At 62.1% G+C, this 115343-nt stretch carries 98 protein-coding genes and 1 riboswitch (1 of these 99 cut by a window edge); of the genes, 45 read left to right on the top strand and 53 right to left on the bottom strand.

Annotated elements, in window-relative coordinates:
• Nucleotides 1–837, bottom strand: partial view of an arginine/lysine/ornithine decarboxylase gene (locus D460_RS0102405; RefSeq protein WP_018896903.1) — the beginning only. It extends 1425 nt beyond the left edge of the window; the window shows 837 of its 2262 coding nt (coding positions 1–837); the start codon lies at nucleotides 835–837; its stop codon lies off the left edge, out of view.
• Nucleotides 838–983: 146 nt separating this feature from the next.
• Nucleotides 984–1910, bottom strand: a complete 927-nt coding sequence (locus D460_RS0102400; protein ID WP_018896902.1) for a cation transporter — start codon at nucleotides 1908–1910, stop codon at nucleotides 984–986.
• Nucleotides 1911–2119: 209 nt separating this feature from the next.
• Here D460_RS0102400 and D460_RS0102395 point away from each other — a divergent pair, with 209 nt between their 5' ends.
• On the top strand, nucleotides 2120–3487 hold the full coding sequence (locus tag D460_RS0102395) for an amino acid permease (RefSeq protein WP_026282710.1): 1368 nt from the start codon (nucleotides 2120–2122) through the stop codon (nucleotides 3485–3487).
• Nucleotides 3488–3513: 26 nt separating this feature from the next.
• On the opposite strand, the gene arcC is transcribed toward D460_RS0102395, so the two are convergent.
• The 4 genes from arcC to D460_RS0102375 all read right to left on the bottom strand — a co-directional run bounded on the left by arcC (nucleotide 3514) and on the right by D460_RS0102375 (nucleotide 7224).
• On the bottom strand, nucleotides 3514–4452 hold the full coding sequence (arcC, locus tag D460_RS0102390) for a carbamate kinase (protein WP_018896900.1): 939 nt from the start codon (nucleotides 4450–4452) through the stop codon (nucleotides 3514–3516).
• Between the two features lies 1 nt (nucleotide 4453).
• Complete coding sequence (locus D460_RS0102385) at nucleotides 4454–5458, bottom strand: ornithine carbamoyltransferase (protein ID WP_018896899.1); 1005 nt, start codon at nucleotides 5456–5458, stop codon at nucleotides 4454–4456.
• 37 nt (nucleotides 5459–5495) lie between these two features.
• The gene (gene arcA / locus D460_RS0102380; RefSeq protein WP_018896898.1) at nucleotides 5496–6725 is read right to left on the bottom strand and encodes an arginine deiminase; all 1230 of its coding nucleotides are present in this window, start codon (nucleotides 6723–6725) and stop codon (nucleotides 5496–5498) included.
• A gap of 148 nt (nucleotides 6726–6873) precedes the next feature.
• Nucleotides 6874–7224, bottom strand: a complete 351-nt coding sequence (locus D460_RS0102375) for a hypothetical protein (RefSeq protein ID WP_018896897.1) — start codon at nucleotides 7222–7224, stop codon at nucleotides 6874–6876.
• A 268-nt stretch (nucleotides 7225–7492) separates the two neighbouring features.
• On the opposite strand from D460_RS0102375, the gene D460_RS0102370 reads away from it, so the two are divergent.
• Nucleotides 7493–8161: a LuxR C-terminal-related transcriptional regulator gene (locus D460_RS0102370; RefSeq protein WP_018896896.1), complete on the top strand. Its 669-nt coding sequence runs from the start codon at nucleotides 7493–7495 to the stop codon at nucleotides 8159–8161.
• A gap of 98 nt (nucleotides 8162–8259) precedes the next feature.
• Nucleotides 8260–10056, top strand: coding sequence for a hypothetical protein (locus D460_RS0102365; protein ID WP_018896895.1), 1797 nt, complete (start codon nucleotides 8260–8262; stop codon nucleotides 10054–10056).
• A gap of 33 nt (nucleotides 10057–10089) precedes the next feature.
• On the opposite strand, the gene D460_RS0102360 is transcribed toward D460_RS0102365, so the two are convergent.
• Nucleotides 10090–11064, bottom strand: a complete 975-nt coding sequence (locus D460_RS0102360; RefSeq protein WP_018896894.1) for a hypothetical protein — start codon at nucleotides 11062–11064, stop codon at nucleotides 10090–10092.
• 168 nt (nucleotides 11065–11232) lie between these two features.
• Between D460_RS0102360 and D460_RS0102355 the strand changes: the two genes are divergently transcribed.
• The 6 genes from D460_RS0102355 (at nucleotide 11233) to D460_RS0102330 (ending at nucleotide 17071) form a co-directional block, all read left to right on the top strand.
• Nucleotides 11233–11871 (top strand): helix-turn-helix domain-containing protein, encoded by a 639-nt coding sequence (locus D460_RS0102355; RefSeq protein ID WP_018896893.1) that lies wholly within the window; start codon nucleotides 11233–11235, stop codon nucleotides 11869–11871.
• A 62-nt stretch (nucleotides 11872–11933) separates the two neighbouring features.
• Nucleotides 11934–12299, top strand: coding sequence for a hypothetical protein (locus D460_RS32440; RefSeq protein WP_018896892.1), 366 nt, complete (start codon nucleotides 11934–11936; stop codon nucleotides 12297–12299).
• Nucleotides 12300–12422: 123 nt separating this feature from the next.
• Nucleotides 12423–14366 carry an adenylate/guanylate cyclase domain-containing protein gene (locus D460_RS0102345; RefSeq protein WP_018896891.1) on the top strand — a complete coding sequence of 648 codons (1944 nt, stop codon included), beginning with the start codon at nucleotides 12423–12425 and terminating at the stop codon, nucleotides 14364–14366.
• A gap of 109 nt (nucleotides 14367–14475) precedes the next feature.
• Nucleotides 14476–14928: a hypothetical protein gene (locus D460_RS0102340; protein WP_037110771.1), complete on the top strand. Its 453-nt coding sequence runs from the start codon at nucleotides 14476–14478 to the stop codon at nucleotides 14926–14928.
• 285 nt (nucleotides 14929–15213) lie between these two features.
• Nucleotides 15214–16698: a L,D-transpeptidase family protein gene (locus D460_RS0102335; protein WP_037110683.1), complete on the top strand. Its 1485-nt coding sequence runs from the start codon at nucleotides 15214–15216 to the stop codon at nucleotides 16696–16698.
• A 139-nt stretch (nucleotides 16699–16837) separates the two neighbouring features.
• Nucleotides 16838–17071, top strand: coding sequence for a hypothetical protein (locus D460_RS0102330; protein ID WP_018896888.1), 234 nt, complete (start codon nucleotides 16838–16840; stop codon nucleotides 17069–17071).
• A 98-nt stretch (nucleotides 17072–17169) separates the two neighbouring features.
• Here D460_RS0102330 and D460_RS0102325 read toward each other — a convergent pair whose 3' ends face one another.
• From D460_RS0102325 to D460_RS0102310, 4 genes are all read right to left on the bottom strand, one after another.
• Nucleotides 17170–20319, bottom strand: a complete 3150-nt coding sequence (locus D460_RS0102325; RefSeq protein WP_018896887.1) for an efflux RND transporter permease subunit — start codon at nucleotides 20317–20319, stop codon at nucleotides 17170–17172.
• Nucleotides 20320–20325: 6 nt separating this feature from the next.
• Nucleotides 20326–21501, bottom strand: a complete 1176-nt coding sequence (locus tag D460_RS0102320) for an efflux RND transporter periplasmic adaptor subunit (RefSeq protein WP_018896886.1) — start codon at nucleotides 21499–21501, stop codon at nucleotides 20326–20328.
• A 57-nt stretch (nucleotides 21502–21558) separates the two neighbouring features.
• On the bottom strand, nucleotides 21559–22137 hold the full coding sequence (locus D460_RS0102315) for a TetR/AcrR family transcriptional regulator (protein ID WP_245267697.1): 579 nt from the start codon (nucleotides 22135–22137) through the stop codon (nucleotides 21559–21561).
• A 75-nt stretch (nucleotides 22138–22212) separates the two neighbouring features.
• The gene (locus D460_RS0102310; protein ID WP_018896884.1) at nucleotides 22213–23604 is read right to left on the bottom strand and encodes an FAD/NAD(P)-binding protein; all 1392 of its coding nucleotides are present in this window, start codon (nucleotides 23602–23604) and stop codon (nucleotides 22213–22215) included.
• Nucleotides 23605–23877: 273 nt separating this feature from the next.
• On the opposite strand from D460_RS0102310, the gene D460_RS0102305 reads away from it, so the two are divergent.
• Nucleotides 23878–25095 (top strand): SfnB family sulfur acquisition oxidoreductase, encoded by a 1218-nt coding sequence (locus tag D460_RS0102305; RefSeq protein ID WP_018896883.1) that lies wholly within the window; start codon nucleotides 23878–23880, stop codon nucleotides 25093–25095.
• Between the two features lie 62 nt (nucleotides 25096–25157).
• Here D460_RS0102305 and D460_RS0102300 read toward each other — a convergent pair whose 3' ends face one another.
• Nucleotides 25158–26369 carry an acyl-CoA dehydrogenase family protein gene (locus tag D460_RS0102300; RefSeq protein ID WP_018896882.1) on the bottom strand — a complete coding sequence of 404 codons (1212 nt, stop codon included), beginning with the start codon at nucleotides 26367–26369 and terminating at the stop codon, nucleotides 25158–25160.
• 74 nt (nucleotides 26370–26443) lie between these two features.
• Nucleotides 26444–27490, bottom strand: coding sequence for a substrate-binding domain-containing protein (locus D460_RS0102295; protein ID WP_018896881.1), 1047 nt, complete (start codon nucleotides 27488–27490; stop codon nucleotides 26444–26446).
• Nucleotides 27491–27814: 324 nt separating this feature from the next.
• Between D460_RS0102295 and D460_RS0102290 the strand changes: the two genes are divergently transcribed.
• The 7 genes from D460_RS0102290 to D460_RS0102260 all read left to right on the top strand — a co-directional run bounded on the left by D460_RS0102290 (nucleotide 27815) and on the right by D460_RS0102260 (nucleotide 36581).
• Nucleotides 27815–29305: a sugar ABC transporter ATP-binding protein gene (locus tag D460_RS0102290; RefSeq protein ID WP_018896880.1), complete on the top strand. Its 1491-nt coding sequence runs from the start codon at nucleotides 27815–27817 to the stop codon at nucleotides 29303–29305.
• Nucleotides 29286–30332, top strand: a complete 1047-nt coding sequence (locus D460_RS0102285; RefSeq protein WP_018896879.1) for an ABC transporter permease — start codon at nucleotides 29286–29288, stop codon at nucleotides 30330–30332. Before D460_RS0102290 ends, D460_RS0102285 begins: the two co-directional genes overlap by 20 nt.
• Nucleotides 30333–30522: 190 nt before the next feature.
• Nucleotides 30523–31533 (top strand): sugar ABC transporter substrate-binding protein, encoded by a 1011-nt coding sequence (locus tag D460_RS0102280; RefSeq protein ID WP_026282708.1) that lies wholly within the window; start codon nucleotides 30523–30525, stop codon nucleotides 31531–31533.
• A gap of 59 nt (nucleotides 31534–31592) precedes the next feature.
• A complete protein-coding gene (locus tag D460_RS0102275; RefSeq protein WP_018896877.1) occupies nucleotides 31593–33143 on the top strand; it encodes a sugar ABC transporter ATP-binding protein in 1551 nt (516 codons plus the stop codon).
• Nucleotides 33133–34155 (top strand): ABC transporter permease, encoded by a 1023-nt coding sequence (locus tag D460_RS0102270; RefSeq protein WP_018896876.1) that lies wholly within the window; start codon nucleotides 33133–33135, stop codon nucleotides 34153–34155. The genes D460_RS0102275 and D460_RS0102270 overlap by 11 nt, the downstream gene beginning before the upstream one ends.
• 2 nt (nucleotides 34156–34157) lie before the next feature.
• The gene (locus D460_RS0102265; RefSeq protein WP_018896875.1) at nucleotides 34158–35156 is read left to right on the top strand and encodes an ABC transporter permease; all 999 of its coding nucleotides are present in this window, start codon (nucleotides 34158–34160) and stop codon (nucleotides 35154–35156) included.
• Between the two features lie 36 nt (nucleotides 35157–35192).
• Entirely contained in the window at nucleotides 35193–36581 is a 1389-nt protein-coding gene (locus D460_RS0102260; RefSeq protein ID WP_018896874.1) for an LLM class flavin-dependent oxidoreductase, read from the top strand.
• 10 nt (nucleotides 36582–36591) lie between these two features.
• Here the strand turns inward: D460_RS0102260 and D460_RS0102255 are convergent, their stop codons facing one another.
• The 12 genes from D460_RS0102255 to D460_RS0102195 all read right to left on the bottom strand — a co-directional run bounded on the left by D460_RS0102255 (nucleotide 36592) and on the right by D460_RS0102195 (nucleotide 50771).
• On the bottom strand, nucleotides 36592–37233 hold the full coding sequence (locus D460_RS0102255; protein WP_018896873.1) for a hypothetical protein: 642 nt from the start codon (nucleotides 37231–37233) through the stop codon (nucleotides 36592–36594).
• An 84-nt stretch (nucleotides 37234–37317) separates the two neighbouring features.
• Entirely contained in the window at nucleotides 37318–38355 is a 1038-nt protein-coding gene (locus tag D460_RS0102250; protein ID WP_018896872.1) for an LLM class flavin-dependent oxidoreductase, read from the bottom strand.
• 91 nt (nucleotides 38356–38446) lie between these two features.
• Complete coding sequence (locus D460_RS0102245; protein WP_018896871.1) at nucleotides 38447–38839, bottom strand: DUF1622 domain-containing protein; 393 nt, start codon at nucleotides 38837–38839, stop codon at nucleotides 38447–38449.
• A 35-nt stretch (nucleotides 38840–38874) separates the two neighbouring features.
• Entirely contained in the window at nucleotides 38875–39552 is a 678-nt protein-coding gene (locus D460_RS0102240; RefSeq protein ID WP_026282707.1) for a YoaK family protein, read from the bottom strand.
• Between the two features lie 203 nt (nucleotides 39553–39755).
• Entirely contained in the window at nucleotides 39756–40469 is a 714-nt protein-coding gene (locus tag D460_RS32435; RefSeq protein WP_018896869.1) for a gamma-glutamylcyclotransferase, read from the bottom strand.
• 78 nt (nucleotides 40470–40547) lie between these two features.
• Nucleotides 40548–41528 (bottom strand): alpha/beta hydrolase, encoded by a 981-nt coding sequence (locus D460_RS0102230; RefSeq protein ID WP_081619834.1) that lies wholly within the window; start codon nucleotides 41526–41528, stop codon nucleotides 40548–40550.
• Nucleotides 41529–41767: 239 nt separating this feature from the next.
• A complete protein-coding gene (locus tag D460_RS0102220; RefSeq protein ID WP_018896866.1) occupies nucleotides 41768–43138 on the bottom strand; it encodes an alpha-glucosidase/alpha-galactosidase in 1371 nt (456 codons plus the stop codon).
• Nucleotides 43139–43159: 21 nt separating this feature from the next.
• Nucleotides 43160–44827, bottom strand: coding sequence for an ABC transporter ATP-binding protein (locus D460_RS0102215; protein WP_026282706.1), 1668 nt, complete (start codon nucleotides 44825–44827; stop codon nucleotides 43160–43162).
• A gap of 14 nt (nucleotides 44828–44841) precedes the next feature.
• Nucleotides 44842–45975 (bottom strand): ABC transporter permease subunit, encoded by a 1134-nt coding sequence (locus D460_RS0102210; protein ID WP_018896864.1) that lies wholly within the window; start codon nucleotides 45973–45975, stop codon nucleotides 44842–44844.
• A gap of 1 nt (nucleotide 45976) precedes the next feature.
• Entirely contained in the window at nucleotides 45977–46984 is a 1008-nt protein-coding gene (locus D460_RS0102205) for an ABC transporter permease (protein ID WP_018896863.1), read from the bottom strand.
• A 108-nt stretch (nucleotides 46985–47092) separates the two neighbouring features.
• Nucleotides 47093–49180 (bottom strand): ABC transporter substrate-binding protein, encoded by a 2088-nt coding sequence (locus tag D460_RS0102200; RefSeq protein WP_018896862.1) that lies wholly within the window; start codon nucleotides 49178–49180, stop codon nucleotides 47093–47095.
• Nucleotides 49181–49304: 124 nt separating this feature from the next.
• On the bottom strand, nucleotides 49305–50771 hold the full coding sequence (locus D460_RS0102195; RefSeq protein ID WP_018896861.1) for an alpha-glucosidase/alpha-galactosidase: 1467 nt from the start codon (nucleotides 50769–50771) through the stop codon (nucleotides 49305–49307).
• A 201-nt stretch (nucleotides 50772–50972) separates the two neighbouring features.
• On the opposite strand from D460_RS0102195, the gene D460_RS0102190 reads away from it, so the two are divergent.
• Nucleotides 50973–51863: an AraC family transcriptional regulator gene (locus tag D460_RS0102190; protein ID WP_018896860.1), complete on the top strand. Its 891-nt coding sequence runs from the start codon at nucleotides 50973–50975 to the stop codon at nucleotides 51861–51863.
• 16 nt (nucleotides 51864–51879) lie between these two features.
• Here the strand turns inward: D460_RS0102190 and D460_RS32430 are convergent, their stop codons facing one another.
• Nucleotides 51880–52329 (bottom strand): YbaN family protein, encoded by a 450-nt coding sequence (locus D460_RS32430; RefSeq protein WP_081619833.1) that lies wholly within the window; start codon nucleotides 52327–52329, stop codon nucleotides 51880–51882.
• An 84-nt stretch (nucleotides 52330–52413) separates the two neighbouring features.
• Nucleotides 52414–54492 carry an FUSC family protein gene (locus tag D460_RS0102180; RefSeq protein ID WP_018896858.1) on the bottom strand — a complete coding sequence of 693 codons (2079 nt, stop codon included), beginning with the start codon at nucleotides 54490–54492 and terminating at the stop codon, nucleotides 52414–52416.
• A gap of 150 nt (nucleotides 54493–54642) precedes the next feature.
• Between D460_RS0102180 and D460_RS32425 the strand changes: the two genes are divergently transcribed.
• The 4 genes from D460_RS32425 to D460_RS0102160 all read left to right on the top strand — a co-directional run bounded on the left by D460_RS32425 (nucleotide 54643) and on the right by D460_RS0102160 (nucleotide 60264).
• A complete protein-coding gene (locus D460_RS32425; RefSeq protein ID WP_018896857.1) occupies nucleotides 54643–55104 on the top strand; it encodes a MarR family transcriptional regulator in 462 nt (153 codons plus the stop codon).
• Nucleotides 55105–55365: 261 nt separating this feature from the next.
• The gene (locus D460_RS0102170) at nucleotides 55366–56751 is read left to right on the top strand and encodes an HlyD family efflux transporter periplasmic adaptor subunit (RefSeq protein WP_026282705.1); all 1386 of its coding nucleotides are present in this window, start codon (nucleotides 55366–55368) and stop codon (nucleotides 56749–56751) included.
• A gap of 64 nt (nucleotides 56752–56815) precedes the next feature.
• Nucleotides 56816–58117 carry a hypothetical protein gene (locus D460_RS0102165; protein WP_018896855.1) on the top strand — a complete coding sequence of 434 codons (1302 nt, stop codon included), beginning with the start codon at nucleotides 56816–56818 and terminating at the stop codon, nucleotides 58115–58117.
• Nucleotides 58102–60264, top strand: coding sequence for a cellulose synthase catalytic subunit (locus tag D460_RS0102160; protein ID WP_018896854.1), 2163 nt, complete (start codon nucleotides 58102–58104; stop codon nucleotides 60262–60264). The genes D460_RS0102165 and D460_RS0102160 overlap by 16 nt, the downstream gene beginning before the upstream one ends.
• An 86-nt stretch (nucleotides 60265–60350) precedes the next feature.
• Here the strand turns inward: D460_RS0102160 and D460_RS0102155 are convergent, their stop codons facing one another.
• From D460_RS0102155 to D460_RS0102095, 13 genes are all read right to left on the bottom strand, one after another.
• Nucleotides 60351–61373 carry an LLM class flavin-dependent oxidoreductase gene (locus tag D460_RS0102155; protein ID WP_026282704.1) on the bottom strand — a complete coding sequence of 341 codons (1023 nt, stop codon included), beginning with the start codon at nucleotides 61371–61373 and terminating at the stop codon, nucleotides 60351–60353.
• Nucleotides 61374–61849: 476 nt separating this feature from the next.
• Nucleotides 61850–61996, bottom strand: coding sequence for a DUF1127 domain-containing protein (locus D460_RS34885; RefSeq protein WP_018896851.1), 147 nt, complete (start codon nucleotides 61994–61996; stop codon nucleotides 61850–61852).
• Nucleotides 61997–62161: 165 nt separating this feature from the next.
• Nucleotides 62162–63130 (bottom strand): 3'-5' exonuclease, encoded by a 969-nt coding sequence (locus tag D460_RS0102140; protein ID WP_018896850.1) that lies wholly within the window; start codon nucleotides 63128–63130, stop codon nucleotides 62162–62164.
• Between the two features lie 204 nt (nucleotides 63131–63334).
• A complete protein-coding gene (locus D460_RS0102135) occupies nucleotides 63335–65014 on the bottom strand; it encodes an iron ABC transporter permease (RefSeq protein WP_018896849.1) in 1680 nt (559 codons plus the stop codon).
• Between the two features lie 28 nt (nucleotides 65015–65042).
• Nucleotides 65043–66005, bottom strand: a complete 963-nt coding sequence (locus D460_RS0102130) for an ABC transporter substrate-binding protein (protein ID WP_018896848.1) — start codon at nucleotides 66003–66005, stop codon at nucleotides 65043–65045.
• Nucleotides 66006–66033: 28 nt separating this feature from the next.
• Nucleotides 66034–67107: an ABC transporter ATP-binding protein gene (locus D460_RS0102125; protein WP_026282703.1), complete on the bottom strand. Its 1074-nt coding sequence runs from the start codon at nucleotides 67105–67107 to the stop codon at nucleotides 66034–66036.
• A 193-nt stretch (nucleotides 67108–67300) separates the two neighbouring features.
• On the bottom strand, nucleotides 67301–68428 hold the full coding sequence (gene pqqE / locus D460_RS0102120; RefSeq protein WP_018896846.1) for a pyrroloquinoline quinone biosynthesis protein PqqE: 1128 nt from the start codon (nucleotides 68426–68428) through the stop codon (nucleotides 67301–67303).
• Entirely contained in the window at nucleotides 68428–68721 is a 294-nt protein-coding gene (pqqD, locus tag D460_RS0102115; RefSeq protein ID WP_018896845.1) for a pyrroloquinoline quinone biosynthesis peptide chaperone PqqD, read from the bottom strand. Before pqqD ends, pqqE begins: the two co-directional genes overlap by 1 nt.
• On the bottom strand, nucleotides 68721–69482 hold the full coding sequence (gene pqqC / locus D460_RS0102110) for a pyrroloquinoline-quinone synthase PqqC (protein WP_018896844.1): 762 nt from the start codon (nucleotides 69480–69482) through the stop codon (nucleotides 68721–68723). The genes pqqD and pqqC overlap by 1 nt, the downstream gene beginning before the upstream one ends.
• Nucleotides 69475–70389 carry a pyrroloquinoline quinone biosynthesis protein PqqB gene (pqqB, locus tag D460_RS0102105; RefSeq protein WP_018896843.1) on the bottom strand — a complete coding sequence of 305 codons (915 nt, stop codon included), beginning with the start codon at nucleotides 70387–70389 and terminating at the stop codon, nucleotides 69475–69477. Before pqqB ends, pqqC begins: the two co-directional genes overlap by 8 nt.
• Nucleotides 70390–70433: 44 nt before the next feature.
• Nucleotides 70434–70529, bottom strand: coding sequence for a pyrroloquinoline quinone precursor peptide PqqA (gene pqqA / locus D460_RS32420; RefSeq protein WP_018896842.1), 96 nt, complete (start codon nucleotides 70527–70529; stop codon nucleotides 70434–70436).
• A 145-nt stretch (nucleotides 70530–70674) separates the two neighbouring features.
• On the bottom strand, nucleotides 70675–71505 hold the full coding sequence (locus tag D460_RS0102100) for an aldo/keto reductase (protein ID WP_018896841.1): 831 nt from the start codon (nucleotides 71503–71505) through the stop codon (nucleotides 70675–70677).
• 22 nt (nucleotides 71506–71527) lie between these two features.
• Nucleotides 71528–72721 (bottom strand): MFS transporter, encoded by a 1194-nt coding sequence (locus D460_RS0102095; protein WP_018896840.1) that lies wholly within the window; start codon nucleotides 72719–72721, stop codon nucleotides 71528–71530.
• A gap of 130 nt (nucleotides 72722–72851) precedes the next feature.
• On the opposite strand from D460_RS0102095, the gene D460_RS0102090 reads away from it, so the two are divergent.
• Nucleotides 72852–73745: a LysR family transcriptional regulator gene (locus tag D460_RS0102090; protein ID WP_018896839.1), complete on the top strand. Its 894-nt coding sequence runs from the start codon at nucleotides 72852–72854 to the stop codon at nucleotides 73743–73745.
• A 77-nt stretch (nucleotides 73746–73822) separates the two neighbouring features.
• Here the strand turns inward: D460_RS0102090 and D460_RS0102085 are convergent, their stop codons facing one another.
• Complete coding sequence (locus D460_RS0102085) at nucleotides 73823–74812, bottom strand: aldo/keto reductase (RefSeq protein WP_018896838.1); 990 nt, start codon at nucleotides 74810–74812, stop codon at nucleotides 73823–73825.
• Nucleotides 74813–75131: 319 nt separating this feature from the next.
• Here D460_RS0102085 and D460_RS0102080 point away from each other — a divergent pair, with 319 nt between their 5' ends.
• Nucleotides 75132–75419, top strand: coding sequence for a hypothetical protein (locus D460_RS0102080; RefSeq protein WP_018896837.1), 288 nt, complete (start codon nucleotides 75132–75134; stop codon nucleotides 75417–75419).
• 131 nt (nucleotides 75420–75550) lie between these two features.
• Here the strand turns inward: D460_RS0102080 and D460_RS0102075 are convergent, their stop codons facing one another.
• Both D460_RS0102075 and D460_RS0102070 read right to left on the bottom strand, forming a co-directional pair.
• Nucleotides 75551–77491, bottom strand: coding sequence for a methyl-accepting chemotaxis protein (locus tag D460_RS0102075; RefSeq protein WP_018896836.1), 1941 nt, complete (start codon nucleotides 77489–77491; stop codon nucleotides 75551–75553).
• 284 nt (nucleotides 77492–77775) lie between these two features.
• Entirely contained in the window at nucleotides 77776–78672 is an 897-nt protein-coding gene (locus D460_RS0102070; RefSeq protein ID WP_018896835.1) for a LysR family transcriptional regulator, read from the bottom strand.
• Between the two features lie 291 nt (nucleotides 78673–78963).
• Between D460_RS0102070 and D460_RS0102065 the strand changes: the two genes are divergently transcribed.
• Genes D460_RS0102065 through D460_RS0102055 form a run of 3 tightly spaced genes read left to right on the top strand, consistent with a single transcriptional unit; the run spans nucleotide 78964 to nucleotide 82635 of the window.
• Entirely contained in the window at nucleotides 78964–80409 is a 1446-nt protein-coding gene (locus D460_RS0102065) for a cytochrome c (RefSeq protein WP_018896834.1), read from the top strand.
• Between the two features lie 50 nt (nucleotides 80410–80459).
• A complete protein-coding gene (locus D460_RS0102060; protein ID WP_018896833.1) occupies nucleotides 80460–80987 on the top strand; it encodes a sugar dehydrogenase complex small subunit in 528 nt (175 codons plus the stop codon).
• A 13-nt stretch (nucleotides 80988–81000) separates the two neighbouring features.
• Nucleotides 81001–82635 carry a GMC family oxidoreductase gene (locus D460_RS0102055; protein ID WP_018896832.1) on the top strand — a complete coding sequence of 545 codons (1635 nt, stop codon included), beginning with the start codon at nucleotides 81001–81003 and terminating at the stop codon, nucleotides 82633–82635.
• Nucleotides 82636–82752: 117 nt separating this feature from the next.
• Here the strand turns inward: D460_RS0102055 and D460_RS0102050 are convergent, their stop codons facing one another.
• The gene (locus D460_RS0102050; RefSeq protein WP_018896831.1) at nucleotides 82753–83463 is read right to left on the bottom strand and encodes a transcriptional regulator NanR; all 711 of its coding nucleotides are present in this window, start codon (nucleotides 83461–83463) and stop codon (nucleotides 82753–82755) included.
• A 190-nt stretch (nucleotides 83464–83653) separates the two neighbouring features.
• On the opposite strand from D460_RS0102050, the gene oiaX reads away from it, so the two are divergent.
• From oiaX to D460_RS0101995, 11 genes are all read left to right on the top strand, one after another.
• Nucleotides 83654–84913, top strand: a complete 1260-nt coding sequence (gene oiaX / locus D460_RS0102045; protein ID WP_018896830.1) for a 3-oxo-isoapionate-4-phosphate decarboxylase OiaX — start codon at nucleotides 83654–83656, stop codon at nucleotides 84911–84913.
• A gap of 4 nt (nucleotides 84914–84917) precedes the next feature.
• Nucleotides 84918–86252, top strand: a complete 1335-nt coding sequence (locus D460_RS0102040) for a four-carbon acid sugar kinase family protein (RefSeq protein WP_018896829.1) — start codon at nucleotides 84918–84920, stop codon at nucleotides 86250–86252.
• 2 nt (nucleotides 86253–86254) lie between these two features.
• Nucleotides 86255–87013, top strand: coding sequence for a triose-phosphate isomerase (locus D460_RS0102035; RefSeq protein WP_018896828.1), 759 nt, complete (start codon nucleotides 86255–86257; stop codon nucleotides 87011–87013).
• A gap of 55 nt (nucleotides 87014–87068) precedes the next feature.
• Nucleotides 87069–87506 (top strand): RpiB/LacA/LacB family sugar-phosphate isomerase, encoded by a 438-nt coding sequence (locus tag D460_RS0102030; protein ID WP_018896827.1) that lies wholly within the window; start codon nucleotides 87069–87071, stop codon nucleotides 87504–87506.
• A gap of 76 nt (nucleotides 87507–87582) precedes the next feature.
• On the top strand, nucleotides 87583–88410 hold the full coding sequence (locus tag D460_RS0102025) for a phosphogluconate dehydrogenase C-terminal domain-containing protein (protein ID WP_018896826.1): 828 nt from the start codon (nucleotides 87583–87585) through the stop codon (nucleotides 88408–88410).
• A gap of 76 nt (nucleotides 88411–88486) precedes the next feature.
• Complete coding sequence (locus D460_RS0102020) at nucleotides 88487–89428, top strand: D-ribose ABC transporter substrate-binding protein (RefSeq protein ID WP_018896825.1); 942 nt, start codon at nucleotides 88487–88489, stop codon at nucleotides 89426–89428.
• Between the two features lie 84 nt (nucleotides 89429–89512).
• A complete protein-coding gene (locus tag D460_RS0102015; protein ID WP_018896824.1) occupies nucleotides 89513–90157 on the top strand; it encodes a DUF2291 domain-containing protein in 645 nt (214 codons plus the stop codon).
• 1 nt (nucleotide 90158) lies between these two features.
• Nucleotides 90159–91703: a sugar ABC transporter ATP-binding protein gene (locus D460_RS0102010; protein ID WP_018896823.1), complete on the top strand. Its 1545-nt coding sequence runs from the start codon at nucleotides 90159–90161 to the stop codon at nucleotides 91701–91703.
• Entirely contained in the window at nucleotides 91700–92764 is a 1065-nt protein-coding gene (locus D460_RS0102005) for an ABC transporter permease (protein WP_018896822.1), read from the top strand. The genes D460_RS0102010 and D460_RS0102005 overlap by 4 nt, the downstream gene beginning before the upstream one ends.
• A 3-nt stretch (nucleotides 92765–92767) precedes the next feature.
• On the top strand, nucleotides 92768–93802 hold the full coding sequence (locus tag D460_RS0102000; RefSeq protein WP_018896821.1) for a Gfo/Idh/MocA family oxidoreductase: 1035 nt from the start codon (nucleotides 92768–92770) through the stop codon (nucleotides 93800–93802).
• Nucleotides 93799–95676, top strand: coding sequence for a hypothetical protein (locus D460_RS0101995; protein ID WP_018896820.1), 1878 nt, complete (start codon nucleotides 93799–93801; stop codon nucleotides 95674–95676). Before D460_RS0102000 ends, D460_RS0101995 begins: the two co-directional genes overlap by 4 nt.
• A 46-nt stretch (nucleotides 95677–95722) precedes the next feature.
• Here the strand turns inward: D460_RS0101995 and D460_RS0101990 are convergent, their stop codons facing one another.
• Complete coding sequence (locus tag D460_RS0101990; protein WP_018896819.1) at nucleotides 95723–96922, bottom strand: ROK family transcriptional regulator; 1200 nt, start codon at nucleotides 96920–96922, stop codon at nucleotides 95723–95725.
• Nucleotides 96923–97155: 233 nt separating this feature from the next.
• Between D460_RS0101990 and D460_RS0101985 the strand changes: the two genes are divergently transcribed.
• From D460_RS0101985 to ugpC, 5 genes are all read left to right on the top strand, one after another.
• The gene (locus D460_RS0101985) at nucleotides 97156–98394 is read left to right on the top strand and encodes an extracellular solute-binding protein (RefSeq protein WP_018896818.1); all 1239 of its coding nucleotides are present in this window, start codon (nucleotides 97156–97158) and stop codon (nucleotides 98392–98394) included.
• A 99-nt stretch (nucleotides 98395–98493) separates the two neighbouring features.
• Nucleotides 98494–99390 (top strand): sugar ABC transporter permease, encoded by an 897-nt coding sequence (locus D460_RS0101980; protein WP_018896817.1) that lies wholly within the window; start codon nucleotides 98494–98496, stop codon nucleotides 99388–99390.
• 5 nt (nucleotides 99391–99395) lie between these two features.
• Nucleotides 99396–100277: a carbohydrate ABC transporter permease gene (locus D460_RS0101975; RefSeq protein WP_026282700.1), complete on the top strand. Its 882-nt coding sequence runs from the start codon at nucleotides 99396–99398 to the stop codon at nucleotides 100275–100277.
• Between the two features lie 36 nt (nucleotides 100278–100313).
• Nucleotides 100314–101834, top strand: a complete 1521-nt coding sequence (locus tag D460_RS0101970) for a DUF5060 domain-containing protein (protein WP_018896815.1) — start codon at nucleotides 100314–100316, stop codon at nucleotides 101832–101834.
• 24 nt (nucleotides 101835–101858) lie between these two features.
• Nucleotides 101859–102923 (top strand): sn-glycerol-3-phosphate ABC transporter ATP-binding protein UgpC, encoded by a 1065-nt coding sequence (ugpC, locus tag D460_RS0101965; protein WP_018896814.1) that lies wholly within the window; start codon nucleotides 101859–101861, stop codon nucleotides 102921–102923.
• Between the two features lie 319 nt (nucleotides 102924–103242).
• On the opposite strand, the gene D460_RS32415 is transcribed toward ugpC, so the two are convergent.
• The 8 genes from D460_RS32415 to D460_RS0101925 all read right to left on the bottom strand — a co-directional run bounded on the left by D460_RS32415 (nucleotide 103243) and on the right by D460_RS0101925 (nucleotide 113240).
• On the bottom strand, nucleotides 103243–103452 hold the full coding sequence (locus D460_RS32415; protein ID WP_018896813.1) for a hypothetical protein: 210 nt from the start codon (nucleotides 103450–103452) through the stop codon (nucleotides 103243–103245).
• Between the two features lie 167 nt (nucleotides 103453–103619).
• On the bottom strand, nucleotides 103620–105437 hold the full coding sequence (atzF, locus tag D460_RS0101955; RefSeq protein WP_018896812.1) for an allophanate hydrolase: 1818 nt from the start codon (nucleotides 105435–105437) through the stop codon (nucleotides 103620–103622).
• Nucleotide 105438: 1 nt separating this feature from the next.
• Entirely contained in the window at nucleotides 105439–108978 is a 3540-nt protein-coding gene (uca, locus tag D460_RS0101950) for an urea carboxylase (RefSeq protein ID WP_018896811.1), read from the bottom strand.
• Between the two features lie 3 nt (nucleotides 108979–108981).
• Nucleotides 108982–109632 (bottom strand): urea amidolyase associated protein UAAP2, encoded by a 651-nt coding sequence (locus tag D460_RS0101945; protein ID WP_018896810.1) that lies wholly within the window; start codon nucleotides 109630–109632, stop codon nucleotides 108982–108984.
• A 12-nt stretch (nucleotides 109633–109644) separates the two neighbouring features.
• Nucleotides 109645–110466, bottom strand: coding sequence for an urea amidolyase associated protein UAAP1 (locus D460_RS0101940; protein ID WP_018896809.1), 822 nt, complete (start codon nucleotides 110464–110466; stop codon nucleotides 109645–109647).
• A complete protein-coding gene (locus D460_RS0101935) occupies nucleotides 110463–111287 on the bottom strand; it encodes an ABC transporter ATP-binding protein (RefSeq protein ID WP_018896808.1) in 825 nt (274 codons plus the stop codon). The genes D460_RS0101940 and D460_RS0101935 overlap by 4 nt, the downstream gene beginning before the upstream one ends.
• Nucleotides 111284–112102 (bottom strand): ABC transporter permease subunit, encoded by an 819-nt coding sequence (locus D460_RS0101930; protein ID WP_018896807.1) that lies wholly within the window; start codon nucleotides 112100–112102, stop codon nucleotides 111284–111286. The genes D460_RS0101935 and D460_RS0101930 overlap by 4 nt, the downstream gene beginning before the upstream one ends.
• A 64-nt stretch (nucleotides 112103–112166) precedes the next feature.
• The gene (locus D460_RS0101925) at nucleotides 112167–113240 is read right to left on the bottom strand and encodes a putative urea ABC transporter substrate-binding protein (RefSeq protein WP_018896806.1); all 1074 of its coding nucleotides are present in this window, start codon (nucleotides 113238–113240) and stop codon (nucleotides 112167–112169) included.
• A gap of 73 nt (nucleotides 113241–113313) precedes the next feature.
• Nucleotides 113314–113423: riboswitch (guanidine-I (ykkC/yxkD leader) on the bottom strand.
• A 183-nt stretch (nucleotides 113424–113606) separates the two neighbouring features.
• Between D460_RS0101925 and D460_RS0101920 the strand changes: the two genes are divergently transcribed.
• Nucleotides 113607–114410, top strand: coding sequence for a potassium channel family protein (locus D460_RS0101920; protein WP_018896805.1), 804 nt, complete (start codon nucleotides 113607–113609; stop codon nucleotides 114408–114410).
• Between the two features lie 85 nt (nucleotides 114411–114495).
• Nucleotides 114496–115266 carry a glucose 1-dehydrogenase gene (locus D460_RS0101915; RefSeq protein ID WP_018896804.1) on the top strand — a complete coding sequence of 257 codons (771 nt, stop codon included), beginning with the start codon at nucleotides 114496–114498 and terminating at the stop codon, nucleotides 115264–115266.
• The last annotated feature ends 77 nt before the right edge of the window (nucleotides 115267–115343 follow it).

Below are 115343 nucleotides of genomic sequence, written 5' to 3'. Positions count from 1 at the left end.
AATGAGATAGATCGGCGTCGCGCCGGTCATGATCAGCGAATGCAGGATCGACTTGTGGCAGTTGCGGTCGCAGAGCACCAGATCGCCGCGCCCCACCATGCCGTGCCAGATGATCTTGTTGGCGGTCGATGTGCCGCCGACGACGAACAGCGTCTCATCCGTGCCGAAGATGCGCGCCGCGTTGCGCTCTCCCTCGGCGATCGGCCCGACGTGATCCAGGAGCGACCCGACGCTACCGACCGACACCGAGATATCCGACCGCAGCGTGTTCTCGCCGAAGAAGGTGTAGAAGAGCTGCCCGACCGGGCTCTTGCGGAAGGCGACGCCGCCGCCGTGGCCCGGCGTATGCCAGGAATACGCGCCCTCCAGCGTGTAATCCATCAGCGCCTTGAACATCGGCGGCGGCAGTCGGTCGAGATAATTGCGCGCCGCCTGAACGATGGCGCGCGCCATGAACTCGGCGGAATCCTCGAAAAGCCGCAGGAAGGCGTTGGCGTGGCGGAGCACGCTGGCCGGCACGTCTTCGGCCGTCGTGTCGTCGCCGAACAGGAAGATCGGCAGCCGGTCGTTCTTGCGGCGCTTGGCGCTCAGAACCTCCTCCAGCACCTGCCAGCGCGACGCCTTGTCCTCCGTCCCGTCGACGGAAACCAGCCAGGCGGACTCGGTGTTGAAGATATGCACCAGCCGCCGCGCATCCTCATAGGTTACGCCGGAGACGACACGAAAACCTTCCGCCTCGATGGCCGCAGCCAGATCGCGCATCCCGCGGCCGGCAGCGCTCTTGCCGTCGAAATCCTCGTCGATGACTGCGATCGGAAATGACTTGTGGAATTCCATGCGCCCCTCCAGAACCCAAGTTTGGACAGCGGCTGTTATGCCGCTGCGCGCGTCTGAGATTGGGCGGATGGTACACGGCAGGTTGCGGACCGTCGTTGATTGCAGTCAACGTGAAGGCAAAAGCATACAGCTAAGAGAACCGGTGCCTACTCGGCCCATTCGGCATCGGCGGTAAAGGCGATGGTCAGCCAACGATTGGCCCCCTCTCCACCGATCCGGTCGCCGATATCGTCGCGCAGCGCGTCCCACTCCTCGATCGTCTTGGCGGGCAGCCCCTCGGGCACGATGAAGTAGAGCTCGACCTCCGTCGCCCTTCCGACGCGCGCGACATAAGCGCGATAGGAGAGGAAGCCAAGGCGCTCGACGGTCTCCGACGCCACCTGGTCGACATGCTCCTGCAGATCGACGGGCGCGATCAGCAGCACCTCGCTCAGCGCTTTCAAGATCGTGCCGATCGGCAACGGGATCATGACGAGGCAGACGAGGCCCAGCACCACGGGGTCGACATATCGGGCGATCCAGGCCATCGGCGTCGGCAGCACCGCAAGACCGATCACGAAGGCGACAAGCAAGGCAAACGCGATACCGCCGGACATGATCCAAGCCTTGATATCGAGCGCGATGAAATCGGACTTCAGGCTGCGGTTCAACGCAATGCCGATCGACGCCATGACCACGCAGACGACAAGCGTGGCGCCGGAATAGACGATCGCCGCGCCGAAATGCAGCTCATGCCCGCCATTGATGACGCTGATGACGGCATTGATCAGCGCGTAGACTGCGACAGTCATCAGCAGGCAACCATTGAGCAGAAGCACGATGGGCTCCAGATGCCAGAAGCCCATGGTGAAGCGATTGCGGATGCGGCCGGACTTGGCATTGCTCTCCGCCGACCGCACGATCAGGCTCGACACCCAGAGCGCAAGCCCGGTCATCGCCGCATCGGCCAGCGAATAGACGCCGTCGAAGGCGATGGAAAATGAGCCGGAAATGATGCCGAAGACGATGCCGAGAGCCGCCACCACGACGGTCGCCACGATCGATATGGTCAAAAAGCGCTGCTCGTTCCGCATCACTGTCTCCGCTTGTCTGCCCATCTCATTTTAGCGCGTTCACACAAATGGTGAAGGCTTCAGGCGTGGCGGCGTACTACGCATTGATCCGGATTGCGAGCCCTGCGGATTGGGAAGAGGATGCCGATGGCCGCACAAGCCGGGATGCTATCCCGGACCATCCGACGGCCATGGTCCAAAGCGGTGAACCGATCTTCGGGAGGGATTTCATGACGACCTCGCAGAACGGCAAAAGCCTCGGGCTCGCCGCCTGTACCGCCATCGTCGTCGGCAACATGGTCGGCTCCGGCTTCTATCTGTCGCCGGCCGCCGTCGCGCCCTATGGCAATCTGGCGATCCTGGTGTGGATGATCATGGGCGCCGGTGCGATTTGCCTTGGCCTCACCTTCGCGCGGCTTGCCGGCATGGTCCCGGCCGTCGGTGGTCCCTACGCCTATACGCGGCTCGCCTATGGCGATTTCGCCGGCTTTCTCATCGCCTGGGGTTACTGGATCTCGATCTGGTCGTCGCTTCCCGTCATCGCCATCGCCTTCACCGGTGTGATGATCGATCTCTTCCCCGCGCTCGGCAACCGGCTGACGGCAACGGTCCTGACGCTCGGCGTCATCTGGACGATCGTGCTCGTCAACCTGCGCGGCGTCCACGCGGCCGGGCTCTTCGCGCAGGTGACGACCTATGCCAAGTTGCTACCCTTCGGCGCCGTCGCCATCATCGGTCTCCTCTATATCGACACCTCGCATTTCGCCGAATTCAACCCGAGCGGCCAGTCGCTGCTGCAATCCTTCGCGGCCCTGGCGCCGCTGACCATGTTTGCATATCTGGGTCTGGAATCGGCCACCGTTCCCGCTGGCGATGTCCGAGATGCGCGCCGAACAATCCCCCGTTCGACCGTACTCGGTATCTCCATCGCCGCGGCTCTTTATGTGCTTGGCACCGTCGTCGTGATGGGTGTCGTGCCGCGCCCGCAACTCATCCACTCCGTCGCCCCCTTCTCCGAAGCGGCGGGGCTGATGTGGGGGCGTGGCGGCGAACTGGCGATCTCGATCGCCGTGGTGATCTCCTCGATCGGCGCGCTCAACGGCTGGACGCTACTGATGGGTCAGGTGCCGATGGCGGCGGCCCGCGACGGCCTGTTTCCACCGCTCTTCGCCCGCCTCTCCAGCCGCGGCGTGCCTGCCATCGGCATGGTGGTCTCGGCCACCTTCGCGACCCTGCTCGTCCTCGTCCAGGCGGTCGGCTCCGATAGCTTCGCGGCGGTCTACCGGCTGATGGTCGGGCTGAGCACGATGACGGCAGTCGTCCCCTACGCCTTCTGCGCGCTCGCAGGCACCCTTGTCGCCTCGCGGCTAAGCAACGGGCAAAAGACGCCCCGCGTCACCATCATCGAACTGATCGCCTTCCTCTTTGCCATGTTCACGCTCTATGGCTCGGGCGCCGAGCCGGTGCTCTACGGCATGGTCCTCCTGATGCTCGGCATTCCCGTCTATGTCTGGCAAAGGCGAAACGGCGATGTCGCGCGCACGCAAAGCGTCGAAACGCAAAACGGGGCGCCGATACGCCCCGCTGCCTCTCTCTAATTGTTGCCTCTTCCGGTTCCGACCGCTCACCCGTGCCAGCTCAGCCCACCGAAGCGACCATCGATGATCGTGCCCAACTCGCCCCGCACCATGCCTGCAATATCCGCAAGCGCCCCGATCGCCGCAGCCTTGCCCGTCGTCTCGGCGAAATGGCATGCAGCATCAACCTTCGGCCCCATGGAGCCCGCCGGAAAATCGAACTGCTTCATGTCGCCAGGGCGGGCCTTGTGGATCGCCTTTTGCGACGGCTTGCCCCAATCGAGGCAGACGGCCGGCGCGTCGGTCGCCATGATCAGCAGATCTGCGCCGATCTCGCGCGCCAAGAGTTCCGAGCAGAGATCCTTGTCGATGACCGCTTCGACGCCAACCAGGTGACGCTCCTTGCCCTTCTCGTACATGGTCGGTATCCCGCCGCCACCGGCGCAGATGACGATGGTGCGCTGCTCGAGCAGCCACCGCACCGGCCGGATCTCGAAGATGCGCTTGGGAAGTGGCGATGCAACGACGCGGCGCCACTTGTCGCCGTCCTGCTTGAACACCCAGTTCTTCTCCGAGCGGATACGATCGGCATCCGCCTTCTCGTAAACAGGGCCGACGAATTTGGTGGGGTTCGTGAAACCAGGATCATCTGCATCGACCTCGACCATGGTGAGCAGCGTCGCCAGCGGTTGCTCGAAAGGCAGCACGTTGCCGAGCTCCTGCTCCAGCATGTAGCCGATCATCCCCTCCGTCTCGGCGCCGAGCACGTCGAGCGGATAGGCCTCATCAGGCTTGTAGGCGGCGCCCTGCAGCGCAAGCAAGCCGACCTGCGGCCCGTTGCCGTGGGTGATGATCAGCTGATGCTCGGCGGCCAGCGGCGCGATCGCCTCTGCCGCCACCCGCGTGTTGCGTCTCTGGACATCCGCGGTCATCGCTTCCCCGCGCCGGAGAAGAGCGTTGCCGCCAAGCGCGATGACGATCCGCATCCTAGTCTCCCAATGTCGCGACAAGCAGCGCCTTGATCGTGTGCAGCCGGTTTTCCGCCTGCTCGAAGGCGACGTTGGCCTCGGATTCGAACACCTCGCCGGTGACCTCCAGGCCATTGCTCATGCCGTAATCCTCGGCGATCTGCTTGCCCAGTGTGGTCTCCGTGTCGTGGAAGGCCGGCAGGCAGTGCATGAACTTGGTCTGCGGATTGCCGCTCGCCTTCATCAGCGCTTCGTTGACCTGATAGGGCGTCAACAGCTTGATGCGCTCGCGCCAGACGTCCTTCGGCTCGCCCATCGACACCCAGACGTCGGTGTGGATGAAATCGACGCCCTTCACTGCTTCCTTGGGATCGTCTGTGATCAGAAGCCGCGCGCCGGATCGCTCCTGCAATTCCCTGGCGATCTTGATGTATTCCTCGGCCGGCCAAAGCGATTTCGGCCCGCAGATCCGGACGTCCATGCCCATCAGGCAACCGACGATCAGCAGCGAATGGCCCATGTTCGAGCGCGTGTCGCCGATATAGGCGTATTTGATATCGGCGATCGGCTTGTCGGCATGTTCGCGCATGGTCATCACGTCGGCGATCATCTGCGTCGGATGATACTCGTCCGTCAGGCCGTTATAGACGGGCACGCCGGCATAGCGCGCCAGCGTCTCCACCCCATGCTGCGCCGAACCGCGATATTCGATCGCATCATACATGCGGCCGAGCACGCGCGCCGTGTCCTTGAAGGATTCCTTGTGGCCGATCTGCGAGCCGGACGGATCGAGATAGGTGACATTCGCCCCCTGATCCGAGCAGGCGACCTCGAAGGCGCATCGCGTGCGCGTCGAGGTCTTTTCGAAGATCAGGCAGATCTCCTTACCCTTCAGGTGCTGCTGCTCGGTGCGGGCATATTTGGCCCGCTTCAGATCGCGCGCGAGATCGAGGAGATAGCGGAATTCACGCGGCGTATAATCCTGCACGGTCAGAAGCGAACGGTTGCGCAGATTGAAGCTCATGGTCTTGCTCCGTAGGGCTGTTTCAGGATGTCTGCTGTCAATAGGCGGGGTCGCGCCAGATCGGGCATGTCATGCAGTGCCCGCCGCCACGACCGCGGCCCAGTTCGGAACCGCGAACGGTGATGACCTCGATGCCCGCCTTGCGAAGAAGCGTGTTGGTGTAGGTGTTGCGGTCGTAGCCGACCACGACGCCGGGCTCGAGGGCGACGACGTTGTTGCCGTCGTCCCATTGCTCGCGCTCGGCCTGGTAGGCGTTGCCGCCTGTTTCCACGACCCTGAGCTTGCCGACACCGAGCGCCTTGGCGACGATATCGAGCATCGGCTCGGTCTCCGGATGAATGTCGAAATTGCCGTCGTCATCCGTCTGCACCATGCTGTAGCAGCGGATCTGATCGACGACCTCGGCAAAGAGCGTCACCACATCGCGGTCGCAGAAGCTGAAGACCGTGTCGAGGTGCATCGCCGCCCGGCTCTTCGGCATCAGGCAGCCGATAACCCTGGTGACGGCTTTGTTCTTGAACAGCGCGCGCGCGACCTGGCCGACCGCCTGATAGGTAGTGCGCTCGCCCATGCCGATCAGCACCGTACCATTGCCGATCGGCATCACATCGCCGCCCTCGATCGAGGCATTGGCGAAATCCTCGTCGCTGTCGCCCCACCAGATCTTGAAATCGCCGTCGCGGAACGTCGGATGAAACTTGTAGACCGCGCGCTGGATCAGCGTCTCGGGCTGCCGCGCCGGCCAGAACATCGGATTGCAGGTCACGCCATTATAGATCCAGCAGGAAGGATCGCGCTGGAACAGCGTGTTCGGGATGGGCGGAATGACGAACTCTGTCTCCGACAGCGCGCTCAGCATCAGCGTCTTCGCCTTGACGTCGGGCAGGTCGGAGATCGCGATGCCGCCGATCATGAAGGCCGCGAGCTGTGTCGCCGGCATCTCGTCGAGCCAGGGCCGCACCGCCTCAGCGATCTGCGAGCCGAGCACATTGGGCGTGATGCGGCGATCGAGCACGAAGTCGCGCGCCGGCTTGTCGACGAGCGTCTGCGCCAGCATGTCGTGCAACTCGAGAACCTCGACGCCGCGCTCCTGCATCTTCAGCACGAAGTCGTAATGATCCTTCTGCGCCTCGTGAACCCAGAGCACGTCATCGAAGAGTAGATCGTGGCAATTGCCCGGCGTCAGCCGCTGATGGGCGAGCGACGGTCGGCAGACCATCACCGTTCTGAGCTTCCCGACTTCCGAATGAACCCCAAAACCGCGCATCGCGCTCTCCTCCAAGCTGCCTGGGATAGCGATCGCCCTGCTACCCACGGATAGGATGAGCCTAACGGGACGGGTTCGGCCGTGTCATTGATCGCAAGCAATGCGCGGAGCGGTATTGCTGGTCAGCAGGCCATCGCGGTAGCCACGGTCATTCCACGTAGAAGACCAGATTGCCGTTGCGCGCCCGCGTGACCCACTCGATATCGTCGGGCGTCAGCTTCTTCGCCTTCAGTTGTTCGACCAGCCACTTGTTGGACCGCGCAGCCGCCCGAATGGCTTTCACCTCATCCGGCTTGCCCGGCTGATGCAGCGCGCCGGTTTCGATCGCCGTGTTGTAGCTGACGACCGAGAACCGCTTGCCGTGATAAGCCTTCACCGCATCCGGCAGGTTTTCGGCCCAGTTCATGCGCCGATATTCTTTGCGATCCTGCTGCGCACCGACAGGTGCCGCCATCACGGCGGCGATCGCAATTCCTGTCGCAAGAACCAGCTTTCTCATCGTAGGGGCTCCATCGAGAATTGGGGGCGCGAATTGGGGAAAGTCCCGCGACAATAGGCCGTTCGATGGGAAGAAGCATTGAGCCGGATCAACGCATCCAGGCGCTTGAGACATCGGACATCAATGTTTTCAACGTGTCGGCTACCACAGATGTTACGCGATGCTACGCCTGAAGAGCGCGGTGCAGTGGTAATATACAGTTAGGTAGAGGGTGGATTGGGCAACCGCGCTCTAACGCTTTCGTTGCATTTGAGGGAGAGTTTACTCGATGGCGAATGACCTGACCGTGCACCTTGTCGACGACCAGGAGATACCACGGCGATCCCTGACGTTCCTGCTGATATCCTCGGGCTTCGCGGTTCGCGCCTATGAGAGCGCTTCTGCGTTTCTGGATCAGTTGCCCGTCTCCGGCAGGGCTTGCCTCGTCAAGGTCACACGCATGTCCTGCACGGACGGGCTGCAGCTGCTGGAGCGGCTGAATGCGCTGAACGCGAACATCCCCACGATCCTTGTCGGCGGCGATGGAGACGTGGAGACGGCGGTACAGGCGATGAAGGCGGGTGCGGCCGATTTCATCAAGAAGCCGTTCGAGGACCAGGCGCTGATTGCCGCGATAAACCAGGCCACATCGCGCCGGGCGCCTTCCCCGCCGACGCCGGTTGATATCGAAACGGTCGCCAACCGGATGCGGCAGCTGACAGACCGGGAACACCAGGTTCTGGCCGCTGTTCTGGACGGTCTGCAGAACAAGATGATCGCCTTCAACCTCGGCATCAGCGCCCGCACCGTCGAGGTGCATCGCGCCAACGTCATGGCGAAAATGGAGGCGCGCAACTTGGCGGAACTGCTGCGCATGGTCTTGACGTCAGGCGGCATGCCGCAACCCGCCCCACCTCGCGGCCCGGCTCTACCAGCGGTACCGGCCAGGCTACTTTAAGCTGCGCTCGACAAAGCCATTGAAACCACACATGGTTATGGGATATGCTCCATTAGTAACGACTGAATAGAATTGCGTGATCGTGTCGGAGGGGCATCATGAGTAGCGCAAAAGTCGAATTATCAGGCGAACAAGCGCCGAAACCGGAAGACATCCTCCAGCAACTCGAGCGTGTTCTCGCCAGCGACGAGTTTCACTCGCCCGAGCGTGGCCGGAAGTTCCTGCGCTTCGTGGTCACCGAGACCCTGGAGGGACGCGCCCAGTTCCTCAAGGCCTTCACCATCGCCAATGAAATCTTCGGCAGGCAGAGTTCCTTCGACGCACAGAACGACCCCGTCGTCAGGATAGAAGCCGGCCGCATTCGCCGCGGCCTCGAGCGCTATTATCTCGTCGCCGGGCAGTCCGATCCGATCGTGATCACCATTCCCAAGGGTGGCTACGTCCCGCATTTCGATTATGCCGAGCCATCGCCTCCATCCGCCGATCCGGCGCCTCGTTCCGAGCCCACGACGACACGCGCACCGGCAGATCGCAAGGCGAGAGATACCAGATCATTCGCAGCATTGGCGGTTAGCGCGACACTCCTGATCGCCGCGACAGCCGGTTACTTCCTTTGGCCGGCGGGCTTGCTGACCGGCCGGATCGGAACGCATCAATCCCCGGTCGCCGAAACCTCCAGCCCGATGATCGTCGTCGAAAACTTCCAATCGGATGGAGAAGAAGGCGCGACCGCCGATATCGCCCACGGATTGAGGGATGAGATCATCGGCCAGCTTGCAACCTTCGACGACATCATCGTCGTCGCCGACCCATCGAGGGCCAAGGACGGAAACCTGCACGGCTTTGCCTTGCAGGGCAGCGTTCAGCGCGATGGCAACAGGCTGCGCTCCATCTCCCGTCTGATCCGCCGCTCGGATGCGGCTGTCATCTGGGCGAACAATTACGACGCCGATCTTGGCGCCAAGAGCATCCTGCAGATCCAGGCCGATATCGGGCAGGATATCGCGGTGTCCGTCGCCCAGCCCTATGGCGCGATCTTCGTCACCGATACCGACAAGATCGCCGAACCGTCCTTGAGCGAAATGGGCGGCGCCTACGACTGTACGCTCGCTTATTACAGCTATCGCCGGGGAATGGATGCAAAAAGCCATACCGCCGCCCGCGATTGTCTTCTCCGCGCAACCGAGCGCTTCCCTGATAACGCCACATCCTGGGCGCTGCTGTCGCTTGTCTATCTCGATGAAATCCGGTTCCGCTACAAGCTCGGCGCGCAGCCATCGCCCGAGACCATGACGCTGGCGACCAAGGCAGCCGAGCGTGCGACAGCGATCGCTCCGAACAATACCCGCGCGCTGCAAGCGGCGATGCTGGTGAGCTTCTTCACCAACGATATCGACAAGGCGCTGAAACTCGGCGCCGCCGCCTATGCCGCCAATGCCAACGACACCGAGGTCGCCGGCGAATACGGGCTGCGGCTCGCCATGTCCGGCAAATGGCAATCCGGCTGCGAGCTCGTCTCCCGCGCCGTCAACAAGGATGCCGGCCCCAAGGGATATTACGAAGTCGGCATGGCGCTCTGCGCCTTCATGCGTGGTGACCTGCAGGCCGCCGAGCTTTGGTCGCGCATGTCTGACCTGGAATACAACCCGATGCACCGCCTGGTTCTGCTCTCCATCCTTGGAGCGGAAGGCAAGACCAAAGAAGCCGCGCAACTGAGAGACTGGCTGAACGCCCACGCGCCCGAGATGATGAAGAACGTCCGCGAGGAAGTGTCCCGGCGTCTGCAGCGCCCGGAAGATCTGGAGCGCATGCTGACCGGGCTGCGCGCGGTGGGCGTCGGCAACGAGATGGCCGGCCTCAGCGCCGAACGCCCGAACGCAAACGGCCCAAAGTGAACCGACAGAGCGCGGGCGGCCAGCCGAACATTGCTAACGCAGGTGCGACGCATCCTTGATTTCACTGATCGCCGCGATGTCCTTGACGACCCGCGTCCCGATTGCGTCCTGCAGATCGAAGACGTTCTGGCCGGTCGTGTCGTGATCGAACCGCTTGGCCCATATCACCCGCCCGTCGGCGCTACGGATCAACCGCAGCTGTACATGCAGCGCATCGTCCGCGAAGGTGACGTTGCCCTGCAAGGCAAACACCGCGCTCCCCGCCTCGTCCGCGGGAGAAGAACTGGCGGGCGTCATGACCACGACGCCATCGAGCTTCGTCAGCTGCGAGATGATCTGGTCGTTAAGCCCCCTGGCAATCTCCGCGCCGCCCGACGGAGCGCCAAGGACAGCCAGCGGCTCGACGATAACACGCACACCGCCCACCTGGTCCTGCGCCGCCGCCGGTCGGTCCGGAGCCGGCGCAAGATACTCCTCAGGCGGACGAATAAGCGCCAGCATGGCGAGCGCCGCGAAGATGGCGGGAACGCCGACCGGCACCAGAAGATCGCGATAGCCGAGCTTGCGCGCACTCCGCCCCGGCTGTGCCGAGCCGCTCGCCAAGCCTGAGCCCGCAGCGGGCCTGCTCACCGGCCCCTCCGTCGCGGCTCGCCGCTCGAAACGTGGCGCGTAATGCCCCTTCGGAATGGTGATATGCACGGGGTCGCCGCTCCCGCAGACGAGGTAATAGCGCTCCAGCGCACGCCGGATGCGGCCGGCCTCGATCCTGACGACAGGATCGCTCTGCGCATCGAAATCCGCGCCGCGACCGAACACCGCCTGCGCAATATTATACGCGGTCAGCCCCTCGCTTCGACCATCGACCGCCTCTTCGACGATATAGCGCAAGAAACGGCGGCCACGATCCGGCGCCTGGAACTCGCGACTTCTCAAGATCCGCTCGAGCTGCTCGATGATCTCGGCACGGTTCTGTTCGGCGTCGCGGTTCTCGCCGTCGCTCGATGCCATCGATCCCTCCTGCGGAAAGACCCGGTCGTTTTGTGGGGCTGGGGTTTTGACCTTCAGGCGTTATACACCGCGCGCGCGAGGAGAACTTCCGTAGCACTACGTAAGGGGAATTTCGAATGTGCCGCGCCGCCCGATTTGCCTATTCTGTGGGGAATGGAGGGAGATACGATGTTGCATGTTCACGATCTGCGACAGGAGCCTATCCAAGTCCCCACGCGCCCACGCGCCTTCGAGCCTGCCGACCAGACGATCAGGCTGAAACAGGACCAGATCGTCTATAGCGAGGGCCAGAAAGTGCTTGCCTTCTACCAGGTGGAAGCCGGCGCGATCAGGATCTATCGGCTGATGTCGGACGGGCACCGGCATATCTTGTCTTTCTGCGCCAAGGGCGATTGGTTCGGCCTCGAACAGGGCGACTGCCGCGCCGATTTTGCCGAGGCAGTCTGCGAGGCGAGGATCCGCCCTTTCGCGACGACGGCAAACAGCACCCCCACGGGAAGCCTGCTCAACATCGCGCTCGCCAATCTGGCAAAGGCCCAGTCGCGGCAGCTGGCGATGATCGAGCAGAGCGCCTTGAAGCGCGTGGCCGTCTTCATCGAGGAGATGGCCGAACGCCACCCCGGCGAAAACGAATTCGACCTGATGATGTGCCGCAGCGACGTCGCCGATTATCTCGGCCTGACCATCGAAACCGTGGCCCGCTCCTTCACCAAGCTGCGCGAGAGACACATCATCCGCCTCAAGGGCAAGCTGCAGCGGCGCGTGCAACTGATGGACAGAGACGCGCTCGCCGCCCTCGCGCTCTAGGCTTGGTGAACGCGCAACGACAAATCGCAAACGATGTAACGCGCAGGAAACAGGAGGTCTCGATGACAAATGTTGCGCTTCGACATTCGCCCAAACGGCGCGGGCCGGCCCTGGCGATAACCATCGCCACGATCGCCCTGCCCTATCTCGCCGGCACAGCCACGGCTTATGCCGCCGATGATCCGTTGAAGAGCTTCCCAATCGTCATTCACTGCCAGCAGAAAGATACGACCCACATCTTCTACCTCTCCAGGGTCACCGACGCAGGTCTCGCAACCTACGTCGCCTCCGATCGCATCGCCGGCACCATCTCGCTCGACGGCCAGGCCAAGGCAGTCGTCGGCGGCGAAGGCGGCGGCAATTGCGTCGGCAAGACCCTTGCCGATCTCAGAGCCTCCCACCAGGCCTATGACCTGAAGCCGCAATGATCTCGCGGTGATCTTTTCGGTGGCCTTGCCATGCGCCGAGGGTGATGCGCAGCGACCACTCTAGTCAGCACCTGCCGCGACGTCGTATGACATCAGTATGGCAGCGTGGCAGAGGGACGCGCGATGGCAGGCAGTGACATTTCCAAAAATGCTGTCGGCTGGTCTCGGCCGCTCAGGCTGCATCTTGGCGTGCTTGTGGTCGCGTCGCTTCTCTTCACGTCGTTGCCGATCATCTGGATGGCATTCAGTCAGGGCACCAGCGCGGCGGTGACATCAGGTGCGCAACAGATGCGCCAGATGGGCCTGCGTTTGATAGAAGGATATCGCACGACCTTGCAGGGAGGCAGCGACGCTATCGCGCTCGCCTCGACCATGCCGCAGCTCGCCACGGCACCTTCCGAGGACTTCGACGCCAAGGAGAAGCTCTTTCTCGAGATCTTGCACAACGTTCCCAATGCAACAAGCGTCTACGCCGGATATCCTGACGGTTCCTATCTGCAGGTGATCAGCCTCATGCGCGAGGATGTGCGCCAGACGTTGTCGGCGCCGAAGGACGCGGTCTTCGCCATCCGTATGATCGCGCGCAGAGACCAGCCCGATGTCATCTCGACGCTGCGCTTTCTCGACGCCCAGGCTGATGTGATCGAGGAGCGCGCCGTCGACGACCTATCCTTCGATCCGCGAGACCGCCCCTGGTACCAGGCCGTCGTCCAGGATGCCAAGCCGGTCTCGGTCGGGCCGTATGTCGCGGGAACGCTGAAGGCGCCGACGTTGACGATCGCCGCACCGATGCGAAACAACGGCGAGGTCGTGGTCGGTATCAACATCCACCTGAGAACGATCAGCCACCTCTTGGACGCAAGCGAGATTTCACCCCGTGCCCGCGCCTATATCATTGATGGGGCGGATGATCTGGTTGCGCATTCCGACCCCGAGGTCATGAGCAGGCTGATGGATCTGTGGTCGCGCAGCACGGGTGGCATCGAGGCGACGGATCGCAACTTCGATACGAGCCTTGCGACAGTCATCACGCTCAGGCGGGACGCCACCTTCGCCGCCGGCGGTCTTGCCAGGCTCGACCTCGATGGCGAACGCTACCTCGTGCAAGTCGCGCCGATCAGCGTTTCCGGCCTCTTTGCGGGAAGCGAGGCGGCGATCGTCGTGCCGCTGGCTGATCTGGTGGCGCAGGCGAACCGGCTGTTGCTGCACAACCTCCTCGTTGCCGGCGGCTTCGTGATCGCCGGCGTGGTGGCAGCGGTACTTCTGTCGCGCATGGTCAGCCGCTCTCTTAACCAACTGGCGCAGGAGGCGCGCAGGATCGGCGATCTCGATATCCACGAAAAAGGCCTTTCACATTCATGGATCACCGAGATCAACACACTGGCGACTGCCCTTGCGGCAAGCCGCCATGCCATCGGCCAATTCGCGCTTTATGTGCCGCGCGAGGTCGTCCGGCGGATCGTCAATCCTCAAGGGCAAGCCGTCGCCAAGGCGAAACGGCAGGACGTCACCGCACTGTTCACCGATATCCGCGACTTCACGACCATCTCCGAGCAGCACACGCCCGAGGAACTGGTCGAAACGTTATCGGACTATTTCGAACTGCTGAACGACATCGCCGAACGGCATGGCGGAACCGTCGTCCAGTATCTGGGCGATTCCATCTTCGTCATGTGGAATGCGCCGGTGGAGAACGCGAGGCACGCGGAGCAGGGCTGCCGTTGCGCGCTGGCGATGAAAGCCGCCGTCGATACGCTGAACGACGCCAATCGCCAGGATGGTCGCCCCGTTCTGTTCACGCGCTTTGGATTGCACACTGGACCCGCCGTTGTCGGAAGCTTCGGCGCGGTGTCCCGCCAGCAGTACACCGCCATGGGCGACACGATCAACGTCGCGTCGCGGCTGGAAGGGCTGAACAAGGAGTTCGATACGTCCATTCTCGTCAGCGGAGGGCTCAGAGATGCGACCGCCGATCATTTCGACTTTCGCCCGCTCGGACCCGTGCAGCTCAAGGGCCGTGCCGGCAGGGTGGACGTGTGGGAACTACGGGGAGAAAGGGCAATCTGAGAAACTTGGCGTCGAGCGCGGCGCCAGCCGGCAGATGACGCTAAGGTTATTCAAGCGGAACGACGTCCGCCCCCGTTCGTTCTTCATGAACGAAAAGGAGGAGCAGACCATGTCAAACGTCGTCAGGAACGGCGAAAACGCCGCCAACAATGCCACCACATCCAATACATTCGGAAAATCCGTGGAGAGTCAGGCCCAGATCGACGATGCGGCCCAGACGGGCTCTCATGATCTCGGAGCCGGTGAAAAGCTCAATCTCTATCGGCTGGAGCCGATCGCAGCGGTTGACGACCCGCGTTGGGATAATGCACCCAACCATGGCACTCTCATCGTCGCCGCGCGGACATCGGGCGACGCGCGCATTGTCGCCGCGGCAGGCGAGCTGGACTTCATGGAAGTCGACGCAGCACCAGCCGATGATGTCACGACGGTCAATGCAAGCGCGTTTCGTGATGACAAGCTCTATACGGTGATCGAGATCGAACACGGCCGTGCTGATCTTCAAAGGGGTATTGTCGAGGGAACGGTCTCCGTTGACACCATCATATCCGTGCAGGTGTGACGCCTCGGCGTTGTCGAAGGCTCCGTTTTCTATTCTGCGGGGCCGCCGTGCATGGCGGTCCAATCTTGAGCAACCGCCTGCTTTTTCATCATCGGCCGAAAGCCATAGTTGCCGAACGGCGACACAATCGCGTGAGCATTTGTTTCACGCGTTCCAGCTATGATTTTTTGCCTAGCTTCCGCCCGAATGTTGCCGTTCTAGTCCGCGCTATTATGCAAGATCAGCGATGCCAGAAGGCGGCGTTCGGTCGGCTGGGCTTCCTACATCGCGTCGTGAGGGTATCGAATGGCTAATACATCGGCTTTGCGCCTGAATTTCGCTCTGGCGAGCGCGCTTGCTCTATTGGCAAGCGGCGTCGGCGCCCAAGCGGAACCGCAGCCTAACGCTCCCCCCGTACAGGTTTCAGCGGCGAGCGGATACAAGGTGCCGGAGCGCCGTCCCGTTCATATCGCCCGACAGGGTGACGACTCGATGCTTTCGACGCTTTTTGATGGCGGCGCCGGCAGCCCGGCCAAGGTGATGCGCGAGATGGGCGGCCTGTCGCTTTCCGCAAACAGCGATATCGCTTCGGCACTTGAAGCGTACTACGGCCAGCCGAAGTCCAAGCTGATCTGGGTGGACGCCAAAGGACCGAACGCCAAGGCGCGCCAGGCACTCGCTCTCCTGAAGCAAGCAGACGACTGGGGGTTGACCGCCTCCGACTACGCCGTTCAGGTGGATGGTCAGCAGAACTCAAAGACGCTGGCCGCGTTCGAGATGTCTTTGTCCAGCAAGATGCTGATGTTCCTGCAGGATAATTTCCGCGGCCGCATCGATCCGAACAAGCTGTCGAACTATTACGACTTCAAGCGCAAGCCGGTCGATCTGAAAGCGACGATGGCTCAGCTGGCCGCAGCCACCGGTCTGAACTCGGCGGTCGATCGCTTCATGCCCAGCAGCCCGAAATTCGCCCAGCTTGCCGCCGAATTGCATTGGCTGAAGACGTCGGGCCAGGGCGGCGACGCCTCGGTCAATATCAACAAGGTGATCGTCGCGATGGAAGAGATGCGATGGATGCCACAAGAATTCCCCGACCGCTACGTGTTCATCAACCAGCCGGCCTACATGGCTTACTACACGGAGAACGGCAACCTCACGCTGTCGATGAAGGCCGTGATCGGCCAACAGGATCACCAGACGAATTTCTTCGACGCCTCGATCAAGACGGTCGAGTTCAATCCGGATTGGGGTGTTCCTCAGTCGATCATCAAGAACGAGATGCTGCCGCACCTGAAGCGCGATCCCTCATATCTCGACCGAGAAGGCTACAAGGTCTCGGTCAACGGCAAGCCGATGCCGTCAGCCAAGGTCGATTGGACACAGCCGCTTGAAAACATTGCGGTCGTCCAGCCGCCGGGTCCTGATAACGCGCTTGGTCAGCTGAAGATCCTGTTTCCCAATCCGCATGCCATCTACATGCACGACACGCCGGCGCGCGGAAAGTTCGCCTCGCAGGACCGCATGTTCAGCCACGGCTGCGTTCGTCTTGAAAACCCGCGCGCGATGGCCGCGGCCGTGCTCAAGACGTCGCTGGAGTCGGTGGATCAGGAAATCTCCGCTGGCGAGAAGAAGGACGTGACGGTTCCCGAAGAGATCCCCGTTTACGTTTCCTATTTCACCGCATGGCCGACGGCCGACGGGATCATTCACTATTACGACGATATTTACGGCCGCGATACGCAGACCTTGAGCGCCATCTCCGCCACCTCGGCGAGCCGCTCTCAGCTCTGAACGCGGCCAATCGCGGAACAACACGCCCGAGAGGCCGTTAAGCCTATATCTCGGGATACACCCTGCCCGGGATTCTCCTGTGGCAAGGCGCTCCTGCTTTGGAGCGCTTTGCCGTCGGGGTTCAGGATAGGAGACGATCATGCACAATCGCGCCAAGCAGACAGCCGATGAGTACCGCCAGCTTGGCGGACGCCGGTTGGCGGCCTTTGACGACAACAAGGCCTCCACTCGGGCGTGGGACAAGGACACGCCGGAAGCCGAACGATTCTGGCAGACAAAGATCGCGCCCCTGCCTGAGAAGGAAAGAGCCGAGGTTCAGTCCTTCCTCCCTTCGATCATCGACGAAACTGACGAACCGCACGGCAAGCATTAATCCATAAACGCCGAAATGCGCCTGTAGCTACGGGCGCACTTCGTTCATCAGGCGCCACGCGCTTTCAAGCGTGGCGGGATCGCCGGCCATCTATCCCGTCAGGAATGGGTGGTCGTCGTGTTTTCCGGCGCTTCAGCAGCACCATCATCCTCGACCGGCCGCTTTGTCCGCATGACCTTGAGCACGAAGACGAAGAACGCGGGCACGAAGAAGATCGCGAGGATCGTCGCCGAGATCATGCCACCGAGCACGCCCGTACCGATGGCGTTCTGGCTTGCAGCGCTGGGTCCGGTCGCAATCGCCAGCGGGACGACGCCGAGCGTGAAAGCAAGCGACGTCATGACGATCGGTCGGAAGCGCAATTTCGCCGCGTCCACCGCCGATTCTAGCAGCGATTTGCCTTCGGCGTAGTAGTCCTTGGCGAACTCCACGATCAGGATGGCGTTCTTTGCCGAAAGGCCGATGATGGCGATCAGGCCGACCTTGAAGTAGAGGTCGTTCGGCATGTCGCGCAATATCACCGCGAGGACGGATCCGATCACGCCCAGCGGCACCACGAGGATGACCGACAGCGGGATGGACCAGCTTTCGTAGAGACCCGCCAGCAACAGGAAGACGAACAGGATGCTGAGGCCGAACAGGAACGGCGCCTGGCTGCCCGACGTGATTTCCTCCAGCGACTGGCCCGACCATTCGAAGCCGAAGCCTTCGGGCAACTCTGACGCGATGCGCTCCATCTCAGTGATCGCAGCACCTGTGGACTCTCCCGGCGCCGGCGCGCCGGAGATGCGCACGGTCGGATAGCCGTTATAGCCAACGATCTGCGGCGGGCCCTTCTGCCACTGCCCGATCGCGAAGGACGACAATGGAACCATGCCGCCCGTGGCATTGCGCACGTTGATCTTCAGCACATCCTCGATCTGCAGTCGGCTGCGGTCCTGCGCCTGGACGATGACGCGCTGCATCCTGCCCCGGTTCGGATAATCGTTGATGTAGGACGAGCCCAGATTGGCCGTGATCGCGTTGTTGATATCCGCGAAAGTGACGCCGAAGGTGTTGGCCTTCTCGCGGTCGATAACGAACAGCACCTGGGCGGCGTCGGGAAGGCCTTCCATGCGCACGCCGGTGACGACCTTGCTTTGAGCGGCTTTCGCCATCAGCTCGGCTGTCGCGTTCGCAAGTGCCGCCTGCCCCAGGCCGGCACGGTCCTGGAGACGGAAGGAGAAACCACCTGTCGTTCCAAAGCCTTCGATCGGCGGTGGCGAGAGGGCGAAGGACGTCGCATCCTTCAGCGCGAAAAGCTGCATGTTGGCCCGGTTGGCGATATCCTGCACCGAGTTGCCTTCACCGCGCTCCGACCAGTCCTTCAGCGTCACGAAGGCAAGACCGGCATTGGCGCCATTGCCCGAGAAACTGAAGCCTTGGATGGCCACGATATTGGCGACCGCCGGCTCCGCCTTGAAGATCGTCTCGATCTTCCTGATCGACTCGATCGTGCGGTTCGCGCTCGCTTCCGGCGGGCCCTGGATGTCAACGATCAGGAAGCCCTGATCTTCATCCGGCACGAACGACGTCGGCAGGCTTACGAACAGGTAGCCCAGACCGACGACGAGCGCGAGATAGACAACCATCATTCGGCCGGCACGGCGCGCCACTCCGGTGACCGACCTGGTGTAACGGTTGGTCAGCGCCTCGAACTTGCGATTGAACCAGCCGCCCGGGCCGCCCTTCTGATGATGACCGCCCTTGATGGGCTTCAGGAAGGTGGCGCAAAGAGCCGGCGTCAGCGATAGAGCAAGGAAGGCCGAGAACAGGATCGACACGACCATCGTCAGCGAGAACTGCCGATAGATGATGCCCGTCGAGCCCGGGAAGAAGGCCATCGGAATGAACACGCAGGACAGAACAAGCGTGATGCCGAGGATCGCCCCGGTGATCTGGCTCATGGCCTTTTTCGTCGCCGCCTTCGGCGACAGGCCTTCCTCGGCCATGATGCGCTCGACGTTCTCGACCACGACGATCGCGTCGTCCACGAGAATGCCGATCGCGAGCACCATCGCGAACATGGTCAGAACGTTAATCGAGAACCCAGTCGCATACATGACGGCACAGGTGCCGAGCAGCGCCACCGGCACGACCAGCGTCGGGATGACGGTGTAGCGGAAGTTCTGCAGGAAGACGAACATGACGATGAAGACCAGCACGATCGCTTCGAGCAGCGTGTGGATGACCTTCTCGATCGACGCCGAGACAAACGGGCTGGTGTCATAGGGAACGCTGTACTCGACCCCCTTGGGGAAGAACCGGCTCAGCGTCTCCATCTTGGCCTTGATAGCGGCGGAAACCGCGACGGCGTTGCCCGTCGAAGACAGCTGAACGCCGATGGCAGCCGACGGTTGCCCGTTGAGACGGCTGGTGAAGTTGTAGGATTCAGCACCCTGCTCGATGCGTGCGACGTCCTTCAAGCGGACCGCCGAGCCATCGGGATTGGCCCGCAGGATGATCTCGCCGAACTGTTCGGGCGTACTGAGCTGCCCCTGCACGAGAACGGTGGCAGTCAGGTCTTGGGTGATGGGGTTCGGGCTCGCGCCAATCTGGCCGGCCGCCACCTGCGCGTTCTGCGCGGTGATTGCCGCATTGATATCGTCGGTGTTGATGTTGAGACCGACCATCTTGTCCGGATCGATCCACACGCGCAGAGCGCGCTGGGCTGCGAAAAGCTGGGCACGTCCGACACCATCGATGCGTCGGATTTCGCCGATCACGCTTCGGTTGATGTAATCACCAAGCTCGACCTCGTCGCGACTGCCGTCGGTCGAGGTCATCGAGACGATCATGAGGAAGCCCGAGCTTGCCTCTTCGACCGTTACACCTTGCGTGCGAACGGTGGCCGGAAGGCGGGCTTCGACGCGACGGATCGCGTTCTGGACGTCGACCGAAGCCTGGCTGATGTCCGTCCCAGCGCGGAACGTGGCGTTGATGCTGACCGAGCCGGAATTGTCCGACGTCGATTCGAAGTACATCAGGCCGGCAACGCCGTTGAGCTCGTCTTCGATCTGGCGTGTAACGCCTTGATAGATTTCCTGCGGCGAGGCGCCCGGATAGCTCGTGGAGATCGTCAGCTGCGGCGGAGCGACCTTCGGATACTGTGCGATCGGCAGGAAGGGGATGGCAATGATGCCCGCGATGGAAATGAACAACGCGAAGACCCAGGCCAGGATCGGCCTGCGAATGAACAATTGCGCCATGATCGATTACTCCGATGTCTTCGCGGGCTGCTGAGTGGCGTCATTCGCCGCCTCGGCCGGCTTCCAGGCCTCCGGCGCAACCTTGGCGCCCGGCTGGACCTTCTGGACGCCATCGACGATGACAGTCTCGCCCTGCTTCAATCCGCCTTCGACCAGCCATTCGGAGCCGCTCGCTTGCCCGAGCGTAACCTTGCGAAGCTCGGCCGTGTTCTCCGCACCCAGGACATAGACCTGCGCCTGCCCGGTATCGTCGCGAATGACGGCCCTCTGCGGAATGGTAAAGGCGTCGTGGCGAACGGCCTGCTCAATGCGCACGCGCACGTACATTCCAGGCAGAAGATCGCCCGAAGCGTTCGGGAACTCGGCGCGAAGCGTAACCTGCCCGGTGTTGGAATCGACATTGGCGTTAGCGAAAAGCAGCTTGCCGGGTTCGGCGTAGAGAGAGCCATCGTCGAACACAAGTTCGACACGGGCCTCGCCCGGAGCCGTGCTGGCAAGCGTTCCGGCCGCGACCGCCCGCTTCAGATTGAGCAGTTCCTGCGCAGACTGGGTGAAGTCGGCATAGACGGGGTCGACCTGCTGGATCAGCGCGAGGTTCGATGTTCCATCCGCCGTCACCAGCGCACCTTCGGTGACCAGCGCAGCGCCGATGACACCGGAAATCGGCGCGCGGACCTCGGTATATTCAAGATTAATCTTCGCCTCGTCCAACCCCGCTTCCGCCGACGCGACATCCGCGGTCGCTTGCGCGAGGTTCACGGCTGCGGTGTCGTAGTCGATGCCGGAGGCGATGTTGCGATCGCGCAGGCTCTTCTGACGCTCAAGCTGCAGCCTCGCATTGTCCTGAATGGACTTCGCGCGCTGAAGGGCCGCCTCGGCGCTTGCGACGCGAACTTTGAAGAGACGCGGGTCGATGCGGTAGAGGACATCGTCCTTCTTGACCGTCGCACCCTGCTCGAAAACCCGCTCCTGCAGAATGCCGGAGACGCGAGCGCGGACTTCCGAAATGCGCGTGGCTGCGATACGGCCAGGGAGTTCATTGACGACAGGTACGTCCTTGCCCTTCAGCTCGATGACGGCCACGGCCGGCGGCGGCATTGCGCCGCCTTCCTGCGAAAAGGCCAGTCCGGACGCGGACAGGAAAAAAGTGGTGGCGATCAGGCTCGCCCGCAGGCGCGCCATTCGGCAACTACGTCGCATTCCGTATTCCTTCTTGATTGTGCACGCCTTGGGAGGGCGTCATGTCTTGTCCGCGTAGGAGAAGTAGAGCGAGCGAATCCCGTCGAGGATGTCGCGGCGTTCGGCCTCCGCCCAGGTGTGGAACGTAAAGAGTTCAGTACAGAAAAACCCCGTCAGCGCGAGGTAGGCCATCAGAGCGGCTTTTGGCCTGGCTCCTTCCGCCATCTTCCTGAGATCGAGATCGACCCACTCCCGCATCGTCTCTTGCAGTTTGTCACCGCTGGCCATCGAAGCACTGACAGCCATTGCAACCGCGCGATCGGTATCATCGATCGTGGTCTCTGCGGACGCTATGCGTCCGAAGAGTTCCGGATGCGGTGTATCCGCCGACGCCCGCACGCACTCCTCCACATGCGCGACGTCCACCTGGAACTTTCGATTGACGAGAGCTTCCAACAGCCCGCTCTTCGACTTGTGGTCGTAGACAACCCGCGCCTTGCTGACACCGGCCTCCTGAGCGACAGCATCGATGGACAATCCAGCCGCACCGAGGCGCACGACCACGCGCTCGGCCGCATCGAGAATGTCGTCTTCGCTGATTTTTCTCGTACGTCCCATCAAATGCCCCGGCTGAAGCATTCATTTACGAACGATCGTATTTAAATGCAATCACAAAATCCAAGGCTGCTTGATTTTCGTCAAGCAGCCTTGCCGTTACCGACCCTGTGGAGCGGCGTCTTGTGACTGTTGGATCTGATCGATCCACTGCTCGAGAGCAGCGGCAGCGGCATATCCCTGCGTAACGATTTCAGGGACTTGGTCGACATCCGGCAGGCTTCCAAGGCCGAGCGGTCCCATCGCGAACAAACCCGCGAACGCCTCGGGAGCCGCCGTCGTGCGCCCGCACCGGTCGACGAGAATGCCCAGATCCGCCTCGTCGCGCCGCGCCAGGCCCGCGCGCAGCACCGAGCGAAACAGCGGAGAATCCATGTCCGTCGGCCGCGAACGGCAATCCACCGTCCTGTCGGCGCAAAGAACCTCAAGACCCGCACGGCCCTGGATCAGGACGCCGTTCGTCGCGATACGCTCGACCTTGCCCTTTCGCAGCGTGATCTCACCTCTGGCGATACCAAGGTGCAGACGCTCGTAATGCTCGGGTGGCAGGCGGTTGCGGTGACTGTCGTAAATGGCGCGTACATGACGCTTGAACCGAGCGCGCTCTTCCGGGCTCAAGCCCTGCCACAGTTCGTGAGCGCGAAGCCTGAAGCCATTCATGATACCCTGCCAGTCGCCCCCTTGGGCGTTCGCTGCCTGTGCTGCCCGCCGCAGATAGCGAAAGGCGCCACGAAGCGTGTTAGGCAGCGGCTCCTCGGAGACGACCACTCCGACTGGCGCGCGCGTATGAGGTTGCGGCAGGAACCCTGACGCGGAGATCAAGGTGACGTGCTTGGCCTGACCGTCGGCAAGCAGCCGCAGCGCCCGATCGACAGCGCGGACACCGCCGCCAATGACAACGGCATCACCTGCTGCGGCTGCCGCCTCGCTCTCGCTGGCACTCTCACGCTGTCCATAACCGGTGGCGAGAAATACGGCGTCGAACTGCGCGCTTTGCCGGTAGCCAAACGTGACCGTAAAGCCGGTCCGCTCGTCATGATCGAGCGACGTGACAGCCTCCGGACAAATCTGCACGACGACATCTGTCCTATCGCGCAGCGCTTCGGAGAAGCGTTGATGGACATAATCGCTGAACAGCTCTCCTGGTACGAACAACTGTTCCAGCGTCGCCGGTGCCCGGTCCGCCGTGTCGGCGAAGCGCATGCCGGCTTCGAGCCAGTGCCTGAAATCATCGCGCGCATCCGGCACGATCGAGAGATCGCGAACGCGGCTGTTGAGCAGCGTCGCCGACGTCGGGGCCAATCCCTTACCGACATCGACCGTCCGCTGTGGATCATACATGACCAGATGAAATGGCCTGTCGAGCGTCTTCAAAAGCGCGATCGCGGTCATGAAGCCGGTGAAACCACGGCCGACAATTGCGATCTTGAAAAGGGAATTGGCGTTGAGAGCCTGCGGTCTGTTTCGAAAGCCGGACGGGATCTGCGTCATGCGTCGTTCCTTTCCTACGTCGAGCCGGGCGAGCCGGCCAATTTACTCGGATCGGTGTGAAGGCATATTTCTCTACTAAAATAATAGAAATTGTCGCGTTGAAGGCAAGGCGTTTTTTCGCGGGGCGTCCGACGCCCATTTTTAGCGAAGACCGACCACACAATCGCCACCGCCGAAATGACTTTTCATTCCGATAATAGTTTATGGATTTAATATTCTTTTCTTTCGCCGATGAATCCCGGATCGATAGTGCCCTCAGCCTGGGAGAGCGAAATGGACAAGATACCACATTCAACGGATCGAATTCGGCAGCTGACGGCCCGTCTGGCGAGCGAGGAGGAAGCGATAGCGACAGCGCTCCACTTGGCGCGCCGCTTCGCGGAGGGAGCATCGAGACGCGACCAGCAACGGCTGCTGCCCTATGAAGAGCTGGAAGCCTTGTCGCAATCCGGCCTGCTCGCGATTACCGTGCCTCCCGAATATGGGGGGATCGACGTGTCCAACGCCGTTCTCGCCGAGGTCACGGCAATCCTGTCGGAAGCAGATGGTTCGATCGGCCAAATCCCGCAGAACCATTTCTATATTCTGGAAGCACTGCGTACCGATGGAACCGAGGAGCAGAAGCGCTTCTTTTTCGGCCGCGCGCTGGCCGGAGACCGGTTCGGCAATGCTCTGTCGGAGCGCGGCACCAAGACGGTCGGCCATTACAACACGCGCATCACCCGCGACGGCATCGGCTACCGGATCAATGGCCGCAAATTCTACTCGACCGGCGTTATATTCGCCGACTGGATCACCGTCTTCGCGCTCAACGAGGATGACAACCTCACCATGTCATTTGTCCAGAAGGGAACCGAAGGCGTCGAGATCATCGACGACTGGGACGGTTTCGGCCAGCGCACGACGGGTAGCGGCACCACGGTTCTCAACAACGTCTATGTTCATGCCGACGCCGTCGTGCTGCATCACAAAGGGTTCGAGCGGCCGACCACCATCGGTTCGGTCGGGCAGATCATCCATGCCGGGATCGATCTCGGCATCGCCCGCGCGAGCTTTGCCGAGATGGTGGATTTCGTCAAAACGCGCGCGCGTCCGTGGACCGATAGCGGCGTCGACCGCGCCTCGGATGACCCGCTGACCATTTCCAAGGTTGGTTCACTGGCGGTCCAGCTGCAGGCCGCAACCGCCCTCATCGAAAGCGCCGGACTCAAGGTCGATATCGCGCAGATTGAGACGACCGAGGAGAATGTTGTCGCCGCAACGCTTGCGGTTGCGGCCGCCAAGGTGCTGTGTTCGGACGTGGCCATAGACGCCTCGAACGTTCTGTTCGAGCTTGCGGGCACGTCTTCGGCCAGCACCGATCTCAACCTCGATAGACACTGGCGCAACGCCCGCACGCACACGCTGCACGACCCCGTTCGCTGGAAATACCATGTGGTCGGCAACTATCACCTGAATGGCGTCGCACCGCCGAAAAGCGGTGCTCTCTGATACCAAAACAGAAGCCCCGCGCTGGACGGCACGGGGCTTTTTCATGCGCGAACGACCGCAACCTAGCTATAGAGGCTGACGGCCGGGATCTTGTCGCTGAGCACGAATTCACCAACCTCACGGGCTTTGTAGAACACCGGATCGTGCAGCGTGTGCGTGCGAACGTTCCGCCAGAACCGATCGAAGCGGTAGGATTCGGCCGTGGAGCGCGCGCCAGTCAGCTCGAATATCCGTGACGTGATGTCGAGCGAAACATTGGTCGCATGCACCTTGGCGGCGTAAGCCTCGGTGGCAGCCTCGCCCCGCTCGCGCGCGGTGACGCTGCTGCCGCGGGCGAGCGCGTTTTGAACTGTAAGCGCCGCCGTATCGGCCAGGGCCGCGGATGCGCGCAGCGATGCCGTGAATTCGCCGACGCGTTCCAGGATATAGGGATCCTCCTCGGCGCGCGCGACACCGGATGTGATCCACGGACGCGTCGTCTTGCGCACATAATCCAGCGCCTGATGCAACGCCCCCTCGGACGTACCGATATAGAAGTTGACGAAGACCAGCTGGATCAGCGGCGTGTTGAAGCTCGCGAGCACGGACGGCTCGGCACCTTCATCAACCGGCGCACCGATGAAATCCTCATTGTAGACGGGGAAATCGTGAAACTCGACGCTGCCGCTGTCGGAAAGGCGCTGGCCGATATTGTCCCAATCGTCATTGGCGACGTAGCCCGGCCGGTTGGTCGGGACGGCGAAGCTGGCGATCCGGCCTGCGAGCGTGGCGTTGGCGTTGATGTAATCGGAGATGCGCGCCGCCGTCGAAAACGACTTCTTGCCGTTCAGCACGTAGCCGTTGCCGCGCCGTGTAAGCATCAGGCCGGGATCGCGCGGATTGACCGCCGCACCCCAGTAGAGATTGTTGGCGACAGTCTCGGCGGAAAGCGCGTGAGCACGCGCGCGGTCATCAAGTGCCCAGTCGATGTACTGGCTGTTGACGAAGTGATAGCCCAGCAACTGGCCGATCGAGCTTTCGCCGCGCGCCAGGATGCGCACCAGCTTCAAACCATCGACCCAATCGAGACCGCCGCCACCGAGCGCCGGCGCATGCAGCGCGTTCAGCAGGCCGGCATTCTTGAGCTTGACGATCTCGTTCAGCGGCGGGCGCCCCTCGCGGTCGAGCGTTGCCGCCCGAAGCGCGAGATCGGCGGAAATCTCATGCGCACGGCGGAACAGTTCGTCGCGGGTAGTGCCTCGACCAGCGACATGGACAACATTGGATTGGCTCATCGGAAACTCCCATTTTCTAAAGAAGGGCGGTCCGGCGACGCCTCGCGCTGTCGCTGGACCGCGGGCGTTGGCTGTCAGAACAGTTTCGCGGGGATCCAGGGTGCGGTTACGACATCGCTGGAATTGAAGGCCGGCACCTTTTGCGCCAGATCCTCGATCGTTTTGACCTTGGCCGATCGCAGCGCCTCCTGCGTGAGCAGTGTCGGCTTAACGATCACGCTGTGGGGAACCTCCTGCCCGGCGATCTGCAAGGCGGCCGCACGAACGGACACGGCGCCGACAACGGCCGGATTGGTTGCCACAGTCGCAACCCACGGACTTCCCTCTTCCGTAATCTCCTGGATGTCAGCCGTGGACACGTCTGCGGAATAGATCTTGAGCTTGGACGAGATACCCAGGTCATTCGCCGCCAGCTTCACGCCGCGAGCAAACTCGTCATAGGGGGCGAAGACGACGCTGATGTCAGGATTGGCCGTCAGCGCCGCCTTCGCCTGGTCCGCCGTCGATGTCGCGGTCGTGTCGCTCACATTGCCGAAGCGCGCCTTTTCGACCACGCCCTTGTTGTCGGATTTGAATTTCTCCCAGACCTCGTTGCGGCGATCGAGTGGCGCAAAGCCGGCCACGTAGACATAGCCCGCATTGAAGCTCGCGCCGTTGTCCTTGACGGCCTGCTCCAGCGCCTGCCGGGCAAGTTCGTGATCGCTCTGTTCGATCTGCGGGATCTTCGGATTGTTGAGATTGACGTCGAAGGCAACGACCTTGACGCCCTTGTCGAGCGCCTGCTGCACGACATCGCCAAGCGATTCCGGCAGACCATGATCCACGACGATCCCCTGAACGCCAAGGTTTACGGCCTGGAGGATCTGCTCGCGCTGTTCGGCGGCATTCTGGCGGCCGGGGAAGACGCGCAGATCGATGCCGAGCGCTTTCGCCTGCGCCTCGGCACCGGCCTGATAAGCCTGGAAGAAATCTCCGGCGGAGATGTAGCTGATGAGGGCAAGCTTGACGCCGCCCTTGTCGAAAGGCGCCGGCGCGCCGGGCAGCCCCTCAGCATGCGCCGGGCTCGACACGGCAAAGACGATAGCGGCGGCGGAAAGCGCCAGGCGGGTGAAGATCTTCATGATGCGCTCCTCGAGAAAGTGAACTGGCCGGGGATCAATTACCCGTCATTTGATTAGCGTATATTTTCTACCTTTTTAGTAGATAAAAACATGCGATCTTTGCTTCGGCGGGGAAAACTTTGTGCATTTCGGATGCGGCACGGGAAACGCCTTGCCTGTCGCACTCGGCGGTTCCGGGTCACCTTATCGCGCATGGACACCGTCGTTCACGACCGAGCCGCGCCCTTATTTCCGGGCGACGAGCACAAGAGACAACGGCGCTTATCCGTCTACGCCGAGCCGACACCGCCCCATCCGCACGCATTGAACCAATCCTGGCCCCTCATGTCCCTGCTGTCCATAGACAACCTCACACGAAGCTTCGGATCGACACGCGCCTTGTCGGGAGCCTCGCTTTCGATCGCACGTGGCGAGATCGTTGCGCTCATGGGCGCCAACGGCGCGGGCAAGTCGACGCTGGTCAAAATCCTCTCCGGTGTGCTTGCCGCCGACGGTGGCAGAGTGGCGGTCAACGGCCAGCCCTTCGCACCGAAGACACCGGCGGAAGCTGTCGAGCGCGGTATCGTCACCGTCCATCAGTCCACCGACCTCGTCGGCGCCGCAGGCTTGACCGTTGCCGATGTTCTGTTGCTCAATCGCTTCGCGGACGGCAGCACGCCGTTCTTCCTCTCCAAGCGCGCCATCCGCTCGCAGGCAAGGGCGATGCTCGATGCAGCAGGCTTTTCCCTGCCGCTCGACCGCGACTTCGCCGATCTCAACGCCGCCGATCGGCAATTGCTCGCGATCGCACGCGCACTCGACAACAAGGCCGATCTGCTGATCCTTGACGAGCCAACGGCCAGCCTGTCGATCGAAGAGAGCCAGCGTCTATTCGAGGTGCTGCTGCGTCTGCGCTGGCAGGGCCTGGCTGTCCTCTATATTTCCCACCGCACGGCCGACCTGCGGGCGATAGCCGATCGGGCATTGGTGATGCGCGACGGCCGTGTTGTCAGCGCCCTTGAGCAGCCGATCGACTTCAGTGCCGCGATCGCGGCCATGATCGGCCGCAAGATCGAGGCGACACGACCGAAGCCGCGCGATCATTGCAGCGCGGTGGTGTTCGAGATGAACGATGTGCGGCTTCTCCCCGACAGCGGGTCATTTGATCTGGCCCTTCGCGAGGGCGAGGTCGTCGCCGTTACCGGCGTGCTCGGCGCCGGCAAGAGCCGGCTGCTGTCAGCGATCTTCGGCACGATCCCGCTCACGTCAGGGACCATGCGCCTGGATGGACGACCATACCGCCCAAGCGGACCGGCGGCGGCCCTTGTCGCGGGCGTCGTCATGGCCGCGGAGGACCGGCATCGCTCGTCGTTGCAGCCACCCTCTTGGCCGGGCAACAGTGTGGCCGCGACAATCAGCCTGCCGCATCTGCGCCGATGGTACCCACACGGATTTCTATGGGGCGCGCGCGAAGGGCGCGAAGCGGAAAAGGCGATCGACAGGCTGCGGATCAAGGCCGCCGGACCCGATGCGTCAATCTGGACGCTATCGGGCGGCAACCAGCAAAAGACCATCCTGGCGCGATGGGAAGCAGAACCGAGCCGGCTGTTGCTTTTGGACGAACCGTTCCAAGGCGTCGATGTCGGCGCGCGCCAGGACATCATCGAGGCGATCCGCAGCCGCACCGACCGGGCAACGCTGATCGCCACCTCGGACCTGGAGGAAGCCTTCGCGGTCGCCGACCGGGTCCTTGTCATCGATCACCACAGCATCAGCCCCATACAAAACGATAAATCGCTGCCGAGGGAATTTGAGCATGAGCTCCATTCAGAATGAAACATTGAACCCGCCGCGCACGGGTCGGCGCGGTCGCGCCCTCATAGACCACGTGGCTGCGATCATTCGCTCGGGCGCGGTCTTTCTGTTGCTGCTGGCGCTGATTGTCGGCTTCACGGCCGCACAGCCGGCCTTCATCAACATCAACAATCTCATGAGCATCCTGCAGGCCGTATCCGTTGTCGCGATCCTCGGCGCCGGCGTCACGGTGACGCTCGCCGTCGGTGGCTTCGACCTCTCGATCGGCGCGATCGCCGCCTCGAGCGTCATGGCGGCAAGCTACGCTATGATCGTGCTCGGGCTTGACGCCCTCGTGACCGTTCCCCTGGTGCTTGCCTTCGGCGCGTTGGTCGGCCTGATCAACGCCTTTGCCATCGTCCGGTTGAAAGTGCCGGATTTGCTGGCGACGCTGTCGATGATGTTCTTGCTGTCGGGCCTACAGCTGATCCCGACCGCCGGCCGCTCGATCTCCGCCGGCCTCATTCTGCCGGATGGCTCGACGGCGTCGGGCATCTTCGATCCGCGTTTCCTTCTGATCGGCAGGTACAGCATCGCCGGTACGGTTCCCGTCTCCGTCATCCTAATGGTGCTCGCCGCCATCTTTCTCCACGTATTGACGGAGCGTACGCGCGTCGGTCGATTGCTCTTTGCCACCGGCGGAAACGAAGTGGCGACACGACTTGCTGGCGCATCGACGACGCGCCTGAAGACGCTCGCCTATGTCATCTCAGGCACACTGGCATCCCTCGGCGGCATCATCATTGCCGCGCGTGTCGGGCGTGGCGATGTGTCGTCGGGTGGGTCTCTCCTGATGGACGCCGTCGCCGCGTCGCTCATCGGCTTCACCGTCATGGGGCTGCGCCGGCCGAATGTGCTGGGCACCATCGTCGGTGCAGTGTTCATCGGCGTGTTGCTCAATGGGCTGACCATGCTGAACGCACCCTACTATACGCAGGACTTCGTCAAAGGGGCTGTGCTCGCGGGCGCGCTTGCCCTGACCTATGGTCTCGGCAAAGCGCAGCAATAGGCGATGGCGCCGGCACCGAAGCGTGAGACTACGGCCGATCATCACGGCCTTGGGCGGCTGAAAAATCGCCTATCGTGGCGCGCCGCCTCCTCCGGTTCATTTCCCACCGGAGCCGCCATTTGGAAAAGCGTTTCTCTCAATTCCAAATAATCTACATATTCTATGGATATTAATCATTGAGGGACGTGAGATGACTGAACCAACCTTGTCCGGCCTCGGCCGCCGCGAAATCCTGAAATTCGCTGCCGTTGCCGGCGCCACCTTCGCCGGCACCAGCCTCCTTGCCGGCCCCGCTGCGGCGGCCGACGACGATGGGCTTTCCCTGAAGGGCAAGCGCATCGCCATCAGCGCCACCGGCACCGACCACTATTTCGACCTGCAGGCCTATAACGCTCAGATCGAGGAAGTGAAGCGCCTTGGCGGCGAGCCGATCGCGGTGGATGCCGGCCGCAACGACGGAAAGCTGGTCGCGCAGCTGCAGACGCTGGTGGCGCAGAAGCCCGATGCGATCGTCCAGATTCTCGGCACGCTCAGCGTCATCGACCCTTGGCTCAAGAAGGCGCGCGACGCGGGCATCCCGGTTCTCACCGTCGACGTCGGCTCGACCAACTCGATCAACAACACGACGTCGGATAACTGGGGTATCGGCAAGGATCTGGCGCTGCAGCTGGTCTCCGACATCGGCGCCGAAGGCAACATCGTGGTCTTCAACGGCTTCTACGGCGTCACGCCCTGCGCGATCCGCTACGACCAGCTGGTCAATGTCGTGAAGTACTTCCCGAAGGTGAAGATCATCCAGCCGGAACTGCGCGACGTGATCCCGAACACGGTTCAGGACGCCTTTACGCAGATCACCGCGATCCTCAACAAGTACCCGGAAAAGGGATCGATCAAGGCCATCTGGTCGGCCTGGGATATTCCCCAGCTCGGCGCCACCCAGGCGCTTTCCGCCGCCGGCCGCACCGAGATCCGCACCTATGGCGTGGATGGAAGCCCCGAGGTTTTGCAGCTCGTCGCCGACCCGAATTCGCCGGCCGGCGCCAACGCCGCGCAGCAGCCCGCCGAGATCGGCCGCACGGCGATCCGCAATGTCGCCAGACTGCTCGCCGGCCAGACGCTTCCGCGCGAAACCTACGTGCCGGCGCTGCTTGCCAACAAGGCGAACGTCAACGACGTCACCAAGAAGCTCGGTATCGGCTGATTGCGGACGGGTGATGCGGCAGCCGCCGCGTCACCCTCGTCTCCACTGGGGTTCCCGACATGACGGCAATACTTCCTCCGCAGCCCGCCAAGCGGCCTGACGACATCATCCGCTTCGATCGCATCGTCAAACGCTTCGGCGGCGCGCAAGCGCTGGCCGGTGCATCGCTTGCGATCAAGCGCGGCACGATCCATGGCCTTGTAGGGCAGAACGGCGCGGGGAAATCGACGCTGATCAAGATCCTAGCTGGCCTGCACCGGCAGGACGAGGGTACGATCGAGATCGAGGGACAGCGGATCGATCACCTGACGCCTCATCTCGCCGAAACCCACGGCATCCATTTCATCCACCAGGACCGCCTGCTTGTACCGACCTTCACCGTCGGCGAAGCGCTTTTTCTGGGTCGTGAGCCGCGTCTTCCGGGAACACCGTTCCTCGATCGCCGCAAGATGCAGCGGCAAGCGAACGAGACGCTGGCCGATTATTTCGGCATCAAGCTTCCCACGCACGCCCTGATCGGAGAGCTCTCGACTGCCGAGAAGCAGATCGTCCAGATAACCCGCGCATTGCTCGACCATCCCAAGGTGCTCGTCTTCGACGAGCCGACCGCAGCGCTTGTCCGGCGCGAGGCCGATATCCTCTTCCGCCTGATCCGCCGCCTGCGCGACGAGGGCGTCACCATTATCTACATCTCGCATTATCTGAACGAGATCGAAGATCTCTGCGACCACGTCACCGTGCTCCGCAACGGCATCGACGTCGCCTCGACGCCGATAGCCGAGACATCGGCCAACGATATTGCGCGACTGATGGTCGAGCGTGATATCGCTGATATGTTTCCCAAGCGACGGGTCGAATTCGGCGAAGAGCTCCTCAAGGTCGAGGGGCTGACCGCCGCGAACCGCTTTTCAGACGTCAGTTTCACCGTCCGACGCGGCGAGGTGCTCGGGATCACTGGCCTGCTCGGCTCGGGTGCCAAGGACCTCGTACGAACCCTGTTCGGGCTGGAACGCGCGCAGTCCGGCCACATCGAGGTCGCGGGCGCGGTGGATCGGGCGCGCACGCCGGAGGCTGCCGTCGTCAGGCAGATCGCACTGGTGCCGGAAGATCGCCGCGGCCACGGCGTCGCGCTCGATCTCAGCGTCGCGGAAAACATCACGCTCGCGAGCCTTGATCGCTACACCAGCCTGGGCGTGCTAAACGGCAAACGCGAGAGGCGCGACAGCGACGACCTCATCAAGCGCCTGCAGATCAAGACCGCTAGCCGCGATGCGCTAGTGCGCACGCTGTCGGGCGGCAACCAGCAGAAGGTGGCGATCGCCAAGTGGCTGAGCCGCCACTCGGAAATCTATCTTCTCGACGAGCCGACCGTCGGTGTGGACATCGGCTCGAAGGTCGAAATCTACACGCTGATCGGCGAGCTTGCCGAACGCGGCGCCGGCATCATCATTCTCTCCTCGGACCTGCCGGAGCTGATCGGGATCACCGACCGGATTCTGGTCTTGTTTCGTGGCCGCGTGACGCGCGAATTCATCTCCTCGGAAACCACAACGGATGAAGTGCTGGCGGAATCGACCGGCGCTTCGGAAAGATTGCGCCATGTCGGCTGATATCCACATCGGCGACCTCGCCGACTTCAATGCGGAGCAGAGCAAAGACCGCTCGGCACGCAATCTGGCGGCGGCATCACTGCGCTTCGGTTCGCTGATCGCCTTCGCGATCATCCTCACAGTTTTCTCGCTCACCGCGCCCTACTTCCTGAGCATCGGCAATATAGGCAACGTCCTCGGCCAGTCCGCCATCTCGGGCGTGCTGGCGATCGGCTTGACCATCGTGCTCGTCGCCGGCGGCGCCAATGTCGTCACCGGCGGTATCGACCTCTCGCTCGCCGCGAATATGGGCCTCAGCGCCGCCGTCTACGCGACCGTTACGCAACTTGGCTACAGCGATCCGGTGGCGGTTGCCGCAAGCCTGCTGACGGGACTGGCGATCGGCGCGGTCAATGTCGCTGCCGTCGTCTTCGCCGGCATCGTGCCGCTGCTTGCGACGCTTGCCGTGATGAACGTCGTGGCGGGTCTCGAATTGGTGCTCACCCAGAATACGGTCGTTCCTGCGTCCACCGATTTCCTGACCGCACTATCGGCCTCCGATGCCCTCGGCATTCCTGTGCTCGCCTATGTGCTGCTCGGCTTCACCGCCGTGGTGACCGCGATCGTGCAATATACGCCGCTCGGCCTCAGGCTCTACGCGATCGGCGAATTCCCCGATGCGGCGCGTGCCGCCGGCCTGCCGCTGAAGCGGCTGCTGGCAGGAGCCTTCCTGGCGAGTGGCCTGTGCGGCGGCATCGCCGGCATTCTGTCCGTGTCCTATCTGAGCGGCAGCACGACGGGCTCAAGCGAGATGCTGCTTCCGGTCGTCGTCACGGCGCTGCTCGGCGCGGTGTTCTCCCGCAGGCTCGTGCCGACGATAACAGGCACGCTGCTCTCGGCGCTCCTGGTCGGCTTCCTCGTCAACGGCTTCCAGCTCCTCAACCTGTCGAGCACGCTGGTCAGCGGTGTCCAGGGAATTCTCATCCTGATCGTCGTCTCGGCGACGACGTTGCTTCGCAAGCGGGAGATCTGACCATGTCGCTTTCGGCCTCCCATTCTCCCGTCGCGCCCTGGCATCACCGTGTGCTCTCCGGTCTCGCGCGCTACGGCCTCATCCTGGCGCTCGTCGCGGTCTTTGCCGCCTTTTCCCTGGCAACGCCGACCTTCCTGACGGAAGGCAATCTGCAGAGCCTTCTCGTCAACAACTTCACGCTGCTTGCGATCATTTCCGTGGCCATGACCTTTGCTGTATCGGCCGGCGGTATCGATCTCTCGGTCGGCACGGCGGTCGATTTCGCAAGCTTCGCCTTCGTCTCGCTGGTCCTCGCCGGGCAACCGGTTGCGATCGGCCTGCTTGGCGGCCTGGCCGCCGGCGCGGTCGTCGGCGCCTTCAACGCCCTGCTGATCTCCGGCATCGGGGTCTCGCCGTTTCTCGCAACGCTCGGCACACTGTTCATCGGCCGCAGCGTCCAGCAGTTGCTGACCAATGGCGGCAACCCGGTCTATCTGCCGCCATCGGGAGTACCCGAGGCCTTCCGCTTCATCGGCCACGGCACGATCTCAGGCTTTCCGCTGCCGCTGCTGATCGCGATCGTCGTCATCGCCGCCGCCGCATTCATCTTCGCCTGCACGCGCTTCGGCCGCGTGGTTCTCGCGATCGGGATCCAGCCGAGCGTGGTGCGCTATTCCGGCATCGGCCTTGGCCGGCATGTCGCCATGACGTTCATTCTGACAGCAATCGTCGCCGCCATCGCCGGCCTGATCCTGACGGCCACCGTCATCGTCTACATCCCCTCCTCCGGCAACGCGTTTCTCTTGAACGCGATCGGCGCGACTTTCATCGGCACGACGCTCTCGCCGCTCGGCCGGCCTAATATCGCCGGCACGGTGCTTGGCGTGCTCCTCCTCAGCATCGTCGCCAACGGGCTGCTGCTCACCGGGCTCAATTTCTACTGGCAGCAGGTCGGCACCGGCACGCTCATCTTCGCCGTGCTCGCCTTCAGCTTCATCAACCGAAAGACCGGCGGCGCCTGATCGGCGGGCGCCCAGACAATACGCAGGAAGAATGACATGAGCCGTGAAATCAGGTTGAACGCCTTCGACATGAACTGCGTCGGGCACCAGTCACCAGGTCTCTGGCGACATCCGCGCGATAAGTCCTGGACCTACAAGGACATGGACTACTGGGTGCATCTGGCGAAAACGCTGGAGCGCGGCAAGTTCGATGGCCTGTTTATCGCAGACGTGCTCGGCGTCTACGATGTGCTTCACGGTAATGTCGACGCGGCACTGCGCCATTCCGCGCAGGTGCCGGTTAACGACCCGCTGCAACTGATTCCGACCATGGCCTATGTCACGGAAAATCTCGGCTTCGGACTGACGGCATCGCTCTCCTTCGAGCATCCCTACACCTTCGCCCGCCGCATATCGACGCTCGACCATCTCACCAAAGGCCGCGTCGGATGGAACATCGTCACCTCTTATCTCAACAGCGGCGCGCTCAATATCGGACAATCCGCGCAGACTAAGCACGACGACCGCTATGATCTGGCGGAAGAATATCTGGAGGTCTGCTACAAGCTCTGGGAGGGCAGCTGGGAAGATGACGCCGTCGTTCGCGATCGCACCGCCGGCATCTTCACGCATCCGGAGAAGGTCCACCCGATCGGTCATTCCGGCAAGCATTTCACGGTTCCGGGCATCCACCTCAGCGAACCCTCTCCGCAGCGCACGCCGGTGCTCTATCAGGCCGGCGCGTCCAGCCGTGGCAAGGATTTCGCGGGCGAGCATGCAGAGTGCATCTTCGTCGCCGCTCCCTCCAAGCCGGTGCTGAAGCGCTATGTTGCCAATGTGCGCGAGGCAGCCGAACGCGCTGGCCGCAACCCGCGCGAGATCCTCGCCTTCAACCTACAGACCGTCATCCTTGGCGAGACCGATGCGGAGGCGAAGAGAAAGTTCGACGATTACCGCCGCTACGCTTCCTTCGAGGGCGCGCAGGCGCTGATCTCTGGTTGGACCGGCATCGACTTCGGCCAGTTCTCACCCGACGAGCCGCTACGCCACCGCTACACCAACGCGGTGCAATCCGCCGTCGAGACCTTCACAACGATCGATCCTGATAAGGTCTGGTCGGTGCGCGAGATGGCCGACTGGGTCGGTGTCGGCGGCTTCGGTCCTGTTTTCGTCGGCTCACCACAGACGGTAGCCGACCTGCTGCAGGAGTGGGTTGAGGATACCGATGTCGACGGTTTCAACCTCGCCTATGCCATCACGCCCGAGAGCTTCGAGGACGCGGTCGATCTGCTCGTGCCCGAATTGCAGAAGCGCGGCGTCTACAAGAAGGATTATCGCCAGGGCACCTTGCGCGAAAAGCTGTCCGGTCACGGCCCGCGATTGCAGGCGCCGCATCCCGGCGCACGCTATCGCCGCCAGCCGGCGCGGATCGAGGTCAGCGCCTGATCAACGAGCCTCAGAGGCCGTGGCTCAGCACGCGCTGACATCCAGGCGAAAGCCGCTCGAAGTTATCGCGCAAACAGGTGACGCCACGCCCGCCGCCAAGCGGCACGGCATGGCAAACAGCGCGAAAGTCCGGTCCGCATGTGCGGCGAACGACGATCAACTCTTCGCGCGGCGTGAACGACGCCATCGGCACCGCCGGCGCTACGCTGTTCTTTGCCGCATTGCCGGCGCCTGTCCCCGAGGGCTGGCCGGTTTGCGCCGGTGCTGCCGGCGGCGTTGCAGCAGTTGTTTGCGGCGTGCTCGGCGCTTGGGTTGGCGCCGCATCGTTGGATGTCTTCTTCGGCCCCTCCAGCGCGGAGATGGCATCGCGGCATGCCTTCGAAAGCGAGGCGTCGTGCTTCTGAAGGCAAGTCAGCGCCTCCATGCCGCCGGGCGTCACCCCGGAACACTGGGCGATGAAATCCGACCGGCAGGCGGAGCGCACCGCATTGCGCTGCGCGTCCGTCGGCTGCTGGGCGCCGGTCAAGCTCGGGGCTACGCACATGGCCGAGATAGCGGCCAGGATTACAAGCGCCTGAAACCCCAGGCGGGCGCCAGGGCGGCGGGACTTGGCCTGTGAAAACACTGTCGAATTGGTCGCAAACTCCCCCATCGCGCCCTCCCCCAGGAACACAATCAATGTTATTTAGTGATTACGCATATATACCGGAAGTTCGGGCGAAATGCCACGTTTCAATTATGCATCCGCGAGCAAGGAGCGAACCAACGGAATGACCTTGGTGCCATAAAGCTCGATGCTATTCATCAGCTTCTCATGCTCCATCGGACCGGCCGAATACTTCATCTGTAACCGTGAAATGCCGAGCGTCTTGACGAGACCGGCGATCTTTCTCGCCACCGTTTCCGGCGAGCCGGCGTAAAGAGAGCCATGTTCGATCTCGTTTTCGAAATCGCGCTCGGTCACAGGCGGCCAGCCACGCTCGCGGCCGAGGCGGTCGCGGATTTTCTTGAAGTGCGGATAGAGATCGCGGCGCGCCTTCTCGTCGCTCTCGGCGATGTATCCCGGCGAGTGAACGCCGATCTCGCGCGGCGAGCGGCCCGCCTGTTCCGAGGCTTTCCGATAGAGCTCGACATAAGGGGCGAACCGGCGCGGATCGCCGCCGATGATGGCAAGCATCAACCCCATGTCATACCGCACGGCGCGAAGGACCGATTCCGGGCTGCCGCCGACGCCGATCCAGGTCTTCAAGCGCCCCTCGGCGATCGGCGGGTAGATGCGCTGGTCCTTCAGCGGCGGACGCCAGCCGCCCTCGTAATCGACAACGTCCTTGCTGACGAGCTCGGAGAACAGTTCCAGTTTCTCTTCGAACAATGCCTCGTAGTTCGACAGATCATAGCCGAAGAGCGGGAAGGACTCGATGAAGGAGCCGCGCCCGAGAATGACTTCGGCGCGTCCGTTGGAAAGCGCGTCGAGCGTCGAAAATCGCTGAAACACGCGGATCGGATCGTCGGAACTGAGCACGGTCACGGCCGAGCCCAGCCGAATCTTGTTGGTGCGCGTGGCAATGGCTGAAAGCACGACCTCGGGCGCGGAGACCGCGAAATCCTTGCGGTGGTGTTCGCCAATACCGAAGAAATCGATACCGTTCCGGTCGGCAAGAACCGCCTCCTCGACAACATTGCGGATGACTTGCGGTTGGGCAAGAAGCTCGCCATCGGAGGCGGTGGTGACGTCGCCGAAGGTATCGAGGCCGAATTCAAGAGCTGGGGTCATGGGATCGCCGTTTAATCTTTCGGGGTTGTGGGGTCTCGTGGTGCGCTTGCCGCGCCCGTTTCAGGGTGGGCAGTCTGTTATGCGCCGGTCGTCATCGGCTTTCGCCGCGCCGCGCGTTGCGCGACCAGGGCCACTGGCCATCGATCTCGGCTTCCAGGGAGAAGCTTAGAAACGTTCGGATGAGCACGATCAGGCCGAGAAGGCCGACGCTCTCCCAGGTCAGGGGCGCGATGATCGTGGCGATGATGTCCGCGCCGATCAGGATTTCGAGGCCGAGCAGGATACCCCGCCCGAGATTGGCGCGATACCGGTCATAAGCCTCGCTCCTTGCCGCCGACGTCAGGTCGCGAAGGTAGCCAAACGTCGCGATGGCCACGCCGAGGAGGATGACGCCGACGCCGAAGAATTCGAGCCCAGATGCCAATGGCTTCAGGATCGGTGCGATCAGGCTGGCCAGACCACCGGCTTCGCTTGCGATTTCCATGGTGCTTCTCCTTCACTTCAAAACGGTCGGGACGATTACGCTTCCGCGCCTGCCGTGCTGGCGAAGAGGGCGATCGCGGCCAGGATGGCCGGCAGGCTGAAGGCCGCGGCGGGAGCGAAGATGAAACCGGCGGCGCCGGCGCCACAGCCGATCGCGAAGGTGATGACCGCGGCAGCCATCTTCTTGATCCGCGCCTTTGCGGCCGCGACTTCTTCCGCCTTGGGATCGGCCAGAAGGTCGGCCAGATCCAGCATTATCTGCGTCGTCGTGCCCGTCATCAGCGTCGACGGCGGCGCCTTCGGCAGATGTGCCCTGTGGAGACCATTTTGAATGGCCATTGCCGACACCAATGTCAGGGCAACGATCAGCGTCATGGTATTTTCCTCGCCATGAAACGGCCCGTGATAGAGCGCGTAGATCGCGACCGCCGTCAGCAGGACCAGTTTTGCAACCAGCATCGGCCGGATAGGCGAACGGCCCACGCCCTGCAGCTTCAGGCAGATCAATCGCGACACGAAGACGACGATGCAGAAGACCGGCAGTGCCAGAAGCTTCGACAGCGCCCCGCCGAGCCCGAGCGCGGCGGTTGCCCCGAGTGTCACGAAGTTGCCGGTGACATGCGCGGTGAAGAGACCTGAGAGCGACAGAAATCCAAGCGTATCGATGTAGCCGCCATTGAAGCTCAGGAGCATGGGAAGAGAAGGAATTTTCATCGTGCTGATCTCTGTGTTTGTCGATCCAAGGATCGGAAAGGCGTCTGAAATGCGCGAACGTCTCCGCCGCTGACTTGATCCCGCAGCGCGCTTCGTTCGTCTGATGTAGGCATAGTGCCAACCGAAAGACTGACGGACAATTGCATCAATTGTTTCGATATTATTGCGGGCCAAGAAATAATGAGCGCGACGCGCGGGGTGCGTCAGCCGACGGCCGATAGACCGTCCTGCAACACCAAAGCAGCGTCCTGGCGAGCGCTTATCTCGGCGGCAACCAGCGCCTGCAAGCGCCAGAGATTGCGATCGTGAATGCCTTCGGCCTGAAGGTCCACGATCGTATTGCGCAGATATTGAGCGCAGGAGCCGCCCTCGCCGCAGGCGCCGGCGATAAGTTGGGCAGCCTCTTCGAACGGGACCGGTTTGGTCAGCCCGGCTCGCTTGCCGCTCGCCCAGAAGGTCAGGGCCCTACCGACGCCAATGGGCGTCTTGACCGAAAGCCACCGGACCATGTCCTTCACTTCGCTGTACCGGATCTCGCGGGCGATAAGCGCCCGCAGATCCTGGCGCTGGCGCTCGTCCGACAAGAGAAACACGACGCCGTCGCACTGGCCGCCGCGCTCCAGCGCCAGCATCAGGCCGGGCTGCGCAGTGGTGGCGCGCCAGCGTTCGATCTTGAGAGAAAAGGACCGGTGCCATCCATAAGCGGTCGCGCGCTGGCGCCCTGCTGCCACAAATTCCGGGTTCCAGATCAACGACCCATAGGCGAAAATCCAGATGGGCTCGCCTCCAGCCTCGCTTTCGATCACCTCGACCAGATGATCGATCTCGGCTTCCGATATCGGTGTCCATCCTGGTTCGGGGCCGTCATCGCGGACGTCTCTGATGGTCAGGGCGACAAGTTCGGGCGTGAGCTGCATCATCTTATCAATCCGCCTTGCGGCAAGTGTTCGTTCTAATGGCCGCGGCGAATATGCGCCGCGGCCTGGACCTTTGTATCAGGACTGGACGAAGGCCAGCAGATCGGCATTGAGGACGTCGGCGTTGACAGTCAACATGCCGTGCGAGAAGCCTGGATAGGTCTTCAGCGAGCCGTTCTTCAAAAGCTTGGCCGACTTCAGCGCGGAGTCCGCGATCGGAACGATCTGGTCGTCTTCGCCGTGCAGGACAAGCGTCGGAACGGTGATCGCCTTCAGGTCGTCGGTCTGGTCGGTTTCGGAGAAGGCCTTGATGCCGTCGTAATGGGCCTTTGCACCGCCCATCATGCCCTGGCGCCACCAATTCTGGATCACCCCTTCCTGAACCTTGGCGCCATCCCGGTTAAAGCCGTAGAACGGGCCGGCAGGAACATCGCGGAAGAACTGCGCGCGGTTGGCGGCAAGCGCTGCGCGGAAGCCGTCGAACACTTCGATCGGCAGGCCTTCCGGGTTGCTTTCCGTCTTCAGCATCAGCGGCGGAACGGCGGAGACGAGCACGGCCTTGGCAACGCGGCCGGAGGGCTGGCCGAACTTTGCGACATAGCGGGCAACTTCGCCGCCACCAGTGGAATGGCCGATGTGAACGGCGTTCTTCAGGTCCAGCGCTTCGACAACGGCAAAGGCGTCGGCAGCGTAATGGTCCATGTCATGGCCGTCGGCGACCTGAGCGGAGCGGCCGTGGCCACGGCGGTCATGAGCGATGACGCGATAGCCCTTCGACAGGAAGAACAGCATCTGCGCATCCCAGTCGTCGGAAGACAGCGGCCAGCCGTGATGGAAAACGATCGGCTGGGCGTCCTTGGAACCCCAATCCTTGTAGAAGATTTCAACGCCGTCCTTGGTGGTTACAGTGCTCATGGTCATATCCTTTTTAAAGTCAGTGCTTGTGGAAATTTGGTCTGCGGAGGAAGCAGAGGTCGCAGGAAGGGCGATCGCGGTGGCGAAGGCTGCTCCTGAAAGCAGGACACCACGCCGGGAAATGGAAAGTTCGTTGTTTATCATGTCTGCTCCTGCGATCCTGGCCGTTGCCGTCTAGCGGGGCGGCGTGTTGTTCTGATGACGCAGTAATGCCGGGATTTGCCCTCACCCACAATTGAAACAATAATTGAGATTGAATTGCGAAAAATGCAATTATCCGCTGGAGTGCGATTTCGCGCGGTGCTCACGCCAAGCGCATATACGAAAAAAGCCCCGCGGCTGAGCCGCGGGACTTCTTGAGGCCGTGACCGGGAGAGAGTTGGTCAGGCGGCCTGAACCTTGCGGGCGGTGCGCGCCCATGCCGGCAACCAGTCGCCATGCGCGGCCAGCAGTTCGTCGGTCATCGCCCAGATCTGGTCGAGGTCGAGTTCGGCCGCCGTATGCGGATCCATCATCGCAGCATGGTAGATGTGCTCGCGATTTTCAGTCATCAGCGCCTGAACCGTCAGTTCCTGCACATTGATGTTGGTGCGCATCAGCGCGGTCAGCTGCGGCGGCAGATCGCCCACGAAGGTCGGCTGGATGCCGGATGCATCGACCAGGCATGGCACTTCAGCGGCGCAATTGGACGGCAGCGAGGTGATGCAGCCATTGTTGCGGACGTTGCCGTAGATCACCGAGGGTTCGCCGGTCCAGACCGAGTTGATGATCGAGGACGCATATTCCTTCGACTGCTTGACCTCGATCTTGTCGGCCGAGCGATAGGCTTCCGCCTGTCCCTTCCAGCGCTCGATCTGCTCGATGCAGCGCTTCGGATATTCGTCGAGCGGGATGCCGAACTTCTCGATGAGGTCCTCGCGGCCTTCCTTGATGAAGTATGGCGTGTACTCGGCGAAGTGCTCGGAGCTCTCGGTGACAAAATAGCCGAGGCGGGTCAGCATCTCGTAGCGCACCTTATTCGGGCAGCGCGGGTTCCAGCCCGGCTTCGGCGCGCGACCTTCACGATAGGCGCGCACGAGATCCGGATAGAGGTCCTTGTAGGAGCCGTCGGGCTGACGGTGCTCGAACTTCAGGTAGAAGGCCATGTGGTTGATGCCGGCCGAGCGATAGCGGATATCCTCGTAGGGGATATCGAGATCGTGGGCGAGTTCCATCGCGGTGCCCTGCACCGAGTGGCAAAGGCCGACCTGCTTGATGGTGGGATACTTCTCGGCGATCGCCCAGGTGTTGATCGCCATCGGGTTGACGTATTGCAGCATGATCGCTTCAGGGCAGACCACGAGCATGTCCTCGCAGATCTTCCACAGATGCGGCACGGTGCGCAGGCCGCGCATGATACCGCCGACGCCGAGCGTATCGGCGATGGTCTGGCGCAGGCCGAACTTCTTCGGAATGTCGAAGTCTGTCACCGTGCAGGGCTCATAGCCGCCGATCTGGAAGGCGACGACCACGAAGTCGGCACCTGTGAGCGCCTTGCGCTGGTCGGAATAGGTCTCGGCCTTGGCCTTTACGCCAAGCGTCGAGATCAGCTTGTTGACGACGATCGCGCTTTCTTCCAGGCGCTGCGGGTTGATGTCCATCAGGGCGATGGTCGCGCCCGACAGCGCGGGTCGCTGCAGCACGTCGCCGATAATGTTCTTCATGAAGACGGTGGAACCAGCTCCGATGAAGGTGATCTTGGGGTTTCTTGCCATAATATCCTCCGGCATTGGCAATCAGGCTACCTCGAAAGCGGCTTTCACGAGCCGTTCGGTGTAGGCGGTCTTGGGATTGGTGAGAACTTCGTTGACGGGCCCCTCTTCCATGATCTTGCCATGCTGCATGACAATCACCCGGTGGCAGAGGGCACGCACGACCTTGAGATCGTGCGAAATGAAGAGATAGCTGAGGCCGCGCTCGTCCTGCAGCTTGCGCAAGAGCTCGATGATCTGCGCCTGGACCGATAGGTCGAGCGCCGATGTCGGCTCGTCGAGCAGGATGAATTCCGGCTCGAGCGCGATGGCGCGCGCAATGGCGATACGCTGGCGCTGGCCGCCCGAGAATTCGTGCGGAAAGCGCGACAGGATATTGCCCGGCATGCCAGCCGCGATCAGCGCCTCGCGCACACGGTCCAGCCGCTCGGCCTTGGTGGCGCCGAGCTTGTTGACCACAAGCCCTTCCTCGATGATCTGGCCGATCGTCATGCGCGGATTGAGCGATGAGAACGGATCCTGGAAGACGATCTGCATGCGTGAGCGCAGCGGCCGCATCTCGGTGCGAGACTTGCCGTGGATCGGCTGGCGGTCGAAATAGATCTCGCCATTGTCGGCATCGTTCAACCGCAGCAGCGCCTGCCCGAAGGTCGTCTTGCCGGAGCCGGATTCGCCCACGAGCCCGAGCGTCTCGTGCTTGCGCAGCGTCAGCCCCAAGCTGTCGACGGCCACGAGTTCCTTCAGCTCCGGCTTGAAGAAGCTGCCGTGGCGCATCATGAAGGACACGCGCACGCCCTTGGCGTCGAGGATGACCTCGGAGCCCTCCGGCAGCGGGTTCGCCTGGCCGCGCGGCTCGGAACTCAGCAGATGCTTGGTGTAGCTGTGCTGCGGATTGGCGAAGAGCTTCTCCGTCGTGTTGTGCTCGCGCATTTCGCCGTGTTGCATCACGTAGACGTAGTCGGAGAACTGCCTGACGACGGTGAGGTCGTGGGTGATCAGGATCACCGCCATCCGCATTTCCTTCTGCAGGTTGCGGATGAGGTTGAGGATCTGCGCCTGCACCGTCACGTCGAGCGCGGTGGTCGGCTCGTCGGCAATGAGCACATCCGGCTCGTTGGAGAGCGCCATGGCGATCATCACTCGCTGGCGCTGGCCGCCCGACAGCTGGTGCGGATACTGCTTCAGGCGCGCTTCGGGATCGGGGATCTGCACCTGCTTCAGAAGTTCGAGCGCGCGCGCTTCCGCCTGCTTCTTGCTCACCTTGCGGTGTACGCGGATGGCTTCGACGATCTGGCTGCCGATCGTGTAGATCGGGTTCAGCGAGCTCATCGGCTCCTGGAAGATCATCGAGATCCGGTCGCCGCGCAGCTTGCGGCGCTCGCGCTCGGGATATTTCAGGATATTGGCGCCGTCATAGTCGACGGTCGATTTCGGCGCGACGACGGCGCGTTTCGACAGGAGCCCCATGACGGTGCGGGCCGTCACGGACTTGCCGGAACCGGATTCGCCGACGATGGCGATGGTTTCCCCGCGGTAGAGCTGGAAGGAGATATCCTTCACCGCTTCCACGGTGCCATGCTCGACCTTGAAGTTGACGCCGATGTTGCGGGCGTCGATGACCGGGCTTTCCGTGTGCGCATCGTGATCGAAGCGGACGGGCGGGGCAAACGAGTTGACGAGTGCGAGAGCCATGTTCTTCACCTCAATCAATAGGGATCGACCGCGTCGCGCAGACCGTCGCCGAGCGCGTTGAACGCGAAGACGGTGACGAGCACGAAGCCGACGGGGGCGAGGATCCAGGGATAGGTGCCGATCACCGAGTAGTTGGCGGTGTCCTGCAGCATCAGACCCCAGGAGATCAGCGGCGGCTTCACGGCAAAGCCGAGGAAGCCGAGGAAGGATTCGAGCAGCACGACGCTCGGGATATGCAGCGTGACGGCAACGATGACGTGGCTCATCACGTTCGGGAAGATGTGCTGGAAGATGATGCGCCGGTCGGTGGCGCCGACGGCCATGGCCGCACGCACATAGTCGATACGGGCGAGCGCCAGCGTCTTGCCGCGCACCTCGCGCGACATCTGCGCCCAGCCGAGCGCCGACATGACGACGATGACGAAGGCAAGGAACACATTGGTCGGCGCCGTCACCGGGATCAGCGAGGTTAGCGCCAGATAAAGCGGCAGCTGCGGAAAGGCGAGCACGATTTCCACGAAGCGCTGTACCCAGGCATCGAACGAGCCACCGAAATAGCCGGAGACCATGCCGACGGTGGTGCCGATGACGGTGACGATGAATACGACCGTCAGAGCGATGGTGAGCGAGATGCGCGAGCCGATGATGGCGCGCGAGAGAACGTCACGGCCGAACTTGTCGGTACCAAGAAAATGCACCGGCTGGCCATCGACGGAGCCGAAGAAGTGACGGTCGGTCGGGATCAGGCCGAGAAGCTTGTACTCCGAGCCCTTGACGAAGAAGCCTAGCACGCGCGGATTGTCGTAATCGGGGCCGACGATCGGCTGGAAGGTGACGGGATCGAGCTCCTCGGATTCGCCTAGCGCATAGACGCGCGGCGGATAGGTCAGATTGCCGTCCTTGTCGTGGAAGCTCACCATCTGCGGCGGCGCGAAGCCGGTATCGGTGGCCTTGGGGTCCATCGGCGCGAAGAAATCGGCGAAGACGGCCATCATCAGCAGCAGGCCGACGAGCACGAGGCCCATCATGCCGGTCCAGGAACGGCGCAGGCGACGCCAGACCAGCGACAGATAGCTTTCGTTGCCGTTATGCAGACCCTTGACGGTCTCTTCGTGCGGCGGCGGGGGAGCGGAATCGAAGGCGAGCATATCAGGCTCCTCCGTACTGGCGGACACGCGGGTCCAGCATGGCAAGCAGCATGTCGGCGATGATGTTGCCGACGATCAGCGTTGCCGAAAGAACCATCATGAAGGTGGCGGTGACATAGACGTCGCCAATCGCCATGGAGCCGACGATGGCAGGGCCGACTGTTGGCAGCGAGAAGATGATCGCCGTCTCGATTTCGCCGGTCAGCATGTAGGGAAGCACGACGCCCTGGTACATGACGAGCGGGTGCAGCGCATTGGGCACCGCATGGCGCATCACGACCGCGCTGCCCGACAGGCCCTTGGCGCGGGCTGTCTCGACATATTGCGCGTTCAACGTATCGAGCAGATTGCCGCGCATGACGCGCATGTTGTAGGCGAGACCGCCGAAGGTGGCGATGGCGACGACAGGCCAGACGTGGCTGACGAGGTCGACGAATTTCGCCCAGGACCACGGCGCTCCGCCATATTGCGGCGAGAAGAAGCTGCCGATCTCCGAGACGTTGAACTGGAAAACGAGGAGGTAGACGATGATCAGCGCCATCAGGAAGCGCGGCACCGTCATGCCGAGGAAGGAAACGCCGGAGAGCAGGCTGTCGATCCAGCTGTACTGGCGGGTGGCCGCCCAGATGCCGAAGCCGATGCCGAGAACCGATGCGAAGATGTGACAGACGAGCGCGAGCAGCAGCGTGCGCGGCAGGCGCTCGGCCACGACGTCGGCGACCGGCTTGTTGTAGAACATGCTGTAGCCGAAATCGCCCTGGGTGACGATGCCCTTGATCCAGGCGAAATACTGAATGACCATCGGTTGGTCGAGGCCATGGGCGACGCGGTAGGCCTGGGCCTGTGCGTCGGCGGCTTCGAAGGACGCGCCGCTCTGGTTGATCAGCTGCGATCGGATATAGTCGGCATAGTCGCCCGGCGGAGCCTGGATGATCGCGAAGGTCACGATGCTCAGGATGATCAGGACGGGGATGGCGGACGCTATGCGCACGAGCAGGAAGCGTAACATCGGGCTCGTTTCTCCTTGCTGCCAGTCGCGCCTTTCGGTGCGGCCGGCTTGTTGATCTTGCCCGGCCGCGCATCACGCGCGGCCGGTCCGTTTCTTCGGGAGGAGAACTTAGTTGATCGGACCCTTTTCGCCGGGCTTGCCGGGCAGCTGCTCGGGGAACAGCTCGTACTTGCCCTGCTTGTCGGCGGCCACCCACAGGCGTTCGCGGATGACGGAGTCTTCAGCCCAGTTGAACATGAAGATCGGAGTACCAGCCGGCACGTTCGAGAAGCGCTTGTTGATGATCAGCGCGCCCGGATATTCCGTGAGCCCGACGGTATCGACGTTTTCGGTCGCGACCTTCTGGTACTGCTTCATCAGCTCGACGCGCTCGTTGTTGTCCTGGCTCGTCTGGAACTTGGTGACGATGTCCACGAGCTTTTCCTCGTAGGGCATCAGGTCGACCTTGCCGTCCTTGCCGGCGCGGTGCTGCCAGCTGGTGCGCGGACCAACCGGAGCAAGCTGCTCCGTGTTCTGGACTACGGAAGCCAGTTCCGGCGAGCTGCGCTGGATCAGCCAGTCGAAGCGACCGCCGTAATGCGCGTCGTCACGCTTCGGGCCGTCGAGGGCGTTCAGGATGACCTTGATGCCGAGCTTCTCCATCTGGCCGACGACGCCTTCGGCAAGGCTCTTGTCGGTGGCGTAGCCGTTGTTGACCAGAAGCACGATCTCGACGTTCTTGCCGCCTTCGGTCGATGCCGGGAAGTTCACGAAGCCGTCGCCATCGGTATCCTTCAGGCCGACCTTTTCGAGCAGCGCCTTGGCGCCCTTGAGGTCGAAGGGATAGTAGACGACAGAGCTGCGGTCGTAGAAGCTCGTGCCGGACGACAGGCCACCGGGATAGATCGCCGTGAACGGACCCTTGACGAGAGAGTCGCCGATCGCCTTGCGGTCGAGCCCCATGGTGATCGCCTTGCGGAAGTCCTCGTTGCGGTTCAGCTCGCGGACTGCCTGGCTGCGCGCATCCGGTTCACCCCAGCCGTTGCCGGAGAGGTTCATGCGCATGTTGTAGCCGATCAGGCGCGGGCCGAAGGCGAGACGGGCGGGTGCCGTCTTTTCGGCGGCGCGCTTCAGCGATGCCACGAAGTTTTCCGGCTGCTCGAGGTTCGAGATGTCGCCCGAGCCGGCAACGGCCTGCACGTCGCGGTCAGCCCAGGTCGAGAGCTTGTAGTGCAGCTCGTTGAGGTAAGGCAGTTGGTTGCCCTTCTCGTCGACCTTCCAGTAGTAGGGGTTGCGGCGCATCACGATGATGTCGTCGGGACGATATTCGACCGGCACCCAGCCACCCATCACGGGCATGTTCATGTATTCCGGCGGGAAGGCGTTCTTGAACTGGTCGTAGGTGTTCTTCGAATATTTCGGATGCTGTGGCTTGAGGATATGCGACGGGCCCGGGCAGAAGCTCGGATAGGCCATCGTGTAGAGATATTGCTTCGGGAAGGCTTCCTTGAAGGTCCACTCGACGGTGTAGTCGTCGATCTTCTTCAGCGTGGTTCCCTCGCCGAAGGCCTCGGGCGAAGCGCCGCCGCCGAGCGGCGAGACATTGGGATCGATGACTTCGTCTTCCCAGTAGAACATGATGTCGTCGGCGTTGAAGGCGACGCCGTCAGACCACTTGGCGCCTTCGATGAGGTGCATGGTCAGCTTGTGGCCGTCCTGCGACCATTCCCAGCCCTTGGCGAGGTTCGGAAGCGGCTCGGTGTCCTTGGCTTCGACCTGGAAGAGCGGTGCGGTGCGCGTCAGGCATTCGGAAAGGCCGATGTCGATACCGCCCCAGCCTTGCGTCTGGCCGGCGCCGTAGTTCCAGCCTTCCGGCCGGCCGCCGATGACGTGGCGCAGCGTGTCGCCATAGACGCCGACGCCGTCGACCATGTTCTCGGTCTTGAAGACCAGCGGCTCCTTGGGGAGACGGTCCTTGACGGGCGGAAGCTTGCCGGTATCGACGAAGTTCTTCTTCACCCACTCCGGTTCGTTATACGAGGGGAGCGCCTTGAACTCCTCGATGTAGTCTCTCGATACGTACTTGATCTTGCCTTCCGCCGGGAACTGCGGCGGAACGGGCGGTGTCGTCGGCTCGGAGGCGTAGGCGCTCAAAGCCGAAACGGAGACGCTCAGCGCCAGTCCGGCCAGAACGCCAAGGTTGCGGTAATGTCTCATCGTCTCTCCCTTTTGTGTCGGGACGCTTGTCGGCTGCCCCGGTTCTCCTCAACGATCCGGAAACGGGCTTGCGGCGATGGCGTCCCCTCCTTGGAACGCCATCGCCACCCGTCCTCCGGGGAACTTACACGGCCTGCTTGAGCGCCGCCTTCTCGGCGCGGAGCTCGTCGATCGAGCGGACGTTGCGGCGTGCCGCACCCGCCCATTCACGGGTCTTCACGGTCGACTTCGCCAGACGCTCCTTGGCGGCCGGAACCGCATCCGCATATTGCGGCAACCAGCGTGCCTGGGCGACGACCATTTCATCGACCATCTGCCAGACCTCTTCCGGCGTCGCCACCGCGCCGACCAGCGGGTCGTGGAGGACGGCGAGCTTCAGCAGATCGATGTCACCGCTGATGGCGGCATGAACCGACATGCGCTGGACGTTGATCGAGGCCATGCAGGTCGCGGCACAGGCTTCCGGAATGGTGATGCCGGAGACCATGTTGATGCCGAAGCGATCGACGAAGCCGGGCGATTCGATGATCGCATCCGAAGGCAGGTTGGTGATCACGCCGTTGTTCTTGAGGTTGAAGTGACCGCGATAGACGCGGCCCGTTTCCAGCGCCTCGAGGATATGGCTGGCGTGCTCGTTGGAGCGCTTGGCCGGATCGATCGGCTTTTCGGCCGAAGCAAGGAACTGCGGGAATTCCGTCTCGAACCAATTGCGGGTTTCCGTCGAGTGGCGGAGATAGCCGCCGGTCTCGCCGTGGATCCAGTCGGACATGTCGATCCACTTGGTGATCTCATCCGGCCGCTTGCGGTACCAGGGCAGGTATTCCGAGAGGTGGCCATTGCTCTCCGTCGAATAGACGCCGAAGCGCTTCAGGACGTCGATGCGCAGCTTTTCCTGCTGCGAGAACACCGGATGCGCCTCGAAGGCGGCAACCAGCTCATCCTTGCCGATCTTGCGGCCGTTGAGCTTCAGATCGACGAACCAGGTCTGGTGGTTGATGCCCGAGCAGATGTAGTCGAGCTCGGAGACCGACTTCGCGCCGAGCACTTCGGCGATCTGTTCGGCGCCGTGCTGGACGCCGTGGCAGAGCCCGACTGTATCGACCTTGCCGTATTCGATCGCGGCCCAGGTGTTCATCGCCATCGGGTTCGCGTAGTTCAGGAATTTGGCGCCCGGCTCGGCGACTTCGCGGATATCCTTGCAGAAGTCGAGAATGACGGGGATGTTGCGCTGGCCGTAGAGAATGCCGCCGGCGCAGATCGTATCACCGACGCACTGGTCGATGCCGTATTTCAGCGGAATCCTGATATCGTCGGCATAGGCTTCGAGACCGCCGACGCGCACGCAGCTGATGATATAGCGGGCGCCGGTCAGAGCCTCGCGGCGGTTGGTCGTCGCCGTCACCTTGGTCGGCAGCTTGTTTGCGGAGACGATCGTGTCGAGGATCTGCTTGATCATCTGCAGATTGTGCTCGCTCATGTCGGTGAGCGCGAACTCGATGTCCCGGAACTCCGGAACGCACAGAATGTCGGTGAACAGCTTTTTCGTGAAGCCGACGCTGCCTGCGCCAATGATAGCGATTTTGAAACTCATGATCCTAGCCTCGATGCGATTAAAATGCCGGGATTGGATAACAGGAAGAAGAATAGGCCGCGGGCTTGCGTCCGACGCCGAAAAAGGCCAGAAATCCGGCTTATTCTCCTCCCCGCCGCTCCTCAAGCCCGGCGGTGTTCTCTCTCTTGGGGCGGATTATGCGTAAAAAATTCCGGGCCGCCAGAGAAGGATTATGCTTTCATGGGTAATTCTGTGCTGCAGGATTTGATCGACCGCGGACCATCCATGCGCACTGTTTCGCTGCCGCGCGGCCGACAATCCCTGCACACCATGCCGACAAGCACCGGTTACGAGGTGCGCGAGGATGCCACCTATGACTGGGACGGCCGCAAGCGCGGGCAGACGCCTTTTACCGTATTGCAGCATACGATCAGCGGCGCGGGCAATCTGCGCTATGAGAATCGCGAGTTGCGGGTCAAGGAGGGCGAGACGCTGCTGGTGCTGGTGCCCCACAATCACCGCTACTGGCTGGAGGATGGTGATCGCTGGGAGTTCTTCTGGATCTCGATGAACGGCGAGGAGGCGCTGCGCATCCACCGTTCTATCCTTGCCGTCACCGGGCCAATCCTCAAACTGCAGCCGCAGACGATCGAGCATCTTGCCGATTGCAGCCTGCGGCTCATCACTGGCGGCGAGACGCCGGGGCTTGCATCGTCGATCGCCTACGAGGCGGCGATGGCGTTATATGACGACGTGTTCGGTTCGCATCCGGTGTTCAGCGAGGAATACCGGACCATGCAGCACGTGATCGACTACATCACCGACAATCTGGAAAAGCCGCTACCGGTTGAAGACCTCGCAAGAGTGGCAGGCCTCAGCCGCGCGCACTTCTCGCGCATGTTCGCCGCCAACGAAGGCCTGCCGCCGGCCGAATATGTGCTGCAGAAGCGGCTGAAACGGGCCGTCAAGCTGCTGACGAAGACCGCCCACATGCCGGTCAAGGAGGTCGCCATCCGCTCGGGTTTCGAGGATGCCAACTACTTTTCCAAGGTCTTCCGCCGCGTCTACGGCACCAACCCCACGGAATTTCGCACCACGGGCATGTATGCCAGCGTCGGCAAACCGCGCTGACAGCAATAGGGCAAGATCAGTCCGCGGGCTTATCCGGCGCGGCGCCGTGATCGGCATCTGAGGGCGCCGGTGCGGCTGGCAGCGGCCGCGACCCGACATAATAAGCACAGCCGCCGATCACCAAACCGACGAAAAGCGCCAGCCATATGCCCGGGCTCGCCGCCAGATAGAACACCACATAACCGCCGGCCATGCCGGTGAGCGCCATCGCCTTGGCGCGCATCGATATCGCGCCTTGGTCACGCCACGCCCGCAATGTTGGGCCGAAAGTTGGATGGTTCAGCACCCAAGCTTCAAGCCGTGGCGACGAGCGGGTGAAGCACCAGACGGCAAGGATCAGAAAGATGGTCGTCGGCATCAGCGGCAGCAGCGCACCGATGAAGGCGAGGACCAGCATCAATATGCCAAGGACGAAATATCCTGCACGCAAAGTAAGGGCGGTGACGCGGCCGGGTTTCACAGACATCTTCCGGTTTATAGAGGGCTGGATATCCCTTTCACGACAGCGTCGCGGAATGCAAGGGCATAGCCGATTTTCCGGTGGCCGGCGCTATTCCGCCGCCTCGCGCAACGCCAACGGCTCTATATCCTGCAACTGATCGGCATCGGGGAACAGATTGTGCCTCAGACCGACCAGTGCCATCAGGGTTTTCCGCGCCGCCGATGACCTGACGGGGTCGCGTAGGGCACCGATCGCGGTATCGACCGCCTGCAGCAGCGACGGGGCTGGCTGCGCCTCGGGCCGGCGCCGTCTTTCCGTGTAGAAGGACGCGACGGCATCGAGAACCTCGTCCACGGCTGCACGCTGATCGGCGAGAAGCAGACCCTTGTAAGCCTGCAAATCGACGACGCTGGTACCAACGCGCATGTCCTTCAGCATATCCGCCTGGATGACGGCGGAACCTTCTGTGATCGAACCGAGACGCGGTACCATCAGCGAGAGCCGATCCAGCATTGTATAGAGTAGAGCCTGGGGATCGCGCTTCTGCGACTTGCGCGCCACCGCGGCGATATCCGTCCATGCAGCCTTCAAGAGCCTGCGCGCACTCCACTCCGCGACAACCGACCTGACTACAGCGGCAATGCCGATCGCCATCAGTGTTCCGAGGATGGTCGAAAGGTTTGTATTCAGGAAAGAGGCGAGATCGAAGCTTGGCCGCGACTGAAGTGTCAGCATGGTCGGGATGTTGGCGGACAAAGCCATGCCGAGCAGGAAGGTCGATGGCCGGGCGATCAGCACGCCGAGCGGCAGGAAGAGAAAACTCAACGCCAGCACGAGCGATGAGAAGCCGCTGAGCACCGGCATGACCGCGAAAACGAAGACGAAACTCAAGACGAGCGCGACCATGCTGAAGATCATGAACTTGCGGATGATCGGCGTCGGATTGTCCATGGCGGCGAAGAAGCAGATGAGAATGCCTGCAATCACGGGCGCTCCGGCGCCGCTACTCCAGCCCGTCATGATCCAAAAGACCGTTCCGAGCACGATGGCGAGCGCCGCCGAAAAGCCGGAGAAGAGCGCCATGCCGTAGTCTTTGTGAGTAGGGCGCGTGGTCGCCTGCGCAAACCCGAACAGCTGCTTCTTCCAGAGGTGCGGCGTTCCCGAGGCGATATCCTGGCGCAAGCCGACGCAGTCGTTCCAGATTTCCAGGAGGTCGCGCAGCCGCGCCGCGAAGTCCAGCACGAGAAGATCCTGCCACCGGCTTGAACACATCGCCTCGGCCTCGAGCGTCTGAAGCGGCGCCAGCAATTCGCTGTAACGCTCAACCGGCATCGGCTCTTTCATGCGCATCCACTCAGCGGCATCGGTGATGAGCGCCTTGATGGCTGGCGTGTGCTCATAGCCCGTCCTCGCGAGTGCGGCATCCACATCCACGAGGCCAGAAACCACGGGCAAGAGCGTGATCATCAGCCCCTGCAACTCGCGCGACGCCCCGACGAGATCGCTGTGGCTTGAGGTGTCGTAGGACACATGGGTCGTGAACATTCTGATATCGGCGGCTTCAGCCGCAAGACGGCGGGAGGTCCGCACCAGTGCGGGATCCTCAGGGCGCCTGTCGAGTGCTGCCGAGATCAGAACGGAAGCATCGCTCAGCCAGGCATCGATGCGCGCCGTCAACACCGGCCCGGCGTGGCGCGGGAAAATCACCCTGTTGATGACTGCCGCGCAAATGATGGCCACGAAAATCTCGATGACACGCGAGGTGGTATAGGTAAACACCGTCGCCGGATTATCGACCAGGGGAAAGCTGGTGAGCGCGGTCGTATAACCGGCCAGCATGAAGCCATAGCTGCGCGGCGTGCGGTCGAGGAGGCTGATCGCAAGACATGCCGCGACCCAAAGCGCGATCGCCAAGGTGAGCAATTCAGGCGCATTCACGAGATTGGGCACAAGCACGATGCTCATCGCCCCGCCCACCGCCGTGCCGACTAGGCGATAGACCGCCTTGGACGTGCTTGCGCCGGATAGCGGATGCGCAACGATATATACGGTCGTGACAGCCCAATAGGGGTTGGGCAGGTCAAAGCACAAGGCGATGAACAGCGCCAGCATGGCTGCCATGAAAGTCTTTATCGAAAAGACCATGTCCCACGTATCGGGGAGCCAGGTGAGCTTCTTGCTTGCCATGAAGAACCGAAGGGAGCGCAGCCGCTCGCATGAATTAGATCGCCTACGTACTATTCGCATACGAATTAAAATAAAACAATATGCTTTACTGCGCGACCGCGCGCCTTTAGCGCTCTTCCAACGAAGATCGACGCGGGGAGGACAGGTGAGATGACGAGGCACGCAAAAACCTTGAGCCGCAGGGCGGCGATCACGTCCAGCCTGCTGCAGGCAGGAAGCATCTGGAAACGGATGGCGGAGAAGGCGTTGGCCGAAGACGGAATTTCCGCGTCTCGCGCCAATCTGCTCATTCTGGTAAACCGCTCCGGCGGCGGCGTGCGCCAGGTGCAGCTTGCCGACGGCCTGGGCCTCGCCAGCCAATCACTGGTCCGCCTGCTGGATGAACTGACAGCCAGCGGCCATATCGAGCGCAGGGACGATCCAGCCGACAGGCGAGCCAAAACCATATGGCTCACCCGAGAGGGACAGGAGCTGGCCGATCGCATCGAGCTCGTCGTGACGTCATTGCGAGAAAGGGTGCTTCGGAACATCGACGATGCTGACATCGAGGCGGCCTACCGCGTTCTCGATGCCATAGTACGGGCGAGTGGCGAAAATTCTACCGCAGATTGACCTCAAGAAGAGTTGATACAAAACCGTCACAGATAAAGAGAAATAAACCCTCAATAACGAATATGTTTCGCAACTATTGCTGTCATTATTGCAACAGCAACCGAATCAAATAGAAAATTCCAGTCAATACATCATTTTGAATGCACACATTTTATTTGCTTGAATATTTGGACTGATATAAAAGACATTCAAAATAAAAAATACCACCCCGGAAACGCCCTTCAATTTACCTGCAGCATGATGATGTCAGGATTGAAGAAGATGAAGGCCGCAACCACGAGTATCGATCCGAGGGACCGTAAGATACTGTCTGTATCGCGTATCCTAGGTTATGCGTTCGCATTTATGCTGATCTTCATCATCGCGATGGCGATGATACCCAATCAGTTCTTCATCGTCTCGACACGGGCGGTGATCAACGCACCGGTGCAGATGATCGCCTCGCCCATCTACGGCAGGGTCGACAAGATTTCTCTGCAGGTCGGCCAGGTCGTCAATCTCGGCGACGTGATGGCGACGGTTTCGAACCCCAACCAGGATCAGACATCGCTGACCGGGCTCAGGCTTGAGAAGCTGGATCTGACCGAAAAGCTCAACAACACGACGAGCGTGGCTGCCGAGCGCACAGAACAGCTGAACAAGGTCAAGACGCAGATCGACAGCGTCAAGGCCGGTGTTTTGAGCGAGCTGTCGGCGGTCATCGTCAATTCCGAATTCAATGTGCAAAACTATCAGGCCCGCCTCGCCGAGCAGGATGCGCTGCTGCTGCGCCAGCAGACGCTGCTGAAAAAAGGCCTGATCTCGGACACGAGCCTTGAGCCGCAACGCCAGAAGCGCAATGCAGCCCAGGCCGAGCTCGATTCCGCCAAGGGCGAGCTGCGCCGCAACGAGATCGTCCAGTCGCTTGTCGGCCGCGACATCTATACCGGCGGTACCGTTGCTGCGAACCTGCTGACGCTCGAGATGCAGCGCACAAAGCTCGCTGGCGACATCGCCGAGGACAATATCGAAATCAACCAGATGACTGAGCGCAAGCAGCAGGTCGAAAACCTGATCTCGCGCGAAGAAGGACGCCTCGGCAAGACCGGCGCGGCCGAAGTCACCGCCGAACGCCACGGCCAGATCGTCAGCGTCGATGCATCCTTCGGCGATTTCGTCATGCAGGGCCAGCCAGTCGCCAAGTCGCTCGACTGCACCGAAGCCTTCGCCGCAGCCGTCTATCGAAGCCGCGATGTGACCGCGCTCGAGATCGGCACGCCCGCGATGGTCAACTTCCGCAGCCTGGGCGTGAAGCGCAGCGGGCACATCTACAAGATCGTCCGATACTTCAACTCCGGCCCCGAGAACCGCTATTTCGCGAAATTCCCCGAGGCCGAGGGGTATGAGGTCTATGTTCTCGTCAAGATCGACGAGCCGACCGCCCAGGACGGCAGCGTAGCCCAGCAGAACAACGACAAGTTCTTCGGATGCCACGTCGGCGAGGATGTCATCGTCTCACTCGGCGAGACCATCACCTCGCGTATCGCGCGGTATTCGATGGCCGTCGTCGCCGGACTGACATCGCCGGCGAGCATTCTCTCGGCATCCACATCGCTGGACAAGGGCACCGGTCCGCGACTGCCGACCAACAAGACTGCGACACCCTGAAGAGCCAAGCTGAACGTTTATCTGCGTATCGCGAGGGGCGAAAATGAAGGGCATGAACTCGTCAATGGGTGAGGTTTGGCGCGCGGTGGTCGCATCACTCCTGGCCACCTTACTGGTTGCAGCGGCGATAGGCACCGCGCGGGCCGATGACGCAAGCAACAAGCAGCTCGCCTGCTCGATGTGCGACGCGTTGGCCGCGAAGATGACGGGCGAGCCCGAGCAGCCATTCGTCTTTCGCAGCTTCGAGCCGGCCAATGGCGGCTCGGCGCTGCATCCTTCGCTGGAAAACACCGGCTTTACCTACGACAATGCGCTTGCGATGATGGCGCTTTACGGCTGCCAGCGCACGGCGGAAGCCCGCCGCGTTGCCGATGCGCTGGTGGTCGCGCTCGAGACTGACCGCCACTACCACGACGGACGCCTGCGCAACGCCTACCGCTCCGGCGCGGTCATTCCGGGCAAGGAAGGCATGCTGCTTCCAGGCTATTGGAGCACGGCCAGCAACTCCTGGATCGAGGACGGCTATCAGGTCGGCACGGCGACCGGCAGCACGGCCTGGGGCGCGCTCGCCCTCTTGATGGCTTATGAGGAGACCAACCAGCAGGCTTATCTCGACTCCGCCCGCAAGATCATGGATTGGATCCACCGGAACACGGCCGACCCGAAGAATGTCGGCTATCTCGGCGGCTTCTTCGGGCATGAGCCGACGCCGGAGCGTATGACCTGGAAATCGACGGAGCATAATCTCGACGTCTACGCCGCCGACAGCTGGCTCGCCCGGCTGGACGCGGGTGGCGACTGGACGCACCAGGGCGACAGCGCGCTGCAATTTCTCAAAGCCATGTGGAACGAGGCGGAGGGCCGCTTCTATATCGGCAGCGTGCCTGACAGTAACGCGCCGAATGTGGGCATGTCTGGCCTCGACGCCGAACTCTGGCCACTGATCGCTGTTCCGGACTTCAAGTCCAAGGCCGATCGCGTGATGGAATGGACAGACCTGAACCACGGAGTGGAAGGCGGCTACGACTTCAACAACGACCGCGATGGTGTCTGGCTGGAAGGCACGGCGCAGGCGGCGCTCGTGCTTCGCGAGACCGGCCACCCCGAGAAGGCCGAGCCGCTTTTTGCCACCATTGCCAAGCAGCGCGAACCCGGCGGCCTCGTCTACGCCACGGAAAACGAGCAGCTGACGACGGGCCTGCAGGTCGGCCCAAACTCGGCACCGGGCGACTTCAAATACTACCGACTGCCGCATATCGGCGCGACCGGCTGGGCCGTTCTCGCCGCTCTCGACATCAACCCCTTCGTCGGCCTGAAAGGCCAGATGAAGGCCAGTAGCAAGGATGGTCCATGTCCCCCGAAGTAGTCACCTTGTCGGACTCAATACTATTCTCACTGCTGGCGATCGCGCTGATCGTGGGCTGCGCCTGGCTGCTGGACGCCAACCGCGGCAAGGACCGCGTCATCTTCGGCACGATCCTGGTCGTCATGCTCCTGAACTACCTGTACTTCCGCATCACCAAGACCCTGCCGGATTTTGAGTGGAGCGCCTACGCGGTCTGGCCCCGCTTCTATCTCGGCTTCGAAGTGGTCGTTATCTTCTACACGGTGCTTTCGATCGTCTTTTTCTTCAAGCGGACCGACCACAGTGGCGCCGCCGACGCCAGCGAAGCGCTCATCGCGCAACATTCGCGCCACCCGGCCGTCGATGTCTTCATCTGCACCTACAACGAAGAACTCTCCATTCTCGAGCGCACCATCCTGGCCGCCAAGGCGATCGACTACAGCAATTTCACGGTCTGGGTGCTGGATGACGGACGCCGCGACTGGCTCGAGGATTATTGCAACGGGGTCGGCGTGCGCTATCTGCGCCGAAACGACAATGTCGGCGCCAAGGGCGGCAACATCAACAATGCGGTCAGGCGCTCGGCCGAGGACACCAACGCGCCCTTCATCCTCATTCTCGATGCAGACTTCGCGCCACAGCGCGGCATTCTGAAGCGAACGGTGGGCCAGTTCATCGACACCGAGATTGGCCTCATCCAGACGCCGCAATTCTATTACAACGCCGACCCGGTGCAGCATAACCTGCTGGCCTCGAAGGCATGGGTCGACGACCAGCGCATCTTCTTCGACGTCATGCAGCCCTCCAAGGATGGATGGGGGGCCGCCTTCTGCGTCGGTACGTCCTGCATCGTGCGCCGCGATGCGCTCGACCTGATCGGCGGCATGCCGCAGGAAACAGTGACGGAGGATATCCACCTCACCTATCGTCTGATGCAGAAGGGCCTGAAGACGCGCTGGCTCAATGAACGCCTGAGCGTCGGCCTTTCGGCCGAGAGTCTCTCCGGTTACATTACACAACGCTGCCGCTGGTGCCTGGGCACGATCCAGGTGGCACTCCTGAAGGATGGCCCATTTCTCGGTCGCGGCTACACACTGATGCAGCGACTGCACTATTTCCACGGCCTGCTCTTCTGGTTCTGCCGGCCCTTCATCCTGCTCCTGATGGCCGCCCCCCTGCTCTTCTACTTCCTCGGCCTGCCCGCCATTCTGATGGAGCCGGAGGCGTTCTTCCTCTATGCGCTGCCGATGGTTGCCGGCATGTGGACGTTCCATTCCTGGGTCTCCGGGCGGCGCAGCCTGCCACTATTCACCGAAGTGTCGCAGATGGTCTCGGCCATCCCGATCACCATCGCCCTCATCCACGCCCTCTTCCACCCCTTCGGCCGTCCCTTCAAGGTCACGGCCAAGGGGGAGGATCGCGGACGCGTGGAGGTGCTCTACCCGATCGCGGCAACGTTCTTCGCCATCATCGTGCTGACCTTCATCGGCATGCTCAACGGGCCGCTGCTCGGCACCTACAACGATCTCGACGGCTTCAGTGTCGCCTGGGGCATGGTCGTCATGGTCTACGCCTTCGTGTCGATGCTCGTCTGTATCGAACTCCCCCGCCCGCCCCTTGAGAAACTCGAGCTTGCGCTCGCCCGCGAAGGCCAGGTCGCCGGCGGCGGCAAGGCGGCTCCCTGCATGATCGATGCGATCTCGGTCGATACGGCCAAGATCACGATGCGCGAGGAGAGCGCGCTCAGCCAGATGCGCCTTGGCGACATCCTGATCTTCGCGCCTTTCGACAACTTCGACGTCGCCGGGCAGATCACGAGCATGGACCGGGCGAATGCGGGCCTGTCGCTCGCGATCGTCGCCATCAGGGACCGGCGCGACGACTACGAAATCAAGAAGGGCGCCGAGGATATCAGGCGCAAGATGGTGCAGCGCATGTTCAGCGAAATGCCCGAGGTTATGCCTGCACGCGCCTACCCTGTTCTCGCCGTTCATGGGCTGATGCAGCGCATGTTCGCACGGCCCGCGGTTCTGGTCGGCGATATCGAGCCCTATACGCTGAATGGACGCGAAGCGCCGCGCAAGTTCCACAAGCCGCGCTTCTTTTCGCCGAAGATTCCGCTGTTGCAACTTGGCGGTGGCGCCACTCCGCCGGCGGCGGCCGAGTGATGCGGCCTTATTGACGCAAAGAAAAATGCCGGGCCTCCTGGAGGTCCGGCATCTCTGTTAGCGGGTGGCTGTTGGGCCGAAGCGGCTCAGCGCCAGCCCAGGGCGGGCGCGACGTGCTTCAATATCTGCTCAACCACATGCGCGTTGTAATCGACGCCCAGCTGATTGGGGACGGTCAGCAGCAAGGTGTCGGCCTCGGCGATCGCTTCATCCTTTGCCAGCTGCTTCACGAGCGCATCGGGCTCGGCGGCATAGCTGCGACCGAAGATCGCCCGCGTCTTCTCGTCGATAAAGCCGATCTTGTCATCGCCTTCCCCGCTACGGCCGAAATAGGCCCGGTCGCGATCGTCCACCAGCGCGAAGATGCTGCGGCTCACCGATACGCGCGGCGTCCGCGTGTGGCCGGCTTCCTTCCAGGCTTCGCGGTAAGCGCGGATTTGCGCGGCCTGCTGCACATGGAAAGGCTCGCCGGTCTCATCGTCCTTCAGAGTCGAACTCTGCAGGTTCATCCCGAGCTTGGCTGCCCAGACGGCGGTCGCATTCGAGCCGGAGCCCCACCAGATACGCTCCCGCAGCCCCTCGGAGTGCGGCTCCAGACGCAGCATGCCGGGCGGGTTGGGGAACATCGGACGCGGGTTCGGCTGGGCGAAACCTTCGCCGCGCAGAACATCGAGCAGGACTTCCGCATGACGGCGGCCGATATCGGCATCAGACCCGCCCTCGGGTGGCTGATAGCCAAAGTAGCGCCAGCCATCGATCACCTGCTCCGGCGAGCCGCGGCTGATCCCGAGCTGCAAACGCCCACCGGCGATCAGGTCGGCGGCGCCGGCGTCTTCCGCCATATAGAGCGGATTCTCATAGCGCATGTCGATGACGCCGGTGCCGATCTCGATACGGCTGGTCTTGGCACCGACCGCAGCAAGCAGGGGGAACGGCGATGCGAGCTGGCGGGCAAAGTGATGAGCGCGGAAATAGGCGCCGTCGGCCCCAAGCTCCTCAACGGCAACCGCAAGATCGATGGACTGGAGAAGCGCGTCGCCCGCCGAGCGTGTCCCGGATTGCGGCGACGGTGTCCAATGTCCGAACGAGAGGAAACCGATTTTCTTCATGATGTGCACCGTGGAAGCGTGATTGACGAATTCATGCTTCATCGCACAGTTCCGGCCGCGGATACAGCGGTCCGGGTGTGACCACAGTGTCAACACATCATCGCATCGAACGTCAGTTTTCCGTCGATAAGTATGGCCCAGAATCGAAAAAGCCTGCCGCGGGAGGAGGTGCGGCAGGCTTTCGAAAAGAACCGAACAACAGCTGGGAGGAGGAGTGCTGTTGTTCCTCAGGCGACCCTGGGAGGAGGAGTGGGGCGCCTGAACCACGAAGCTTTGCGGGAGGAGGTGCATCGCTTCGTTGAAATTGACTATATCCAATTCCTGTTCATTTTCTAGGCATCATTGTGCAGTGCAGCTATGCGTTATGCGCATGGAATAAAATTCGACCTCTATGTCAGGTAATTTGCGGGCCAAAACGCGGAAACGCCCGCTGCGATCAAGCGGGCGTTTCCGGATTTAATGTCTTTTCGAAAGGCCTAGAGCGCTACCGAAGCGCGGGCTACGGCGCGAATGTCGCCGCGGTCGATGCCGAGGTCGTTCAGTTCGCGGTTGCTCATGCGGCCAAGTTCGGTGACGGTCTGACGGTACTTGCGCCAGTTGTTCAGGCTGCGTGCTACGTTCATGATGATCCCCTTTCCTGAGGTTCGTTTGACGTCAGCAACCGTGATTGGCTCCGGCGTCGTTTGATGTCGCTAATATAGGTGCTTCTTTTTGAGCAAAACAGCGACAATGCATCACGCCACCCATGCATGAAATGCAGAGGTCCACCTATCGGCGATATAAGAGAGTTACGCCCTGAAGCGATCGAAGGCCGTCAGGCGCCGGATTGGCGGATCGGCGTCCGGCCACCGGTAGATATCCGACCGGAGAAAGGCGAGTTCATCCTCGAGCGCGTCCTCATCCACCTCGACCCACCACGACTTCGGGCGGCCGTCACTGCCGTCGGACCAGCGATAGCCGCGCGCCTTCAGGTGATCCTTCATGTCGAAGGGGCTGTTTTCCGCATAGATGCGGATGCGTGCATGCTGGCTGGCCGCATAGAGTTCCGAAAACGCGGTGCCGGCACCCGCATTCTGGCAAAGCACTTCGAGCAAAGCGAAGCAATCGTCGACCGCGCGATGGCCATCGTGAAAATAGCCCGCCTGCCCGACAAGATAACCAAGCTTCGTCCCCTCGAAACCACGGGCCGACCAGTCAATTTCCGCGTTGGAGCAGGCCCAGGCCTTGCCGGCGAAAATCTGCGAGAAGGCCTCACAGAATGGCCGGTCGAAGCCGGCATTATGGGCGATGATCAGGTCGGCGGGTTCGATCAGGGCCTTCAAAGCCGCCAGATCGATCTCCTGGCCCGCAACCATCGCATCGGTGATACCAGTCAGCTTGGTGATCTCTGAAGGTATCGTCACCGTGGGCTGCTGCATGCCGCCGTAAACACCGGTCACGTTGCCGATATTGCCATCGTGGTCGAAGCTGAAAGCGATGACGCCGATCTCGATGATCTCATCCTTGCGGTGGCTGAGACCGGTGGTTTCGGTATCGAGGATGACGCCACGGAGCGGAAAGCCGGGGCGTGGCGTTGCTGCGACGGCGCGCGGCTCAAGCTTCTTCAAAATCCGGTAGCGACCTGTTTCAAGCAGGCAATCGACCATGCCCTGCTCGCTGACATCGCTTGGAGGCTGCCTCTTCAGCGATACCTTGCGTGCGGTTTGTCCAGAGGACTGGCTTGCGCCGCCCGAGAACATGTCGAACTGTTCTGCCATTATCCCTGATCTCTGCCGTCGTCCCCGTTTCGCCGCCGTGGCGAACGAATCGAGTGGATATACCCATAAAAACAATGGGGAAATCGAGCCGATCGGCAAGGATAATCGTCAAGCGGAGACGGCCTGCTCCGGCAAAGCCCATATACGCTGTGGACAAAACGAGGGGGTTGGCCGCCCTCTCAGGGTCCGCACCGAAGCGGTAAACTACTCCGCGACCAGCCCGCTTCGCCTCAGCAGCGACAGCAGCACCAGCGGGATCAGCGTCGTCAGCACGACGGTGACGAAGGCCATCGCCATGCCGAGACCGATCGATCCCTGCTCGAACTGCCGCCAGATGAAGACCGAAATCGTCTGCATGCCGACAGGCGCGACTAGGATCGACGCGACGAGCTCGCGGGTGGCGACCGCGAAGACGAGCAGCATCGCCGTAACCAGGCTCGGCGCGATCAGCGGCAAGAGGATGCGGCGAAAGGCGGTGAAAGCGCTGGCGCCGCAAACGCGTGCGGCGGCTTCGAGATTGTCGCCGATCTGGTGCAGCGCCGCGGTGGTGTAGCGCATCGGCTGCGGGAGCAGGATGCAGCAATAGGCGAGAAGCAGGATAAGCGGCGTGTTGTAAGGCGTGATCGGCAGCACCGGCTGGTTCCACGCCAGGATGAGCCCGACTGCGACGACGACGCCGGGCAAAGCGTTCGGCAAGGCCGTCAGAAGATCGAGCATCATGCGTCCGCGGAACCGGGTTTTAGCCACTGCGTAGGCCGAGACGGCCCCGAGGATGCCGGTCAGCAGCGCCGTGCCCAACCCGAGCGCGAAGCTGTTGCCGAGCGCCCGCAACGCACCGGCGCTGTTGTCGGCGATCGCGGCGAAATTGGAGAGGCCGAGGTTGCTGACGGCAAGGCCGCCGGAGATCGTGTTCGACAGCGCGGTCGCCAGGATTGCCAGAAGCGGGATGACGGTGGCAAGCGTCGTCACGAGGCCGAATAGGATGAGAACCGGAATGGTCAGCATCCCGAGCGGGCGCTTGTCCTTGGCCTGCGGCTTGCCGCCTGTTGTCACATAGGAGCGGCGCGCGAGGATCCAGCGCTGCGCCATGAAGGCGGCAAGCGACAGGATCACCAGCATCAGCGAGAAGACGGCGGCACCGGCAAGGTCGATCGGCCAGTCGGAAATGCGAAGATCGATCTCGGTCACCAGCACATCGAAACCGGACCGCCGCCCAAGGGCTGCCGGCGTACCATATTCCTCGATCGCCGCGGCGAAGACCAGAAGCAGGCTGGCGGCCAGCCCCGGGGTCGATAGCGGCAGCGTGATGCGCCAGAAAGCACGCCAGGAAGAAGCGCCGAACACGCGGCCCACATCGGCATAGCGCGCTCCGACCGCTTCGATGGTGCGCGAGACCGCGAAATAGACCAACGGAAACGTGTTGAGCGCCATCACCGTCGTCATCCCCGCCAGGGAAAACAGGAACGGCGCAAGGTGAATGCCGGTCAACTGCTGCAGGTAGCCGCGCGGCTGCAGCGTCATGATCCAGCCGAGCGTCGCGATATAGGGCGGGATCATGAAGGGAACGAGCAGCGCCACGTCCCAGAAGATCGCAAAGGGCACCTTGAACAAGGCGCGAAAGACCGCCAGCGGCACGGCCAGCAATGCGGCCGCCAACATGACGCAGATGCCGAGAATGACCGAATTGCCGCCCATCCGCAAAAGCTTGGGATCGGACAGCATCTCGGGAAGGTGCAGGAACGGGGCGGCAAGAGAACTCCGCCCCAGTTCAGGGAAAATCGCCTGGAGGACGATGAAGACGAACGGCACGGCCACGACGACAATCAAACCCGATGTCGCCACCCATGCTATCGGCCCGGTGCCGGCTGCGCCGTTCGCTTTCATGCTCTTCAGTCTCGATTATTCTTCAGTCTCAGTTGCCGGCGGCGAAGATCTTGCCGAATTCCTTCAGCGTCTCGTCACGCTTACCGTAGACGGCAGTGGCGTCGATCTGCAGAACCTTGAGATCGGCAACCAGCGGGCGGTTTGCCGGGATGTCGCTGCGGGCAGGCATCAGGTAGGTGGCGGCGACCAGCTTCTGGCCTTCGTCGGACAGCATGTAGTCGATGAACTGCTTGGCTTCATCCTGATGCTTCGACCAGTTGAGGATCATCGCCGGGCGCGGCGCGACGACAGTGCCGGAAGCCGGGAAGATCACGTCGATCGACTCGCCCTTTGCCTTGCCCGCGAGCGAGATGTAGTCGACCGCGCCGAATACGGCGGCCTTCGCACCCTGCAGAACCGGGTTCAGTGCTTCGGCATTGGCGCCGGCGACAACGGCGCCGTTGGCATCGAGCTTGGAGAAGAGATCCCAGCCCTGGCTACCGGCAAGCGCGGCCACCAGTTCGAAGCTTGCGCCCGACTGCGAGGGATCCGGCAGGTTCACGAGGTCCTTGTACTCAGGCTTTGCGAGGTCGGCCCATTCGGTCGGCTTCGGCGTGTTGCTTGCCGGGTTCCAGGCGATGCCGAGCGCGGAAACGCCCTGGGCAACCGCGGTCTCGGACTTGAGGAAATTAGGAACCTTGGCGGCGTTCGGGCTCGTGTAGGACACCAGCCAGCCGCGCTTGGTGAAATCGGTCGCCGTATCCCAAGAGGCCGAAATCAGCACGTCGACGACAGGATTGGCGGCTTCGGCTTCGATGCGCGCCATGATCTTGCCGGTCGTTGCCTGGAACACTTCGACCTTGTGGCCGGTCTGCTTGGTGTAGCCGGCGGCAAGCTTCTCGATCAGGCTGCCGGGGCCGGCAGAATAGACGGTGATGTCAGCGTGGGCGACGCCTGCCGCAAGTACGCCGGCGATAAGGGCGAAGCCCGCACCAAGAAATGATCTGCTCATATTTGCCTCCATAAGTGTTTGATATGCTTCAGTTACGCGTGAACCAGCGCATGTCTCCGCTATCGATGGCGAGGTTGACGACCTCACCCGCGACAGCGCGCTGACGCGCCAAGAATGTGAGCTCGCTTGCAGCCGGCCGGGCGCCCAGCGCGACCGTGGTCAGATAGCCATCGCCACGAAACTGCGAGTGGACGACCTCGGCGGGAAAGCCCTCCGCCGATGTCAGGCGCACGGCCTGAGACGGCAGCAGCACATGGGTCGCGCCGGTGGGGGCATTGTCGTCCTTCAGCACGATGCCGGTTTGGTTGAGACGAAGGCCGCTCTCATCGCGGGCGACGGGAACGACACAGCCGAGGCGCAGGAATTCCGCCACTTCGGGCGTCGCCGGCGCGCTCACCAGCGTTTCGGGCGCCGCCATCTGCTCGATGACGCCGCCACGCATAACGGCAACCTGATCGGCCAGCGAAAACGCCTCGCTTTGATCATGGGTGACATAGATGGCAGTGAGGCCGAGATCCGACATCAACGCGCCGATCTCACGCACCATGGTCTCGCGAAGCTCGCGGTCGAGGTTCGACATAGGCTCATCGAAAAGGACGATTGCCGGCTCGGCGACGATGGCGCGGGCGATTGCAACGCGCTGCTGCTGCCCGCCGGACATGTCGCTGATGCGCCGGGCGCCGAAACCGCCGAGACCGACCCGTTCAAGCGCCGCCGCAACGCGCCGCTCGCAGTCTTTGCGACCGACGCCGCGCATCTCCAGCGGAAAGGCAATATTGTCCGCGACGCTCAAATGCGGCCAGAGCGCATAGTCCTGAAACACCATACCGAGGCCGCGCTTTTCCGGTGGCACGAACAGGCCACCGGCAGCATCGGCCACCACGCTTCCGTTAATCTTTACGCTGCCCTTGGTCGGCGCCAGCAGGCCGGCGACCAGCCGCAGGAGCGTGGTCTTGCCGCAGCCGGACGGGCCGAGCAGTGCAAGAACCTTGCCCTTTTCAAGCGCGAGATCGACGTTATCAAGAACGGTGTTTGAGCCAAAATGCAGGCTGAGACCCGACACCGACACGGCGGCTGGTTGTGCAGAAAAATTGGTTATCATGACTATCAACGGAAAGAAATTTAGCCGCTTATAGTCAGACGGAATGACACTTTCGTGACACAATTGTTAACGTGGGATGTATGACATCACAGAGTTGTGGGACGGCAAACCGCCCGCATTCGCGCGGGCGGCCGCGATCCGCGCCGCCGGTTTTCCAACGGCGTGTGATTTCGCAAAGCTTGAGGACAACCCTCTATCGGCCGCGATAGACAAACTCGCCAGGGATAGCCGCCGCATCCTTGTCGGCCTGCAATGTCAGCGCGTCGCGCAGCGGCGAGCGAATGCAGACGGGGTCGGTTGCGCTGGCATCGCCGGCAAGCGCCATTGCCTGGCAGCGGCAGCCGCCGAAGTCGATCGCCTTGCGGTCGCAGCTGCGGCAAAGCTCCGGCATCCAGTCTTCGCCGCGATAGGCGTTGAAGGCGGAGCCGTGATACCAGATATCGGACAGCGACTTCTCGCGAACATTGTCGAAGGTCAGCGAAGGGATCGTCTCTGCCGCATGGCACGGAAGAACCCGACCCGAAGGCGTGACGTTCAAACCGATCCGTCCCCAACCACCCATGCATGCCTTGGGATAGGACGAGTGGTGGTCGGCCGGCACATAGTCGATGACCAGAATGCCTTCCAGCCGCTTGCGGGCCTCGATGACGGTTTTGTTGGCCCGCTCGACCTGCTCGCGCGTCGGCATCAGCGCGGCGCGGTTTCTTTCGGCCCAGCCGTGAAACTGCACGGTGGCGATCTCGATACGCCGGGCGCCGAGCTTCACCGCCAGATCGAGCATATCGTCCAGCTGGTCCATGTTCTGCTTGTGGCAGACGGCATTGACCGTCAGCGGTATGCCGCTTGCCTTGACCCAGGCGGCGACGGCCATCTTTCGATCGTATCCGCCCTTGTAACCGCCGACGCGATCGGCGCTTGCGGGGTTCGTCCCCTGCAGCGAGAGCTGAACATGGTCGAGGCCGGCATCGGCAAGCTCAAGCAGCCGCTTTTCGGTCAGGCCGACGCCCGATGTAATCAGATTGGTATAAAGGCCGGCGGCCGCACCCGCTGCCGTCAGCTCGACAAGGTCGCGCCGCGAGGCCGGCTCCCCGCCGGAAAGATGGAGGTGGAGCACGCCCATTTCGGCGGCTTGCTGGAAGACACGGATCCACTCCTCGGTCGACAGCTCTTCCTTGATGCCCGTGAGTTCCAGTGGATTGGAGCAATAGGGGCAGGCAAGCGGACAGCGATGCGTGAGCTCCGCCAACAGCGCCATCGGCGGCGGCGCGACTGAAGATAGCGGAGCGACCGTTTGCTTGACGACCCTTGCCTCGACGCCCATCACAGCACCTGCAGCATGCGACGATTGGCGAGTTCGCGGATGAAGGCAAGGACATCGGTCGCGATCTGCTCGCGCGGCGCCTGGAACTCGGCGGCGAAGTCGTCGGCAATCGTGTCGAGATTTCGCTGACCATCGAGCGCTTCGATGATTTTCACGGCGATCTCATCCACCGCCATCGCCAGTTCGGGCGCCAGGAGAACGGTCTGCCCGCGCACCGGATCGTGCCGCAAACGCACGCCACGGGCCAGCTTGACGACCATACCGCCGGTTATCGCGACCGTGTCTTCGCTCATTACGCGATCTCCTCGAGTTCGCCGATCACGCCCTCGCGACCGTCCCAGCCACCCGGCGGGATCAGGCCCGGCGTAACATAGGCGAAATGTAGCGCATCGAGCTGCGCCCACAACACCTCGGTCTTGAACGTCAGTGCGGCGGCTGCCGCGTCCTGCTTCTCCAGCGTGTTCGCGTTGTCGAGCACATAGGCAAGGCCGAAGGCGACATCCACGGGCGCCTCGTTCAGACGCTGGCGGAAATAGGAGAGCGCCTGATCGTCGGCAAAGGCATAGTGTTGCAACAGCCCGGCGATACGATCGGCATGGATCTTCGGCGCGAAAAGCTCCGTCAACGATGAAGCGACGGCCTCAAGCAGCGGCTTTTCGCGGACGAAATGAACATAGGCTTCGACGGCAAAGCGCGTGGCGGGCAGGATCCCACGACCGGAAGCCACATAATCAGGGTCGAGACCGACGGCTTCGGCGAGCTTCAGCCAGCGCCGGATGCCGCCACCTTCGGTGAGCCCGCCATCGTGATCCTCGATGCGGGAGCGCCAGGCGCGCCGCATGTCGGCATCCGTGAGACGCGACATGAAGGCGGCATCCTTCATCGGGATGTGGCTCTGGTAGCAGTAGCGGTTGATCACCCAGGCGCGAACCTGCGTCATGGTGCACTGGCCGCCGTGCAGCATTTTGTGGAACGGGTGCTTGTCGTGATAGCGGTCCGCGCCGATCGCCATCAGCCGCGCTTCGAATGCCTGCCGGTCAGGTGCTTCAGTCAAAGTCGATCTCCATGCCGTCATAGCCAATCTGGAAGCCGCTCGCCTCGAGCATGTCGCGCTCGGGCCCGGCCCGCCAGATCGGATTGGTGTTGTTGATGTGGACGTAGATTTTCTTGGCGATATCGAGCTTCGACAGAGCCGCGAAGCTGCCATCGGGGCCGCTGATCGCCATATGGCCCATGCGCTGCCCAGTCTTCTGGCCGACGCCGAGTGTGATCATCTCGTCGTCGGTGAACACGGTGCCATCGAAGAACAAGGCGTCGGCGCCGTCGATCCGCGCGATGAGGCTATCGCTGATATGGGCGCAGCCCGGAATGTAATAGACGCGCTTGCCCTCGGCGATCAGCTCGACGCCAACGGTCTGCTCGCCTTCCAGCTGAAGCTCGGGTTCGCCGTTTTCCATGAACAGCGGCACCTTGCCGGGGACAGCGAACAGGCGGGCCTCGACGCCCGGGAGCAGAGAAAACGGCTGCTCAAGCGTTATCGTGTGACGTTTCACAAATGTGGGATCAAGGGCGCGGAAGACGGGGTTGTCGTCGATGATTTCGGCAATCGCCGCCGTTACGAAGATCTCCAGCGGCTGCTTTTCGCGCAGGATCAACAGGCCGGCCAGATGGTCGATATCGCCATTGGTGATCAGCACACTCTTGATCGGACTGTCGCGCAGTGCCTTGGGATGCAGCGCGCTATTGTCGATGATCTGCTGCCTGATATCGGGAGAAGCGTTTAAAACCGCCCAGCTGTGGCCATCGAGACTGACGGCGAGCGATGATTGCGATTGTGGCCTGACACCGGATGCCGGATCGCGCGCAAGGCGGCAATTCCGGCAACCGCAATTCCATTGCGGAAGGCCGCCGCCCGCGGCGGCCCCAAGAACCAGACCGCGAAAGCCAGATGAATCTGTCACGCGCGGACCTCAAACATTACAAGTCAAATTGGATTTAGCCGACCTTAGAAAAGGATCGGTTCGTTGCCATCGGCAGGAGCGTAACGGTTGATTTCCATACCGCAGCTGACTTCGATGAACTTAGGGGCGTGCCAAGACATGTGTGTCTCCATTCATGCTGGTTTGTCTTACAAGGGTTCACCTAGGCCCACTCATGCTGCACTGCAATAGCGTTTTCAGCATGGCTGCCCGCCCAATGTCGCAAGGCCATCACAATCGCGAGATCAGGCGGGCAAAGCGGCCAGATTAGGCTGCTGAGTCCCATTCAGGCGCCAAACCGTCGGGGCTGACGATGCGGCCGTCGGCCTGGGCAAGCGCGTGGATGCGCGCCATATCCTCATCGCTCAGAGCGAAATCGAAGATCGCGGCGTTCTCGGCGGCGCGGGTCTCCGAGACGGTCTTCGACAGCGTGACGAAGCCCTGCTGGACGATCCAGCGAAGCACGATCTGCGCGATCGAGCGGCCATGTGCGGAGGCGATGTCGCTGAGGACGAGATCGCTCAGAACCTTGCCATCGGCCATCGCGTAATAGGCGGTGAGCGATAAGCCCAGCTCGCGCGCAGCCTCGATGACCGGACGCTGATCGAGATAGGGATGATACTCGACCTGATTGTTGGCAAGCGGCCGTTCGCTGAGACGCGCGGCATCTTTCATCAACGTCGTGTTGAAATTGGAGACGCCGATGTGGCGTGCCTTGCCTGCCTTGGCGACTTCGTTCAGCGAGGCGATCTGCTCTTCCAGGCTGACGGCCGTGTTCGGCCAATGCAGCAGCAAGAGATCGACATAGTCGGTTTTCAGCTTGGACAGGCTTTCATCGACGGAGGCCAGAAAAGCGTTGCGCTCGTAGTTCGCGACCCAAACCTTGGTGGTGAGAAAGATATCTGCGCGGGCGACACCCGAAGAGACGATCCCCTGCCCTACGGCAGCTTCGTTGCCATAGATCTGCGCGGTATCGACGTGGCGGTAGCCGGTCTTAAGCACATGAGAGACCATCCGTTCGGTATCGGCGGCTTCCATGCGGAACGTGCCGAACCCGAGCGCCGGGATTGAGGCGCCATTGGCGTTGACGAGTTTCATGAGAATTTTCCTTTCGATAGTGTCAGGCCGCGGAAGCGGCGGTCTTGGTTGAAGCAAGCGTGCGGCGGTCGAGCGAGCCGCTCCAGAGCGTGAGAACGAGAGCGCCGACGACGAAGATGGCGCCGACCCATGGCGTGGCCCCAAGGCCGAGCGACGAGGCGACCACGATGCCGCCGACCCAGGCGCCCGCGGCGATGCCGAGATTGAAGGCGGCGATGTTCAAGGCCGAGGCGACATCGACCGCTGCCGGGCGAACCACGCCGGCAAGCTGCACGACATAGATCTGCAGGCCGGGCACATTGGCGAAGGACAGGAAGCCAAGGGCCGCCAGCGTCGGGATCGTCAGCCAAGGCGACACGGCGGTGAAGCTGAAGATGGCGAGAACGATGGCCTGCGCGGTGAAAAGCCAGGCAAGAGCCTTGATCGGATCGCGGTTGGCCAGGCGTCCGCCGGCGATGTTGCCGATGGCAATCGCGATGCCGTAGAGCACAAGGATCAGACTGACGGACGAGGCCTGGAAACCGGTGACCTGCTCGAGGATAGAGGCCAGGAAGGTGAATGTGACGAAGGTGCCGCCGTAACCGAGAGCGGTCATCGCGAAGACGATCAGCAGACGGCCGCTGCCGAGAACCTTGACCTGCTCGCCGATCGTCGCCGCCGGTGCCTTCTTGAGGTTTGCCGGCAGCAGGATCCAGAGACCCGCGAAGGCGATGACACCGAGACCGGCGACCGCCGCGAATGTCGCGCGCCAGCCGAAGGTCTGGCCGATGAGCGTGCCGAGGGGGACGCCGGTGACGATTGCGACCGTCAAGCCCATGAACATCATGGCGATCGCCGACGCACGCTTGTTTTCGGGGACGAGATCGGCGGCAATTGTCGAGCCGACCGAGAAGAAGACGCCATGCGCGAAGGCGGAGAGAACGCGGGCGACGAGCAGAGGCGCATAGCCCGGGCTGAGCGCCGCCATCGTATTGCCGAGGATAAAGAGGGCCATCAGGCCGAGAAGCAGCAGCTTGCGATCGAGGCGACCGGTCAGCGCGGTCAGGATAGGCGCACCGAAGGTGACGCCGAGCGCGTAGACGCTGACGATCAGACCGGCGAGCGGCAGATCGATGTTGAGATCATTGGCGACGGTGGGCAAGAGCCCGACGATGACGAACTCCGTCGTGCCGATCGCGTAGGCCGCGACCGTTAAGGCAAACAGGGCAAGGGGCATTGTGAATCCATCCAGTGACGATGCCGGACAAGCGGCGATTTGGGATGGCTGGAATATGGACCACTGGCATTATCGCGATAAGCGGCTACATTGCCTCAATAGTTATGAATTGAATTCACAGGAGTGAGCAGTGGATAACACCGTCGGCGAGATGGAGGTCTTCGTGCATACGGCGAGGCTACAGAGCTTTTCGGCCGCCGGACGCCTGCTGCGCATGTCTCCTTCGGCAGTCAGCAAGCTGGTGAGCCGGCTGGAGGAGCGTTTGAAGACCCGCCTTGTCGTCAGAACCACGCGCAGCTTGCAGCTGACGCCGGAGGGCGAGGTCTATCTTGAGCGCGCGCAGCGCATTCTCGAAGACATCAAGGAGGCCGAGCAGATCGTCTCGACAGGCGGCGAGGCCGCGCCGCGCGGACGTCTGCGGGTGAGCGCATCGGTCGCCTTCGGGGTCAGCCATATCGTCCCGCTGGTGCCGGAGTTCCTCGCCCGCTACCCGAACGTCCAGCTCGACCTTTCGCTGACCGATGGGATTATCGACATTGTCGAGGAGCGTGCCGATGTCGCGATCCGCTCCGGCAATCTCCGGGACACGTCGCTGAAGGCGCGCAAGCTGATGGACAGCCGGCGCGTGGTGGTGGCGGCCCCGAGCTATCTTGAACGCATGGGAAATCCCGAGAAGCCCGCCGATCTCGACCGGCACAACTGCATGACATTCAACTTCCGGCAGACATGGGAAGAGTGGCCATTTCGAGACCCCGCAACCGGGCAGACCTTCTCGAAGGCGGTCCACGGCAATGTCGAAGTGAACAACGGACCGACCATTCGCAGTCTCTGCCTCGCGGGCGTCGGGCTGATCAGAGTGGGCGCTTTTCATGTCCAGGAGCATATCGACGAAGGCCGGCTGGTACCGGTGTTGGAAGCGTTCAATCCCGAGGATATCGAGCATATCCATGCCGTCTATCCCGGCCATCCGCACCTTGCGAGCCGTATCCGGGCCCTGATCGACTTTCTCGCCGAGCGGATCTAGCCGCGAGCGCAGCCAACCATGCGAAAACGGCGCACCCGAGGCGCGCCGTTTCCAAGTTCCAATTCCGGGCTCGTATCTTAGAGACCGGTCGTCTTCATCAGCTGCTCCGGATAACGCTCGCCTTCGACCTGAATGGCGGCGGCGGCGGTCTCGATCTGCGCGAGATCGTCGGCGCTCAGCGCCACGTCGGCCGCGCCGAGGTTTTCCTCGAGGCGATGCAGCTTCGTCGTGCCAGGGATCGGCACAATCCAGGGCTTCCGGGCCAGCAGCCAGGCCAGTGCGATCTGCGCCGGCGTCGCCTTCTTGTCCTCGGCGATGCGCTTCAGGAGATCGATCAGTGCCTGGTTCTTCTCCATCGCCTCGGGCGTGAAGCGCGGCAGCATCTTGCGAAAATCGCCTTCGCCGATCTTCGTGTCCTTGTTCATGGCGCCGGTGAGGAAGCCCTTGCCGAGCGGGCTGTAGGCAACCAGCGCGATGCCAAGTTCCTCGCAGGCTTCGAGAATGCCGTTGGTCTCCGGCCCGCGCGTCCAAAGCGAGTATTCATTCTGCAGCGCGGCAACAGGCTGCACCGCATGGGCGCGCCGTACGGTCTGTGCGCCCGGCTCGGACATGCCGAAGTGCCTCACCTTGCCTTCCGCGATCAGATCCTTGATCGTGCCGGCCACGTCCTCGATCGGCACGTTGGGGTCGACGCGGTGCTGGTAGAGCAGGTCGATGACATCGATACCGAGGCGCTTCAGCGAACCTTCGGCCGCCTTGCGGATCTGCTCGGGGCGGCTGTTGACGCCGGCCATTTTGCCATCAACGATATTGAAGCCGAACTTCGTGGCGATCACCACCCGGTCACGCATCGGCCGGAGCGCCTCGCCGACGATCTCTTCGTTGGTATAGGGTCCATAGACCTCGGCGGTGTCGAAAAACGTCACGCCGCGCTCGACGGCCTGGCGCACCAATGTCACGCTCTCCTGTGTGCTTAGCGCATGGCTGTAGCTGAAGTTCAGGCCCATGCAGCCGAAGCCAAGCGCAGAGACCTCTAGTCCGCTTTTTCCAAGTATCCGCTTTTGCATCATATACTCCTTGTGAACGGCTTCGTCCGTTATACGTCAGCATCAGCAGCCTCCGCCTTGGCCCAGAAGGCCACGCGTCATGTCGCGATCGCAGCGGCCGTGTATGCCAGATCCATTCCAACACGCCAAAGATAGCACCACCGGCGCGTCCACATTAGATCATCATTTCGGCATGCACTTATGTCTCCACCTCATGAATGACAACAGTTTGAACGGTAGCCGACATCCAAAGGAAGAGGACCACGCATTGATGAACCGTGGATTGCGCCTACATCAATGTCAGCAGGCACTTTCACCACGCGCCTTTGGGGAAGCCACCATGAAGGGATCCAAGACGATCAACCAGATGAGTGTCCGCGAGCGGCGGGACATCTTGGCCGCAGTCGCCGATGCGCTCGAGACCAGCGCGAAGGAAGCACTGATCGAGGGCAATGCCGGCTTTGCCGCAAGCTCTGGCGACCTGGCGCTGACAATTCGCAGCAGTGTCCACGGGCTTGCCAGCACGGACCTCAAGGCCGCGGAGTTTCTCCTGCAGCAAGCCATGACGCTGATCGAGCAATTCCGGTTCCGCGATCCGCATCGACCGGAAACACTCACGCTTCATTGATGCCGGGCAGCGCGCATGCAGGGGCGCATCAGTAAGCATAAACTTACATAAACTTCGCCGCCAATACTAAAAGAGCCCGCCGGAAGCGGGCTCTCTTTACTTGGCACATAAGGATTTCACGACCGAAAGGCTCAGAACTCCGACCACTCCGGCTCCTGGCGGACCGCAGCGGCGGCCCCGCCGCCGCCAAAGGCCTTGGCGAGCCTGTTTCCAAGTTGGCGAGCGGGCGATGCAGCGGGACGAGAGTGCTGGCTGGCAGCAACCGGTGCGGATACCGGCGCCGACTGAGTGCCGCCTAGCTTGAACTGCTCCAGAAGCTTTGCGAGCGCGCGCGCTTCGCTTGCCAGGCTGTGGCTCGCGGCGGTCGATTCCTCGACCATGGCGGCGTTCTGCTGGGTTCCCTGGTCCATGGTGTTCACGGCAGTGTTGATTTCCTGCAGGCCGATCGACTGTTCGCGTGTGGCTTCGGCGATCGCGTGAACGTGGCGATTGATCTCCTGAACTTCGTTGACGATGATTTCGAGCGCCTGGCCCGTTTTACCGACCAAGGTCACGCCGGATTGAACCTGCTGGCCCGAGGTGGTGATCAGGTCCTTGATCTCCTTTGCAGCCTTGGCGGAGCGCTGCGCCAACTCGCGAACTTCCTGCGCGACCACCGCGAAGCCCTTGCCGGCCTCACCCGCACGTGCTGCCTCGACACCTGCGTTCAGTGCAAGGAGGTTGGTCTGGAAAGCGATGTCGTCGATCACGCCGATGATGTTGGAAATCTCACTCGACGACCGCTCGATCTGCTGCATAGCATCGACCGCCTGGCGAACGACTTCGCCGGACTTCTCCGCGCCCGTGCGGGTGCGTGCGACAAGGTCGCTTGCTTCGCTGGCGCGCTTGGCCGCATCGCGAACCGTCGTAGTGATCTCTTCAAGCGCAGCCGCGGTTTCCTCGACCGAAGCTGCCTGCTGCTCCGTTCGCTTGGCCAGATCGTCGGCTGCCGAGCGGACCTCTTCAGCGCCGCCGGAAATCCCACGCGCATTGATGCCGACGGCCTGCATCGCCTGGTTCAGCTTGGTGACAGAGTTGTTGAAGTCGGCGCGCAGCGTTTCCAGATGGGCGACGAACGGCGTGTCGATGCGGCAAGCCAGATCGCCATCCGACAGGCGCTGCAGTGCGTTGCCGAGCGCATTCACGGCAGTCTGAAGCTCGGCGGATTCGCGCGCCTTCTGCGCCTCGCGATCGGCTCGCTCGCTCTCGCTCATGTTGCGATTGGTTTCGGCTTCCTGTTCGAGGCGCCGTGTTTCGAGCGCGTTGGTCCGGAAGATTGCCACGGCGCCGGCCATGTCGCCGATCTCGTCACGACGATCAACGCCGTTGATCTCCTCGGCGGTTTCGCCTTCGGCAAGCGAGACCATGCGCTGGCGCAGCCGCGCCATCGGCGCGGTTATGCCCTTGGTGGCAACCACGAGCGCGAATGCGAGCGCGGCGACGATACCCACGACAAGGCCGATCATGCTGTTCAGGATGGTGGACGAAACGGAATCCGACAGCTCGCGGCCACCCTTGCTCAGCATATCGGTCAGCGCCGTGTTGTTGGCGCCAAACTTCGGCGACAGCGCGCCCATCAGGCTGTCGACGTTGTCGATCAAGCTCTGCGCGAGCGCTTCGTCACCGGATTTGCGGGCCTGGATGAGCTGGTCGCCGAGCTTCCTCACCTCATCGCTGCCGGCCAGCAGTTCGGCAATGGCATCCTTGCGGCTCGGCACCAGTTCGGGCACCTGCACAAGCCTTGCCCTGGCGCCATCATAGTTCGAGGCGAAGAGACCAGCAGCATTGTCGAAAGCCTGCGAGCCCGGCTCGATGGTCATGAGACGCGCCATCCAGGTCGTGGATGTCCAGATACCGGCCGCCGCGCGAGCGCCGAGCATCGCCGCTTCGCTCTCATGCTGCAGGAAGCCGGTATAGGCCTGGTTCGCATCGCGGAACTTGGCGCTGACATACATCAAGCCGGAGAAAGAGATCAGCGCCAGCAAAGCGATGGCGACGAGAAATTTGGTCTTAATCTTCCAATTTTGTAACATAAGAAAACCTATGCCGTGGCCTGATCCAGGCGCCGGTATGAATGAACGATACGACGCCACATCGCCGCGATGTGCGCACTCGCTGAATTTTTGGGAGTTAGACTGGCTGCGTCATGCAGATCGGGCGATTACCGATGTCTTGCATATAGTTAAAATCTTAAATGCTTTAACAATGTATAAATTTGCGCCACCGCATTCATGCCCGTCTATATTGACATCGGCGCGCGCGCTTTCATGTAATCGCGGCGTTGCAGGCGAGCAGAGCACCGTCGGCTTCATACAACCTAACCAAAATCGCGAACGTAATTCTTGAGATGCGCCAGCAACATCCTCGCATATCCCGGAAGTTGCATTTCATTCTTTACACAAACGTATAGTTCACGCTCGACCCAGGCTTCGTCGATCGGAAAGACTTGGAGCTTCATGTAGGCCGCAAAGCGTCGGGCAGCGCTTTCCGGCACGATGGAAACGCCGGCGCCCTGCTCCACGACACGACATGTCGCCTCGAAACCGTTGATCAACATCCGGAAATGCGGGGTGCGTCCCAGCTCATTGGCATGGCGCCTGAGGAACTGCATGAGGGCCGGATCGCCCTGCTGGCCGATGAGCTTGAAATCGAGAACGCGTGAGAAAGCGACCGGCCCCAGCGGCATGTCCATGTCACCGGGGACGATGAGCACCAAGCGGTCGGGAACGAAGCGGAAGCGCTCAAGGCCGTTCATATCGGCGGACGAAGCGACGATCGCGATGTCGGCCTGGCCCTGTTTCAGCATGTTCACCGCCTCGAGGCTCGGCTTATCCTCGACGCTGACGCTGATATCTGGGTTCTGCGCGAGAAAGGCGCCAAGCGCCTGTGGCAGATGCTCGGCGAGCATATTGGTATTGGACAGCAGCCTGACGCGACCGCTGCGGCCATCGGCGAAGGCATCGAGGTCCGCCTCGATACGGCGCGCATCGTCCATGATCTGCCGTGCATGGCTGGCCAACATCTCGCCCGCCAATGTCGGCTTGATGCCACGGCCAGTGCGCTCGAAGAGCTCGAGATCAAACGCTTCTTCGAGCCGCTTCAAGCGCGCGCTGACGGCGGCAACGACGACATTGTTCTGCTTGGCCGCAACAGTCAGGCTTCCTCCGTCGACGGCCGCCAGGAAGATACGCAAATCGATAAGGTCGAACTTCACATCTAAGCTTTCATTATTTGTGAAAACTGTTTGTATGACAAATTGATTTTCAAAGGCAGTATAGCGCGGCTATGACGATTGCCAAGTCGCGAACGTGACACATCGACGCATAAAGCCATATCCTCATTTAGAGTGAATTTGTAAAGCAATATCAGTTATTTGCTTTTCCAGTATTGGCTTTTATCGCCGCGTGTTGCATTCAGTCTCGCGGCGACGTGGATTGGCTACGCTCGTGGGAGGTGATGCAAAGCCTGTTGTCGTTTATTCATGCTTGATGAAAGCACGTCGATAATGCACTTGCACACCGCACCCTCTCGGCTCCCCTTCAAACGCCTGCGATCGATCGCACTCTGTCTGTCCGCGCTGGTGTCGATCACCGGCGCAGCCTCGGCGCAAGATCAGACCGCGACGCCAAACGACCTGATCACGAGGGGACGCTATCTCGCAACCGCGGCCGATTGCGCCGCGTGCCATACCGCGCCGAACTCCGGACAGCCCTTTGCCGGCGGCTATGCGATCGAATCCCCGCTCGGCAAGATTTTCTCGACCAACATCACGCCATCCAAGACCGACGGCATCGGTAACTACAGCGAGGAAGACTTCGCGCGCGCCGTTCGCGATGGTGTCGCCAAAGATGGCAGCCATCTTTATCCGGCGATGCCTTACACGGCCTACGCAAAGCTCTCCGACGAGGACATCTCGGCGCTCTACGCCTATTTCATGCAGGACGTGAAGCCGATCGATCACGCGCCGGAAAAGACGGCGCTGCCATTCCCGTTCAGCATCCGCGCCTCGATGTCGGCGTGGAACCTGCTTTTCCTCGACAAGGACCGCTTCCAGCCGGATGCATCCAAGTCCGCCGAGTGGAACCGTGGCGCGTATCTCGCCGAAGCTCTCGAGCACTGCAGCACCTGCCACACGCCGCGCAATCTCTTCATGGCGGAGAGCGGAAGTCAGGCACTTTCGGGCGCGTCCATCGGCTCCTGGTTCGCGCCGAACATCACCTCCGACAAGGTTGACGGCATCGGCGGCTGGTCCGACGAGGAGCTCGTGCAGTATCTGCGCACCGGCCATGTCGCCGGCAAGGCGCAGGCGGCCGGCCCGATGGCGGAAGCCATCGAGCACAGCATGCAGCACCTGACCGAGGCGGACCTCAAGTCGCTCGTCGTCTACCTGAAGGATACGAAGCCGATCACCACGGGCGAAGCCACGCCGCGCTACGATGTCGGCAAGCCCTCGACGGCCGAACTCGATCTGCGCGGCCTGCCTGGCCAGGCCGTGACCGAGAAGGGCTTCCATATCTTCAGCGGCTCCTGCGCCGCCTGCCATCAGGTCGATGGCGAGGGTAACGACCACTATCCTTCGCTCTTCCGCAACACCGCGACCGGCGGCAACAACCCGGACAACCTGATCGCAACGATCCTGTTCGGCCTGTCGCGCACGATCGACGGCGTACCCACATTCATGCCGGCCTTCGGCGAGAACGCGTCCTTCACGGATCGCCTCTCCGACAAGGACGTCGCCGATGTCAGCAACTATGTGCTTGGTCACTTCGGCAACGGCAAGGTAAGCGTCACCGCAGCGGATGTCCTGCGTGTCCGCGAGGGTGGAGAGAAGCCTATACTGGCCGCGATCGCGCCGTTCATCGTTCCGGCGGTCGCCGTGGCGCTGATCCTCGCCGCGCTCGTCATCGCGCTACTCGTTGCCCGCCGCAGGCGGCAGCCGGCTCACGCCTGATCGTTTCACCCTTTCTCCCAGTTCTGACTGCCTCATCGAGGATATCAGCGATGCCAATCGACCCCAACAATGCGGGCTCCATCGTGAGCCGGCCCCTCCACCGCCGAGACCTCCTGCGCGCCACCGTGGCCGTTGGAGGACTGGCAGTCCTCTCCTCCTTCGCAGCGCCTGTATCGGCGTTCGCGGCCGACGATGACGTCCAGGGCTTCACCAAGCTCTCCGAATTCCTGACCGGTTACGAGCTCGACCCCGTGCTCGGCGCACGCTTCCTTGCAGCACTTTCCAAGCGCAGCAAGACGCTGAAAACAGACATCGCCGCCTTGCAGCAGGCCGTGAGCCAGTCCGGCGCCAAGGACATGGATGGCTTCCTCGCCTCCAAGCCCGCCGAGCCCGAGATGAAGACGTCCGCGAAGATCGTCTCCGCCTGGTATCTCGGCGTGGTGGGCGACCCAGAGGACGCGGAGCTCATCACCTACGAGAAATCGCTCATGTACCGCCCGACTAAGGGCCTCCTTCCCATTCCGACCTACGGTCCCGGCCCGAACGCCTGGGGACCGAAGCCCGGCAGCAAGATCTGACAGGATAAAGACAATGGCAAACGACGCATATGATGCGGACCTGATCGTCATCGGATCGGGTGTCATGGGCGGCATCGTCGCCGCACAGCTCGCCAAGGCCGGCAAGAAGGTGATCATTCTCGAAGCCGGCCCGCGTGTCGATCGCCGCGAGATCGTCGAGACCTTCCGCAATGCTCCGGTCAAGCTCTCGCTTGCGAACGCCAAGCTGCAGGGCGCCGGCTCCCCCTTCCCGAGCATGCCTTGGGCGCCATCCACCTATGGCGACTATCTGCAGTATGAAGGCCCGGTCAAATACAACACCTCCTACCTGCGCGTTGTCGGCGGCACGACCTGGCACTTCGGCTCGGCGCTCTGGCGCATGATCCCGAACGACTTCAAGATCCAGTCGCTCTACGGTCGCGGCCGCGACTGGCCGATCGGCTATGACGATCTGGAAGACTACTACAACAAGGCGGAGCTGGAGCTCGGCGTCACTGGCATGGACGGCCAGGACGAAAGCGGCCAGGGCGGTGGCCCAATGCCGCCGCGCTCCATGCCATTCCCGATGCAGCAGCTGAATTCCAGCTACATGTTCACGACGCTGGCTGAAAAGCTTTCGGTCGGCGGCTTCAACCCGGTGCTCGAGCCGCATGGCCGCGCCTCGCGTCCCTACGGCAACCGCCCGGTCTGCGCCGGCAACAACAACTGCAACCCGGTCTGTCCGATCGGCGCCAAGTATGACGGCTCGATGCATATCGACGAAGCCGAACGCCATGGCGCCAAGCTGCTCGACAACTCGCCTGTCTACAAGGTGGAAGCCGGCGACGACGGCAAGATCACCGCCGTCTGGTACAAGAAGCCCGACAATTCCGAGCACCGGCTGACGGCGCGCTATTTCGTGCTTGCCGCCTACGGCATCGAGTCCGCCAAGCTCCTCTTGATTTCCACCTCGGACAAGTATCCGAACGGCATTGCCAACTCGTCCGATCAGGTCGGCAGAAACCTCATGGACCACACCGGCATCAGCATGAACATGCTGACCAAGGAGGACATGTGGCCGGGCGAGGGCCCGACCGAACTGCTGGTCTATCTCAACCAGCGCGACGGCACCTTCCGCAAGGATTACCCGAGCTACAAGATCAAGGTGCGCAACACGGTACCGACAGCCCAGATGACCGAAGGCTTCATCAAGAAGGGCATCATGGGCTCCAAGCTCGACGAGCAGATCCGCAAATACTCGGCCCGCTCGCTCAACTGGGCGATCGACTTCGAACCGCTTCCGCTCGCCGAAAACCGCGTCACGCCGTCGAAGACCAAGTTCGACGCCCTCGGCATCCCGGTTCCGGTACTCTACTACTCGGTCACCGACTACTGGAACGCCGGCCGCGACAAGGGGCTTGAGGATCTGAACAAGATCGCCCAGCTGCTCGATGCCGAGGTCCTGTCGACCGACGTGAAATGGCAGAACCGCCAGCACGTCATGGGCACGACCCGGATGGGCGACGACCCGAAGGACTCGGTCGTCGACCGCGATTGCCGCACCCATGATCACCCGAACATGTTCATCGCGGGCACCAGCGTCATGCCGTCGGCATCCTGCATGAACCCGACACTGACGGGCGCGGCGCTCAGCGTGCGTATTGCCGAGCAGCTGATCAAGGAGATCTGATTTCAGCGCTCACGAAGGTCTCGGCCGCACCGGTCGAGACCTTCCCGATCTCAAAACGAAAACAGCGACCGCCTCGCAGGCCGGTCGCTGTTTTCGTATTCGCCGATTAAACTGACATCAGTCGCGATTGGTATAGAGCGCACTGGAGCGCTCAAGGTGCTTCAAGATCGCGGCTTCAGCGCCATTCGCATCGTTAGCCGCCAGACAGTCGAGGATCTGCTCATGCTCCACTAGCGTGAACTTCTCCTTGCCGGTCCAGATCAGCATGTCCGTGTGATAGGCCTTCAGCCATGCCAGCATCGCCTCGCTAACGGCGACGAAGATCGGGTTGCCCGAGATCTGCGCGATACGCGTATGGAACTGCATATCGGCGGCGATGAAGTCTTCCGCGTTGCCGAGCGAGCGACGCTGCTCCTCGATGATATCGCGGAGATCGGTGATGTCGGCGGGCGTGGCCTTGACCGCCGCCTCGCGCGCCATGCCGCGCTCGAAGAAGATGCGTGAGCTCTTCAGATGATCGAGCGAGTCGGCGGATTGCGCCAGCATGATCTTCGCCGTCAGGTCCACCTGACGGAAAATCGATCTTGCGGTCAGCTGCAGAACCTTGGCGCGCTCTCCGTGCGAGATGTTGACCAAGCCCATATTGGCCAGCGACTGCATCGCCTCGCGGATCGCCGGCCTTCCAACCCCGAAGCGCTCCATCAGCACCCGCTCCGAAGGCATCTCGTCGCCGGGGCGAAGCTCGCCGGACGTGATCATTCTCTCCAGTCGATCAAAAACCTCATCGGATAGTTTGCGACGCACGATCTGTTCGATTGGCTGGTTCATGGTGTCTCGCTGGCTCACAATATCCCTCCTTTATGCATGCTAGCGTCCCGGCACGAAAGGCCGTCGTCTGAAATCGGTCTGTGCTCTTTCAAAAAATTTTCATTGCAGAAATTGGAATACTCATTATACCAGTTCACGAGTTGACGCCATGGCAAACTTTCGGCCTAGGCAGGAGGAGCAACGAGACCTCATGATGATCACAGTTACCTATCGCATCGAAACGACCGGCAGCGTCGAGGCCATGGCCGCCAAGATCGCCAGCGATCAGTCGACCGGCACGTTCGTCCCCGTTCCCGGCGAGACGGAAGAGCTGAAGGCGCGCGTCGCGGCACGCGTTATCGCCATCCGTCAGCTGCCCGATGCTGAATACCCGACCTGGCCGGAAGTAACGCCCGGCAGCGGCCCCATTCACCGCGCCGATGCCGATATCGCCTTCCCGATGGACGCGATCGGCACGGATCTCTCCGCCCTGATGACGATCGCCATCGGCGGCGTCTTTTCGATCAAGGGCATGAGCGGCATCCGCATCGTCGACATGAAACTGCCTGAGGCCTTCGCCACAGCTCATCCCGGCCCGCAATTCGGCCTGCCCGGCAGCCGCAAGCTCACCGGCGTCGAAGGTCGTCCGATTATCGGCACGATCGTCAAGCCCGCGCTCGGCCTGCGTCCGCATGAGACCGCGGAGCTGGTCGGCGAACTGATCGAGTCCGGCGTCGACTTCATCAAGGACGACGAAAAGCTGATGAGCCCGGCCTATTCGCCGCTCAAGGAGCGCGTCGAGGCCATCATGCCGAAGATCCTCGATCACGAGCAGAAGACCGGCAAGAAGGTCATGTATGCTTTCGGCATCTCGCATGCCGATCCGGACGAGATGATGCGCAATCACGATCTCGTCCTGAAGGCCGGCGGCAACTGCGCCGTCGTTAATATCAATTCGATCGGCTTCGGTGGCATGAGTTTCCTGCGCAAGCGCTCGGGCCTCGTGCTGCATGCGCACCGCAACGGTTGGGACATTCTGACCCGCGATCCGGGCGCCGGCCTCGACTTCAAGGTCTACCAGCAGTTCTGGCGCCTGCTCGGCGTCGACCAGTTCCAGATCAACGGCATCCGCATCAAGTATTGGGAGCCGGACGAGAGCTTCGTGGAATCCTTCAAGGCCGTCAGCACGCCGCTGTTCAGCAAAGCCGACTGCCCGTTGCCGGTCGCTGGCTCCGGCCAGTGGGGTGGCCAGGCGCCGGACACCTATAACCGCACCGGCCGCACCACCGACCTGCTCTATCTATGCGGCGGCGGTATCGTCAGCCATCCGGGCGGTCCGGCGGCCGGCGTACGCGCCGTGCAGCAGGCCTGGCAGGCAGCGGTCGCCGATATTCCGCTCGACGAATACGCCAAGGATCACCCGGAACTCGCGGCCTCGATCGCGAAGTTCGGCGACGGCAAGGCAGCTTGAGACCATGACCAAACCTCTGCTTACCTATTACGGTGACGATTTCACCGGCTCCACCGACGTCATGGAAGCGCTCGCCTCCAACGGCGTACCGACCGTGCTCTTCCTCGGCATCCCCAGCGCCGAGACCGCCGAGCGTTTCGCCGATTACCGCGCGTTCGGCATTGCCGGCACCAGCCGCAGCGAAACGCCCGAGTGGATGGAAAAGCATCTGCCGGCGATCTTCGAGTGGCTGAAGGCGCTCGACGCCGACATCTGCCACTACAAGGTCTGCTCGACCTTCGATTCCAGCCCTGCGGTCGGCAACATCGGCAAGGCGATCGAAATCGGCAAGGCACTCTATGGCCAGCCGGTCGTCCCTGTCGTCGTCGGCGCGCCGCAGCTGAGGCGCTTCACGGCGTTCGGCAATCTCTTCGCCGCCTACCAGGATCGCTACTACCGCATCGACCGCCATCCCGTCATGAGCCGCCATCCGGTAACGCCGATGGCGGAAGCCGACCTCACCCTGCATCTCGCAAAGCAGACGGACCTGCCCGTAGCGCTCGCCGATCTCGTCACCACCGCGGCCGCCGATGCCGACCAGCGCATCGACAAGACGATCGCGGACCTCGATGGCATCCTGCTGATCGACGTGGATAGCGCCCAGTCGCAGGCTCTGGCCGGCCGTCAGGTCTGGCGGGCCAAGCGCGACGGCGGCCTCTTCACGGCCGGCTCGTCGGGCGTCGAATACGCGCTGTTGCAGGCGTGGAAGGCTGAAGGCCTTCTCGGCGAACCGACGACCTTCGCGGAGCCGGGCAAGGTCGATCGCCTCGCCGTCGTCTCGGGAAGCGTTTCGCCAACCACCGAACGGCAGATCCGCAACGCGACCGAAAACGGCTTTGACGGCATCGCCGTCGATCCGCTCGAGCTCGTCGGCGAAAGCGGTGACCGCGCTATCGACACGGCTGTCACTGAGGGCGTCCAGCGCCTGAAGGAAGGCCGCAGCGTTGTCCTTCATACGGCACTCGGCTCATCGTCGGACAAGGGTACCGATATCGATCGTATTCCCGGATCCCGCCATCGCCTCGGCTCCGCTCTCGGCACGATCCTGCGCCGGTTGATCGAAACCGAAAAACTGCCCCGCGCGGTCATCGCCGGCGGCGACACGTCGAGCCACGCGCTGCAGGAACTGCGTGTGGACGCTCTGACGACCTTGCTGCCACTGCCGCAGACCCCCGGCTCGCCACTCTGCACCGCGCACGGCAACTACGCGCCGACCAACGGACTGCAGATCGCGCTCAAGGGCGGCCAGGTCGGAACCGACGGCTATTTCGCACAGATCCGCGACGGACGGAGGGCTTGAACATGCGCTATTGGGTTGGCACCAGCTTCAAGATGAACAAGACGCTTGGCGAAGCTCTGTCCTTTGCCGAAAAGCTCGCCGCTGCTGATGGCGATCGCCATGCGGATATCCAGCGCTTCGTCATCCCGCCCTTCACGGCGGTGCGCGAGGTCAAGAAAACTCTCGCCGACAGCTCGGTGAAGGTCGGCGCGCAGAACATGCATTGGGATGCCGCCGGCGCTTGGACCGGCGAAATCTCGGCCCCGATGCTGAAGGATTGCAACCTCGATATCGTCGAGCTTGGCCATTCCGAGCGTCGCGAACACTTCGGCGAGACCGACGAAACCGTCGGCCTGAAGGTCGAAAGCGCCGTCAACCACGGCCTGATCCCGCTGATCTGCATCGGCGAGACGCTTGCCGAGCGCAATGCCGGTGATGCCGACGCGGTGCTGAAGCGGCAGGTTGAGGGCGCGCTGGCGCGCGTCACTACATCAGGCAAGGACGCAGAGATTCTGCTTGCCTATGAACCCGTCTGGGCAATCGGCGTCAACGGCATTCCGGCGACCGCCGATTATGCCGACGAACGCCACGCGCGCATCGCCGATGTGGCCGCGAAGGTGCTCGGTCGCGCGGTTCCGGTTCTCTACGGCGGCAGCGTCAATCCTCAGAATTGCGAGGAACTGATCACGCAGCCGCACATCGACGGGCTGTTCATCGGCCGCTCTGCCTGGGCCGTCGAAGGCTATCTCGACATTCTGAAGCGCGTTGCCGCGGTCATCTGATGGCAGCCACCAATTCCACTCATCCAGCCCCCGAATGATTGAAAGGACACGGACCATGAAAATCGCCATCGGAGCGGATAGCGCCGGCAAGCCCTTGCTTGACGTGATCGCCGCCCACCTCGCCACCAAGGCGGGCCTCGAAGTGCACGATCTCAGCCAGGCCGGCTTCTATGCCGACCTGTCGCAGAATCTCGCGCAGACCATCGTCGACGGCCAGCACGAGCGCGGCATCCTGATCTGCGGCACCGGGATCGGCGTTTCGATTTCGGCGAACAAGGTTCCCGGCATCCGCGCCGCGCTGACGCACGACACCTATTCGGCAGAGCGCGCTGCGAAATCCAACAATGCACAGATCATCACCATGGGCGCACGCGTGATCGGTCCGGAACTTGCCAAGTCGATCGTCGACACCTGGCTCGCTTCCGAATTCGATCCGAAGGGCGCTTCCGCAGGCAACGTCGACGCCATCAACAGGCTCGACGCGGTTAAGTAATACTTATTCTGGGGTGGTGATTGACTCATCATACCAGCAACGTTAACAATTCCAGCAAAACACGAAGTGAGGAAACATGACTTCCATTGCTCTGTTCGGCGCCGGCGGCAAAATGGGCTACCGGCTTGCAAAGAACCTCAAGGGTTCGCGCTACGACGTTCGCCACGTCGAAATCAGCGATATCGGCAAGGCACGCCTGAAGGACGACCTCGGCCTTTCGACGGTGGACGTAGACGTAGCGCTTGACGGCGTCGACGTCGTCATCCTGGCCGTTCCGGACACGCATATCGGCAAGGTTGCCGCCGGCATCAACGACAAGCTCAAGGCCGGCACCATGGTTGTCGCGCTCGACGCTGCCGCGCCGTTCGCTGGCCACTTCCCGGAGCGCCCTGACCTGACGTACTTCGTCACGCATCCGTGCCATCCGCCGATCTTCAACGACGAAACCGACATGCAGGCCAAGAAGGACCACTTCGGCGGCCTCTTCGCCAAGCAGCACATCGTTTCGGCCCTGATGCAGGGTCCGGAAGAAGCCTATGCCGTCGGCGAAGAAATCGCCAAGACGATCTGGGCACCGGTCATGCGCTCGCACCGCGTCACCGTCGAGCAGATGGCGATGCTGGAGCCGGGTCTCTCCGAGACCGTTGCCGCTTCGCTGCTCGTCGTCATGAAGCAGGCCATGGATGAATGCGTCGCACGCGGCGTTCCGGAAGAAGCTGCCCGCGACTTCCTGCTCGGCCACCTGAACGTTCTCGGCGCCGTCATCTTCGGCGAAGTCCAGGGCGTGTTCTCGGACGCTTGCAACAAGGCTATCGAATTCGGCATTCCCGCCCTGATGAAGGACGATTGGAAGCGCGTGTTCGAACCTCAGGAGATCGCTGACAGCATCAAGCGTATCACCTGATACCGATCCCGGGAGGGGGCAACCCCTCCCCTTTCACCGCCCTGCTGGGAACAGGGCTTCTTTTGGGAGGAAACCAATGAGACTGACACGTAGACTGACCGTCGCTGCCTTTGCCAGCGCGCTTGCTTTCGGCGTTGCCATGCCTGCCTTTTCGGCGGACCTGATCGCCATCATCACCCCCGCACACGACAACCCGTTCTTCAAGGCAGAAGCCGTAGGTGCTGAAGCCAAGGCGAAGGAACTGGGCTATGAAGCGCTCGTCATGACGCATGACGACGACGCCAACAAGCAATCCCAGATGATCGATACCGCCATCGGCCGCGGTGCGAAGGCCATCATTCTCGACAACGCCGGCGCTGATGCGACCGTTGCCGCCGTCAAGAAGGCCAAGGACGCGGGCATTCCGTCCTTCCTCATCGACCGCGAAATCAACGCGACTGGCGTTGCCGCAGCGCAGATCGTTTCCAACAACTACCAGGGTGCCCAGCTGGGTGCGCAGGAGTTCGTCAAGCTGATGGGCGAGAAGGGCAACTATGTCGAGCTCGTCGGCAAGGAATCCGACACGAATGCCGGCATCCGCTCGCAGGGCTATCATGACGTCATCGACGACTATCCGGATCTGAAGTCGGTTGCCAAGCAGTCGGCCAACTGGAGCCAGACGGAAGCCTACGCCAAGATGGAAACCATCCTGCAGGCAAACCCGGATATCCAGGGCGTCATCTCCGGCAACGACACGATGGCCATGGGCGCCATCGCCGCTCTCCAGGCCGCCGGCCGCAAGGACGTGATCGTCGTCGGCTTCGACGGCTCCAACGACGTCCGCGACTCCATCAAGTCCGGCGGCATCAAGGCCACCGTTCTGCAGCCCGCCTACGCACAGGCGCAGATGGCTGTCGAACAGGCCGACGCCTACATCAAGAACAAGACTCTTCCCAAGGAAGAGAAGCAGCTGATGGATTGCATTCTCATCAACGCCGACAACGCCTCCAAGCTCGAAACCTTCGCGATCGCGAAATAACGACAGCTTGAGACCAATGGCGAAGAGCGCGATCATCCGCGCTCTTCGTTCTTTATCCTATTCCATAAGATTGGAGTTTCGTGGATGGCGAGGGTCAGAAGCGCGGTTGTGATCGCATTGCTTGCGATGGCACTGCCGGGCTGCAAAATCATCAAAACGCCGACGGCGGAAGAAAAGGCTGCGGAAACCGCCAAGAGCGCCTTCGATCCCGCTGCAAAAGTCGAGGCCATCTGGCAGTCGCAGGCAATTCCTTATCTGCAAAAGCGGGCCGGCGAGCTGAAGGACGTCGTGGCGCTTGCCGCGTCGAGCCCGGATCAGGCCGGCGAGAAATACGGCAATACACGCAAACAGGCGAGCGCCCCCTGGACCTATGCGGTCAAGCTGAGCGGCAAGGTCGTCGCGGCCGATACGGCATCGCGCGCGGCCACGATCGACGTTGACGCCGATGGCGACGGCAAGGCCGACGCCAAGGTGCAGATCGGCCCCGCCGTTCGCGGAACGGCGCTGCGCGATACGCTTGAGTTCGTCAATTTCAACGAGTTCAAGAACCAGATCGAATGGGCGCAGTTCGGCAAGGCGTTCAACGAGAAGATCAACACCGCTCTCTTGACGCCCCTGCCGCGCGACGGCCTGACCGGCAAGACCGTAACGGTCACTGGCGCCTTCCCGCTGCCGGCATCCGGCCAGTTGCCGCTGGTGACGCCGGCCGAACTGACGGTGGGGCCGTAGCATGGGCGAAACGATCGAACACGACGTTATCCTGCGCCTCGAAGAGGTGTCCAAGGTCTATTCCGGCATCGTGGCCGTCAAGCGCGCCGACCTCGAGCTCAGGCGTGGCGCGGTCAATGTGCTGGTCGGCGAGAACGGCGCTGGAAAATCGACGCTGATGAAGATCATCGCCGGCGTCGAGCGGCCAACGCTTGGAAGCATCGTCCTCGATGGTGAAACGGTCTCCTTCGACAGTCCGGCCGACGCCCAGGCACACGGCATCGGCATGATCTTCCAGGAGCTTAACCTCTTCGCCAACATGACGGTGGCCGAAAACATCTTCGCCACACGCGAGATCACCCGCGGCATTCGCGGCATCGATCACAAGGCGCAGATCGAAAAGGCGAACGCCTTTTTGAAGCGCCTGGATGCCGGCATCAATGCCGAAACCATGGTCGAGGACTTGCCGATTGGCCAGCAGCAGCTGGTCGAGATCGCCAAGGCGATGTCGCTCAACGCCCGTATCCTGATCATGGACGAGCCGACATCGGCGCTTTCGGCGGCCGAGGTCGAGATCCTGTTCAAGGTCATCGCCGAACTGAAGGCACAGGGCGTCGCCATCGTCTATATCTCGCACCGGCTGGAAGAGCTGATGCGGATCGGCGATTACATCACCGTGCTTCGCGACGGCCAGATCACCGGCCATGCAATGGTTCGCGACATCGACACCAAGTGGATCGTCCGCTCGATGATCGGCTCCGACGCCAAGGACTTCGCCAAGGCAGCCGACCATGAGCTCGGACCGGAAGCCTTCCGCGCCGAGGAGATCAGCCTGCCGCGCAGAACCGGCGGCCTGGCCGTCGACCACGTCTCGCTCTCGGTGCGGGCCGGCGAAATCCTCGGCATCTATGGCCTGATGGGGGCCGGACGCAGCGAGTTCTTCGAATGCGTGATCGGCCGCCACAAGCACTCGACCGGCAAGATCTTCATCGATGGCCAGGAAGTGCGCGCGCAAGACACGACGGGCCGGATCAGGAAGGGCCTTGCCCTCATCCCCGAGGACCGTCAGCGCGAAGGGTTGGTGCAGGTGCTCTCCATCGCCAGTAATTTGACGCTCGCCAGCCTCGATCACTTCACGCGGATCTTTCACATCAAGGCCGGTGCCGAAAGGCAGGGCATCAACGACATGATCCGCGATCTCTCCATCAAGGCCCCGAACCCGGAATTCGAAGTCACCTCGATGTCCGGCGGCAACCAGCAGAAGGTGGTCATCGGCAAGGCGCTGATGACCAATCCGAAGGTTCTCCTGATGGACGAGCCCAGCCGTGGCATCGACGTCGGCGCCAAGGCGGACGTGTTCCGCACCATGCGCAGACTGGCCGCCAAGGGCCTCGCAATATTGTTTTCAACCTCAGACCTTGAAGAGGTCATGGCCCTTTCCGACCGCATCGCCGTTCTAAGTAACGGCAAGCTGGTCGCCGTCTTCGATAGAAGCGAAGCAACGGAAGAGGCTATCATCGCGGCATCGGCCAAAGGTCACGGACACCAGGGAAAGCTCGCGTCATGACGGCGGACACCTCATCCACATTCGGGGCAAAGCGTTCGAGCGGCTCCATTCTCCTCACCCTGATGAAGCTCAGAACCTTCATCGCCCTTTTCGCCGTGATCATCTTCTTCGCGATCTTCGCGCCGAATTTCACATCGACGGCCAACATGATCCTGATGTCGAAGCACGTCGCGCTCAATGCCTTCTTGGCCATGGGCATGACCTTCGTCATCATTACCGGCGGCATCGACCTTTCGGTCGGCTCGATCGTCGGCCTGTGCGGCATGGTCGCCGGCGCCTTGATCCTCAACGGCGTGGAACTGCCGATCGGCTACACGATCTTCTTCAACATCTATGAGATCGTGCTGATCACGCTGGCCGTCGGCCTGGCGATCGGCCTGATCAACGGCTTGTTGATCACCAAGCTCAACGTCGCGCCGTTCATCGCAACGCTCGGCACACTTTACATCGCCCGCGGCCTCGCGTTGCTCTCCTCCGACGGTCAGACCTTCCCCAATCTCGTGGGCAAGCCGGAATACATGACGACGGGCTTCGATGTCTTCGGCGCCGGCCGCATGCTGGGCCTGCCGGTTTCGATCTGGATTCTGATCGTGCTTGCCCTAATTGCCGCCTACGTGGCGCGCTCGACGCCGATCGGCCGGCATATTTTCGCCGTCGGCGGCAACGAGCGTGCGGCGCGCATGTCCGGCATCCGCGTCGATGTGGTGAAGATCTTCGTCTACATGTTCTCAGGCCTGTGCGCGGCGATCGTCGGTCTCATCATCTCATCCGAACTGATGGCCTCGCATCCGGCCACCGGCGAAAGCTTCGAGCTCAACGCGATTGCCGCGGCAGTGCTCGGCGGCACCTCGATGTCGGGCGGACGCGGCACGATCGGCGGCACGATCATCGGCGCCTTCGTCATCGGTATCCTGTCCGACGGATTGGTCATGATGGGCGTATCGTCCTTCTGGCAGATGGTCATCAAGGGGCTGGTGATTATTATCGCGGTTGTGGTGGATCAGGCGCAGCGCCGTCTGCAACAGCGCGTGACTCTCATGCAAATGGCAAAGGCAGGATAAGCAATGACGGAATTGAATGGCGCACTCATCGGCTGCGGCTTTTTCGCGGTCAACCAGATGCATGCGTGGCAGGACGTGGCCGGGGCTTCGATCGTGGCGATCTGCGATCGTGACCCCGAGCGGCTGAAGATCGTCGGCGATCAGTTCGGCATCGACAGGCGCTATAGCGATGCTGCCCAGATGTTCGCCGATGGCGGCTTCGATTTCGTCGATATCGCCACCACCGTCCAGAGCCACCGCGCTTTGGTCGAGATGGCCGCCGCGCACAATGTGCCGGCGATCTGCCAGAAGCCATTCGCAAAGACGCTCGACGACGCCAAGGCCATGGTCAAGGTTTGCGCCGATGCCGGGCTGCCTTTGATGGTGCACGAGAACTTTCGCTGGCAGACACCGATCCAGGCCGTGAAGAAGGTTCTGGAATCCGGCGCCATCGGCCAGCCTTTCTGGGGCCGCTTCTCGTTCCGTTCGGGCTATGACGTTTTCTCGGGCCAGCCCTATCTCGCGGAAGGCGAGCGCTTCATCATCGAAGATCTCGGCATCCATACGCTCGATATCGCCCGCTATATCCTGGGCGATGTGACGGCGCTCAGCGCCCGCACGAAGCGGGTCAACCCGAAGATCAAGGGTGAGGACGTCGCCACGATCCTGCTCGACCACGAAAACGGCGCGACCTCGATCGTCGATGTCAGCTATGCCTCCAAGCTCTCCACCGAGCCCTTCCCCGAAACGCTGATCGAACTCGACGGCACCGAGGGTAGCATCCGCCTGTCGCAGGGCTATAAGCTCGAAGTAACAGGCAAGAACGGCACCGAGGTCTCGGACGTGTCGCCGACCCTGCTCTCCTGGGCATCGCGCCCGTGGCACAATATCCAGGAAAGCGTATACGCCATCCAGCAGCATTGGGCCGAGCGGCTGGCCGCCGGCGGCGAGACCTCTACCTCGGGCGCCGATAACCTCAAGACCTTCGCGCTCGTCGAGGCCGCCTATGACAGCGCAGCCAGCGGCCAGACGGTCGATGTCAAGGCGATGCTGCGATGAGCACGTCGTCGGACAGCTTCCGGATCTACGGAACGCATGCACTCGAGCAGAAGCCGGTCCGCCTCACCGCGGGCAGGCTGACTGCTGATCTCAGTGACGGCAATCTGCGCACGGTCGCCTATGACGGCGTGGAGGTGCTACGCGCCGTCTCCTATCTCGTGCGTGACCGCGACTGGGGCACCTATGCGCCCGAAATCGCCGACCTGACGGTCGAGCAGGGAGACGATGCCTTTTCGGTCCGCTACACCGCCCTTTGCAAGGGACCGGATGCGACCGAACTGGCGATCGGCGTACGCATCTCGGCGCAAGCCGGCTCGCCCCTCGTTTTCGAAGCGGATGCGATCTCCGGCACGGGCTTCGAGACGAACCGCTGCGGCTTTTGCATTCTCCACCCGATCGTCGGCGTGGCCGGTACGCCCGTCACCGTCGAGCATGCCGACGGACAGCGCGTCGAGACCCGGTTCCCTGATCTGATCGAGCCGTGGCAGCCGTTCATGAACATGAGCGCAATCACCCATACCGTGATGACGAACGTCACGGCGCGGTGCGGCATGGAAGGCGACGTCTTCGAGATGGAAGACCAGCGCAACTGGTCGGATGCTTCCTACAAGACCTATGTGCGCCCGCTCGCTTTGCCCTGGCCCTACCAGATACCGGCGGGTGAAACGGTCAAGCAGCGCATCGTCCTCGATATTGCCGACAAGCGCCCGAAGCCATTGGCCGCGACGACCAATGGGCATTCTTCGCTCACGACGCTGACGCTCGGAGAGCGCCGCGGACGCATGCCTGCGATTGGTATGATCGTGACGCCGGAAGAAGCGGGCGCCGTGGTCAAGGCGAACGCCGTGCTTGGCGAGATCAAGCCGCAGGAGCTGCTCTTTCACTTCGACCCGACAACCGGCCATGGGGCGGAAGCTTTCCACCGCTTCGCCGAGGTGGCCAGACTTCATCCCGGCACATCAACGCTCGAGATCGCGCTGCCGTGCAAGCAGCCGCTCCTTGATGAAACCTCGCTGATCGCAACGCAGATGCGCGATGCTCGCTTCAAGCCGGACGCGATCATCATCTCGCCATCGGTCGATCGCCAATCCACACCGCCGGGCAGCAAGTGGCCGGAATGCCCACCGCTCGAAGATATCTACGAGGCCGCGCATGCGGCATTCCCCGATATCCGCATCGGCGGCGGCATGCTGAGCTACTTCACCGAGCTCAACCGCAAGCGCGTTCCTTCGGCGCAGCTTTCCTTCGTCAGCCATTGCACCAACCCGATCGTCCATGCCGCCGATGACCTCAGTGTCATGCAGACATTGGAGGCCCTGCCCTTCATCACCCGATCGGTCCGCGCCATCTATGGCGACAAGCCTTATCGCATCGGCCCATCGACCATTCCCATGCGGCAAAATCCTTACGGAAGCCGAACGATGGACAACCCGAAGGGCGGCCGGATACCAATGGCCAACACCGATCCGCGTCACAACGCTCTCTTCGCGGAAGCCTTCGCGATGGGCTATGTGGCAAAGGTGCTGGACGCCGAGCTGGAATGCCTGACTCTCTCGGCTGTGACCGGAAGTTTCGGCCTCCTTGCCGGACAGGATGAGCCCTTCACCGCCGATGGACGCCGCCCGCTCTTCAACGCGGTCAAGACACTCGCCGGCCTCGCCGGCACCGAGTGGCGGGAGTGCCTGTCTTCCAACCCCTCGCGCGTTCTGGCGTTCGCGACGAAGGCGGCGACGCGCGCAATACTCTGGATCGTCAACATCACCGGCCGAGACCAGGAGGTTGATCTCGGATCGCTCCGGCTCTCCGACGCGTTGATGGGCGGCGTGCTTAGCCTTGCTCCCTATCAGGCGACATCCGTTGCGCTTTCGGATTGATCGTAGCATCTGGAACGGCGTCGCTATCGCCTTCCAGATGCTACGATCAGGAGACAGTAGAAGCGTCGTTGGCGATCCGCCCGTGTTGCCTCAGCACGAGCGCCACCGCGCCCATGACCGTGTCGTCATTGCCGCGGAACGTGCCGACGACGAAACGCGGCTTGCGCTTTTCCGGCGAATGGGCGGGCGGGGCGACGGAGTGGCGGGCGAAACTTCGCTCAAGGCCATCGATGAAACTCTCGCCCACCTCGGCCAGCTTGCCGGCGATGATGAACAAGGGGGGATTGAGGATGGTGAAGGCAATGCCCATTCCCCAGCCCGCCATCTCGGCGGCGTCATCGACAAGCCGTGCGTATCCGGGATCGCCGTTGCGGGCGCGTTCGACAAATTGCTCGATGCTTACGGGTTCGCCGAAGGACTGCTCGGCATACCTCAGCAGCTGGAACCCGCCGGCGAAGGTCTCGAGACAGCCGCGATTGCCGCAGCGGCACAGCGGTCCGCGCGGATCGAGCGACATGTGGCCGAACTCGGCGGCATATCCATGAGCGCCGCGCTGCACCGTGCTGTCGATGACGATCGCGCCGCCGATGCCGAGGTCGAACTTGAAGAGGACGAAATTCGTCTCCCCCACGGCGGCTCCCCAGGTCATTTCCGCAAGCGCGCCGCAATGGCTCTCGTTTTCGACATGGATCGGGCAACCGAGCTGTTCGGAAAACACGTCAGCGATATTGGTGCCGCACCATGTCGGCAGAATGGAGCCGTTGAGAATCTCACCGTCATAGGAGACCGGCGCTGAAATCGCCAACCCCACGCCCAGCAGTTCGGACATATCCACATCGAGGAAAGCGCATTGCTCCTCCAGACTGGCCCGCACGCGTCTGGCGGCGTCCTCGGGCGTGTAATCCGTATCCATCGCGAACCAGATGTCCGACAACACCGTGTGGGCGAGATCGCAGATCGCGATCCGGATTTCACCAAGGCCTAGGAGCACGCCGGCACATCGTCCCGCCGCTGGGTTCAGCGACAAGAGTTGCGATGGTCGCCCGAAGCCATTGCTCTTCGTGTCGACGTCCAGAACGACGCCACTGTCCTTCAACTCGGTGAGAAGCGTGGAGACGGTCGACCGCGCCAAGCCTGTCGACTTCACCAACTGTGTCGCGGTCGCGGATCCGATCGCGGCGATGGCACGCACGATGCGCCCTGCCGGCGAGGCCTGATCCTCGAAAAGTTCCCTGATACCAACCATTCATAGCTCCTCCCCATGAGACTAACCCCGACTCGCCGCCAGGTCGCAACATATTTCTAACCGGAAATTATTGCAGCCTATTCCGTGAGCATAATCGGTCCACCCACCTTATTAAGCCCAAATATTCGCCAATATGCAATCGACTTTGTTCGATTACGAAATAAGTGTTGACACAAGTCGGAATTTTCGAGAGTGTGAACATTAGCGGAGAGGACCGCACAAGGGAGGGTTTAATGACGATCAAGACTACACTCATGGCCACGCTATCCGTGCTCGCGATCACTGCGACGAGCCTGAAAGCGGAAGACCTGACGCTCTGGACGCTGAACTTCGACAACAACGCCGCCAACGTCGCGCTCAAGAAGGTCGCAACCGACTTCGAAGCTGCAAATCCCGGCACCAAGGTCGAAATCGTTCAGCGCGCCATCGATGAGCACAAGACCGCGCTGCGCGTCGCGGCCGGCTCGAACAAGGGCCCCGACATCTACTTCAGCTGGGCAGGCCTTGGCCTGGGCGGCGAATACGTGAAGGCTGGCCTCTCGGCGCCGCTCGACAAGTATTACACCGAATACAAGTGGAACGATGAGCTGCTGCCGGCAGCAGCCGCATTCGCCGACCTCTATCCGGGTGGCAAGCATGGCGTTCCCTTCACCTTCAAGGGCGAAGCTGTCTATTACAACAAGAAGCTGTTCCAGCAGGCCGGCATCACCGAAGAGCCGAAGATCTATGAAGAGTTTCTGGCCGACGCTGAAAAGCTGAAGGCAGCCGGCATTCCCGCTTTCACCTTCGGCGGGTCGGTCAACTGGCACGTCATGCGCCTGATGGACGTCATCCTGGAAACGAAGTGCGGTGCCGAAAAGCACGACGCGCTGAAGGCCATGAAGGCGGATTGGTCCACGGAGCCTTGCGCCACCGACGCCTTCACCGAATTCGCCAAGTGGACGAAGGACTACACGCTGCAGCCCTTCATGGGCATAGACAACAAGCAGTCCTATAGCCTGTTCACGGCCGGACGCGCGGCGATGATGCTCGAAGGCGACTGGCTGGTGAGCCAGCTGGAAACCAGCGGCGCCAACCTCGACGACTACGGCATGTTCCCGTTCCCGACCAATACGCAGCGCCTCTACGGTTTTGCCGAGTATAACTACATCAGCACCAAGAGCCCGCATCCGGATCTCGCCGCGAAGTTCCTCGACTACTTCCTGTCGACCAAGGTCCAGCAGAATCTCGTCGGCCAGATCAGCTCGACATCGGTCAACAAGAACGTCCAATACGCGAACCAGAAGCCGCTGGAAGCCGAATGGCTCGATGTCTTCAAGACCTACGGCAAGGTCTACATGAACGGCGACCAGGCCTTCCCGCTTGACGTCACGACCGAGTATTTCCGCGTCATCAACGACGTCGCCGCCGGCAACACCGAACCGGCCGATGCAGCAAAGCAGCTGCAGACTTTCATCGCCGGTCGCACCTAAGTCCTCCCAGGACATCGGTCGGTCCCGCACCTCGCTGGGACCGACCACCGCTCAATCCAATGCCACTCGCCAGACACACGTCGCGCGGAGCAGATACCCATGTCATTGAAAAACCGAACACACGACCCGCGCTTCCAGGCGCTCCTGTTGCTCGCGCCTGCCATGGCGATCTACGCGGTCTTCGCGCTTTACCCGATGTTGAACGTCGTGGTCTTGAGCTTCCAGAAATGGAACGGGCTGGATCCGCAACGCCCATTCGTCGGCCTGGCGAACTACCAGTACATCTTCACGCGCGATCCGGTGTTCTGGGTCGCCTTCAAGAACACGGTCATCTGGACCATCATGTCGGTGGTCTTCCCGCCGATGGTAGGCCTTCTCCTGGCGCTGACGCTCAATCAGAAGATCTTCGGCCGCAACACGTTTCGCGCCATCTTTTATCTGCCCGTCATCATCGCGCCAATCGCGGTCGCGACGATGTGGAAGTGGATGTATGACCCCTTCTTCGGTCTCTTCAGCCAGCTCATGACCAATATTGGCCTGCAGATGTGGATCAAGGACTGGCTGGGCGACAAGAACATCGCGCTCTACTCGGTCTTCGTCGCCTATCTCTGGCAGTCCGTCGGCTTCTCGATGGTGCTGTTCCTCGCAGGCCTTCAGAACGTATCGCAGACGCTGGTCGAAGCCGCGCGCATCGATGGCGCCGGCCGCTGGGCGATCTTCAAGCATGTGACCTTCCCGGCGCTACGCACCACCATGACCATCGTGCTCGTTCTCTCGATCATCTCGTCGCTGAAGGCATTCGATATCGTCTACGGCCTTACCGGCGGCGGACCGGCGCAATCCACGCAGATGCTGGCGCTCTGGGCCTTCACGCAAGCGATGCAGATCTTCGACTTCGGTCGCGGCGCCGCCATCTCGGTCGTCTTGCTGCTGATCACCATCGCGATCGTCGTGCCGTACCTGCGCTGGACGCAGAAGCATGAGGACACCGAATAATGACGATGACATCATCAGGACCGATCTCTGTGTCTGAAACCATCACCACCACGAACAAGCCCGGTCGCGACCCCGTCCTGATCGGCCTGTGGATCGCGCTGATCATCGTCGCGCTCGTCTGGTTCGCACCTTTCGTCTTCATCGTCTTCACATCGCTGAAGACGAAGGCGGCGGTGACAAGCACCGGCGCGTTCATGCCGCCGGTCGAGTTCGCCTTCGAGAACTATGCCAGTGCATGGAGCCGCGGCAACTTCGCCGAGTCGTTCATGAACAGCGTGATCATCACCGTCTTCAAGGTGCCGCTCGGCCTCGCCATGTCGGCGATGGCGGCCTACGCGCTGGCGAAGATCAAGATGAAAGTGAGCAAGCTCCTGCTGCTTATCGTCGTCTTCGGAACCATGATCCCGTTCCAGGTGATGCTGGCGCCGCTCTTCACGCTCGTCAATTCGTTCGGCCTGATCGACACCTATCCTGGCGTCATCCTCCCCTACATCGCCTTCGGCGTTCCCTACCAGGTCTTCATCCTGCACGGCTTCTTCAAGGGCCTGCCGAAGGAGCTGTCCGAGGCAGCACTGATCGACGGCGCCACTCACTTCACCATCTTCCGGCGCATCTTCCTTCCGGTCTGCCTGCCGGTTCTGGCTGCGCTCCTCATCCTCGACTTCGTCTCCACCTGGAACGAATTCGCAATGGCGCTCGTGCTTCTTCAGGACCAGCACATGTGGACGCTGCCGCTCGGGCTGATGTCCTTCCAGGGACAGTTCTCCAGCGATTACGGCCAGTTGAACGCCGCCATCGTCATGACGGTCCTGCCCGCGACGCTCGTCTATCTCATTTTCCAGCGGTACTTCGTCTCAGGCCTCACCTCTGGTGCGGTCAAAGGCTGAGCGACCGAAATCTAAAGTCTTTCGAGGAGATATTTCATGTCCACAGCAACAGTCGAAAAATGGGGTGTGTTCGAAGCGGCCTTCAACGGACCGTCCGGCGGCAATCCCTATCTCGACGTGAGCCTCGACGCCGTCTTCACGCACAAGAGCCGCGAAGTCCGCGTACCGGGTTTTTATGACGGCGATGGCGTCTATCGCGTGCGCTTCATGCCCGATGTCGAAGGCGAGTGGTCGTTCCAGACGCGTTCACAGACCGCTGAGCTCAACGGCAAGACCGGCGCGTTCGTCGCGACCGCACCGTCTGCGGGCAACCATGGCCCGGTTCGCGTGCGCAACAAGTTCCATTTCGCCTATGCCGACGGCAAGCCGTTCCTCTCCTTCGGCACGACCTGCTATGCCTGGACGCACCAGCCGCTCGAGATGCAGGCGCAGACGCTTGAGACGCTGAAGACCGCAGGTTTCAACAAGATCCGCATGGGCGTATTCCCCAAGGATTACCCCTATAACACCAACGAACCGCTCTACCCCTCTTTTGAGAACGGCGCCGACGGCAAGGAAGACTTCGATCGTCCGAACCCTGTCATGTTCCGCCATTTCGAACAGCAGGTCGCGGCCCTTTGTGCACTCGGCATCGAAGCCGACATCATCATGTTCCACCCCTACGATCGCTGGGGCTATGCCGACATGTCGGCCGAGCAGGACTTCCGTTATGTCGCCTATCTCGCGGCTCGCCTTGCTGCTTACCGTAACGTCTGGTGGGCGCTCGCCAACGAATACGACTTCCTGCTCGACACCAAGCCGGTGGAGCAGTGGGATCGCTATTTCCACATCCTGGAAGAGAACGATCCCTACCAGCACCTGAAGTCGATCCACAACGGCGAAGTGTCGATGAACTTCGATCACCGTAAGCCATGGGTTACGCACACCTGCATTCAGAACCCCGACGTCAAGCTGACGCAGACCTGGCGCGACGCCTACGGCAAGCCTGTCGTCAACGACGAGCCGGAGTACGAAGGCAACATCGTCCAGTGCTGGGGCAACCTGACGGCGCAGGAGCTGGTGCACCGCTTCTGGATCACCGTGACGCGCGGCGGCTATGCCGGACACGGCGAGACCTACTCGCACCCTGATGATCTGATCTGGTGGGCCAAGGGCGGCGAGTTGCGCGGCGAAGCGTGGAAGCGCATCGGCTTCTTCCGTAACCTCCTGGAGCAGGACGTGACACACGGCCTGGATCCCATGGGCGCGGTCGGCGAATGGCCGTGGACCCGCGTTTCCGGCGTGCGCGATGGCAGCACCGACCTGCGCTACATCTATCTCGGCGAGCATCAGCCGGTCGTGTGGTCCTCGGGCTTCCCGAAGGACAGCGACAACTACGACGTCGACATCATCGACACGTGGAACATGACGATCACGCCCGCCAAGAAGGTGGAAGCGCCGATCCCGCACCCGACACGCCACGGCGCGATCGTGCGCGGCGGCAAGGCCGATGCCGCATTCGGCGTCGAGCTGCCGGGCAAGCCATATCTGGCACTTCGCGTGCGCAGCAAGCGTTGAGCAGGTCTCACAGGGAGGAATTCTATGTCCGGATTGGCCATTAGAAACGTCAAGAAATCATATGGTGCCGTCGACATCATTCACGGCGTGGACGTCGATATCGCCGATGGCGAGTTCGTCATTCTCGTTGGCCCGTCCGGATGCGGAAAATCGACCCTGCTCAGAATGATCGCCGGGCTGGAGGAGATCACCGGCGGCGAGATTTCGATCGGCGGCCGCGTCGTCAACAATCTGCAGCCCAAAGATCGCGACATCGCGATGGTGTTCCAGAACTACGCGCTTTATCCGCAGATGACGGTGGCGCAGAACATGGGCTTCGCGCTGGAATTGGCCGGCGCTAAGAAGGCGGAGATCGACAAGAAGGTCGGCGAGGCCGCCGGGATCCTCGGCCTGCAGCCGCTGCTTGGCCGCAAGCCGGCACAGCTCTCTGGCGGCCAGCGCCAGCGCGTCGCCATGGGCCGCGCCATCGTGCGCGATCCGAAGGTATTCCTCTTCGACGAGCCGCTCTCCAATCTCGACGCCAAGCTGCGCGTCAAGATGCGCGCGGAAATCAAGGCGCTGCACCAGCGCCTGAAGACCACGATCGTCTACGTCACGCACGACCAGATCGAAGCCATGACCATGGCCGACAAGATCGTCGTGCTGCAGGGCGGCAAGGTCGAGCAGATCGGCACGCCGCTCGAGCTCTACGACCGGCCGCAGAATGTCTTCGTCGCGGGCTTCATGGGTTCGCCGGCAATGAACTTCCTCGAAGGCAAGTTGACGGGCGGCGACACACCGCGACTGGTACTGCCATCAGGCCAGCAGGTCGAGCTCTCGCAGGGCGCTGCCAACGCCGATGGCCGCGACGTCATCGTCGGCATTCGCCCTGAGGACCTCGCCTTCGCGCAAGACGGCGGCGTGCCGGCAACCGTCAGCGTGGTGGAGCCGACTGGGTCGGAGACGCATGTCGCGCTCGAGGTCGAAGGCAAGGAAATCACTTGGGTCATGCGCGAACGCGCCGACCTGACACCGGGCCAAGTCGTCAAGCTCTCGCTGAAATCGCCGAACGTGCATTTCTTCGACAAGGCCACGCAGCGCCGCCTTTAGACTGCGGCGCAACGAACAAGATCTTGCATCCTTCGTCTCAGCACGGTGGATGCAAGGTTCTGGCAGGCAATGTTGCCTTCAAGACATGTATTGTCCCCATCGCGCGGCTGGTAACCTTACCAGCTAACCAAGCAACGTACTTTCAGTTGCATGGAAACACGAAGCAATGCCATCAAACGGACAGCGGTCCCAAACACCGTGGTCCGTGGGGTTACGGATCGGTAAACCCGTCCCTACGGGGCAGGGACGGGTCCATAACTTTCGATTGTCCGATGAAATAGCTTTCAACGCCCGAAACCGGGCGTTGGCAGACAGTGGCTCAAGACGCCGTCTGGACCTGTGTTTCGGCCTGTTCGGCACGCATACCGGCACAGAACGCTGCCGTTCCGCTCGCGGAAAAGGCATGCGCGCGCTTCTTGGCTGCCGTCTCGAGCAATTCGGCGAAAACGCCGAGGCTGATCCGATCGGCCCGCAGCATCTGGCGGATCATCGGATCCCTCAAGACTTCCGACATGGTCATGTCCTGCATGGCACACTCCTTTGTTGCAAGGAGGGATACTACGCGCATGTAACACCCAAATGTCGCCAGCGTGGCAGGATCAAGGCAAATGACACGTTGCAGTTGCCGTATGCTGCCGGCAAATGACCCGCCACGCAGAGCAGCGGGGCATCCATTTCGTTGGCCGAACGTGTCCGTCAGCTGACCGGGGCCGAAGCCTTGAGCGAGGCGATGTAGGCACGCCAGCCGCCATGCGACGTCACCTCGACTGCACCGGCGACCGCATGCGCTTCGCAGAGGAAGCCGGAAATGCTGGCGCCATCATCGAGCGCGACCTTGCCTATCCCGAGCGGAGCCGGGATTTTCTGGACGAAGCGGCCAAAGCCGTCGGCGGGCAGCGTCCAGACCTCGACCTCCAGTCCATTTCCTGCGAACCCCGGCTCGCGGATGAGGCCGGGCTTTGCCGGCACCGTGCCGCTCAACGCGAAGAGCCTGTAATCGCCGGCCGTCCGGCAGGTCTTTACCAGCCGTCCTCCCAACGTGGTGAGCTCGTGGTTGAGCGGCATGCCGGTCAGATGGGCGCCGACCACGACGATCGGAATGCCGGCGGGCGCGGCTTCGATCGGCGCCGATTGCGGTAGCGCGGCCGCCTTGTCCTTGCCCATGCCGCAGGGGGCTGCGCGATGCAGCGCGTCGGCAACAAGCGCCAGCGCATCATCGGTGAACGCCCGGCCGACGAGGGTGACGCCGGCAGGCAGATGATCCGCGCTGTCGAAGCCGGCAGGGATGGCGATCGCGGCGCAATCGAGGAGATTGACGAAGTTGGTGTACCGGCCAAACCGCCCATTGAGCTCCACCGGATTGGCGAGCATCTCCTCGACCGTGTAGGTCGTGGGCGATGTGGGAAGCAGCAGGATATCGACCTTCGCCCACTCCTCTTCCGTCGCCTGCTTCAGCTGTGCGAGACGATACTGACCGTTGAAGGCATCGACGGCCGTCTTGCCTCTGGCGCCTTCGATGATCGACCGCACGGTTGGATCGAAATCGTCGGCGTTGGTGGCCAGGAATTCTTCGACGGCAGCGAGCCTCTCGGCAACCCATGGGCCATTGTAGAGCAATTCCGCCGCTTGCCGGAACGGCGCGTAGTCGAAAGTCACGATGTCGGCGCCAAGCGCCTTCGCCCGCTCGATCGCCTGATCGTAGAGCCGTTCGACCTCGCGATCGCCAAAGAACTCGCGTTCCGTTTCGCCGAGCACGCCGATCCGCAGACGATCGGTTGGGAGCGATACCTCGCGTGGGTGGCGGGAGAAGGCGTCGCCGCGATCGAAGCCCTGCAGGACCTTGCGAACGGCAACGCCATCGCCGACAGTTGCCGCAAAGACCGTGACGCAATCCACGCTCTTGCAAGCCGGGACGACCCCGGTGTTCGGCACCAGGCCCGGCGTCGGCTTGATGCCGACAAGATTGTTGAAGGCTGCCGGCACCCGGCCGGAGCCGGCGGTGTCCGTCCCAAGACTGAAGGCCGCGAGCCCTGACGCCACAGCCACGGCCGACCCCGAGCTGGAGCCGCCCGACACATAATCCGCATCGAAGACAGAGCGCGGCGCGCCATAGGGCGAACGCGTTCCGTTGAGACCCGTCGCGAACTGATCGAGATTGGTCTTGCCAATGAGGATCGCACCGGCTGCAAGCAATCGGGCGATGACAGTGGCGTCTTCATCAGGATCATAGGCATAGGCCGGGCATGCCGCCGTGGTCGGCAGACCCTTCGCGTCGATATTGTCCTTGGCGGCAAAGGGGATGCCCCAAAGCGCCAGGCTATTGGCTTCAGGTGCTCGCGCCATCAACGCCTTCGCCGCTTCGCGCAGCGCATCGTCTGCGACCTTGGTGATGAAGATCGCCGGATCGGCCGATGCGGCGCGCCGTGCGATCACCTCTTCGACCACATCAAGCGGCGTCGATCCAGACGCATAGGCGGCGCGCAACGTCGCGATATCGAGAATGGTTGGCAACATGTCAGATCTCCTCCAGCACAACGATAATATCACCCGCCTTTACGTTTCTTCCCGTTCCCGCGCGCAATTCGCGCACGCGGCCGGGGGCGTGGGCCGTGACGTTGATTTCCATTTTCATCGATTCAATGATGGCAAGCGTGTCGCCCGCGGCGACCGGCGTGCCGGGTTCGACCAGCAATTTCCAGATATTGCCCGGCACGGCGCTGGCAACGCCGAAGCAATCGGCGGGGATATCGCCATCCATGCTTTCGGCGGCACCTTCATCGGCCACGAACGTATCGAGCCCAGCTTCCTTCCAGCGATGGCGCTCGGCGTTGAAAGCGTCCTGCTGACCGGCCTTGAAGTTGCCGATCGACGCTGCGTTGGCCTGCAGCTCCCGTTCATAGGCAGCGTAGGAGAATTCCGTCTCCTCGATCCTGATCGGGTACCCGCCATGTGGGAACGCGCTGCGCGCCTCCGTCAGCTCCTTGTGGTCGACAGGGAAGAACTTGATCTGATCGAAGAAGTTCAAGAGCCACGGCTTGTCTTTCGCAAAAACCGGTGTCTGGCGCCAGGTGTTCCACACCTGGATGGTGCGGCCGAATAGCTGATAGCCGCCCGGCCCCTCCATGCCGTAGATGCACATGTAGGCCCCGCCGATGCCGACCGCGTTCTCCGGCGTCCATGTCCGGGCCGGGTTGTACTTGGTCGTGACCAGCCTGTGGCGTGGGTCGACCGGTGTGGCAACCGGCGCGCCGAGGTAGACGTCCCCGAGACCGAGCACCAGATAGTTGGCGTCGAAGACGACGTCGCGAACGGCTTGCTCGTCGGCCAGACCATTGATCCGGCGGATGAACTCGATGTTATCGGGGCACCATGGCGCATTCGGCCTGACGAGCTCCTGGTATTTCCGCATCGCCAATTCGGCATCCGGATCATTCCAGGAAAGCGGCAGATGAACGATGCGGCTCGGCACCTTCACATGCTGGGCGGCGGGCAATGTCTTCTCGATCTCGCCGAGCAATCCCAGCAGGCGCTTGCGGGTGATCGTCGTGCCATCATAGTGGATCTGAAGCGACCGGATGCCGGGCGTCAGATCGATGATCCCCGGCAACCGGGATTGCACGAGGGCCTCCATCAGCAGATGCACGCGAAGGCGAAGCGCGATATCAAGCGTCATCGGGCCGTATTCGACCAGCAGGTTGTCGTCCCCCTGGCGCCGGTAAACCACGGAAACCGGCCCCTCATCGCTCGCGCCGACAATCGGCGAGCCGGCATCGGCGCGTGGCCGGTGAACGGCGGGCGTCGCAATCGGATCATCCGGGCGGGCGACGGGCACGAAGCGGACGCGGTCGCCCGGCTTCAGCTGGCCCATCTTCCATTGTTCGTCGCGCGCGATGACGGCAGGGCAAACGAAGCCGCCGAGGCTGGGGCCATCTGGCCCGAGGATGATCGGCATGTCGCCGGTGAAGTCGATCGCGCCGATCGCGTAAGCGTTGTCATGCAGGTTCGACGGATGAAGCCCCGCCTCGCCTCCATCGGTGCGCGCCCATTTCGGCGTCGGTCCGATCAGGCGAACGCCCGTGCGGGCACTGTTGAAGTGCACCTCGTAGGACGCCTGGAAGAGCTCGTCGATGTCTCCGTCCTGGAAGAAGTCGGGCGCTCCATGCGGGCCATAGACGACACCGATCGTCCAATCGCTGGTCAAAACCGGCGCCTCGACCGCGACCGTCGATGAGGTCGCCTGCGCCGCGCGCGCCAGGCGCAGCACATGGCCCGCCTTCAACGTCCCCGTCGCATTGCCGCCGAACTGGCCAAGGCCGAAGGTCGCGCGCGAGCCCAGCACGACGGGAGCGTCAAACCCGCCGGAGACGGCCAGATAGGAGCGCTGCCCTGCCCCCGATATGCTGCCGATCGACAGCACCGCGCCGGCCGGAACCGCAATTGCCTGGCCATGCGGCACCTCAGCACCATCAAGCATCATCGGCATTCTGGCGCCGGAGAGGGCGACGGTGACATCGCGAAAGAATTTCAGCGTCGGGCCGGATACGGTGAGCTCCAGCGCCGTGGTGGTTTCATCGTTGCCAACAAGGCGGTTGGCATGGCGGAACGAACGCTCATCCATCGGCCCGCTCGGCGGCACGCCGACATGCCAAAGCCCCAGCCGGCCCGGCAGCTCCTGCATGCTCGATTGCGCGCCGGGCGCGAGCACCTCGACGACATCGGGCACGAATTCGAGCGTGCGCAGGGCGGTCGTTGATACGTTGCCGCTTTCCAGCAACTCGGATTGTGCGATGACACGGAGATAATCGACATTGGTCTCGATGCCGTAGATCGAGGTATCGCCGAGCGCCGCTTTCAGCTTCTCGATGGCAGCTGGCCGATCCTCGGCGGCAACGATGATCTTCGCCAGCATCGGATCATAGAAGGGGCTGACTTCGGTGCCCGTCTCGATCCAGCTATCGACGCGCGCCGTCTGCGGGAACTGCACCTGCGTCAGCAGGCCGGCGCTCGGGCGGAACCCGGCATGCGGCATCTCGGCGTAGACGCGAACCTCGATCGAGGCACCCTGCGGCTTCAGATCTTGCGCGCGCGCCAGGATGTCTTCACCGGCTGCCTGCCGGATCATCCACTCGACAAGGTCGATGCCATACACCTCTTCGGTGACCGGATGCTCAACCTGCAGGCGGGTGTTGACCTCGAGGAAATAGAATTCCTCGCGGGTCGGATCATAGATGAACTCGACGGTGCCGGCGGAAGCGTAGGATACCGAAGCCCCAAGCTCGGTAGCCGCGCGATGAAGGCGCTGGCGCACGCCATCGCTCAGTCCCGGGGCCGGCGTTTCCTCAAGCACCTTCTGATTGCGCCGCTGCAGCGAGCAATCCCGTTCGCCCAGCGCCACCACCCTGCCCTTGCCATCGCCGAAGATCTGCACCTCGACATGGCGGGCATCGGCGACAAAGCGCTCGATATAAACGCGCGCATCGCCGAAGCTTGAGGCCGCGGTGCGCTGTACGCTTTCGAACGATGCCTTGAGGGCATCAGCATCGGCGCACAACTGCATGCCGATGCCGCCGCCGCCGGCGGTGCTCTTCAGCATGATAGGGTAGCCGATCCGCTCGGCCGCCGCCAAAGCCTCATCAGCGGACTTGAGCAATCCGCTGCCGGGGAGCAGCGGAACGCCGCTTTTCTCCGCGAGTTCGCGCGCCGTATGCTTGAGACCGAAGACGGAGAGATGTTCCGGCCGCGGCCCGATGAAGGCGATGCCTTCGGCAGCAAGCCGCTCGGCGAAGCCGATGTTTTCGGAGAGAAAGCCGTAGCCCGGATGCACCGCATCCGCGCCCGTCTCTCTGCAGGCGGCGATCACCGCGTCGACATTAAGGTAGCTCTCGGTGGCCGGCGCCGGACCGAGGCGCACCGCCTCATCCGCCATCAGCGCCGGCATGGCGAAGCGGTCGGCATCGGAATAAACCGCAACCGAGGCAATGCCCATTTTTTGCAATGTGCGGATCACCCGGACGGCGATTTCGCCCCGGTTCGCAATCAGAACTTTCTTGAACATGGATCAGCCCTCTGCGTCCCAGATCAAGACCCGGATCGGCGTCGGGTCGAAGCCGTTGCATGGGTTATTGATCTGCGGGCAATTGGAGATGACGCAAAGCACGTCCATCTCCGCGACGAGTTCGACGTAGTCGCCGGGCGAAGAAATGCCGTCGACGATCGTCATCTCGCCATTCGGCTTGATCGGCACGTTCATGAAGAAGTTGATGTTCGGCACGATGTCGCGCTTGCTCATGCCGTGCTTGGTCACCTCGAGCACGAAATTGTCGCGGCAGGCGTGGAGATACTTGGTCGCGTGTCCGAAGCGAACGGTATTGCTCTCGCACGAGCAGGCTCCGGCGGATGTGTCATGGCGGCCGCAGCTGTCGGCTGTCATGCGCAGCATCACGTTGCCTTCGCTCGACATCACCTTCGTGCCGACGCCGACATAGGCCGCCCCCTGCGCGCGCATCGTATCCTGATTGGAATAGCGCTCCGAGAAATCGTTGGCACGATAAAATAGCGTGTCGATGGCTTGCTGGCCATAGCTGTCCTCGATGCGGATCGTCTGCCCTTTCCTGACAATGCCCGACCAGGGCGCCTCGGCCGGTATGAAATGATCCTGCACGGCGTTATCGAGCGTGCGGGCATTGGATGTCTGAATGAAAATGCTCATGATCGCCCCTCCTTACGCCGATGCCATCGCGTTGTTTTCGAAGCCCCTCACGGCCTCCGCCGTCGCCGTGCGCGCCAGATCGTCGGGCGCAGGTGCGGCCGCGCGGAAGCGGGTGATGGTGACCGGCTGCGGCGCATAGATAGGGCTCGGGTCCAGCGGATGCGGGCAATTGGAGAAGCCGACGAGCATGTCCATCTCGGCGCGCAGCTCGGTGTAATCGCCACTGTTGGAGCGCTTGGCGCGCCAGTGAAACCCGCCATCCTCGTCCAGGCTGACGGGTGCGAAGAGATTGATCATGCCTGGAATATCACGACGATCAAGCCCGAGCTTGCCCGCTAGCAGCACGAGGTTGTCGCGGGTGTTGCGGGTCTTTTCGCCCGGATATTTCGCGGCGTTGGTGGCTGCCGTGGAGCCGCCCATCAGGCAATCGTGAGCGCCCGAGCTGTCTTCGGTGAGCGAAAACATCACGCGGCCCATATCGGAAAAAAGCACACGCCCTTTGCCAAGCGCCGTCGTCCACTGCACTTTGGCGGTATCGACAAGATTAAGCCGCTCGCTCGTATCATCGGCGTTCCAGGCAACGACGGCCACCGTCGAGCCGCCCTCGCCCTGATCGACGCGAATGGCCTCACCGCGCTTCAGCACGGTAGACCAATACCAGCCACCCGGAATGACCTCTTGATGAATGATGGCGCTGCTCTCAAGCGTTGGTGCCGGCAGCTGACTGGGCGCCGGGAGCGCCTTCGGTGCGAATTGCAGTCCTTTTTTCTGATGCTCTTCATAGCGGGCGCGGTTTGCCGCGATTTCTTCCGCAGAGCGGCTTACATGCATCATGCCTTATCTCCAGATGATGCCAGGTCGTCCTGGCGTTGCCCCGGAAATGCGATCGGGTCGTCCCGATCAGGGCTGAAAATGGATGGCGTGCCCGCAAGGCGCGGGGGCCAGATCGAAATGTCGTTGGTGATCGACGCGCCGTAGCGCAGTTTCTCTTCCGGACGGTCGCGCCGCCGCTCGAAGGCAATGACGCGGCTCGCCAGCGTGAAGGCTTCACGCATGTCGTGCGTGACCATGACAACGGTCATCTGCGTCTCGTTCCACAGGCGCTTCATCAACGTATGGATTTCGGCGCGGATGCCGGGGTCAAGCGCGCCGAAGGGCTCGTCGAGCAGCAACACCTTGGGCTTCATGATCAATGCCTGCGCAAGCGCCAGCCGCTGCTGCATGCCGCCGGAGAGCCGTGACGGATACTTGCCCTCCGAGCCCGCCAGGCCGACCTGCGCGATCAGGTGGCTTGCCTCCTCCATCGCCTGCCTGCGCGCCGCCCCGAAGAGCTTGGCGCGATATCGGGCAGCGGTGAATTCCTTGCCCAGCATGACGTTGCCAAGCACCGTCAGATGCGGAAACACGGAGTAGCGCTGGAACACGACGCCGCGATCCGGCCCCGGCTCAGCCGGCAACGGCTCGCCATCGAGCAGGATCGTTCCGCGCGTCGGCTGCTCCTGGCCGAGAAGCATGCGCAGGAAGGTCGTCTTGCCGCAGCCCGACGGGCCGACCAGCGCCACGAAGGCGCGCGATTGCACCGTCAGCGACACATCCTCGAGCACGATCTGGTCGCCATATTCCTTCCAGACCTTTTCAATCCTCAGCTCGCTCATGCCGGCTTCTCCAGGACGGACCAGGGGAAGACGGCGGCCGAGATGCGGTCGAGCACATAGTTCATCGCGACCGCCAGAAGCGTGATCCAGATCACATAGGGAAAGATGATATCCATCGAGAGGTAGCGACGAACGAGGAAGATCCGGTAGCCGAGGCCGGAATCCGACGAGATCGCTTCGGCTGCGATGAGAAACAGCCAGGCCGGACCGAGCTGCAGCCTGAGACAGGTGATCAGCCGTGGAAGCACCTGCGGCAGCACCACCCGCAAGGCGATCTGCCAGGACGAGCCGCCCAAGGTTTCCGCCTTGACGATCTGCTCGCGCGGCAGTTCGAGCGCCTTCAGCGCCAGGTCGCGGATCATCGTCGGCGCGACGCCGATGGCGATCAGCGTGATCTTCGACGTCTCGCCGAGCCCCATGACGATGAAGAGGATCGGCAGCAGAGCCAGCGGCGGCACCATCGATATCACCGCGACAAAAGGCGCCAGCAGCGCCCTGAGATAGGGCAGCATGCCGATCAGCATGCCGACAACCAGGGCGATGACGGTCGAGATGCCAAGGCCTGACAGCAGGCGGATGAGGCTCGCCGATGTGTCCGACCACAGCAGATACGCTCCCGTCCTCGGATCGGCGACGAAGGCCATGCGGTTGATCGCATCTCCAAGCACGGAGAGCGTAGGCAGAAGTTTGTCGTTGGCGTTTTCCGCCAGCCGCGCCGCCGAGCCGAAGGCATAGGCGATCACCAGCAGCACGAACGGCAACAGCATCAGGGCGAGTTGCGCCCCTTTGCTCGGCCTCGTGTTTATCCAGCGCATGAAGATGCTCCGTTCACGTTAGACATCGAACCGGCGCGAGTTACCGCGCCGGCATCGGCGTCGCTTAAAGCGCGCCGTCGGCGGCGGCCTTCATGTATGTTTCCGTGAAGCGAAGTTTGACGTTGCCGGCGTCGCCGAGAACCTTGCCATCGGGCATCTCGATGCCGATGACATCGGCGGACGGCGCGCCATTGCCGAGCAGGCCCTTTTCGAACAGGAAGTTGCGCACAAGGTCCATGGTCTTCGGCAGGTTCGGCGAAGCGGTGAAGGCCACGGCATCCGCCGCCTTGTCGAACAGGCGAGTGACGGCCAGCTGCGCCTCGTATCCCTTGAGATCGGTACCGGACGCGGAACCCATCGCCTCGCGCGCCGCCTTGCCTTCGGCGCTGTCGGCGGTCATCAGGGCAGTCGTCTCGTACCAGATGCCGGCGAGTGCCTTGCCGAAATTTGGGTTGTCCTTCAGCACGCCGGTATTGGCGACCATGAGGTCGATGATTTCGCCCGGGATTTGCGAACTGTCGAACACCTTCTTGGCCGTCGGGTCTTCGAGGATGGTCGATACCAGCGGGTTCCAGGTCACGACGGCCGTCACTTCGGGCGTCTTGTAGGCGGCGACCATGTCGGCATCCGACGTATTGACCACCTTCACGTCGCGCTCCGTCAGCTTGATGCTCTCAAGCGCACGCGCCATCAGGTAGTGCGAAACGGAGAATTCGACGAGATTGACGTTCTGTCCCTTGACGTCGGCGAGGCTCGCCTTGTCCTTCAGGATGACGGCGTCATTGCCGTTCGAGAAATCGCCGACGATGACGGCGGTGGTATCGACGCCGCCGGCCGCCGGAATGGACAGGCCGTCCATGTTGGTGAGCGTAACCGCATCGAAGGCACCGGCGGTATATTGGTTCATCGACTCCACGTAGTCGTTGAACTGCGTGACCTCGATCTTGATGCCGTATTTATCGGCCCATTTCTTGACGATGCCGTGATCGGCGGCGTAGCCCCAGGGCATCCAGCCGACATAGATGGACCAGGCGACCTTGAAATCGGTCTTCTGCTCGGCCCGGGCGCCCGCGCCGAAGCCGAAGGCCAGCGCTGTCGAAAGTGCTGCGACTGAAATGATCTTCGAAAAAGTCTGCATTGAAATTCCCCTTTTGCGTATAGAAAAAGGGATTGGCACAGACCATCGCACCGCCAATCCCTTGGCTTACGAGGTCTCCCGGGCTTTTGTCCCGCCGTGCACCCGGTGGGATTTCTCCCCCAACCGGTGGCAGCTCTCGGACCAGTCACACATTTACGTGCCGGAACCCTAGCCACCAACTCTGCCCTATCAAATGCAACATGCATGCCAACTCGAAAAACGCGGCATTTCCGCATGGCTTGCTCGCTCATGCCAAAAAAAGCGGCGGTAGCGGCGGCGAATTTAGGCAGCTGCACCGAGGCCGGGATTTCTTGCGCGCGGCGGGTTGGCGGTTGAAAAGCTGAAAGCGATTGATAGTTCTGGCGCATGAGCAACGCGCATATCGATTCAGGCGACGCAGGCAGCATCGTCAAGAAACTCCGAAAACAACTGAACTGGCTGCAACGCGGAAGGGATGTCCGTTCGCTTCAGCTGCAGGGTCTACTTGCCTTCGTCGATCTCGCCATCCTGGCCTTCTTCCTGTTCGGCCCATATCTGCGGACCGGGCCTTCCTATCTCATCATCGACTATATGATCGCCGTGTGGGTGGCGATCGAACTCATCGCCCAGGCCATCGTCGCGGGAAGCGTAAAGGCTTTCGTGAAGCGGCCGATGAGCTGGATCGATCTCTTCATCCTGGCGACGCTGCTGCTTCCGGACTTGCTCTTCAACTTCACCTTCCTGCGGGCCATGCGGATCTGGGCGATCGGCAACAGTCCATTTTTGAAGGAAGGATTGCGGCGGCTTGGCTGCGCGCATCTGCTGGATGTCGTGCGCGCCTGCGTCAACCTCGTGGTCTTCCTCTTCATCGTCACCGGCTTCGTCTACACGACGTTCTTCTACGGCCAAGGCGGATGGGAAGGCTTTGTAGATGCCCTCTATTTCACCGTGGCGACGGTAACGACGACAGGTTTCGGCGACATCACCTTGCCTGGCGTCATGGGAAAACTGACATCGATCGTCACGATGATCGTCGGCATCTCGCTCTTCGTCCGCCTCGCGCAGGCGGTCGTTCGTCCCTACAAGGTGAACTTTCCTTGCCCGCAATGCGGCCTTCAGCGCCATGATGCCGACGCCGTGCATTGCAAGGCCTGCGGACATCTGCTGAACATCCCCGACGAAGGCCAGTGACGGCGGCGCCATCAACCACGACCGTTATATGTATAGATATGATCGCGGAAAGATGCTTTCCTCGGCGCAACATCGGAGGGATCACATGTCCGGACATTCATTCAATCTGAAGGGGCGAGTCGCCGTCGTCACCGGTGCCAGCCGCGGCCTTGGCCAGGCGATCGCCCTTGCGCTGGCGGATGCTGGCGCCGACCTCTGCATCACGGCGAGAGAGCTGGCGTCGCTGCAGGATACGACGGCCAAAGTCGAAGACCGGGGTGTCCGCTGCATCGCCGTCGCGCAGGATGTCAGTGACCTCACCTCGATCGACGCAGCGCTGGAACAGGCTTGCGCTTTGACTGGCGGGATCGACATTCTCGTCAACAATGCCGGCATCGAGCAGGTCGCGCCTTCGCTCGATGTGGACGAAGCATTGTGGGACCGGATTGTCGGAACCAATCTCAAGGGCGCATTTTTCTGGTCGCAGGCGGCGGCGAAGCGCATGTCCAAGCAGGAGGCCGGCGGGAGCATCATCAATCTCTGCTCGCTCACGTCCTTTGTGGGCATTCCGACCGCCGTTCCCTACGGCTCCTCCAAATCCGGCCTGCTCGGAATGACCCGCGCGCTCGCCGCCGAATGGGCCGAGGCCGGCATCCGCGTGAACGCGATCGCGCCCGGCTATTTCAGGACCGCGATGACCGACGGCTTCTATGAGGACGAGGACTGGCAGGCGCGCATGCTGGCAAGGATCCCCCAGCGCCGCTTTGGCGAAGCAGCCGATCTCGGGGGCGCCGTCGTGTTTCTCGCCAGCGATGCGGCGGGCTATATCACCGGCCATTGCCTCCCTGTCGATGGCGGCTTCCTCGCCTCCATCTGACGCATTCCTGTTGTCAGCTGCGGCGCAAATTCGCGTCGTAAAGTGCGTTGACATGGCATGTATATACATGTTTCACT

It is taken from the genome of Rhizobium sp. 2MFCol3.1 (assembly GCF_000377565.1).
GTDB lineage: Bacteria > Pseudomonadota > Alphaproteobacteria > Rhizobiales > Rhizobiaceae > Rhizobium.
The sequence above is the reverse complement of the archived record's forward strand: the minus strand, read 5'-3'. Positions and strand labels throughout refer to the sequence as shown.

Excerpts from the sequence above, each read along its gene's own strand:
- D460_RS0102400 (WP_018896902.1), bottom strand. The coding sequence starts at position 1,910 with ATGCGGAACGAGCAGCGCTTTTTGACCATATCGATCGTGGCGACCGTC.
- D460_RS0102395 (WP_026282710.1), top strand. The coding sequence starts at position 2,120 with ATGACGACCTCGCAGAACGGCAAAAGCCTCGGGCTCGCCGCCTGTACC.
- arcC (WP_018896900.1), bottom strand. The coding sequence starts at position 4,452 with ATGCGGATCGTCATCGCGCTTGGCGGCAACGCTCTTCTCCGGCGCGGG.
- D460_RS0102385 (WP_018896899.1), bottom strand. The coding sequence starts at position 5,458 with ATGAGCTTCAATCTGCGCAACCGTTCGCTTCTGACCGTGCAGGATTAT.
- arcA (WP_018896898.1), bottom strand. The coding sequence starts at position 6,725 with ATGCGCGGTTTTGGGGTTCATTCGGAAGTCGGGAAGCTCAGAACGGTG.
- D460_RS0102375 (WP_018896897.1), bottom strand. The coding sequence starts at position 7,224 with ATGAGAAAGCTGGTTCTTGCGACAGGAATTGCGATCGCCGCCGTGATG.
- D460_RS0102370 (WP_018896896.1), top strand. The coding sequence starts at position 7,493 with ATGGCGAATGACCTGACCGTGCACCTTGTCGACGACCAGGAGATACCA.
- D460_RS0102365 (WP_018896895.1), top strand. The coding sequence starts at position 8,260 with ATGAGTAGCGCAAAAGTCGAATTATCAGGCGAACAAGCGCCGAAACCG.
- D460_RS0102360 (WP_018896894.1), bottom strand. The coding sequence starts at position 11,064 with ATGGCATCGAGCGACGGCGAGAACCGCGACGCCGAACAGAACCGTGCC.
- D460_RS0102355 (WP_018896893.1), top strand. The coding sequence starts at position 11,233 with ATGTTGCATGTTCACGATCTGCGACAGGAGCCTATCCAAGTCCCCACG.
- D460_RS32440 (WP_018896892.1), top strand. The coding sequence starts at position 11,934 with ATGACAAATGTTGCGCTTCGACATTCGCCCAAACGGCGCGGGCCGGCC.
- D460_RS0102345 (WP_018896891.1), top strand. The coding sequence starts at position 12,423 with ATGGCAGGCAGTGACATTTCCAAAAATGCTGTCGGCTGGTCTCGGCCG.
- D460_RS0102340 (WP_037110771.1), top strand. The coding sequence starts at position 14,476 with ATGTCAAACGTCGTCAGGAACGGCGAAAACGCCGCCAACAATGCCACC.
- D460_RS0102335 (WP_037110683.1), top strand. The coding sequence starts at position 15,214 with ATGGCTAATACATCGGCTTTGCGCCTGAATTTCGCTCTGGCGAGCGCG.
- D460_RS0102330 (WP_018896888.1), top strand. The coding sequence starts at position 16,838 with ATGCACAATCGCGCCAAGCAGACAGCCGATGAGTACCGCCAGCTTGGC.
- D460_RS0102325 (WP_018896887.1), bottom strand. The coding sequence starts at position 20,319 with ATGGCGCAATTGTTCATTCGCAGGCCGATCCTGGCCTGGGTCTTCGCG.
- D460_RS0102320 (WP_018896886.1), bottom strand. The coding sequence starts at position 21,501 with ATGGCGCGCCTGCGGGCGAGCCTGATCGCCACCACTTTTTTCCTGTCC.
- D460_RS0102315 (WP_245267697.1), bottom strand. The coding sequence starts at position 22,137 with ATGCTTCAGCCGGGGCATTTGATGGGACGTACGAGAAAAATCAGCGAA.
- D460_RS0102310 (WP_018896884.1), bottom strand. The coding sequence starts at position 23,604 with ATGACGCAGATCCCGTCCGGCTTTCGAAACAGACCGCAGGCTCTCAAC.
- D460_RS0102305 (WP_018896883.1), top strand. The coding sequence starts at position 23,878 with ATGGACAAGATACCACATTCAACGGATCGAATTCGGCAGCTGACGGCC.
- D460_RS0102300 (WP_018896882.1), bottom strand. The coding sequence starts at position 26,369 with ATGAGCCAATCCAATGTTGTCCATGTCGCTGGTCGAGGCACTACCCGC.
- D460_RS0102295 (WP_018896881.1), bottom strand. The coding sequence starts at position 27,490 with ATGAAGATCTTCACCCGCCTGGCGCTTTCCGCCGCCGCTATCGTCTTT.
- D460_RS0102290 (WP_018896880.1), top strand. The coding sequence starts at position 27,815 with ATGTCCCTGCTGTCCATAGACAACCTCACACGAAGCTTCGGATCGACA.
- D460_RS0102285 (WP_018896879.1), top strand. The coding sequence starts at position 29,286 with ATGAGCTCCATTCAGAATGAAACATTGAACCCGCCGCGCACGGGTCGG.
- D460_RS0102280 (WP_026282708.1), top strand. The coding sequence starts at position 30,523 with ATGACTGAACCAACCTTGTCCGGCCTCGGCCGCCGCGAAATCCTGAAA.
- D460_RS0102275 (WP_018896877.1), top strand. The coding sequence starts at position 31,593 with ATGACGGCAATACTTCCTCCGCAGCCCGCCAAGCGGCCTGACGACATC.
- D460_RS0102270 (WP_018896876.1), top strand. The coding sequence starts at position 33,133 with ATGTCGGCTGATATCCACATCGGCGACCTCGCCGACTTCAATGCGGAG.
- D460_RS0102265 (WP_018896875.1), top strand. The coding sequence starts at position 34,158 with ATGTCGCTTTCGGCCTCCCATTCTCCCGTCGCGCCCTGGCATCACCGT.
- D460_RS0102260 (WP_018896874.1), top strand. The coding sequence starts at position 35,193 with ATGAGCCGTGAAATCAGGTTGAACGCCTTCGACATGAACTGCGTCGGG.
- D460_RS0102255 (WP_018896873.1), bottom strand. The coding sequence starts at position 37,233 with ATGGGGGAGTTTGCGACCAATTCGACAGTGTTTTCACAGGCCAAGTCC.
- D460_RS0102250 (WP_018896872.1), bottom strand. The coding sequence starts at position 38,355 with ATGACCCCAGCTCTTGAATTCGGCCTCGATACCTTCGGCGACGTCACC.
- D460_RS0102245 (WP_018896871.1), bottom strand. The coding sequence starts at position 38,839 with ATGGAAATCGCAAGCGAAGCCGGTGGTCTGGCCAGCCTGATCGCACCG.
- D460_RS0102240 (WP_026282707.1), bottom strand. The coding sequence starts at position 39,552 with ATGAAAATTCCTTCTCTTCCCATGCTCCTGAGCTTCAATGGCGGCTAC.
- D460_RS32435 (WP_018896869.1), bottom strand. The coding sequence starts at position 40,469 with ATGCAGCTCACGCCCGAACTTGTCGCCCTGACCATCAGAGACGTCCGC.
- D460_RS0102230 (WP_081619834.1), bottom strand. The coding sequence starts at position 41,528 with ATGATAAACAACGAACTTTCCATTTCCCGGCGTGGTGTCCTGCTTTCA.
- D460_RS0102220 (WP_018896866.1), bottom strand. The coding sequence starts at position 43,138 with ATGGCAAGAAACCCCAAGATCACCTTCATCGGAGCTGGTTCCACCGTC.
- D460_RS0102215 (WP_026282706.1), bottom strand. The coding sequence starts at position 44,827 with ATGGCTCTCGCACTCGTCAACTCGTTTGCCCCGCCCGTCCGCTTCGAT.
- D460_RS0102210 (WP_018896864.1), bottom strand. The coding sequence starts at position 45,975 with ATGCTCGCCTTCGATTCCGCTCCCCCGCCGCCGCACGAAGAGACCGTC.
- D460_RS0102205 (WP_018896863.1), bottom strand. The coding sequence starts at position 46,984 with ATGTTACGCTTCCTGCTCGTGCGCATAGCGTCCGCCATCCCCGTCCTG.
- D460_RS0102200 (WP_018896862.1), bottom strand. The coding sequence starts at position 49,180 with ATGAGACATTACCGCAACCTTGGCGTTCTGGCCGGACTGGCGCTGAGC.
- D460_RS0102195 (WP_018896861.1), bottom strand. The coding sequence starts at position 50,771 with ATGAGTTTCAAAATCGCTATCATTGGCGCAGGCAGCGTCGGCTTCACG.
- D460_RS0102190 (WP_018896860.1), top strand. The coding sequence starts at position 50,973 with ATGGGTAATTCTGTGCTGCAGGATTTGATCGACCGCGGACCATCCATG.
- D460_RS32430 (WP_081619833.1), bottom strand. The coding sequence starts at position 52,329 with ATGTCTGTGAAACCCGGCCGCGTCACCGCCCTTACTTTGCGTGCAGGA.
- D460_RS0102180 (WP_018896858.1), bottom strand. The coding sequence starts at position 54,492 with ATGGCAAGCAAGAAGCTCACCTGGCTCCCCGATACGTGGGACATGGTC.
- D460_RS32425 (WP_018896857.1), top strand. The coding sequence starts at position 54,643 with ATGACGAGGCACGCAAAAACCTTGAGCCGCAGGGCGGCGATCACGTCC.
- D460_RS0102170 (WP_026282705.1), top strand. The coding sequence starts at position 55,366 with ATGAAGGCCGCAACCACGAGTATCGATCCGAGGGACCGTAAGATACTG.
- D460_RS0102165 (WP_018896855.1), top strand. The coding sequence starts at position 56,816 with ATGGGTGAGGTTTGGCGCGCGGTGGTCGCATCACTCCTGGCCACCTTA.
- D460_RS0102160 (WP_018896854.1), top strand. The coding sequence starts at position 58,102 with ATGTCCCCCGAAGTAGTCACCTTGTCGGACTCAATACTATTCTCACTG.
- D460_RS0102155 (WP_026282704.1), bottom strand. The coding sequence starts at position 61,373 with ATGAAGAAAATCGGTTTCCTCTCGTTCGGACATTGGACACCGTCGCCG.
- D460_RS34885 (WP_018896851.1), bottom strand. The coding sequence starts at position 61,996 with ATGAACGTAGCACGCAGCCTGAACAACTGGCGCAAGTACCGTCAGACC.
- D460_RS0102140 (WP_018896850.1), bottom strand. The coding sequence starts at position 63,130 with ATGGCAGAACAGTTCGACATGTTCTCGGGCGGCGCAAGCCAGTCCTCT.
- D460_RS0102135 (WP_018896849.1), bottom strand. The coding sequence starts at position 65,014 with ATGAAAGCGAACGGCGCAGCCGGCACCGGGCCGATAGCATGGGTGGCG.
- D460_RS0102130 (WP_018896848.1), bottom strand. The coding sequence starts at position 66,005 with ATGAGCAGATCATTTCTTGGTGCGGGCTTCGCCCTTATCGCCGGCGTA.
- D460_RS0102125 (WP_026282703.1), bottom strand. The coding sequence starts at position 67,107 with ATGATAACCAATTTTTCTGCACAACCAGCCGCCGTGTCGGTGTCGGGT.
- pqqE (WP_018896846.1), bottom strand. The coding sequence starts at position 68,428 with ATGGGCGTCGAGGCAAGGGTCGTCAAGCAAACGGTCGCTCCGCTATCT.
- pqqD (WP_018896845.1), bottom strand. The coding sequence starts at position 68,721 with ATGAGCGAAGACACGGTCGCGATAACCGGCGGTATGGTCGTCAAGCTG.
- pqqA (WP_018896842.1), bottom strand. The coding sequence starts at position 70,529 with ATGTCTTGGCACGCCCCTAAGTTCATCGAAGTCAGCTGCGGTATGGAA.
- D460_RS0102100 (WP_018896841.1), bottom strand. The coding sequence starts at position 71,505 with ATGAAACTCGTCAACGCCAATGGCGCCTCAATCCCGGCGCTCGGGTTC.
- D460_RS0102095 (WP_018896840.1), bottom strand. The coding sequence starts at position 72,721 with ATGCCCCTTGCCCTGTTTGCCTTAACGGTCGCGGCCTACGCGATCGGC.
- D460_RS0102085 (WP_018896838.1), bottom strand. The coding sequence starts at position 74,812 with ATGCAAAAGCGGATACTTGGAAAAAGCGGACTAGAGGTCTCTGCGCTT.
- D460_RS0102080 (WP_018896837.1), top strand. The coding sequence starts at position 75,132 with ATGAAGGGATCCAAGACGATCAACCAGATGAGTGTCCGCGAGCGGCGG.
- D460_RS0102075 (WP_018896836.1), bottom strand. The coding sequence starts at position 77,491 with ATGTTACAAAATTGGAAGATTAAGACCAAATTTCTCGTCGCCATCGCT.
- D460_RS0102065 (WP_018896834.1), top strand. The coding sequence starts at position 78,964 with ATGCACTTGCACACCGCACCCTCTCGGCTCCCCTTCAAACGCCTGCGA.
- D460_RS0102060 (WP_018896833.1), top strand. The coding sequence starts at position 80,460 with ATGCCAATCGACCCCAACAATGCGGGCTCCATCGTGAGCCGGCCCCTC.
- D460_RS0102055 (WP_018896832.1), top strand. The coding sequence starts at position 81,001 with ATGGCAAACGACGCATATGATGCGGACCTGATCGTCATCGGATCGGGT.
- D460_RS0102050 (WP_018896831.1), bottom strand. The coding sequence starts at position 83,463 with ATGAACCAGCCAATCGAACAGATCGTGCGTCGCAAACTATCCGATGAG.
- oiaX (WP_018896830.1), top strand. The coding sequence starts at position 83,654 with ATGATGATCACAGTTACCTATCGCATCGAAACGACCGGCAGCGTCGAG.
- D460_RS0102040 (WP_018896829.1), top strand. The coding sequence starts at position 84,918 with ATGACCAAACCTCTGCTTACCTATTACGGTGACGATTTCACCGGCTCC.
- D460_RS0102035 (WP_018896828.1), top strand. The coding sequence starts at position 86,255 with ATGCGCTATTGGGTTGGCACCAGCTTCAAGATGAACAAGACGCTTGGC.
- D460_RS0102030 (WP_018896827.1), top strand. The coding sequence starts at position 87,069 with ATGAAAATCGCCATCGGAGCGGATAGCGCCGGCAAGCCCTTGCTTGAC.
- D460_RS0102025 (WP_018896826.1), top strand. The coding sequence starts at position 87,583 with ATGACTTCCATTGCTCTGTTCGGCGCCGGCGGCAAAATGGGCTACCGG.
- D460_RS0102020 (WP_018896825.1), top strand. The coding sequence starts at position 88,487 with ATGAGACTGACACGTAGACTGACCGTCGCTGCCTTTGCCAGCGCGCTT.
- D460_RS0102015 (WP_018896824.1), top strand. The coding sequence starts at position 89,513 with ATGGCGAGGGTCAGAAGCGCGGTTGTGATCGCATTGCTTGCGATGGCA.
- D460_RS0102010 (WP_018896823.1), top strand. The coding sequence starts at position 90,159 with ATGGGCGAAACGATCGAACACGACGTTATCCTGCGCCTCGAAGAGGTG.
- D460_RS0102005 (WP_018896822.1), top strand. The coding sequence starts at position 91,700 with ATGACGGCGGACACCTCATCCACATTCGGGGCAAAGCGTTCGAGCGGC.
- D460_RS0102000 (WP_018896821.1), top strand. The coding sequence starts at position 92,768 with ATGACGGAATTGAATGGCGCACTCATCGGCTGCGGCTTTTTCGCGGTC.
- D460_RS0101995 (WP_018896820.1), top strand. The coding sequence starts at position 93,799 with ATGAGCACGTCGTCGGACAGCTTCCGGATCTACGGAACGCATGCACTC.
- D460_RS0101990 (WP_018896819.1), bottom strand. The coding sequence starts at position 96,922 with ATGGTTGGTATCAGGGAACTTTTCGAGGATCAGGCCTCGCCGGCAGGG.
- D460_RS0101985 (WP_018896818.1), top strand. The coding sequence starts at position 97,156 with ATGACGATCAAGACTACACTCATGGCCACGCTATCCGTGCTCGCGATC.
- D460_RS0101980 (WP_018896817.1), top strand. The coding sequence starts at position 98,494 with ATGTCATTGAAAAACCGAACACACGACCCGCGCTTCCAGGCGCTCCTG.
- D460_RS0101975 (WP_026282700.1), top strand. The coding sequence starts at position 99,396 with ATGACATCATCAGGACCGATCTCTGTGTCTGAAACCATCACCACCACG.
- D460_RS0101970 (WP_018896815.1), top strand. The coding sequence starts at position 100,314 with ATGTCCACAGCAACAGTCGAAAAATGGGGTGTGTTCGAAGCGGCCTTC.
- ugpC (WP_018896814.1), top strand. The coding sequence starts at position 101,859 with ATGTCCGGATTGGCCATTAGAAACGTCAAGAAATCATATGGTGCCGTC.
- D460_RS32415 (WP_018896813.1), bottom strand. The coding sequence starts at position 103,452 with ATGCAGGACATGACCATGTCGGAAGTCTTGAGGGATCCGATGATCCGC.
- atzF (WP_018896812.1), bottom strand. The coding sequence starts at position 105,437 with ATGTTGCCAACCATTCTCGATATCGCGACGTTGCGCGCCGCCTATGCG.
- uca (WP_018896811.1), bottom strand. The coding sequence starts at position 108,978 with ATGTTCAAGAAAGTTCTGATTGCGAACCGGGGCGAAATCGCCGTCCGG.
- D460_RS0101945 (WP_018896810.1), bottom strand. The coding sequence starts at position 109,632 with ATGAGCATTTTCATTCAGACATCCAATGCCCGCACGCTCGATAACGCC.
- D460_RS0101940 (WP_018896809.1), bottom strand. The coding sequence starts at position 110,466 with ATGATGCATGTAAGCCGCTCTGCGGAAGAAATCGCGGCAAACCGCGCC.
- D460_RS0101935 (WP_018896808.1), bottom strand. The coding sequence starts at position 111,287 with ATGAGCGAGCTGAGGATTGAAAAGGTCTGGAAGGAATATGGCGACCAG.
- D460_RS0101930 (WP_018896807.1), bottom strand. The coding sequence starts at position 112,102 with ATGCGCTGGATAAACACGAGGCCGAGCAAAGGGGCGCAACTCGCCCTG.
- D460_RS0101925 (WP_018896806.1), bottom strand. The coding sequence starts at position 113,240 with ATGCAGACTTTTTCGAAGATCATTTCAGTCGCAGCACTTTCGACAGCG.
- D460_RS0101920 (WP_018896805.1), top strand. The coding sequence starts at position 113,607 with ATGAGCAACGCGCATATCGATTCAGGCGACGCAGGCAGCATCGTCAAG.
- D460_RS0101915 (WP_018896804.1), top strand. The coding sequence starts at position 114,496 with ATGTCCGGACATTCATTCAATCTGAAGGGGCGAGTCGCCGTCGTCACC.